The following is a 112,053-nucleotide window of genomic DNA, read 5'->3' as shown; positions in this document are numbered from 1 at the left end:
ACGCCCGGTCCTCGTCCCGATCTTCGACCGCTCACGCCTCCTCGCGCGGCGGCCAGTCCTCGCGCGGCGGCCAGTCCTCCTCCCGCGCCGGATCGACGCGCACCGCGGTCGCCCCCGCGCGCCCCGCGCCCGCCGAGGCCGCGCCCGAGCCGCGCACCGAGTTCTCGATCGCCCTCGACGTCGCCGCCGCCAGCGCCGCCTTCTTCGCGGCGGCCAGCGCGATGACCGGGTTCCTCACCTTCCTCAACGTCACGCAGACGCCCCTGAGCCTCGACCGCGACTTCGGCACCAAGCTCAGCTACTTCATCGGCAGCATCGAGGTCGGCCAGGCCTGGCTCATCACGACCCTGCTCGCGGCCGTCGTCACCGTCCTCTGCTTCGCCGTCCGCAACCAGACCGCGCTCGTCTTCGTCACGGGCCTGGCCCTGCTCACGCTGCTGCCGATGGCGCAGCAGGGGCACGCGGCGGGAGCGAGCGGGCACGACGCCGCCGTCACGGCGCTGGGCCTGCACCTCGTCTTCGCGGCGATCTGGCTGGGCGGCCTCATCACCGTCATCGCCCTGCGGCCCCTGCTCGGCGGCTCCCGCCTGCTGCCCGTGATCGAGCGCTACTCCAGCCTCGCGCTCGTGAGCTTCGTCGTGGTCGCGGCGTCCGGCTACGTCAGCGCCGAGCTCCGGCTCGCCACCCTCGACAACCTGCTCACCGGCTACGGGATCCTCGTGCTGGTCAAGGTCGCGGCGCTGGTCGCGCTGGGCCTGTTCGGCGTGCTGCAGCGCCGCTACCTCATCGAGCGGATGCGGAAGGCCGGCGGTGTCGGCGGCCGCAGCTTCTGGTGGCTCGTCGGCGCCGAGGTCGCCTTCATGGGGATCGCCTCCGGAGTCGCCGCGGCGCTCGCGCGCACCGCGACCCCGGTCGACCAGATCGCCGCAAGCCAGCTCACGGATCCGACCCCGGCTCAGCTGCTGACGGGCGAGCCCCTGCCGCCGCCCGCGAGCGCGATGAACTTCCTCACGCTCTGGAACATCGACCTGGTCTGGCTCCTGGTCTGCTCCTTCGCCATCGCGTTCTACGTCGCCGGAGTGGTGCGCCTGCACCGCCGGGGTGACCGCTGGCCCCTGCACCGCACGATCCTCTGGATCGCGGGCATGCTCCTCCTGGCCTACATCACGAACGGCGGGGTGAACGCGTACGAGAAGTACCTGTTCAGCGCCCACATGCTCTCGCACATGGTCCTCACCATGGCGGTGCCGCTGCTGCTCGTCCCGGCGGCACCGGTCACGCTCATCGCCCGCGCCGCCGCCCGCCGCTCCGACGGCTCCCGCGGCGCCCGCGAGTGGGTGCTGCTCGCCGTTCACTCGCGCTTCGCCACCGCGATCTCGCACCCGATCGTCGCCGCGCTGCTGTTCGTCGGGTCGCTCTGGGGCTTCTACTACTCCCCGCTGTTCCGCTGGGCCACCACGGACCACATCGGCCACGAGTGGATGATCGTCCACTTCCTGATCACCGGCTACCTCTTCGTCAGCGTCCTGATCGGAGTGGACCCGAGCGTGCACCGCGTGCCCTTCGCGATGCGCCTCCTGCTGCTGCTGGGCACCATGGCGTTCCACGCCTTCTTCGGCCTCGCACTGATGACGGGGGAGGGGCTGCTCCTGGCCGACTGGTACGGAGCGATGGGCTGGGGCACGTCCGCGCTCGCCGATCAGCAGGCGGCCGGCGGCATCGCGTGGAGCATCGGCGAGATCCCCACCCTCGCGCTCGCGATCGTCGTCGCGATGATGTGGAGCCGCTCCGACGCCCGCGAGACCAAGCGCCGCGACCGCCAGGCCGACCGCACCGGAGAGGCCGAGCTCACGGCCTACAACGACCGCCTGGCCGCCCTCCAGAAGCGCGGCTGATCCGCGCCCGGGCCCCGGGGTCCCGGCGGCCCGCGGGTACAGTGGAGCGGTGACTCAGCCGACCCTCTCCGACGAGCAGCAGCGGGTCTTCGACCTCATCGAGAACACGCGCGAGCACCTGTTCGTCACGGGTCGCGCGGGCACGGGCAAGTCCACCCTGCTCAACCACCTGAGCTGGAACACCGACAAGCAGATCGTCATCTGCGCCCCCACCGGCGTCGCGGCGCTGAACGTCGGCGGCCAGACCATCCACTCGCTCTTCCGACTGCCGATCGGCGTCATCGCCGACTCCGACCTCGACCAGCCGCCCGAGCTGCGCAAGCTCCTCAACACCATCGACACGCTCGTCATCGACGAGATCTCCATGGTCAACGCCGACCTGCTCGACGGGATCGACCGCAGCCTCCGGCAGGCGCGGCAGCGGCGCTCCGAGCCGTTCGGGGGCGTGCAGGTCGTCCTCTTCGGCGACCCGTTCCAGCTCGCACCCGTTCCCGGCGATCCGGAGGAGCGCGCCTACTTCGCCGACCGCTACCGCTCGCTGTGGTTCTTCGACGCCCTCGTCTGGCAGGAGGCGCCGCTGCGGATCGTCGAGCTCGGCCGGATCCACCGGCAGAGCGACGAGCGCTTCAAGTGGATGCTCAACGCGGTCCGCTTCGGCATGGTGACGAAGGAGATCGCCGACGTGCTGAACGCGGCGGGCGCGCGGACGCCTCCGGCCGACGACGCGATCACGCTCGCGACCCGCAACGACACGGTCAACCGCATCAACCAGGCGGCGCTCGCGCGGCTGAAGGGCCCGCTGAAGACCGCGTCGGCCGAGATCAGCGGCGACTTCGGCGGGCGTGCCTATCCAGCGGACCAGAACCTCGAGCTCAAGATCGGCGCGCACGTGATGTTCCTGCGCAACGACTCCGAGCAGCGCTGGGTGAACGGCACGATCGGCCGGGTGACGAAGGTCGCGGGAACGGTGTGGGTCGAGGTGGACGGCGAGGTCCACGAGGTCGAGCCCGCGACCTGGGAGCGCTACCGTTACTCCTACTCCGCCGCGACGAAGAAGCTCACCCGCGAGATCGTCGCCGAGTTCGCACAGTTCCCGCTCCGCCTGGCGTGGGCGGTCACGATCCACAAGTCGCAGGGCAAGACCTACGACTCCGCCGTGGTCGACCTCGGGCAGCGCGCCTTCGCCCCCGGGCAGACCTACGTGGCGCTCAGCCGCATCACGAGCCTCGAGGGGCTCTACCTGACGCGGCCGCTCCGGCCGAGCGACATCATCGTCGACAAGGACGTGCTGCGCTTCATGTCCGAACGGCGAGCCGAGCCCGCCGCCGTCGCGGAGGCGTCCGCGGACTGACGCCCCGCGGAGGACGTGGGAGCAGGGGCCTCAGGCCGCCGCGCAGGTCCGGGCGAGATCGCGGAACAGCTCCGTCGTCAGCCGGTACGCCTCCGCGACCTCCGCGATGACCCGCTCGCGCTCCTCCTCGTCCCAGCCCGCGGCGTCGAGCTGCTCGCGGTAGGTGGCGCGGAAGGCCGACGGTGCGGCGATCTCGCCGAAGAGGAAGAAGCCGACGCCGTTGGTCTCGAAGCCGAACCGCCGCTGCAGCAGCCCGCGGACGATCGCGCAGCCGGAGAGGTCGCCGAGGTAGCGCGTGTAGTGGTGGGCGACGAAGCCGCCGCTCCAGCCCGCGGCCACGGTGCGGATCCGGTCGACGTAGGCGCTGGTCGAGGGCAGCGGGCGGATGCGCTCCCGCCAGTCCTCACCGACGAGGAAGCGCAGGTCCTCCGCGATCGCGGGGAGCCGAGTGAGCTTGGCCGAGAGGAAGGGCTCCGCGACCGGATCGCCGGCCATGTCCTCCGCCACGGCCTCGAGGGCCTCGTAGACGAAGTAGTGCTGCGAGATGAGCGCGATGTAGTCGTCGCGGCCGCCGGAGCCGGTCATCAGCGAGGTCATGAAGGCGGCGCCCTCGTCGTCCGCGCCGGACTGCCCGATGCGCAGGCGCAGGGCCTCGGAGAACGGGATGACGTTCGACACGGTGGCCTCCCTCGGCGACTGAGGTCTGCCTTACCTTAGCCGAGCGGAGCCGCTGGGACCAGAGGCGTCAGTGCCCGTGTCCGCCGTCGACGACGGAGTGCATCATCCCGCCCATGTCGCCCGACCCGCCCGAGGAGGCGGCCATGGCGGGGGTGGCGAGGGCGGAGACGGTGAGCGCGCCGGCCAGGAGTCCGACGAGAGCTCGCGACGGCGAGACGGCCTTCTCCTCGACGCGCGGAGAGCGGAGCGAGACGGCCACCACGGCGACCGCGATCAGCTGGAGGACCGCGGCCGCCAGCGCGGGGAGGGGCTCGGCGAGTGCGCCGAGGGCCAGAGCGAGGGCGAACGCCGCCAGGGAGGCGACCGCGACGACCAGCGCGGAGCGCGGCACGACGATCCGGCCGCGTGCCAGGACGAGGACCGCCCAGAGGATCTCGACAGTACCGAGCGCTCCGATCACCGGAGCCTGCACGCCCTCGCCGCCGGCGGCGAGCGAGAGGTGGACGAGCCCGGCGCCGAGTCCGGCGAAAGCGGCGTTGCAGCGGGCCACGGTGGTCATGGCGGCTCCTTCGCTGGATCGGGGAAGAAGAGGAGGCCCCGGATCGACACACCGCATCGTGTCGTCCGGGGCCGTTCAGTCCGTCCGCCGCGGAAAACGGCGGGCCCACGGCGGACGGAGTAGAGGGGGGCGGCGGGTGCCGCCCTGGTCAAGCGGTCGCGGCGGTGCGCGTCCTCGCCGTCTTCTCGGTGCCGAGTCCGACTCCCAGGAGCACCAGCGCGCTGGCCAGGTGCAGGAAGTGGTCGGCGGTGTTCAGCGCCAGCACGTTCAGGGCGGTGTCGACCAGGAAGAAGCCGACGATGCCGAGCAGCAGGTACACCGCTCCGACGGTCACGTTGACGGTCTTCGCCGCGGCGACGGTCGACAGGCCCGCGATCAGCAGCGCGCCTCCGATGAGCAGGTGGGCGATGTTGTGCAGCGGGTTCACCTCGAAGACGCCGAGCAGGAGCCCGCCTTCGGTCGAGAGGAACTGCACGCCTCCGGTCACGACGAAGCCGAGGAGCCCGACGACGACGTAGACGGCTCCGAAGAGAGTCGCCAGCAGTCGATTGGGGGATCTGCGCATGGTCTCTTACCTCCTTCGAGCAGCGCCTCTGCGCTGTACTCCCTCTCTTCGTAACCCGGCGCCTGCCGGTTTGGGAACGGGGTGGACTCCGCCGGTCACGGTCAGGACACGAATCGCGATCGGGCGCTCAGCGGCCCTCTCCGGCCCGACGGAGCCCCCGTACAGTGGTGCCGTTCGCAGACGACGGGGGAGTCGCACGGCATGGGATCTCGCAGACGGACGCGGACGGGGCTGCTCGTCGTCCCGGTCCTCGTGCTCGCACTGGCCGGCTGCACGCCCGCCGCCGCCTCGCGCGTGGCGGAGGCGCCCGCGCAGGCGGCGTCGGAGGAGCTCGCCTCCGCCCTGTCGGGGTTCCTCGACGAGACGGTCGGCGTCGCCGGCGCGACCGGAGCGGTCGCCGGGGTCTGGTCGCCGTGGGGCGGCAGCTGGGAGGGCGCGGTCGGCTGGGAGTCGGACGAGCGCACCACCGCCCTCACCACCGACGCGCACCTGCGGCTCGGCACCGGCGGCACCGAGGCGATGACCTGCGACGTGGTCCTCGCCCTCGCCGACTCCGGCCGGGTCGACCTCGACGCCGACGTCGGCGAGACGCTGCGCTCCCTGCCCGGCATCGACGGGCTCACCCTGCGCGAGCTCTGCGCGCACACCTCCGGCCTGGCCGACTTCCGCTCGGCGCTCTGGCCGACCGTGCTCCAGAACCCCCCGCGGCAGTGGCCGACGCTCGAGCTGCTGGCCGCGGCCCAGGTGCGCGGCGCCTCGGCCGAGCCCGGAGCAGCGTGGTCCGACTCCGCCACCGGTCCGCTGCTCGCCGGCATCGTCGCCGCGCAGGTGACCGGTCGGAGCATCGGGGAGCTCTACGACCAGTACGTGGTGCCGCGGTACGGGCTGCGCAGCACGGAGCTGCCCGGCGCCTCCGAGGTCGACCTGCCCGCTCCGTCCCCCCGCGGCTACGCGGTCGCGCTGGACCCGGCGACCGGGGAGAAGCGCTGCGACGTGCGGCTCGACGTCACCGCCGCGTCCCCGTCCGCGCTCGGCGCCGCGGGCGGAGCGCTGACCGATCTGGAGGACCTCCGGCGGCTGGCGACGGGGCTCGCGGCCGATCCCGCGGGCGACGCCATGTGGCAGGACCCGGTCGTCCAGGGCCAGGGCCGCGCCGACTACCTCCGCGCCGGGCTCGGCGGGCACGAGGCGGGACCCCTCCGCGGCTTCTCGGGCCTGGCGCCCGGCTTCGTCACCGCGGCCTACTCCGACCCGGTCTCGGGCCTGACCGTGGCCGTCTCGATCAACAGCTCGACGCCCGGCGGCGACTTCGCCGCGACGGTCGCCCGCACCCTGGCCGCCATCGCGGTCGAGCAGGGAGCCGCGGCGGGAGCCGAGGGCCTGCCCCGGCTCCCGTGGACGGCCGACGGCGAGCGCGGCGCCGTGCAGGGGACCCCGACGCGCTGCTGATCCGGCGGCGCCCTACTCTGGTGCCATGCCGATCACTCCCGACACCAAGGACTGGACCTGGGTCCTCGAGCGCCCCTGCCTCGAGTGCGGTTTCGACGCCTCGCTCGTCGACGCCGACGAGGTCGCAGAGCTCATCCGCGAGAACGCCGCCGCCTGGCCCTACGTGCTCGACCGCGACGACGCGGCGGGCCGGCCCGACGACGAGACCTGGTCACCGCTCGAGTACGCCGCGCACGTGCGCGACGTGCACCGCATCTACCGCACCCGCGTGAAGCTGATGCTCGCCGGCGACGACCCGCTCTACCCCAACTGGGACCAGGACGTCACCGCCGTGGAGGAGCGCTACGACCAGCAGGACCCCGCGACGGTCGGCCGCGAGCTGGTCGAGGCGGCCGAGCGCATCGCCGAGGTGTTCGACTCCGTCGCCGGTGCCCAATGGCAGCGCCGAGGCCGCCGCAGCGACGGCGCGGCGTTCACGGTCGACACGATCGCCCGCTACTACCTGCACGACGTCCAGCACCACCTGCACGACGTGCAGGGCTGAGCTCAGGTGTCGATGAGCTGCGGATTGAGGAACGAGAGCGTCCGCGCGTAGGCGAGCGCCGCGGAGGCGGGGCTGACAGCGTCGCGCAGGTTGCCGTTCGCGAAGTGCCGCTGCGTGTCCGGGTAGGTGTGCGCCGTGACCGGCGTCCCCGACTCCTTCAGCCGCCCGACGAACGACTCCGGGTCGTCGCCCGCGGGCCACTCGTCGCTCTGCGCGTAGTGCAGGAGGGTGGGGCACGGGACCAGCACGTGCTCCTCCGCACCGAGGGTGGCGTAGTACGCGACCACCGCGTCCACGAGCCCGGTGCCCGCGGCGAGCAGCCCGAGGCGGCCGCCGAAGCCGAAGCCGATGACGGCGCAGCGCGGTGCCCCGGCCGCGACTCCGGTGCCGACCGCCTCGGCGACGGCGGCGAGGGTGCGGTCCTGCGCGGCCATCGCGGCGAGGTCGCGCGCGTCCTCCGGGGCGAGCGTGGCCCAGCCGTCGTAGAGGTCGGGCACGAGCACGTGGTAGCCGTGCTTCGCAACGGCCTCGGCGAACGGCTCCAGCCACGGCAGGCGCCCGAAGACGTCGTGCAGCACGACCACCACGGGCCGGCCGGGGTGCCCGTACTCGAGGGCGACGCCCGGCGACGGGATCTGGACGAGCTCTGTCACCCCTCCACCCTGCCCTCTGCGTCCCGCGATCCCGCGCGCTGCCACTGATCCGCCCGGCGTGTCGCGTCGGAACGCCGCTCGGGCGCCTCACCGCTCCGCGCGGCCGTACGGCTCCAGCGGCAGGACGACCTGCTCGCGCAGGTGCTCGTAGACGACCGAGGTGCGCACATCGGCGACCTCGCGGCGCTGTGTCAGCTCGTCGATGACGAAGGCGTAGAGGTCCTGGTTGTCGCGGACGGCGACGTGGATGATGAAGTCCTCCGAGCCGGAGGTGACGAACACGCCGACCGTCTCGTCGAGGCCGGCGACCCAGTCGCGGAAGGCCTCGATGATCTCGCGCGACGGCGGACGGATGCGGACCGCGATCAGCGCCTGCACGCCGCGCCCGAGGGCCGCGAAGTCGAGAGTGAGCGTCGCGCCGGTGATGACGCCGCGGCGCCGGAGGCTCCTCGTGCGGTCGAGGGCGGTGGTGGGCGAGACGTGCACGGCGGCTGCGAGGTCCCGGTTCGTGATCCGTGCCTCCGACTGCAGGACCTGCAGGATCCGGACGTCGAGTTCGTCGAGTGCCGCTCCTGGGCCGTTCTGCTGGTCGTTCATACGGAGATCCTGCCGAAGGGGAGCCCTCCTGCCTACTGTTCGTGACGTCACTGCGCACGAACCGAGGAGCATCATGACCATCCCCGCCCCCGACGCCGTCGGCTTCCACCCCGACGAGATCGACACCGCCGCGCCCACCCGCTCGGCCCGCCTCAAGTGGGTGGTCGTCGTCGACGAGTCCCTCCCTGCCGGCCGCGCCGTGAACGCCGCGATCTGCGTGGGCGCCGCGACGGCCGCGCACGTCGCGGGGCTGCTCGGACCGAGCCCCGCCGACACGTCCGGATCGCTGCATCCCGGTCTGCCGTGGGCCGGCTGCACGGTCCTCGCCGCCGACGCGGCCACCCTGCTCGCGATCCGCGCCAAGGCCGAGGCGCACGACGGGACGTTCGTCGCCGACATGCCCGCGTCCGCGCAGGCCACCCGGGTGTACGACGAGTACCGGGAGGCGGTGGCGGCGAGCGGCTCTGACGAGCTGCAGTACCTCGCGGTCAGCCTGGTGGGGCCGAGGAACCGGATCGACAGGATCGTCGGGCGGCTGCCGCTGTTGGGCTGACGGACACCGCGGGGCTGCCGGACGCCGCTGCGCTGCCGGGCGCCGCTGCAGCGCCGGAGGAGGAGCCGCTCGCGTCGGGCCGGAGGAGGAGCCGCTCGCGTCGGGCCGGAGGACCGGCCGCAGACGAGGGGGGGAGGAGAGCGAGTGACGGGAATCGAACCCGCGCCATCTGCTTGGGAAGCAGAAGTTCTACCATTGAACTACACTCGCGTGGCGCCGCTCGGGCGCACCAGGACATCGTAGCAAGGCCCGGAGCCGGCCCATGCCCCCGGGTCGCGCCACGCCCTAGGATCGCAGCGTGCTCCTCTCCGACCGCGACATCTCGCTCGAACTCGCCTCCGGCCGCGTGGGGCTCGCCCCGCACGATCCGTCGATGCTGCAGCCGTCGTCCGTCGATGTGCGCCTCGACCGCTTCTTCCGGCTGTTCGACAACCACCGCTACCCGTACATCGATCCGGCCGAGGACCAGCCCGAGCTGACCCGCCTGGTCGAGACGCCGCAGGGCGAGCCGTTCATCCTCCACCCGGGAGAGTTCGTGCTCGGCTCGACCTACGAGGAGGTGTCGCTGCCGGACGACATCGCGGCGCGCCTCGAGGGCAAGAGCTCTCTCGGACGGCTCGGGCTGCTGACCCACTCGACCGCCGGGTTCATCGATCCGGGCTTCACCGGCCACGTCACCCTCGAGCTCAGCAACGTCGCGACGCTCCCCATCACGCTCTGGCCGGGGATGAAGATCGGCCAGATGTGCTTCTTCCGCCTCAGCTCGCCCGCCGAGAAGCCCTACGGCTCGGCGGAGTACAGCTCGCGGTACCAGGGCCAGCGCGGTCCGACCGCGTCGCGCTCGGCGCTCGGCTTCCACCGCACGGACGTCTACACCGACTGACGCCGGCGCAGGGATCAGGGCGCGGGGGTCAGCCCAGCAGGCGGGGGAGCTGCAGCACGAGCCAGGGGGAGAACGCCCAGGGGGTCGAGCGGACGGCGGCGAGCGTCGCCTCGGCGTCGACCCACTCGTAGTCCATGACCTCGTCGAGGCGCGGATCGAGGGCGTCGCGGCTCGACAGCGTCGCCGTGTAGACGGGGCAGATCTCGTTCTCGACGACGCCGGACGCGTCGACCGCGCGGTAGCGGAAGTCCGGCAGGGCGACCTCCAGCGTGGCCAGCCGGGCGCCGAGCTCGCGCTCGGCCCGGCGGACGACGGCGTCCTCGATCCGCTCGCCCGGGGCGGGGTGCCCGCAGAAGGAGTTGGTCCAGACGCCCGGCCAGGTGCGCTTCTCGAGGGCGCGGCGGGTCACCAGAAGCGCGCCGTCCGGGGAGAAGACGTGGCAGGAGAACGCGAGGTGCAGGGGAGTGGCAGTGTCGTGCACGGTCGCCTTGTCGGCGACCCCCACGGCGTTCCCGGCCTCGTCGAGGAGGACCACCTGCTCGATCCGGTCCGTCTGCACAGTGGCGGCTGGCGAAGTCATACCCGCAAGTCAAGCACGCCGCAACACATCAGCCGGCTTATCGTCCTGGTTCTCCCCTTTGTTAGCCTTCCCACGTGGATACGCGCGACCCCGTGGTTCTGTCCCGGTTGAGGCAGGAGCACGTCGATGCCGTCCTGGACAGGTTCTTCTCGTTGGCGAGGTCCCGGGCGGTGCGTCTCGGACCCCGCTACCTGACCCTGTGGCAGACGCTGGAGGCCAACACCCGCGGCGGCAAGCGCTTCCGCCCGCTGATGGTGATCTCCGCGTACGAGGCCCACGGCGGCCAGGATCCGGAGGCCGCTGCCCATCTCGGCGCGGCGTTCGAGCTGCTGCACACCGCGCTGATCGTGCACGACGACGTGATCGACCGCGACTTCGTGCGCCGCGGCGGCCCGAACGTCTCGGGCAGCTACCGCGACGAGGCGACGACCGCGGGCCTCTCCATCCCGATCGCCGAGCACCGCGGGACCTCGGTGGCCGTGATCGCCGGGGACCTCGCCCTCACCGGCGCCCACCGCCTCGTCGAGGGCGTCGGCGCCTCCGACGGCGTGCGGGCCCGCCTGCTCACCCTGCTCGACGAGGCCGTCTTCGCCTCCGCCGCGGGTGAGCTGGCCGATGTGGACTTCTCCCTCATGCCGGGCATGCCCTCGGTCGACGAGGTGCTCGAGATGGAGCGCCTCAAGACGGCCGTCTACTCGTTCGAGGCGCCGCTGCAGGCCGGAGCGATCCTCGCCGGGGCCTCGGACGCCGCGGTGGACGCCCTCGGCGAGTTCGGCCGCTGGATCGGCATCGCCTATCAGATCGTCGACGACCTGCTCGGGGTCTTCGGCTCGGAGGGGCAGACCGGCAAGACCACGCTGGGCGACCTCCGCGAGGGCAAGCGCACCGTCCTCATCGCCCACGCGGCCGGCACGGACTGCTGGCCCGACATCGAGGCGCTGATCGGCGACGAGCACCTCGCGCCCGAGACCGCGGAGAAGGTGCGCGGCATCCTCGAGGAGTGCGGCGCCCGCAGCTACGCCGAGGGGCTCGCGAACCAGTTCGCCGATCGCGCCTGGGCGGCTCTGGAGACGCCCGCGGTGTCGGAGGCCTTCCGCAACGAGGTCCGCCCGCTCGTGGCCAGCGTGGTCGGGCGCACCCGATGAGCGCTGTCCGCCACGCGCGGATGCGCGCGACGATGCGCTCCGCCCGGCCGAGCCCCCGTACGGTGGCACGATGAGCCGCCAGAGCGAACTGTACGACCGCGTCGCGCACGAGTCGTCCGCGCAGGTGATCCGCCGCTACTCCACCTCCTTCGGGCTGGCCACGCGCCTGCTCGCCCCGGGCGTCCGCGAGCGGGTGGAGGACGTCTACGCCCTCGTGCGCGTCGCCGACGAGATCGTCGACGGCGTCGCCGAGGAGGCCCGTCTCGACCGGGCCGCGGTGGAGGAGTCCCTCGACGCCTTCGAGGCAGAGACCGAGCGCGCGCTCGCCTCCGGCTACAGCTCCAACCTCGTGATCCACGCCTTCGCGCGGACCGCGCGGGCGACCGGATTCGGCACCGAGCTCACCCGGCCGTTCTTCGCGTCGATGCGCGCCGACCTCCGCGAGACCGAGCACACCCCCGAGTCCTTCGAGGCCTACGTCTACGGCTCCGCCGAGGTCGTCGGGCTGATGTGCCTGCACGTGTTCCTCGCGGCGCCGGACGCGGGGCTCGTCTCCGAGACCGCCCGCGAGCGGCTCGTGGCCGGAGCGCGCCGCCTGGGCGCCGCGTTCCAGAAGGTCAACTTCCTCCGCGATCTCGCCGCCGACGTCGACGGCCTCGGCCGCAGCTACTTCCCCGGAGTCGACCCGCGGGCGTTCTCCGAGCGCGACAAGGCCTCGCTGCTCGCCGACCTCGACGACGACCTCGCCGAGGCCGCAGCCATCGTGGCCGAGCTCCCGCGCTCGAGTCGGCGCGCGGTCCTGCTGGCCCACTCCCTCTTCGCCGCCCTGGCCGACCGGATCCGCGCGACGCCCGCCGAGGAGCTCCTCCGCGCCCGCGTCAGCGTGCCCACGGCCGCCAAGGCGGCGCTCGCGGCCAAGGCGGCCGTGTCGACGCTCGGTCCGCGCCTGGGCCCCGGCCCCGTCCGCGCGACCCGCTCGAGGACCGGCCCGCACCGCGCCGTCGTCATCGGCGGGGGGATCGGCGGACTCGCCTCCGCCGCGCTGCTCGCGCGCGACGGCTACGACGTGACCCTCCTGGAGGCGCGCGAGGCCGTCGGCGGCCGCGCCGGCTCGTGGGAGCACGAGGGCTTCCGCTTCGACACCGGTCCCTCCTGGTACCTGATGCCCGAGGTGTTCGACCACTTCTTCCGCCTCATGGGCACCAGCGCCGAGGAGCGCCTCGACCTCGTCACGCTCGACCCCGGCTACCGGGTCTACAGCGAGGGCGTCGACGAGCCGATCGACGTGCTCGCCGACCTCGAGTCGAACCTCGCGCTCTTCGAGAGCATCGAGCCCGGAGCGGGCGAGCGGATGCGCGCATACCTCGACTCCGCGCGCGACACCTACGAGATGGCCAAGCGCCGCTTCCTCTACACGAGCTTCTCGTCCTTCCTCCCGCTGCTGCGCCGCGACGTGCTCAGCCGGACCGGGAGGCTCGGCCGCCTGCTGCTCACTCCGCTCGACACGTTCGCGGCGACGGCGGTCACCGACAACCGGCTGCGCCAGATCCTCGGCTACCCGGCCGTCTTCCTCGGCTCCTCGCCGTTCGCCGCGCCGAGCATGTACCACCTGATGAGCCACCTCGACCTCGCCGACGGCGTGCTCTATCCGATGGGCGGATTCACGAAGCTGATCGAGGCGGTCGCCGACGTCGCCGAGGAGGCCGGCGTCACCGTCCGCACGTCCTCGCCCGCGACGCGGATCCTCACCGCCCGCTCGCCCCGCGGCCGACGCCGCGGCGCCGAGGTCGTCGGAGTCGAGTTCACGGGCCCCGACGGCACGGAGCGGATCCCCGCCGACCTGGTCGTCAACGCCTCCGACCTCTTCACCACCGAGCAGTCGCTCCTCCCCGAGGAGCTGCGGACCTACCCGCCCGCCTACTGGGAGAAGCGCGAGCCCGGCCCGAGCGCCGTCCTCGTCCTCCTGGGCGTGCGCGGGGAGCTGCCCGAGCTCGAGCACCACACCCTGCTCTTCACGAAGGACTGGCGCGACAACTTCGACAAGATCTTCGGCGAGCACCCGACCGTCCCCGATCCCGCGTCGATCTACGTCTGCCGCCCGAGCGCGACCGACGCGAGCACGGCTCCGGAGGGGCACGAGAACCTGTTCGTGCTCGTGCCGATCCCCGCCGACACCTCGATCGGCCACGGCGGAGTCGACGGCGCGGGCGACGCGCGCGTCGAGGCCATCGCCGACCAGGCCATCGCGCAGATCGCGTCCTGGACCGGCGCGACCGACCTGGCCGAGCGGATCGTCGTCCGCCGCACCATCGGCCCGGCCGACTTCGAGAGCGACCTCGGCGCCTGGCGCGGCTCGATGCTCGGACCGGCCCACGTCCTCTCGCAGAGCGCCTTCTTCCGCGCCGGGAACGTCAGCCGGCACGTCGACGGCCTGCTCTTCGCCGGCAGCTCCACGATCCCCGGCATCGGCCTGCCGATGTGCATCATCAGCGCCGAGGTCATGCTCAAGCGCGTGCGCGGCGACGTGTCGACCGAGCCGCTGCCCGTGCGGGAGGCGCCGTCCGCTCCGGTCGCGCCCGTCGCCGTGGGGGAGTAGGCGTGGGGATCCTCTACCTGCTCGCGCTCCTCGTCTCGATCACCGGGATGATCGTGCTCGACCGCCGCTTCCGGCTGTTCTTCTGGGCGGACGCGCGACGCGCGGCGATCGTGCTGCCCGTGGGAGTCGCGTTCTTCCTGGTCTGGGACCTCGTGGGGATCGGCCTGGGCGTCTTCTTCCGCGGCGAGACCTCCTACATGACCGGCCTGCAGATCGCGCCGGAGCTCCCGGTCGAGGAGGTCCTCTTCCTCACCCTGCTCTGCTACCTGACGATGGACGTGCACGGCTTCCTCTCGCAGCGCGTCTCCCGGCGGGCGGAGGCGCGCGCGTGACCTACCTCCTCCTCAACGCCGTGTTCCTCGCGGTGGTGCTGGTGCTGCTGCTGCTCGCGCTGCGCCGACGCGTCCTGCGCCTGCCCGCCGTCCTCGGCACGCTCGCCGTGCTGCTGGTGATGACCGCCGTCTTCGACAACATCATGATCGGAGTGGGCCTGCTGGTCGCCTACGACGACGACCTGATCTCGGGGATCCGGATCGGCGTCGCTCCGATCGAGGACTTCGCCTACGCGATCGCCGCGGCCCTCGCCCTCCCGGCGCTCTGGGTGCTCCTGCCCTCGCGTCGTCGGAGCGAGCCGTGAACCGGCTGCGCGCGCTGTTCGTCTCGAGCCGCCCGCTGAGCTGGGTCAACACCGCCTACCCGTTCGCGGCGGCGTACCTGCTGACCACCCGCGAGATCGACCTCGCCTTCGTGCTCGGCACGATCTACTTCCTCATCCCCTACAACCTCGCGATGTACGGGATCAACGACGTCTTCGACTACGAGTCCGACCTGCGGAACCCCCGCAAGGGCGGCGTCGAGGGCGCCGTGCTCGACCGGAGCGAGCACCGCGCGACGCTGATCGCGGCGGTGGCCACGAACGTGCCGTTCCTGGTGGCGCTCGTGCTGCTCGGATCCCCGGTCTCGTGGCTGGTCCTCGCGATCAGCGTCTTCGCGGTGATCGCCTACAGTGCGCCGGGGCTCCGCTTCAAGGAGCGTCCGTTCGTCGACTCGCTGACCTCGGCGACCCACTTCGTCAGCCCGGCCGTCTACGGGATCGCCCTCGCGGGCACCGTGGTCACCGGACCTCTCGTGGCGCTGCTCGTGGCGTTCTTCCTCTGGGGGATCGCGAGCCACGCCTTCGGCGCGGTGCAGGACATCCTGGCCGACCGGGCGGGCGGCATCGGCTCGATCGCGACCGTGATCGGAGCGAAGGCGACCACGCGCTTCGCCATCGCAGCCTACGTCGCGAGCGGCCTGCTCCTGCTCCTGCTGCCCTGGCCGGGGACTCTCGCGGCGATCCTCGCGGTGCCGTACGCGGTGAGCATCTGGCCGTACCGGTCGCTCGAGGACGCCGAGGCGGAGCGGGCGAATGCGGGCTGGAAGCGCTTCCTCGCGCTGAACTTCCTGACCGGCTTCCTCGTCACGCTCCTGCTGATCGTGTTCTGGATCGCCACGGTCTGATCCGCGGCCGGCGGCGCGCGGGGAGGGGCGTCGCCAGCGACTCCGCGGTCCGGGCCTCGTCAGTCCCGGCGGGCGTGCGGAGCGAGCCGCGGCTCCGGCACGACGGGGGCGGTGGCCGGCGGGCGGCGCACCGGCAGGAGCAGCACCAGCCCGACGGCGAGGACGAGGACGAGCCCGAGGATGCCCCAGTACTGCACGTTCGCCTCGCCGCTGCCCGAGACGGCCGCGGCGATCGAGACGGCGGCTGCGAAGGCGGCGGGCGCGAGGAACGAGGCCGCCCGCCCGGTGGTCGCGTAGAGGCCGAAGATCTCGCCCTCCCGTCCCTCCGGAATGAGGCGGGCCAGGTAGCTGCGGCTCGCCGACTGCGCCGGGCCGACGAACAGGCACAGCAGCAGGCCGAAGATCCAGAACACCGTGCTCCCCCCGTCGTGCAGGACGAAGACGGCGGTGCCGCAGACGACCAGGCCGATGAGCGAGGCGACGATCACGGCCTTGGGGCCGATGCGGTCGTCGAGCGCGCCGACCGAGATGGTCGCCACTCCGGCCACGACGTTCGCCGCGATGGCGAACAGGATCACCTCGCCGGCGTCGAAGCCGAAGGTGCCCTGCGCCAGCACGCCGCCGAAGGTGAAGACCCCGGTGAGCCCGTCGCGGAACACCGCGCTGGCGATGAGGAAGGCCACGGTGCTGCGGCTCTCGCGCCAGAGGCCGGCGACCTGCGCGAAGAGCGCGCGGTAGGAGGCGATCACCCCGACGCGCTCCGCCCGGCTCGCGCGCGCCGGCGTCTCCGGCACCGCGACCAGCACAGGCAGGGCGAAGACGGCGAACCACACGCCGGCGACCAGGATCGAGACGCGCACGTCGAGGCCGTCGTCCCCCGTCACTCCGAAGAGCCCGACCTCGGGCGAGATGAAGCCGAAGTACACGATCAGCAGCAGGACGATGCCGCCCACGTAGCCCATGCCCCAGCCGAAGCCGGAGACGCGGCCGATGGTCGCCCGGGTCGAGACCTGGAGGAGCATCGCGTTGTAGTTGACGCTCGCGAACTCGAAGAAGACCGTGCCGACCGCGAGCAGTCCGAGTCCCAGCCAGAGGAGGGCCGGGTCGGGGCGCACGAGGAACATCAGCAGGATGCAGAGGACGACGACGGCGGAGTGGATCCCCAGCCAGAGCCGGCGGCGCCCGCCGAGGTCGGCCCGGCGGCCGGTGATCGGCGCGATCACGGCGACGACCACGCCGGCGGCGGCGAGGGACCAGCCGAGCGCGGCCGAGACTCCGCTCGAGGTGCCGAAGAGCCCGTCGGTGGTCAGGTAGACGGTGAAGACGAAGGTGGTCACCACCGCGTTGAAGGCCGATCCGCCCCAGTCCCACAGGCCCCAGGCGAGGACGGGCCAGCGGCCGGTGCGCGTCGTCATGGGCCCACCGTAGGGGGAGGAGGTGAACGGCCGGAAGCGGCGGGACCCGTGAGTCTGAGAGTTGAGCCGATGCGACTCAACTTCTCGCCTCCGGACTTGACGCGAGACGACGGATGCGTAAACTTGAGCGTGCGGGGCTCAACTCCCGCAGAGGATTCCGCACCACCCGTCAACTGACCGGCAGCCGCCCGCGCGACGCCGATCGCGAAGGAGAACAACGCATATGTCCCGTGCCGTAGGCATCGACCTGGGAACCACCAACTCTGTCGTGGCCGTCCTCGAGGGAGGCGAGCCCACCGTCATCGCCAACGCCGAGGGCTTCCGCACCACGCCGTCCGTCGTGGCGTTCACTAAGGACGGGGAGGTGCTCGTCGGCGAGACCGCGAAGCGCCAGGCCGTCACCAACGTCGACCGCACCATCGCGTCGGTCAAGCGCCACATGGGCACCGACTGGACCTTCGGCGTGGAGGACAAGAAGTACACCCCGCAGGAGATCTCGGCCCGCATCCTGGGCAAGCTCAAGCGCGACGCGGAGCAGTACCTGGGCGACAAGGTGACCGACGCGGTCATCACCGTCCCGGCCTACTTCAACGACGCCGAGCGCCAGGCGACCAAGGACGCCGGCGAGATCGCCGGACTCAACGTCCTGCGCATCATCAACGAGCCCACCGCGGCCGCGCTGGCCTACGGCCTCGACAAGGGCAAGGAGGACGAGCTCATCCTCGTCTTCGACCTCGGCGGCGGAACGTTCGACGTCTCCCTCCTCGAGGTGGGCAAGGACGACGACTTCTCGACCATCCAGGTCCGTGCGACCTCGGGCGACAACCGCCTCGGCGGCGACGACTGGGACCAGCGCGTCGTCGACCACCTGGTCAAGCGCTTCAAGGACTCGACCGGCGTCGACGTCTCGAAGGACAAGATCGCGCGTCAGCGCCTCAAGGAGGCCGCGGAGCAGGCGAAGAAGGAGCTCTCCTCGAGCACCTCGACCAGCATCCAGCTGCCCTACCTCTCGCTCACCGAGAACGGTCCGGCGAACCTCGACGAGACGCTCACCCGCGCCAAGTTCGAGGAGCTCACCAGCGACCTGATCGAGCGCACCCGCAAGCCCTTCACCGACGTCATCGCCGAGGCGGGCGTCAAGGTCGAGGACATCGCTCACGTGGTCCTCGTCGGCGGCTCGACCCGCATGCCGGCCGTCGCCGAGCTCGTCAAGAAGCTCACCGGGGGCAAGGAGCCCAACAAGGGCGTCAACCCGGACGAGGTCGTCGCCGTCGGCGCCGCGCTGCAGGCCGGCGTCCTCAAGGGCGAGCGCAAGGACGTCCTCCTGATCGACGTGACCCCGCTCTCGCTGGGCATCGAGACCAAGGGCGGGATCATGACGAAGCTCATCGAGCGCAACACCGCGATCCCGACCAAGAGGTCCGAGACCTTCACCACGGCCGACGACAACCAGCCGTCCGTCGCGATCCAGGTCTTCCAGGGCGAGCGCGAGTTCACCCGCGACAACAAGAACCTGGGCACGTTCGAGCTGACCGGCATCGCGCCGGCCCCGCGCGGCATCCCGCAGGTCGAGGTCACCTTCGACATCGACGCCAACGGCATCGTCCACGTGTCCGCGAAGGACAAGGGCACCGGCAAGGAGCAGTCGATGACGATCACGGGCGGCTCGTCGCTGCCCAAGGACGACATCGACCGCATGGTCCGCGAGGCCGAGGAGCACGCCGCCGAGGACAAGGCCCGCCGCGAGGCCGCCGAGATCCGCAACAACGCCGAGACCCTGGCGTACTCGATCGACAAGCTGATCAAGGACAACGAGGACAAGCTGCCCGAGGACGTCAAGTCCGAGGTGCAGGGAGACGTCGACGCGCTGAAGACCGCGCTCGCCGGCGACGACGACGCGGCCGTCAAGACCGCGTTCGACGCCCTCAACGCCTCGCAGACCAAGATCGGCCAGGCGATCTACTCCCAGGACCAGGCCGCGCAGAGCGCCCCCGCGGACGCTCCGGCCGACGGTGACAAGAAGGACGACGAGGACATCGTCGACGCCGAGGTCATCGACGAGGACGAGCCGAAGGACACGAAGTAGCCATGGCAGCCGAGAACGAGCCCCAGGACCTCCCCGAGGAGCAGCCGGCCACCGGCGGCGAGGCGGGAGCCGAGGCGGCGCAGGACGCCCAGGACCAGGAGGGCCTCATCGAGGCCGAGGGGCCCGACGTCGAGACCAGCCTCTCGGACGCCGACCTCTCGTTCCTCTCGGGACAGTCCAGCGCCGAGACGCTCGCAGCCGAGCACCTCGCCGACCTCCAGCGGGTGACCGCGGAGTACGCGAACTACCGCAAGCGCACCGAGGCGAACCGCCAGGTCGACAAGGAGCGGGCGATCGGCGACGCGGTGAAGGTCATCCTCCCCGTGCTCGACGACCTCGACCGCGCCGAGAAGCACGGCGACCTCGCCGAGGGCGGGCCCTTCACGGCCATCGCGCAGAAGCTGCGCGGCGGAGTGGAGAAGCTCGGCCTGGTGAAGACCGGCGCCGTGGGCGACCTGTTCGACCCGAACATCCACGAGGCGATCTTCCAGCAGCCCACCCCCGGCGCCGAGACCTCCACGGTCGCGGACGTCGTCGAGGCGGGCTACTACCTCGGAGGCTCGCTGCTGCGGGCCGCCAAGGTGGTCGTGGCAGTCCCCGCCGACTGACCCCTCCACCGGCACCACCACCGCGGAGGACCCCGCCCCGCTCGGCAGCACGCTGCCGGACCGGGGCGGGGTCCCTCGCCGCATTCGACACAGGAAGAGGCACATGGCCAGCCAGGATTGGTTCGACAAGGACTTCTACAAGGTCCTCGGCGTGTCCAAGGACGTCTCCGCCGCGGACCTGAAGAAGACCTACCGCAAGCTCGCCCGCCAGTTCCACCCCGACTCCAACCCGGGGGACGCGAAGGCCGAGGCGCGCTTCAAGGAGATCAGCGAGGCGTACACCGTGCTCTCGGACGCCGAGCAGCGCAAGGAGTACGACCAGATCCGCGCCATGGGCGGCGGAGCGCGCTTCACCGCGGGAGGCCAGCCCGGAGGGTTCGACGACGTCTTCGGCGGCATGTTCGGCCAGGGCGGGCGCACCTCCTACAGCACCCAGCAGGGCCCGCCGCCCGGCTTCGAGGACATCCTCGGCGGCATGTTCGGCGGCGGAGGCAGCCGCTTCGGCCAGCCCAGCGGCGGCTACCGCGGCTTCGGCGGCCCGCAGAAGGGCGCCGACGTCACCGCCAGCACCACCATCGACTTCCGCACCGCGACCCGGGGCGACACCGTCCAGTTGCAGACCGGCGACGGGCGCACCCTCTCGGTGCGCATCCCGGCCGGCGTGGCCGACGACCAGAAGATCCGCGTCCGCGGCAAGGGCCGCCCCAGCCCGGACGGCGGCGATCCCGGCGACCTGGTGCTCACCGTCTCGGTCCGCAAGCATCCGGTGTTCGAGCGCGACGGGCTGAACCTGCGCGTGACGGTGCCCGTGACCTTCGTCGAGGCCGTCTTCGGCGCGACGATCGAGGTGCCGACGCTCGGCGGCGAGCCCGTCAGGCTCCGGGTCGCCGCAGGCACCCCGAGCGGCCGCGTCCTGCGCGTCAAGGGCCGCGGCGTCACGACTCCCAAGGGCACGGGCGACCTGCTCGCCGTCCTGCAGGTCGCCGTCCCGAGCCACCTGTCCGCCGCCGCCCGTGAGGCCCTCGAGGCCTACGCCGCCGCCGAGCCGGACGAGGACCCGCGCGAGGACATCCTGGAGAAGGCCCGCTACTAGCACCGGATCGGCGCGACCGGTCGGAGGAGGAGACATGGACGAGAACACGCCCGTCTTCGCGATCGCCGTCGCCGCCGAGCTGGCGGGGATGCACCCGCAGACCCTGCGGCAGTACGACCGGCTCGGGCTCGTGAGCCCGACCCGCACCGCGGGCAAGTCGCGCCGCTACTCGATGCGCGACGTGGTGCAGCTGCGCGAGGTCGCCCGGCTCTCCTCCGAGGGCGTCTCGCTCGAGGGCATCGCGCGCATCCTGCAGCTCGAGAACCAGGTGCAGTCGCTCTCGCAGCGGGTGCGCGAGCTGGAGTCGGCCCTTGCCGACGAGCTCCTGAACCGGCCGGGCCGCCGCGTGTTCGCCGCCGGACTCGAGGGGGACGTGGTCACTCTGCGCCACGGCACGCGCGCGCAGCGCCGGACCGAGCTGGTCGTCTGGCGCCCCGCGCCACGATCAGAGGCCGACGACGACGCCACGCCCTGAACGAGGGGTAGCCTGACCGGGCGCCGCCCCGTCATCGCGGCGCCCGTCCCTCCGCTCGGGGCGGAGAGCAGGAGGACCGCCGTGGACCACGACAGAAGTACCCCGCGCGACGAGCGCGACGCCCGCAGGGAGCAGGCCGCCCAGGAGCAGGCCCCCCAGGAGCAGGCGTCGGACGCCTCGCGACAGGAGCAGGCCCCGGACGCCACGCGCGCGTCCCGCAGGACGCCCGTCGTCCCCGACAACGGGTTCTCCCGCGAGTCCTACGCGATCCACGCCGCCCGCAGCGACCTCCCCCTCTTCTCGGAGGCGCTGAACGTCGGCCGCGACGACTCCGGCTGGCTGTCGTCGCTCTCGAGCACCCTCGCCGGACCCACCGGGCCGGTCGGCTCCCCGGACTCGGCCGCCGAGACGGCGCAGGCCGCGCTCGACCGCCGCACCCGCCGTCGGAGAGACGAGTCCGACTCCTGAGCCGCGGCTCCGGCTAGTCGCGCAGGCGCGTGGCGGCCATCCGGGCGTCTACCAGGCGGCCGCCGCTGAGGCGGGCGAGGATCACGGAGCCGAACGGCAGCGCGCGCACGAGGGGCAGACCCTCGACCCGCTCCTCGTCCGTGTAGCCGAGGAGGACGTACATCCCGACCACGGCGATCGCGGCGATCGTCGCGACCCGCGCCGGGATCTGGTCCATCGTGCCGCCTCCGCCGTCGATCGGCTCGGCGAGCGTGACGCACATGAGGAAGATCGACGCGTAGACCGCCAGGTGCACGTGGGAGCGGCTCCACGGGCGCGCGAGCGCGGCGATCGGCAGGATCCAGAGGGCGTACCAGGGGTGGATGGCGGTCGACGCCGTCACGAACGCGAGCAGCGCACCGGACAGGCGGGCGAGCGGATCGATGGAGCGCCGCGACAGCATGAGGCGCGCAGCGATCAGGCCGGCGAGCCCGAGCGCGAGGATCTTGACCACGGCGATCGCCGCGGCGGGGTCGTGACCGGTGAACTCGACGGCGCGGGAGACCGAGACCGTGACGAACGACATCGGCGCGTACCAGTGCAGGATCGAGCCGGGCACGACCATCGCCGCGACCCAGCCGACCCCGACGCCCGCGAGCAGCCCGACGGCGACCACGAGGCCGAGCGCTCCGGCGCCCGTCCAGAGCCAGCCGCGGGTGCGCTCACGCCACGTCGCGTCGTGGCGCAGCCACAGGAGCGCGAGCACGGGGAGCGCGATCACGGCGATCGGCTTGATCGCGATCGCTCCGGCCATCAGCACGACGGCGGCGATGCGCCGGTCGGTCTGGGCGTAGTAGAGCGACGCGAGGATGAGCGCCAGCATCACGGAGTCGTTGTGGCCGGCGACGACGAAGAGCACGAGGGTCAGCGGGTTGGCGACGATCGTCCAGGCGGTGAGCGGGACCGAGAGGCCGCGCAGGCGCGCCAGGCGGAGCGCGTAGACGGCCATGACGGCCACGCCCGCGACCGACACGGCGCGGAGCATCGCGATCGAGAGCTCCGGTGCGCCGTAGCCCGCGAACTGCACGGCGGTGCGCTCGATCAGGAGGTAGAGGGGCCCGTAGGGCGTGGGCGTGTCGGCCCAGAGCGGGTCGACGCCGAGGTCGAACCAGCCCGGGAGCGTCGCGACGCCGTGGGTGTAGGGGTCGATGCCCTGGGTCATCAGGCGACCCTGCGCCACGTAGGAGAACATGTCGTGGCTGAACAGCGGCACCGTCACGAGGAGCGGAGCGGTCCAGGCGAGGGCCGCCACCACGATGGTGCGGACGGAGCCGGGGCCCGCCGCGAGCGCGACCGTGCGCAGGCGGAGCCACGCGATCAGCAGCAGCATCCCGCCGCCCACGACGAGGGCGCCGCTGGACTCGGTGAGCCAGCCCGTGGCGCGGATCGAGGCGACGAGAGGCCAGTCGCGGATGGGCGAGCCGGCGGGCAGGTAGCCCACGCCGAGCGAGCCGAGGAGGATCGCGATCGAGCCCAGCAGGCCCGTCGCCAGCGGTGCGGCCTCCATGAAGCGGAGCCGCGGTCGGCGCTGCCGTCCCGTTGCCCGGGCCGTGTCCGGCCGCTCGATCGTCCCCCGTGAAGCCATCGGAGCCACGCTAAAGGATGGGACTCCGAAGTGCATGGACGGCCGGTGAACGGTTGATCAGTCGGCGCTCAGGTTGTACAAGCACCCGCACGCGCACCGATCAGGGCAGGCGCGGCACCGGGGCCGGCTCCGCGAAGCGCAGCTGGTTGCCGAACGGATCGATCACGTCGAGCGCGAAGCCGAACGGCGTGCGGGTGATCCGCGGGTTGAGGTAGGGGTACGCCTTCGCGTCGAGCTCGGCGTGCAGCTCGCGGACACCGCGGAGGGCGACGTGCACCGCGGCGCCGGGACTGCCGTCGCGGTGGTGCTCGCTGAGGTGCAGGCGGAGCCCCGAGCGCGACACCTGCAGGTAGAGGGGGGCGTCGAGCGCGGCGCGGTGCTCCCAGTCCACCTCGAAGCCGAGGTAGTCGACGTAGAACTCGCCCGCCTTGGCGACCGAGAAGATCCGCAGGATCGGCACGGCCGCCTCCAGTCGCACCGGCTCGAGCCGGTCCGGCTCCTCCGCGCTCGACCGGTCCCGTGCACGCCGTCTCGTCTCCACGCCACGAGGCTAGCCGCCCCGCGGTCGGCCCGGCGCCGGAGGGTCAGTCGACGAGATCGAGACCGCGCAGCAGTCGGAGGGTCTCGACCCCGGCGGGCGGGCAGCGGCCCGCATCGGAGCCGTCGACCCAGTGCAGCGAGTCGATCTCGCCGCTCGGGCGCGCCTCCCGGTCGAGCTCGGCGGCGAAGACGCTCATGTGGACCTCCCGCCCCTCCGGCTCGCCGTGCGCCTGGGTCCGGACGGTGAACAGGGGCACGAGGCCGAGGGCGACGGCGCCGAGCTCCTCGCGGGTCTCGCGGGCCGCCGCCTCGATCCCGCTCTCGCCCTCGTCGACCTTGCCGCCGGGGAGGTAGAGGACGTCGCGGCCCCGCGCCGTGACCATCAGGACCTGCCGGTCGCGGAGGACGGCGACGGCGGACACGACGATCGGCGGGAGGGTGCTCATCCGCTCATCATGCCCGTCGCGGGCGGACCGTCGCGGCGCCCCCGCGGCTACCATGGGGGCACACCAGAAGGACGCGCGCAGCCGGCGCGCGCCGGGGCCCCGTGCGCCCGAACAGCTGAGGAGCAACCCGTGGCAGAACCCACCACCCTCGACAAAGTCATCACCCTCGCGCAGCACAGGGGATTCGTCTTCCCCTCGGGTGAGATCTACGGGGGCACCCGCTCCGCGTGGGACTACGGGCCGCTCGGCGTGGAGTTCAAGGAGAACATCAAGCGCCAGTGGTGGAAGACCTTCGTGCAGGGCCGGGGCGACGTCGTCGGCCTGGACTCCGCGGTCATCCTGCCCACGGCGATCTGGCACGCCTCGGGACACGTCGGCGTCTTCTCGGACCCGCTGACCGAGTCGCTGATCACCCACAAGCGCTACCGCGCCGACCACCTCTTCGAGAAGTACGAGGAGGTCAACGGCCACCCGCCCGTGAACGGCCTCGCCGACATCCCCGACCCGGAGCACCCCGACAAGGTCGGCCAGTGGACCGAGATCAAGCAGTTCTCGGGCCTGATGAAGACCTACCTCGGCGTCGTCGACGACGAGTCGGGTCTGCACTACCTGCGTCCCGAGACCGCCCAGGGCATCTTCACCAACTTCGCGAACGTGCTGCAGAGCGCCCGTCGCAAGCCGCCCTTCGGCATCGGCCAGATCGGCAAGGCGTTTCGCAACGAGATCACCCCCGGCAACTTCATCTTCCGCACCCGCGAGTTCGAGCAGATGGAGCTCGAGTTCTTCGTCGAGCCCGGCACGGACGAGGAGTGGCAGGAGACCTGGATGCAGCTCGCCTGGGACTGGTTCGTCGGGCTCGGGATGAATTCCGAGAACATCCGGCAGTACGAGCACCCGAAGGACAAGCTCTCCCACTACTCCAAGCGCACCGTCGACATCGAGTACCGCTTCAGCTTCGCCTCGGGCGAGTGGGGCGAGCTGATGGGAGTCGCGAACCGCACCGACTACGACCTCAAGACGCACATCGAGCACTCGGGCAAGGACCTCTCGTTCTTCGACCAGAACAAGAACGAGCGCTACGTGCCGTTCGTGATCGAGCCGTCGTTCGGTCTCACCCGCGCGCTCATGGCGTTCCTCGTCGACGCCTACGAGGAGCAGGAGCTGCCGCCGAACGCCAAGGGCAAGGTCGAGACGCGGACCGTGCTGCACCTCGACCCGCGCCTGGCGCCGGTGAAGGTGGCCGTGCTGCCGCTCTCGCGCAACGAGGCACTCTCGCCGCTCGCGCGCCGCGTCGCCGACCAGCTGCGCCAGCTCTGGAACGTCGACTTCGACGACTCCGGAGCGATCGGCCGCCGCTACCGCCGCCAGGACGAGATCGGCACCCCGTACTGCGTGACCGTCGACTTCGACTCGCTCGAGGACGACGCCGTGACCGTCCGCGACCGCGACACGATGAAGCAGGAGCGCATCCCGCTCGAGCAGCTCGAGTCGTACCTCTTCACCGGGCTCCGCGGGGCCTGACACTCCTCCCGGGACGCCGCCGACCGGACGGGTCGGCGGCGTCCCGCCCGGCGCGGACCAGCCGGCCCTGCGGTCAGCGCTCGCGGGCGAGCAGGGCGAAGACGAGGGTCGAGGTCCACTCGCCCTTGCAGAACTCGTCCTCCCGGTGGTGCGCCTCGAGGCGCATCCCGAGGCGCTCGCAGAGGCGGGCGGACGCGGTGTTCCGAGCGTCGAGCTGCGCGATCACGCGGTGCGCGCCGAGGGTGTCGAACGCGAGGTCGAGCAGCGCCCGGGCGGCCTCGGTCGCGTAGCCGCGCCCCTGCGCCTCCGGGTGCAGCACCCAGCCGATCTCGACCGCCTCCTGCTCGACGGATGTCGCGATGAGCGTGAGGTCGCCGATCATCCGCCCGGCGAGGACGCCCTCCCGGGGGACGATCGCCAGCACGGCCACGTCGCCGTCAGCGGCGAGCCGTGTCGAGGGGAGGCGGCGCTGCAGGTGCGCCCGCGACTCCTCGGGGGTGCGCACCGGCCAGCGGAGGAACCGGACGGCGTCGGCGTCGCCCTGGTAGCGCGCGTGGTCCTCGGCGTCCTCCGGTCCGAGGGGACGCAGGAGCAGGCGCTCGGTGAGCAGCGGCGCGGAGCGCAGCGGCTCCGCGTCGAAGGGGAGCCGGAGGCTCACGCGGTGGCGGCGTCCGCGTCGGGGCGGGCGGCGGCGGCGGGCTCGGCCGGGACCTCGATGCCGAAGAGCGCCTCGAGCCCGGTGAGGTAGGCCCCCTGGGCTCCGGCGCGCGCGTAGTCGCGGGCGCGGACGCTCGGAGTGTGCAGCAGGACGCCGGCGAGGTGGCGGAGCGCCTGCTCGGTGCGGCCGTCCTCGTCGCCGCGCGAGCGGGCCCGCTCGATCTCGGCGTCGAGCGCGTCGAACACGTGGGCGCGCAGGGCGACGACGGCCGGAGTGAGGCTCTTCTCGTCGGCGACGTCCGAGAACTTCCGGGCCGCCTTGTCGACGAGCGCGCGCGCCTGCTGCGACGCGTCGAGCACGTCGAGAGGTGCGTGCAGGCTGATCGTCTCGAGGTCGAGGAGCTCGACGCCGGCGACCGAGGTGACGTCGGAGGCGACGTTGCGCGGCAGGCCCAGGTCGATCACGAGCTGGCGCTCGCGGGAGAAGCCCTGGAGGCGCCCGGCGGCGAGCAGGGCGGCGTCGAGCACCGGCTCCTGGGTCGTGGTGCAGGTGATGACGATGTCGGCCGAGACCGCCTCGAGCGCGAGATCGGAGGCGGCGATGGGCCGGAGCGAGCGGCGGGCGGCGAAGCCCTCGGCGCGGCCGGAGGGGGAGTGCACGGCGATGTCGACCACTCCGCGGTCGCGCAGGGCCGCGACGGTCGCCCGCGCGTAGCTGCCGGTACCGACGAGGAGGACGCGGGCGGCCCGCCAGTCGGTGACGCGGCTCGCGGCCAGGTCGAGCGCGAGGCGCACAATCGAGCGGCCGGCGCTGCCGAGGCCGGTGCGGTTCTTGATGCCGCGCGAGGTCTGCGAGGCGCGCTGGAACAGCCGCTCGAGCTCGGAGGAGGTGGTGCCGAGGCGGCGCGCCTCCTCGAGGGACCGGCGGACCTGGCCCGCGATCTCGCCCTCGCCGACCACGACGGACTCGAGCCCGCTGGAGACGGCGAAGAGGTGCTCGGCCACCCGGTCGCCCGAGACGACGTCGACGCTCCCGCGCAGCTCGTCCTGCTCGACGCCGGTCGCGGCGCTGACAGCGGCGGTGGCGGCCTCGACGGCGACGGCCTGCGCGGCGGTCAGCGGCTCCTCGATGTCGAGGTAGGCCTCGAAGCGGTTGCAGGTCGCGACGACGACGGCTCCGGAGACGAAGTCGATCCCCTCGGAGAGGGCCGCGGTCACGGCGGAGGAGTCGACGGAGAGCTTCTCGAGGAGATCGAAGCTGGCGTTCTTGTGCGACGCCGTCAGACACAGAAGCACCACGTCAGTCTACGCGCGCTCTGCGGGGCGGGGTCCCCGGACTGGGGAGGAATGCACGGATGCGCCTGGAATAATGCCGCGGTGACCTCCCCCACCGAAGGCCTGCTCGATCCGCTGCATCCCCTCTCCGCCGGCCGCACGGCCGACTCGCTGCTCCTGCGCGCCTACCGCTCCGAGCGGGGCGAGAGGACGCCCGTCTGGTTCATGCGCCAGGCCGGCCGCAGCCTCCCGGAGTACCGGGCCCTGCGCACCGACACGAAGATGCTCGACGCCTGCCTCGACCCGGCGCTGGCGAGCGAGATCACCCTGCAGCCGGTGCGGCGCCACGGAGTGGACGCGGCCATCTTCTTCAGCGACATCGTGATCCCGCTGCGGCTCGCGGGCGTCGGCGTCGACATCGTCCCCGGGCGCGGTCCGGTGCTCGAGAAGCCGGTGCGCACGGCCGCCGACGTCGCCGAGCTCGCCTCGATCGACCCGTCCGTCCTCGACGAGACGCTCGAGCCCATCCGCGAGGGCGTGCGCCGCACCGTCGCGGGCCTCGGCGACACCCCGCTCATCGGCTTCGCCGGCGCTCCCTTCACCCTGGCCGCCTACCTGGTGGAGGGCGGCCCGTCCAAGGACCACCTGCGCGCGCGGACGATGATGCACGCCGACCCCGCCGCCTGGGCCCAGCTGATGGAGTGGACCGCCGAGGTCACCGGCCGCTTCCTCCGCGCGCAGGTGCTCGCCGGGGCCAGCGCCGCGCAGCTCTTCGACTCCTGGGCCGGGGCGCTCTCGCTCTCGGACTACACGACCCACGTCGCTCCCGCCTCCGCGCGCGCCCTCGTCCACGTGCGCGACCTGGCGTTCGACCACGGGGAGACGCGCCGCAACGTCCCGATCGTGCACTTCGGCGTCGGCACCGGCGAGCTGCTCGGAGCGATGCACGGCATCGGCGCCGACGTGGTCGGCGTCGACTACCGGATCCCGCTCGACGAGGCCAACCACCGCCTCGGCGGCTTCGTGCCGGTGCAGGGCAACGTCGACCCGGCGCTGCTGACCGCGCCGTGGGAGGTCCTCGAGTCCCACGTCGACGACGTGCTCCGCCGGGGCCTGAGCGCCCCCGCGCACGTGCTCAACCTCGGCCACGGCGTGCCGCCCGAGACCGACCCCGACGTGCTCACGCGCCTCGTCGCGTTCGTGCACGCCTGGCGGCCGTGAGCGAGGAGCGCCCCCGCGACGCGGCGTCGTACGACGTCGCCGTCGTCGGCGGCGGAGTGGCGGGGCTCGCCGCCGCCGCGGAGTGCCTGCGCATCGGCCTGCGCGTCGTGGTGCTCGAGGCGGGGGAGCGGGTCGGGGGCTCGGTCTCCCCGCTCGCGCTGGCCGGCGCTTTGCTCGACGCGGGCGCCGAAAGCTTCGCCACCCGGGGCGGCCACGTCGAGCGGGCGCTCGCCGCGCTGACCCTCGACGGCGTCCCGCTCGCCGAGTCGATCGTCGAGCCGCGGACGCACGGCTCGTGGCTGCACCTCTCGGGCGGCCGCTCCGTGCCGTCGCCCCGGGCCGGCATCCTCGGCATCCCCGGCACGCCGCTCGCCCCCGACGTCGTGCGGGCAATCGGCCGCCGCGGCGCCTGGCGCGCCTGGCTCGACACCCTGATGCCGGTGCTGCGCATCGGCCGCGCCCACTCCCTCGCCGAGCTGGTGCGCACCCGGATGGGCGAGCGCGTGCTCGAGGACCTGGTCGCGCCGGTCGTCTCCGGCGTCTACTCGAGCCGGCCGGACGACATCGACGTCGACCTCGCCGCACCCGGACTGAACGGCGCGCTCACCCGCGCGGGCTCCCTCGCCCGGGCAGTGGCCGCCCTCCGCGCGAACCTCCCGGCCGGAGTCGCGGTCCGCGGGCTCGAGGGCGGGATGCACCGCCTGGTCGCCGCGCTGGTCCAGCGGATCGACTACCTCTCCGGCGAGATCCGCACCGGAGCCTCCGTGCAGCGGCTCGAGGGCTCCGACGGGGACTTCGTCCTGACCCTCGCCGACGGCGCTCTGAGCGCCCGAGCGGTGATCGTCTCGACCCCGGAGCGCGACGCCCGGGCGCTGCTGGCCGGCCTCGCCCCCGCCGTCGCGGAGCGCGCCGACGAGGCGCCCCACGACTCCGTCGAGCTGGTGACCCTCGTCCTCGACGACGCCCGCCTGGACGCAGCCCCCCGCGGCTCCGGTGTGCTCGTGGCGCCCACCGCCACCGACGTCACGGCCAAGGCGATCACGCACGCGACCGCGAAGTGGGACTGGCTGGCCGCCTCCCTCCCTCCCGGGCGCCACGTGCTGCGCCTCTCCTACGGGCGCCCGGGCGAGCGCCCGCCGCTCGAGGGGCGCACCGATGCCGAGGCGGCGGCGATCGCCCTGCTCGACGCCTCGACGCTGCTCGGACTCGCCCTCGATCCGGCGTCGCTCGTCGACTCCGCCCGGGTGAGCTGGGCCAACGTCCGGCCCGCCGCGGCGCTGGGCCGCCGTGCGCACCTGGAGGCGTTCCGCGAGGCGCTCCTCCCGATCGAGGGAGTCGCCGTGACCGGCACCTGGATCGCGGGCACGGGCCTCGCCTCGGTGCTCCCGCACGCCGCCGAGACGGCCGCCCTTATCCGGCGCCGACTGGTGCGTCAAGGAGTCGGGCTGCCGAGCGACGCCCGCGACGCCGACGGCTACTCTTAGGCCCAGGCATCCGCGCGAGCGCGCGGCGTGCCCCGGCACGAGTGGTCACCGACCGCGTGGACGATCGCGAGAGCGACCCAGGACGAGGAGTAGGCGTGAAGGGCAAGATTCTTTTCGTGGCAGGAGCCGCAGCCGGGTACGTGCTGGGAGCACGCGCCGGCCGCAAGCGGTACGAGCAGATCGCCTCGGCGGCAGGCCGCTTCTGGCGGACCCAGCCGGTGCAGGACGTCGCGGGCGCCGTCGGCGGTGCTGCGAAGACCCAGCTGAGCAGCGTCTCGGACAAGGCGTACGAGGTCGTGCGCTCGGTGGTCGTCAAGGCCGTGTCCGGCGGCAGGAAGGCCCAGGGAGCGAGCGACGCGGAGGCGTCGGCCGCCGCCCGCAAGGCGGCCTCGAAGGTCGATGAGGCCGCGGCGTCGGCCGGCTCCGGCGGGTCGACGACGTCCACCTCCACCAGCAGGGCCTAGTGCTCATCCCCCCGGCCGTGCCAGGCGCGCGCCGGCCGGCACGTCCCACCCTCGAGGAGCTCCCGTGGTGAACGAACGCAATCCCAAGAACGCCCGATCACTGGGAGAGCTGGTCAGCGACCTGCCCGGCCTCGTGATCGAGCTCGTCAAGGCCGAGGTCGCCTCGCTGAAGAACGAGCTGGCGGGCAAGGCGAAGAGCGCGGGTCTGGCCGTCGGCCTGTTCGCGGTTGCGGCCTTCCTCCTCCTGACCGCGTGGGCGACGCTGGTCGCCTTCGCGATCATCGGCATCGCCTCCTGGCTTCCGGCCTGGCTGTCGGCGCTGATCGTGACGGTCTTCTTCCTCCTGGTGGCCGTGATCCTCGCCCTCGTCGGCGTGCGCACCATCAAGAAGGCCGTGCCGCCGGTGCCGCAGGACTCGATCGACAGCATCAAGAAGGACGTCCAGGCGTTCAAGGGAGTGGGCAGCTATGACAACTGAGCGATCCGTCAGCAGCACCACGCCCCGCTTCGTCGACCCGGCGGAGCTGAAGCCCGGCCAGCTGAAGGCCGACATCGAGCGCGCTCGCTCCGAGCTGGCCGCGACCCTCGACGCGATCGAGTACAAGGTCAACGTGCCGCGCAAGGTGCGCACGGCCCAGCGGACGATCGAGCGCAAGCTCCAGGTGGTGCGCCGCCAGAACCCCTCCGCGCTGATCGCCGGAGCGGTCGGCGCCGCCGCCGCCGTGGGCCTCGTCGTCTGGGGCGTCGCGAAGCAGATCATCGAGGACTGAGCGCCGGAGGGCCCGGGGTGCTAGCGTCCCGGGCCCTCCGGCGCCAGAGCCCCCGCCGCTTTTGTGCATCGGCACGAGCGGAGGGATGATGGATCAATGACCGATCAGACCGCCGGCACGGCGGGTCCCGTTCAGTCCGCCCCCGACACGAGCGCCGCCGCTCCGGCGCCGCAGCCCCCCGCCGATCAGGATCACTCCGATCAGGCCCTGGGATACACGCTCTGGGCGGTTCTCCGCAGGGATCCCGCACGTCCGTTCACCCTCTCCAGCGACGCCGTGGATCCGGCGGTGAAGCAGTACGAGCACCTCGTCGCCCAGCTCGAGGGCGAGGGCGTGACCGTCCGCGGCACCTACGACGTCTCGGCCCTGCGCGCCGACGCCGACATCATGCTGTGGCTCACGGGCCCGGCGCCCGAGGAGCTGCAGCGGGCCTACCGCGAGCTGCGGCGCACGGAGCTGCTGGTCGGCCTCCTGCCGACGTGGAACGCGATGGGCGTGCACCGCGACGCCGAGTTCAGCTCGAACCACCTCCCCGCCTACATGCGCGGGAAGGCGCCGGCCCGCTGGCTCACGGTCTACCCCTTCGTCCGCTCCTACGAGTGGTACATCCTCCCCGAGGAGGAGCGCCGCGCGATGCTCGCCCAGCACGGGCGCCAGGGCTCGCGGTTCCGCTCCGTCCTGACCAACACGGTCGCCTCGTTCTCGCTCGGCGACTACGAGTGGATCCTCGCCCTCGAGGACGAGGAGCTCGTCAACCTCGTCGACCTCATGCGCGACCTGCGCGCCACGGAGGCCCGCCGCCACGTGCGCGAGGAAGTCCCCTTCTACACAGGACGGCGCATCGACGCCGACCAGATCGCCGAGGTGCTCCGATGAGCGACACGACCAGCGAGCCGATCCTCGTCCGCGGGGCCACCCCTGCGGCGGCGTCCGGCCCCGAGCACGTCGAGGTCCCCGTGGCCTACGACGCGATCCTCCTCGCCGGCTTCGGCGGGCCGGAGGGTCAGGACGACGTCATCCCGTTCCTCCGCAACGTCACCCGCGGCCGCGGCATCCCGGAGGAGCGCCTCGAGGAGGTCGCCCACCACTACCGCCACTTCGGCGGCGTCAGCCCGATCAACGCGCAGAACCGTGCGCTGAAGAAGGCGCTCGAGGCCGAGCTCGCGAACCGCGGCATCGACCTCCCCGTGCTCTGGGGCAACCGCAACTGGGCGCCCTACATGAGCGAGGCCGTCGCCGAGGCGAAGGAGCGCGGGTTCACCAACCTGCTCGCCATCGCCACCAGCGCGTACTCCTCCTTCTCGTCCTGCAGGCAGTACCGCGAGGACTACGCGGCGGCGCTCGACGCGACCGGCCTCGAGGGCGAGCTGCGGATCGACAAGGTGCGCCAGTTCTTCGACCACCCCGGCTTCGTCATGCCGTTCGTCAAGGCCGTCCACGACGGGCTCGACGAGCTGCGCGAGCGGATGCCCGACCTCGATGTCACGTCCGAGGTGGAGGTGCTGTTCTCGACGCACTCGATCCCCATGGCCGACGCCGAGCGCAGCGGACCCCACGAACGCCACGACGACGGCACCGTCGTCGACGTGCACGAGTTCGGACCGGGCGGTGCCTACGAGGCGCAGCACCTCGCCGTCGCCGAGGTCGTCATGGCCGCCGCCACGGACGAGGACGTGCCCTGGCAGCTGGTCTACCAGTCGCGCTCCGGCCCGCCCACCCAGCCCTGGCTCGAGCCGGACATCAACGACGCCATCGCGGAGCTGCCGGCCCGCGGCCGCCGCGCGCTGCTGATCGTCCCGCTCGGCTTCGTGTCCGACCACATGGAGGTCATGTGGGACCTCGACAACGAGGCCCTCGAGACCTCGGAGGAGCACGGACTCGTCGCGCTCCGCGTCGCGACCCCCGGCACGGACCCGGTCTACGTCTCCGGCCTGATCGACCTGGTCCTCGAGCGCGTCAACGGCGTGCCGACCGAGGACCGGCCCTCGATGACGGCCCTCGGCCCCTGGTACGACGTCTGCCGCCCCGGCTGCTGCGAGAACGTGCGAGCGGGGTTCAAGCCCGCCCTGGCGGGAGTCGCACCGTGATGAGGAGTCGTCTGTCGTGAGCATCAGAGTCGGCACCCGCGCGAGCGCGCTCGCGGTGGCGCAGACCCGGATGACGGCCGATCTGATGTCGGCCGCCGCGGGGGTCCCCGTGGAGCTGGTGCGCATCGAGTCGGACGGCGACCGCATGCGCGGCTCGCTCGCCTCCCTCGGCGGCACCGGCGTGTTCGTCAGCGCTCTGCGCGACGCGCTGCTCGCCGGGCGCTGCGATGCGATCGTGCACTCGTTGAAGGACCTGCCCACCGCTCCGGTGGAGGGCCTGCTGCTCGGAGCGGTCCCCGAGCGGGAGGACCCGCGCGACGCGCTCTGCGCCCGCGACGGGCTCACCCTGGCGACCCTGCCGGTCGGAGCCCGCGTGGGCACGGGCTCGCCCCGCCGGCGCGCGGCGCTGCTGGCCGCCCGTCCGGACCTCGAGATCGTGGACATCCGCGGCAACATCGACACCCGGCTCCGGAGGGTGCTGCCCGGCAGCGACTCGCCGCTGGATGCGATCGTGCTCGCCCTGTCCGGCCTGCGCCGCCTCGGCCGGGTCGACGCGATCACCGAGGTGCTCGGCTTCGACGTCTCCCCGCACGCCCCCGGTCAGGGAGCGCTGGCCATCGAGGTGCGCGACGAGGAGCCGTCGGAGGAGCTGCGTGCCGCTCTCGCGGCGGTCGAGCACGTGCCGACCCGCGCGGCGATCACGGCCGAGCGGTCGCTCCTCGCCTCCCTCGAGGCCGGGTGCGCCGCTCCGATCGGAGCCTCCGCGGTCGTCGAGGAGGACCGCGTGGTCCTGCACGGCGTGGTCTTCGCCGTCGACGGCACGGCGTCCCTCGCACGGGAGGTCGCGGAGCCGGTCGATAACGGTTCGGTCGGCGGTGGTCGACACCGGGCGGATCCGCAGTATGGTGGTCGCGAACTGCCCGTCGTCGAAGCCGCGTTCCGTTGCGGCTCTCTGCTCGCTGACGCGCTTCTCGGTGCGGGTGCCGCCGAACTCGCACCCCTGGGAGCCCCTTCGTGATCGTCCCCGCCGCCTACTCCCAGTGGGAGAAGCCGTTGCAGGGGTGGCGCATCCTCGTCCCCCGCGGAGGCCCGTGGGGGGACGGTGTCGCCGCCGCTCTCCGTGCCAAGGGAGCCTCGCCCGTCGTCGCTCCGATGATCAACTTCGCGCCGACCGACGACTTCCCCGCGCTCGAGCAGGCCCTCGCCGACCTCGAGGCCGGCGCCTTCGACTGGATGACCGTCACGAGCGCCACCACGGTCGACGTCCTCTCTCTCCTGCGCACCACCGTGCCCGCGAGCACCAAGGTGGCGGCGGTCGGCGAGACCACGGCGGCCGCGCTCGTCGCCGCCGGCTACTCCGTCGACCTCGTCCCCTCCGAGGACAACTCCGCCCGCGGCCTCCTGGCCGAGTGGGAGGAGGCCACCGGCGGCCGGCACCCCCTGCGCGTGCTGACGCTGCGGTCCGAGATCGCCAAGCCGCTGCTCACCGAGGGCCTCACCCGCATCGGGCACGACGTGCGCTCCGTGGTCGCCTACCGTACGGTCGGCGTCCCGGTGGAGGAGCGCGTCGTGGCGGATGTCGCCGGCGGAGCCGTGCACGCGATCCTCGTCACCTCGGGCAGCGTGGCGGAGCAGGTCCAGAAGCAGCTCGGCCCGGTGCCCGAGTCGATCCTCGTCGCCGCGATCGGCCCGCAGACCGCGAAGGACGCCCGCGCCTTCGGCCTGCGCGTCGACGTCGTCGCCGACGAGCGCTCGGCCTCCTCCCTCATCGACGCGGTCGCCGCCGTCGCCACGGAGCGCGCTCCCCGCTGAGCCGCCTCCCCGGCGCGACGTCGGCCGGGAGGGGCGGGCCTCGCCCCGCAGGCCAGGGATCCGCCTCTCGGCTGATGTCGTGCGTCCGGAGCACCTCCACGGGGTGAGGCGTCCGCGCTCCCGGGAGGTGCTCGGCGGGGCGGGATTACGCTGGAGGACATGACTGCCATCCGCCCGCGCCGCCTCCGCACGACCCCCGCACTCCGCCGTCTCGTCCAGGAGACGCGCATCCACCCGGCGCAGCTGATCCTGCCCCTCTTCGTGGCCGAGGGGACCACCGAGGCCCGGCCGATCGGGTCGATGCCGGGGGTGATGCACCACTCGCTGGACAGCGTCCGCGGAGCGGTGACGGAGGCGGCCGAGGCGGGGATCGGCGGCGTGATGCTGTTCGGCGTGCCCACCACGCGCGACGCGGTCGGCTCCGGTGCGACCGACCCCGACGGCGTGCTCAACGCCGCGACGCGGGTCGTCGTGGAGGAGGTCGACGACGCGCTGGTCGTGCAGACCGACCTGTGCCTGGACGAGTTCACCGACCACGGCCACTGCGGCGTGCTCGACGACCGCGGGCGCGTCGACAACGACGCCACGCTCCTCCGCTACGAGGAGATGGCGCTCGCCCAGGCCGAGGCCGGCTCCCACCTGCTCGGGCTCTCGGGGATGATGGACGGCCAGGTCGGAGCGATCCGCGCCGCTCTCGACGGCGCCGGGCACCTCGACACCGCGATCCTCGCGTACTCGGCGAAGTACGCCTCCAGCTTCTACGGTCCGTTCCGCGAGGCCGTGCAATCCACGCTCGAGGGCGATCGCCGCACCTACCAGCAGGACCCGGCGAACCGCCGCGAGGGCCTGCGCGAGGCGACCCTCGACCTCGCCGAGGGTGCCGACGTGGTGATGGTGAAGCCCGCCATGAGCTATCTCGACGTGCTCTCGGACGTCGCCTCCGTCTCGGACGTGCCGGTCTGGGCGTACCAGGTGTCGGGGGAGTACGCGATGATCGAGGCCGCCGCCGCGAACGGCTGGATCTCGCGCGAGCCGGCGATCCTCGAGTCGGTCACGGGGATCCTCCGCGCGGGGGCCGACGCGGTTCTCACCTACTGGGCCGTCGAGATCGCTCGCGACCTGCTGAGATAACCGCCTCCTCCTCCCGGGAGCGAGCCTCGGCATCTCGTCCGAAAGCGCCTCTCCGGCGCGAGGGCGCCGGGCGGCGCGCGTACCCTGGAGGGGTGACCACCTCGGCGAACGACACCCTGTACGAGCGTGCCCGGCACGCGATCCCCGGAGGCGTCAACTCGCCCGTCAGAGCGTTCCGCTCGGTCGGCGGGACCCCGCGCTTCATGGTCTCGGCCGCCGGCCCGTACATCACGGACGCGGACGGGCGCGAGTACGTCGACCTCGTCTGCTCCTGGGGCCCTGCCGTCCTCGGGCACGCGCACCCCGAGGTCGTCGCGGCCGTGCAGGAGGCGGCCGCCCGCGGTCTCTCGTTCGGCGCGTCCACTCCCGCCGAGACGGATCTCGCCGAGCTGGTCGAGGCGCGGATCACGGCCGGGGGAGTCTCGCCGATCGAGAAGCTCCGCCTGGTCTCCACCGGCACCGAGGCGACGATGACGGCGATCCGCCTCGCCCGCGGCGTCACCGGCCGCGACCTGCTGATCAAGTTCTCCGGCCACTACCACGGCCACTCCGACGGGCTGCTCGCCGATGCCGGCTCCGGTCTCGCGACCCTCTCGCTGCCCGCCTCCGCCGGCGTCACGGCCGCGACCGCGGCCCAGACGATCGTGCTGCCGTACAACGACCTCGAGGCGGTGCGCGCGGTCCTGGCCGAGCGTGGCGCCGACATCGCGGCGGTCATCACCGAGGCCGCGGCCGCCAACATGGGCGTGGTCGCTCCGGACCCGGGCTTCAACGCGGCCCTCGCCGAGCTCGTGCACGCGAACGGATCGCTGCTGATCATGGACGAGGTGCTGACCGGCTTCCGCGTGAGCGCCGGCGGCTGGTGGGGGCTCGAGAACCGCGGCGCCGAGGCTCCGTACCGGGCCGACCTCTACACCTTCGGCAAGGTCATCGGCGGAGGGATGCCGGTCGCGGCTCTCGGCGGCCGTGCGGACGTCATGGACCACCTGGCGCCGCTCGGGCCGGTGTACCAGGCGGGCACCCTCTCCGGGAACCCGGTCGCGGTGGCCGCGGGCATCCGGACGCTGCAGCTGGCCGACGACGCGGTCTACGCCTCGCTGGACGCCACGGCGCTGACGCTCCAGCGCGAGGTGTCGGCGGCGCTGACGGCCGAGGGCGTCGCGCACACGGTGCAGACGGCCGGGAGCCTCTTCAGCTTCATGTTCACGGACCTGGGCCGGCCGGTGCGGGACTACGCCGAGGTCCAGGCGCAGGAGTCGTTCCGCTACCCGGCGTTCTTCCACGCGATGCTCGACGCGGGCGTCTCGCTGCCGCCGTCGGTGTACGAGGCCTGGTTCGTCTCGGCCGCGCACGACGACGCGGCGATCGGGCGCATCGTGGACGCGCTGCCGGCGGCGGCGAAGGCCGCGGCGGCCGCTCGGGCGTAGGCTCCGGGGCCACCCGCGGATCAGGCGGGGGGCCCGCCGCACCGGATCTCCGGGCGGCGGACGTTCCGCGCGCCCGGCCGCCGGCGTGCGGCGACCGGACAGGGGCCCTCAGCCCCGGCGCGAGACCGACTTCGGCAGCACGAACACCAGCGCGAAGGCGGCGACCGCCATCAGGGTGCTGAGGAGCATCGCGGGAGCCGCGGCGTCGAGGAAGCCCGAGGCGACCGTGTCCGGACCCGTGATGACGAGGCTCCCGAACAGCACGCTGCCGATGACCGCGATGCCCACGGCCGAGCCGATCCGCTGGATCGCCGAGATCACGCCGCTCGCCGCGCCCGCGTCCTGCGGGTCGACGGTCGAGACGATGAACTGCACGTTCGGGGCGATGAAGAAGCCGTTGCCGAGGCCCGCGATCAGCAGCGGCGGCAGGAGCTGCCAGTTGCTGATCGAGTCCGGGGTCGCGGTCAGCAGCACCAGCCAGACCCAGCCGAGCCCGACGGCGAGGAGTCCGCTGCCCATCACCAGGACGTTGCGGCCCAGGCGCGCGGTCATCCGGTTGCTCTGCGAGGAACTGATGATGCTGCCGATCGCGAAGGGGATCGAGACCAGGCCCGACTCGAGCGCGGTGTGGCCGAGGCCCGACTGCCAGAGCAGCGAGATGGTGAAGAAGATGCTCGTGAAGGCGGCGAAGTAGACCAGCGCGAGGATCACGCCTCCGGTGAAGGCCGGGTGGCGGAACAGCGACGGCGGCACCAGGGGAGCGCGGCCGCGGCGGACGTGGAGGACCTCCCATGCGCCGAACGCGGCGAGGAGCAGGACTCCGCCGGCGATCGAGAGGAAGGTCCACAGCGGCCAGCCCTCGTCCTCGCCCTGGATGAGCGGGACGAGCAGGGCGACCAGGCCGCCGGAGACGAGCACGAGGCCGAGCCAGTCGACGCCTCCGCTCGGGGCGCGGTCGCCGGCCTCGAGGTCGCGACGGGCGGGGAGGAGGACCGCGGCGGCGATCAGGGTCGCGACGCCGATGGGCAGGTTCACCCAGAAGACCAGGCGCCAGCCGTTCTCGTCGCCGAAGGCCTGGATGATCAGGCCGCCGATGATCGGGCCGAGCGCCGACGAGACGCCGAGGACCGCGCCCATCACCGCGAAGGCCTTGCCGCGCGAGGGACCGCGGAAGAGGAGCTGGATGTAGGCGTTGACCGCCGGGACGAAGACGCCGCCCGCCAGGCCCTGCACGATGCGGGCGATGACGAGCTGGGTGTCGTCCGCGGCCAGTCCGCACGCGAAGCTGGCGACGGTGAAGAGGGCGATGCCGCTGACGAAGACCCACTTGTGCCCGAAGCGGTCGCCGAGGCGGCCGGCGGGGATGAGGGCGAGGCCGAACGCGAGGGCGTAGCCGGAGATGATCCAGGAGAGCGTCGACTCGGAGGCGTCGAGCGTGGTGCGGATGGTGGGCAGCGCCACGTTCACGATGGTCGTGTCGAGCAGGGCGATGAACATGCCCGCGAGCAGGACGATCAGCGAGCGCCAGGCGCGCTTGTCGGGGGCGGGAGGGGCGCCGGTCGATCGGGCGGTCGACGTCTCGGTCATCGCAGGAGTGCCTTTCGAGCAGGGGGGGAGGGGTGGTCCGTCAGACCTGTTCGAGGGACGCGACCGGATGTGAATGCTCGCAGGAGAAACCGGGTTTCCGCACGCCGGGATCTGTGGGGGCCTTCAGGCGGAGGGCGCGCCGCAGGCTCGCCTCGCGGGGCGTCAGCGGATGCGCGACTCCGCCAGACGGGCGCAGTCGATGCAGAGCTCGGCCGTGGGCCGGGCGGCGAGGCGGGCGGCCCCGATCGGGCGGCCGCACGAGGCGCAGTCCCCGTAGCCGCCGGTGCCGAGGCGGGCGCGAGCGGCGTCGAGCTCGCGCGCCGTGCGGGCGAGAGCGTCGCGGACTCCGGCCATCCGCGACCACTCGGCCGAGAGCGGCGTGCCCTCCGGGTCGTGCTCGTCATCGGCGGTGCCGTCGGCACGGTCGCGCAGGAGCTCGGCCAGCGAGGCCTCGAGCCGGGCCGCCTCGTCGCGCGTCTCGGCCTGCCGCTCGGCCAGCAGCGCGTCGAGGAGGCGCGCCTCGTCCGGATCCATCGGCATCCGACCATGCTGCCACCCACGCGAGCGGCGGGGCATCGTTGTGCGATCCGGCGCTGACCCGGCGGCGGGCGGCGGGGCAGACTAGAGGCATGCCCGTCGTGACCGTGCTCCCCGACCGCCTCGAACTCCGCCTCACCGCGGCCGAGCGACTGCTCGCGTTCCACCGCAGCGACGTCGTCGTCGACCGGTCGAGCATCCGCTCGGCGACGGTCACCGAGGACCCCTGGATCTGGGTCCGGGGCATCCGCGCGCCGGGCACCGCGGTGCCGCTCACGCTCGCAGCCGGCACGTGGAAGTTCCACGGCGGCAAGGACTTCCTGCTGATCAAGCGCACCGCCTCGGCCGTCGTGATCGACCTGGTCGACGAGGACTACTCCCGCCTGATCGTGAGCACCAAGCACGCTCCCGAGCTGATCGCGGCCCTCCAGCTGGGGACGACGACCGCGGCGATCCCCGTGATCGAGACCGACGACCTCGTGATCGTCCCCGAGGTCGCCGAGCAGGCGGAGCGGGCCCAGGCGGCCGCCGCGGAGAAGCGCGCGAAGACGAAGGCGAAGGCGGCGGAGGCCGCGGCCGTGGCCGCGGAGGCGGCGGGTCCGGCGACGGTGGTCGAGGGCCGGGAGGCGGCGAGCGGCGGGAGCGCGGCGGCCGCGGCTCCGGAGGCGGACGGCGCCGCGGAGGACGTCGCGGCTCCGACGGAGTCAGCAACGGGGGCCGCTCCGAAGAGCCCGAAGGCCACTCCGAAGGCCGCTCGGAAGACGAGTGCTCGGACCGCCGCGAGCACGCCGGCCGGGTCCGGGGGTTCCGCGCCCGTGGACGTCATCGGCTCCGAGCCGATCGAGTCCGCAGCCCCGGTGAAGCCCGCGGAGCCGAAGCCCGCCGAGCCGAAGCCCGCGGGATCGAAGCCCGCCGAGCCGAAGCCCGCGGGATCGAAGCCCGCCGAGCCGAAGCCCGCCGGATCCGAGTCCGCCGAGCCCGCCCCCGCGAAGCCGGGGCCGGCCGCGAAGCCCGCGCCGAAGCCCCGCACGCCGGCGAAACCCCGCGCCGCGCGCCCCGACTCCTCCGTCGGTCACGCGTCGGCCGAGCCGAGCGGCGCCACCGAGGCCGCGGAGTAGCGCACCGCCGCACGAGCAGCAGCCACGCAGCGCCGGCCGAGGCGCCCCCTCCTCCACGCTCGAGGCGGGCGGACGCCCTCCGCCGACGCCGTGCCCTCAGGCGCGGACGTCCACCAGCGTCCGACCGTGCGAGCGGCCGGCGAGCACGTCCTCGGCCGCGTCGACCGCCCCGCCGAGCGGCACCGTCGTCGTCAGCTCGTCGAGCAGCTCCAGGTCGAGGTCGTGGGCGAGGCGGCGCCAGGCCTCCTCGCGGAGCTTGCGCGGCGCCTCCACCGAGTTGATGCCGGCCAGCGTCACTCCGCGCAGGATGAACGGCATCACGCTCACAGGCAGGTCCGGGCCCTGCGCGAGACCGCACGCCGCCACGGTGCCGCCCCACCGCGTCTGCGCGAGGGCGTTCGCGAGCGTGTGCGAGCCGGCGGAGTCCACCGCTCCCGCCCAGCGCTCGGACTGCAGCGGCTTCCCGCCCTCCTGCAGCTCGGCGCGGTCGATGACGTCGGAGGCGCCCAAGCGCTGGAGCAGAGCGCCGTGCTCGCCGAGCCGGCCGGTCGAGGCGACGACCTCGTGGCCCAAGCGCGCCAGGAGCGCGACGGCGAGCGACCCCACGCCTCCCGAGGCCCCCGTCACCAGGACGGGACCGCTGCCCGGCCGCACGCCGTGCCGCTCGAGCGCCAGCACGGCCAGCATCGCCGTGAAGCCCGCGGTGCCGATCGCTCCGGCCCGTGCCGCCGAGATGGCGCCGGGCAGCCGGAGCAGCGACGCGGAGTCGACACGCGCCCGCTCGGCGAGCCCGCCGTCGTGGCGCTCGCCGAGGCCGGCGCCGTTGAGCACCACCCGGTCGCCGGAGTCGAAGCGCTCGCCCGCCTCGCCGTCCGCGTACTCCACGGTGCCGACCAGGTCGATGCCGGCGACGAGCGGGGTGCGGCGCACGATCCCGGGCCGCCCCGCCAGCGCCAGGGCGTCCTTGTAGTTGACGCTCGAGTACTCGACGGCGATCGACACGTCGCCGTGCGAGCGGTCGGGGTCGTCGCGCTCGAGGAGGCGGGCTCGGTTGGCGGTGTCGGTGTCGGAGTCGGAGTGCCGCTCGACGACGATGGCTCGGTACATGGGCCCACGCTACGCCCGCGGGCCCGCGGCCGGGCGGTCAGTTCAGGGGCCGGGTGCCCTCGGGGAGCGATCCGCCGGAGTAGAGGGCGGAGGCCGCGTCCTGGAGCGCCGTCAGGGCGACGCGCTGCGTCCACGGACCGTAGGAGACGCGGGCCAGCCCGAGCTCCTCGAAGCGGGCGGGCGACTGCGATCCGGGGACGCCGATGACGCTGACGCGCTGCCGCCCGAGGGCGGCGACGAGGGACTCCAGCTCGGCGTCCTGGAGCAGCCCGGGGACGAAGAAGCAGGTGGCGCCGGCGTCGAGGTAGGCGCGGCCGCGCTCGACGGCGTCGGCCAGGACCTCGCCGCGGTCGCGGTCGCCGGCGCGGAGGAGCACGTCCGTGCGGGCGTTGAGCGCGAAGGGCACCGCCTCCTCCTCGGCCGCGGCGACGGCCTTCTCGACCGCCCGCAGCGCCTCCGGGAGCGGCTTCGCCTGGTCCTCGAGGTTCGCGCCCACGACGCCGATCCCGATCGCGCGCCGGACCGTCTCGCCCGCGTCGCCGTAGCCCGCCTCGAGGTCGGCCGAGACCGGGACCTCGACGGCGGCGACGATGCGCTCGATCATGCCGAGGTGCAGCTCCAGCGGGATCCGCTCGCCGTCCTCGTAGCCGAACGCCGCCGCGATGGAGTGGCTGGCGGTCGCGAGCGCCCGGGTCTCCGGGAGCGCGGCGATCGTGGTCGCGCTGATCACGTCCCAGACGTTCACCACCTGCAGCAGTTCGGGGGCGGTGTGGAGGTCGACGAGGGTGCGCCCGCGCGCTTCGATGCTCATGGCACGAGCGTAGGGCCCGCGTGCGCGGCGCAGGCCGCCGCATCGCAGTCCGCGCACACGACGAGCTGGGCGCGGCAGGAGAGGTCGGTGCAATTGCGCATCCGGCTGGTCGGCGCGGCGCACGAGGTGCAGCGGCCCAGCACCTCGGCGTCGGGGGAGAAGGAGACGGAGCCGCGGCCGTCGAAGACGTACAGGGCCCCCTTCCACAGACCGCGGTCGCGCCGCGCCTCGGCGTAGCGGACGACGCCTCCGTCGAGCTGGTACACCTCGCCGAAGCCGCGCGCCGTCATCAGGCTCGACAGCACCTCGCAGCGGATGCCGCCGGTGCAGTACGTGACCACGGGCCGGCCCTTGAGGTGGTCGTAGACGCCGGCGTCGAGCTGCTCGACGAACTCGCGGGTGCTGGAGACCCCCGGCACGATCGCCCCCTCGAACCTGCCGATCTCGGCTTCGAAGGCGTTGCGGCCGTCGAAGAGCACCACGTCGTCGCGCTCGGCGACGAGGGCGTCCAGCTGGTCCGGGTCGAGCCGCGGAGCCGTCCCGACGACCCCGTCGGCGTCGACCCGCAGCTCGTCGGGCGCGCCGAACGAGACGATCTCGTCGCGCACCTTCACCGAGAGACCGGGGAAGTCGAGGCTGCGGCCGTCGTCGTCGAGGCCGGAGCCGTCGCTCCACTTCACCTCGAGTCCGTGGAATGCCGAGTGCTCACGGGTGCGGCGGACGTAGCGCTTCAGGGCGTCCATCCCGCCGCCCAGCGTGCCGTTCACCCCGTGCTCCGAGATCAGCAGGCGCCCGCGCAGGCCCAGCGACTCGCACAGCTCGCGCTGCCACAGCCGCACGGACTCGGGGTCGGCCAGCGGCACGAAGCGGTAGAACAGCAGGATCTTCGGCAGCACCGGCACATCCTACGAGGACGTCCGGACCGGGGCGCGGCGTGTGGCAGCATCGTCGGGTGCCCGACGCCTCCGCCCCCGTGCCGCACTCCCGCCTCGAGGACGTCTTCGGTCTCGTCACCGGTGCGTTCGTCGTGTCGCTCGGCCTCTACCTGCTGCGCGCGAGCCAGGCGGTCACGGGCGGCACCGCGGGTCTCGCACTGCTGCTGGGGTACCCGCTCGACATCCCGTTCGGCGTGATCCTCGTCACGGTCAACGTGCCGTTCCTCGCCCTCTCGCTGTGGAAGAAGGGCTGGCGCTTCACGCTGCGGACCATGTTCTCGATCGTGCTGGTCTCGGTCCTGGCGGGCCTGCACCCGCTGGCGTTCGGCGAGCTGCGGATCGAGCCCGTCTACGGCGTCCTCACGGGCGACGTGCTCGCGGGGATCGGCCTCCTGATCCTCTTCCGGCACGGGTCGAGCCTGGGCGGATTCAGCATCGTCGCCCTGATCGCGCAGGAGCGGCTCGGCTGGCGGGCGGGCTACGTGATGATGGCGCTCGACGCGTGCGTGGTCGCGGCCGCGCTGCTGGTGGTGCCTCCGCTGAACGTGCTGATCTCGGCGGCGGGAGTGGTGGTGCTCAACCTGGTCCTGGCGTTCAACCACCGGCCCGGGCGCTATCTCGGGTCCTGACCCCCTCCGCAAGCCCTTCGGCGCGCACCGCCGGGTTCCTAGGCTGAGGGCGCGGGCCCCCGCCCGCCCTTCCCGAACGGAGAAACCGGATGTCCGACTGGACCTACGACCCCTACGCCCGCCTCGGCGAGGTGCCGACCTTCGCGCTCGAGAGCGACGACATCGCCGACGGTGCGCCCCTGTCCGCCCGCCACTACGGCGAGGGCTCCGGCGGCGAGGACGTCTCGCCGCACCTGCGCTGGTCGGGAGCCCCCGCCGAGACGAAGAGCTTCGCCGTGACGGTGTTCGACCCCGACGCGCCCACCGGCTCCGGCTTCTGGCACTGGGCCGTCTACAACCTCCCGGCCGACACCACGGAGCTCCCGACGGGAGCCGGAGCCGCCGGCTTCGGGCTGCTCCCGGCGGGCGCGCAGACGCTGCCCAACGAGATGCGGCTGCGCCAGTTCGTCGGAGCGGCGCCGCCGGACCGCGAGCACCGCTACTTCTTCGTGGTGCACGCCCTCGATGTCGAGTCGCTCGACCTCGACCCGGAGTCGACGCCGGCGATCCTCGGCTTCAACGCGCACTTCCACACCCTAGCGCGGGCGCAGATCGTCGCCACGGCGACGCCGGACGGCGCGAAGGACTGACCGCTCCGCGGGGAGCGCGCGCTACCCGAAGAGGGTGCGCGCCTCCTCGTAGCGGGCGTCCGGCACCGTCTTGAGGGTGCCGAGCGCCTCGGCGAAGGCCACGTGGTAGATGTCGGTGCCGCGCAGGGCGACCATGCGGCCCCAGTGCTCGGCGACGACGGAGTCGATGGCGGCCATGCCCAGGCGGGTCGCGAGGACGCGGTCGAACGCGGTGGGCGTGCCTCCGCGCTGGATGTGGCCGAGCGTGGTGGCGCGGGTCTCGATGCCGGTGCGCTCCTCGATGAGCGGAGCCAGCAGCTCGCCGATGCCGCCGAGGCGGGGCCGGCCGAAGGCGTCGAGGCCGCGCTCGGAGTGGGCGTCGTCCATCGTGTCGAGCGAGAAGCCCTCGGCGACCACGACGAGCGGTGCGCGCCCGCGGTCCTGCGCGCTCTGCACCCACTCGACGATCTGGTCGAGGGAGGTGCGCTTCTCCGGGATGAGGATGACGTGGGCGCCCGCGGCCATGCCGGAGTGCAGGGCGATCCAGCCGACGTGGCGGCCCATGACCTCGGCGACCATGCAGCGGCCGTGCGAGTCGCCGGTGGTGCGGAGGCGGTCCATCGCGTCGGTCGCGATGCCGACGGCCGTGTCGAAGCCGAAGGTGTAGTCGGTGGCGCCGAGGTCGTTGTCGATGGTCTTCGGGACGCCGACGATCTTGAGGCCCGCGTCCGTGAGGCGCTTGGCCGCGGCCAGGGTGCCCTCGCCGCCGATCGCGATGATCGAGTCGATGCCGTTGCGGTCCATCATCTCGGCGATCTTCTCGGGGCCGCCGTTCTCGCCCTCGAAGGGGTTCGTCCGGCTGGTGCCGATGATCGTGCCGCCCTGCTTGGCGATGCCCTGGATCTCGGGGCGGCCCAGGGGCAGGAGGTCGCCGTCGACCACTCCGCGCCAGCCGTTCCGGAAGCCCACGAACTCCTGGTCGTAGACCTTGATGCCCTTGTAGACGGCACCGCGGATGACGGCGTTGAGGCCGGGGCAGTCGCCACCGGAGGTCAGGATCCCGATCTTCACCCGCTCAGGTTAGAGGACCCGGTGAACGGATGTGCACGCGGACGACGACGGGCCCCTCCTCGCCGCCTCGAGGAAGGGCCCGTCGTCGTGCTCTGTGCTGGTGGGACTAGGTCGTGACGAGCTCGCCGTTGACGCCGCGGGGGAAGAATCCGCCGGTGCGCGTGCCGGCCGCGGGGTTCAGGTACACGATGTTGAGGACCTGGCCCGGGGTGCGGCTGAACGCGATGGAGCTGCCGTCGGTCGGGACGATGTTCGCCTGGCCGTTGACCTTGACGCCCTGGTCGAGGTCGGTCTTGCCGTCGAGGCTGTCGCGCGCGTCGGAGAGCTTGTTCGCCGAGTCGGACAGGTCGGCGGCGTAGATCGCCGAGCGGATCGCGCCCGCGTGGTACGCCTCCACCGCGAGGATGCCGGCGGCCGCGTCGAGGTAGGTCTTCGACTGGATGAGCGGGGCGGCGCCCTTGTAGGCGGTCACTCCCACGTCCTCGAAGACGAAGGCGCCGAGCAGGAAGTTCGACTCGCTCGCGAACGGGTCGAACGACTGACCGGCCTTGATCAGCCCCGCCGCAACGGCGGCGGAGTTGAAGCTGTCCTTCAGGTTGATCGCCGGGCGGGCCACCTTCGCGGTGCCCAGCGCGGCCCGCAGGAACTGCACGTGGGCCTTCTCGTCGTTCGCGACCTCGGTGGCGAAGCTCTTCAGCCACGGGGTCTTGAAGTCGACGGGGCGGCCGCCGATGACGCCGCCGGGCGTGCCCTTGCCGGTCACGTCCGAGCCGCCGAGGCCGGTGCCGTAGACGGCGCGGAGGTAGAACTCGGCCTCGAGGTACTCGAGGTTGAGGGCGAAGTTGAGGATCGAGGCGTCGCTGGGGCCGCTGGCAGCGACCTCCTCGGCGGAGGCGGTGGGCGCGGCGAGGGCCGCGGCTCCGATGCCGAGGCCGGCGACGCCGGTGGCCTCGAAGAAGCGGCGACGGTCGAGAGCGGTCTCAGAGCTCTTGACGATCGCGTTGCGGATGAAGGTCGTGTCGAACATGTGCGCATCTCCAGTGATAGGCGGGTGCCGGGCGGCTGGAGCGCCGCCGCGACAGCGCGAAGCTACGCCAGGGATCGACCTGCTGACCAGTGGAAACGGGCGATCGGATCCGCGCATGTGTTCACGCCGTCTGAACCAATCCGCCGGGCGTGTCGCTCCGAACACGTCGTGGATGGGGGTTCTGTGGAGGAGCGTCCGATCCGGTGTCGGAGCCGCCGGTTACCATCACTGCGTGTCGATCCCCGCCCCTGCTCCGGAGCCCGCCTGGGCGACGGTCTACGCGCCGGCGGAGCCGGTGAGCCTCGCGCTCACCCTCCGCACGCTGCTGCGGGGCTCGGGCGACCCGACCATGCTCCTCGACGCGTCCGGCTTCTGGCGGGCGTTCCGCACGCCGCTCGGCCCGGGCACCCTGCATCTGCGGCAGGCGGTGGACGGCGCGGTCCACGCGCGCGCCTGGGGCGGGGGAGCGGAGTGGCTGATCGACGCGGTCCCCGAGCTCCTCGGCCACGGCGACGACTGGAGCGGGCTCGACCTGTCGGCCCACGCGCCGCTCGCCGAGGTGCTCCGCCGCTCGTCGGGCCTGCGCCTCACGCGCGCGAACCTGGTGTTCGAGATGCTCGCGCCGTCGGTCCTCGAGCAGAAGGTCACGAGCACGGAGGCGTGGCGCGCCTACCGGGTGCTGGTGCGCCTCCACGGGGAGCCCGCCCCGGGGCCGGTCGCTCTGCACGTGGCTCCGAGCGCGCAGCAGTGGCGACGGGTGCCCTCGTGGGACTGGCACCGCGCGGGAGTGGATCCGCGGCGCTCGCGGACCGTCCTCACCGCCGCGCTCGTCGCCTCCGGCCTCGAGCGGACCCTCGCGCTCGGGCGGGGCGGCGACGAGGTCGCCCGCCGGCTGCAGTCGGTGCCGGGGATCGGGCCGTGGACGGCGTCCGAGGTGATGATGCGCGCCCACGGAGATCCGGACGCGGTCAGCGTGGGCGACTACCACCTGGCCGCGGCCGTCGGCTTCGCGCTCACGGGCCGGCTCGGGGTCGACGACGACGGCATGCTCGAGCTCCTCGAGCCGTGGCGCGGGCACCGGCAGCGTGTCATCCGGCTGATCGGCTGCAGCGGAGCGAGGAAGCCGCGGCACGGCCCGCGGATGACCATCCAGGACCACCGCCGGCACTGATCCGCTCCTCCACAGGGGCGGCTCGCGGGCGAGTCGGCGCGACCACCGCGTCACGCCGCGTCCGGGCGGCGGGTCGGGCTTAGCCTCGGAGGATGCAGCAGTCGACGACCCCAGGTGTGCCCGGCAGCGACCCGGAGCGCGAGCCCGACGACGCGGCCGTGCGGAGCGGGGTCGACGCGACGATCGGTGGTCGGACGCCGGAGGGCGGCACGGGGTCGGACGACGAGGTCGAGGCCGGTGAGGCGCGCGACTCCGTGAGCGGGGCCGAGGTCGTGCCGGCGCCGGAGTCCGCGTCCGAGGACGTGACCGAGCCTCAGGACGACCAGGAGTCCGACGCTGAGGACGTGGCCGAGCCTCAGGACGAGCAGGAGTCCGACGCTGAGGACGAGGACCTGCGCGAGCCCGGTGTTCAGGACGAGGACGAGGTCGTGCGCGACGCTCAGGACGAGGCCGTGAGCGAGCCCGATGCAGAGGACGAGGTCGTGCGCGACGCTGAGGACGAGGTCCTGCGCGGGCCCGACGCCGCGTCGGAGTCGGAGCTCGCCGCGCCCGCCGCCGCCGAGCCCGAGGTCGACGACCGCCCGATGATCGAGCGCGTCGAGTCCCTGGTCCGCCGCTGGATCGCGCGCAGCGGCGAGTTCCCGGTCGAGCCCGCCGCCCAGCGGCTCGCGGGCGTGCTCCAGGACCCGAACGGACTCGACTTCACCGTCGGGTTCGTCGACGGCGTCGCCCGGCCCGAGGACCTCTCGGTCGCGGCCGAGAACCTCGCGGCGCTCACCGCGAAGACGCCCGCCTTCCTCCCCTCCTACCTGCGCGCCGCGATCAGCACCGGCGGCGCCGTCGGCCCCGTGCTGCCCTGGGTGGTCGTGCCCGCGGCCCGCCGGGTCCTCCGCCGCCTCGTCGGGCACCTCGTGGTCGACGCCTCGGAGGCGCGTCTCGGTGCGGCCGTCGCCGCGCTGCGCGAGGGCGGCGACCGGCTCAACCTCAACCTCCTCGGCGAGGCCGTGCTCGGCGAGCGCGAGGCCCGCCGCCGCCTCGAGGGGACCCTCCGCCTGCTCGAGCGGCCGGACGTCGACTACGTCAGCGTCAAGGTCTCGAGCGTCGTCAGCCAGCTGTCGATGTGGGCCTTCGAGGAGGAGGTCGACCGCGTCGTGGAGCGTCTCACCCCGCTCTACCAGGCCGCCGCGTCCGGAGCCGACCCCACCTTCATCAACCTCGACATGGAGGAGTACCGCGACCTCGACCTGACGGTCGCCGTGTTCCGGCGCCTCCTCGAGCAGCCGGGCATGCTCGACCTCGAGGCGGGCATCGTCCTGCAGGCCTACCTGCCCGACTCCGTCCGCGTGCTCGACGAGCTGACCGGGTGGGCGCAGGAGCGCCGGGCCCGCGGCGGAGCCCCGATCAAGGTGCGCGTCGTGAAGGGCGCGAACCTCGCGATGGAGCGGGTCGACGCGGCCCTGCACGACTGGCCGCTCGCGACGGTCGGCAGCAAGGTGGAGGCCGACACGAACTACAAGCGCCTGCTCGACCGGGCACTGCGGCCGGAGCGCGTCGACGCGGTGCGCGTGGGCGTCGCCGGGCACAACCTCTTCGACCTCGCCTGGGCGTGGCTCACGGCGACCGAGCGCGGGGTGACCGGCGCGGTCGAGATCGAGATGCTGCTCGGGATGGCGACCGGGCAGGCGCGCGCCGTCCGCGAGGACGTGGGACGCCTCCTCCTCTACACGCCCGTCGTGCACCCGCACGAGTTCGACGTGGCCATCTCGTACCTCATCCGCCGGCTCGAGGAGAACAGCAGCCCCGAGAACTTCCTCTCGGCCGCGTTCCGCCTCGACGACGAGGAGGTGCTGCAGCGGGAGCTCGGCCGCTTCCGCGCCTCGCTCGAGGCCCTCGACGACTCCGTCCCGCCGCCGAACCGCACGCAGGACCGCCTGCGGGAGTGGTCCTCCGGCTCCGGCCGCCGCCTCGTGCAGGAGCACGCCCGCGCCGGCGAGCGGGCGCAGGACCCGGCCGCCGCGGGCCTGACGCAGGCCGTCCTCGGCCTCAGCCGCGGCTCCGGTGCCGCCGCCGCGACCGCGGGCTTCCACAACGAGCCCGACACCGACCCCGCCCTCCCCGGCAACCGCCGCTGGGCGCGCCTGATCACCGAGCGCATCGCCGGCTCGACCATCGGAGCGGGCACGGCCGACGCCGCGCGCGTGAGCACCGAGGCGGAGCTCCAGGAGGTGCTGCGCGCGGTGTCCCGCCGCGCGGAGCGCTGGGGCGAGCGCCTGGGCTACGACCGAGCGGCCGTGCTCGACCGCGCCGGCCTCGTCCTCGCCGCGAACCGCGACCGCCTGATCGAGGTGATGGCCTCCGAGACCGGCAAGACGATCGCCGAGGCCGACCCCGAGGTCTCCGAGGCCATCGACTTCGCCCACTACTACGCCACCCGCGCCCGCGAGCTCGACGCCGTCACCGGGGCCACCTTCGTCCCCGCGCGGGTCACCGTCGTCGCTCCGCCGTGGAACTTCCCGGTCGCCATCCCGGCCGGATCGATCCTCGCGGCGCTCGCCGCCGGCTCCGGAGTCGTGGTGAAGCCGGCGCCCCAGGCCCGCCGCTCGGCGGCTGTGCTCGTCGAGGCGCTCTGGGACGCGGGCGTCCCGCAGGAGCTCCTCGCCCTGGTCGACCTCGACGAGGAGGAGCTGGGACGGGCGCTGATCACCGACCCCCTCGTGGACCGCGTGCTGCTCACCGGCTCCTACGAGACCGCCCGCCTCTTCCGCTCCTGGCGGCCCGGCCTCGCACTGCAGGCCGAGACCAGCGGCAAGAACGCGATCATCGTCACTCCCCACGCCGACTACGACCTCGCCGTCGCCGACATCGTCCGCAGCGCCTTCGGGCACGCCGGCCAGAAGTGCTCCGCCGCCTCCCTGGTGATCCTGGTCGGCTCGGTCGCCCGCTCCAAGCGCTTCCGCGCCCAGCTGGTCGACGCCGTCACGTCGCTCCGCGTCGGCCGGCCCGACGACCCGTCGGCGGTGATGGGGCCGCTCATCGAGGAGCCCACCGGCAAGCTCCTGCACGCGCTCACCACGCTGGGCGGAGGCGAGTCGTGGCTCGTCGAGCCGCAGCGGCTCGACGAGAGCGGCACGCTCTGGTCGCCCGGGATCCGCGAGGGCGTCACCGAGGACAGCTACGTCCACCTCACCGAGTTCTTCGGCCCGGTGCTCGGGATCATGCACGCGGCGACCCTCGAGGACGCCGTCCGGATGCAGAACGGCACCGAGTACGGGCTCACGGCCGGGCTCCACTCCCTGCACGCCGACGAGCTCGCCCTCTGGATCGACTCGGTCGAGGCGGGCAACCTCTACGTCAACCGGGGCATCACCGGAGCCATCGTCCGGCGCCAGCCCTTCGGCGGCTGGAAGCGCTCGTCCGTCGGCGGCGGCGCGAAGGCGGGCGGACCCAACCACCTCATCGGCCTCGGCTCCTGGAAGCCCTCGCCCGCGCGCTCCTCCTCGACGCTGCACCTGCGCGGCCTCGACGACCGCGCGCGCCAGTTCATCGAGGCGGCCCAGTCCTCGCTCCGGTTCGAGCAGTTCGACCTGCTCCGCCGCTCCGCCCTCTCCGACCAGCTCGCCTGGGCGACCGAGTTCGGCGTCGTCACCGACATCTCGAAGGTCGGCGTCGAGCGGAACCTGTTCCGCTACCTCCGCGTGCCGATCGCGCTGCGCCTGGCCGACGGCGGCGACCTCGGAGAGCTCCTCCGCGTCATCGCCGCGGGCCTGCTGACCCGCTCCCGGATGGACATCTCCACGTCCCTCCCGCTCCCGCCGCGGGTCCAGGAGATGCTCGGCGGCGACGAGCTCGCCGAGATGGCGGGCCTCGTCCCGCGCATCGTCGTCGAGACCGACGCCCAGTGGCTCGAGCGCGCCGCGGCCGGCCGCATCACGGCGCCGCGCATCCGCATCATCGGCGACATCGTCTCCGACCGCGTCGACGGCTATGCGGGCCCGCAGGCCCCCGGCAGCCCGACGCACGGACAGCAGGCCGTCGTCCGCCGATCGTCCGACTCGACCGGCTCCTTCACCGACGTCGTCGCCGGCATGACCCGCGGCAGCACGGGAACTCCGGTCCCGCTCACCCGCGCCGACGGATCCCGCGTCCCCCTCGCGACCGCCCTCGCCGAAGCCCTCGGCGGCGCCCTCGACACCGCCGTCTACGCCGACCCGGTCACCCCCGCCGGCCGCGTCGAACTGCTGCCCTTCCTCCGCGAGCAGGCGATCTCGATCACGAACCACCGCTTCGGCAACCCGATCGATCTGAGCGACGACGTGCTGTGAGTTGGATTCCACGCCCGTCCCTGACGGGCGTGGCGCGGTCGGCTTCGCGACGGGGTGCGTTCTGTGGAGCGGGGTGCGTACGGCTGCAGCGATCCGCTGGTATGCGGATCGCTGGTTCGCCTCGGGGGCGGTGCTTGCGGGGATGGTGTGGATCGAGTGTGGCGCGGTCGGCTTCGCGACGGGGTGGGTTCTGCAGGGCGGTGTGCGTTCGGCTGCAGCGATCCGCTGGTACGCGGATCGCTGGTTCGCCTCGGGGGCAGTGCTTGCGGGGATGGTGTGGATCGAGTGTGGCGCGGTCGGCTTCTCGACGGGGTGCGTTCTGCAGGGCGGGGTGCGTTCGGCTGCAGCGATCCGCTGGTACGCGGATCGCTGGTTCGCCTCGTGGGCGGTGCTCGCGGGGATGGTGTGGATCGAGTGTGGCGCGGTCGGCTTCGCGACGGGGTGCGTTCTGAGGAGCGGGGTGCGTACGGCTGCAGCGATCCGCTGGTATGCGGATCGCTGGTTCGCCTCGGGGGTGGTGCTCGCGACTGGTTCGGAACGCGGGTCGCGAGGGCCGACGGAGGGACTTACTTGTCGCGGCAAGTAGTGGGTAGGGTGGGGGGATGAGTGCGCCCGAGACACGCTGGCTGACGCCCGATCAGCTCGACGCCTGGCTGCGCTTCATCGCGGTCGTGGAACTGCTGCCGGGCGCCCTCGACACGCAGCTGCAGCGCGACGCGGGACTCACGCACTTCGAGTACCTGACGCTGGCGATGCTGTCCGAGGCGCCCGACCGCGCCCTCCGGATGACCACGCTCGCCGCCCGCACCAACGCGACCCTGCCCCGGCTCTCGCACGTGGTGACCCGCCTCGTCGCCCGCGGCTACCTCGAGCGCCGCCCCTGCGCCTCCGACGGCCGCGCCACGAACGCGGTGCTCACCGACGCCGGCCTCCAGAAGATCGTCGACACGGCGCCCGGTCACGTCGCGACCGTGCTGGCCGACGTCATCGATCCGCTCGACGCCAACCAGATCCCGCAGCTGGCCGACATCATGTCGCGCATGCTCGCCCGGCTCGACCCCGAGGGCAGGATGACGGTCGACGCCGTGCGCTCCTCGCTCGGAGACCCCGACACCCGCTCCTGCTGAGCGCGCCGACCCCTCACTCCCGGGGCGGACCGGCCTCGGCCGCGGCCGGATCCGTGTACAGGGACTCCCGGACGTGGCCGTCAGGGTCCTCGAGGCCGCGCGCCCGCATGGAGCCGAGGTCCTGCACCGCGACCGGCTCGGCGCCGCCGGAGGCCGGCCCGTTCCCGACCTCCTCCCGACTGCCGACGCTCACCGCGAAGAGGCCCTGCACCTGGGAGCGCGCGTCGACGATCTCCTTCGACCTGGAGGTCGAGAAGGAGGGGTGCGGGAGGAGCATCGCGGACACGTGCTCGGAGGCGACGGAGCAGGCGGCGTCGCCGCTGAACAGAGGATTCAGGGCTGAAAAGGAGATCCAGGGTCCGGCCGAGCGCCGGGGAGAACGCCCTCGAGCGCTCCGGATCCGTGAACGGAAGGTCGACGAGGATCGAGTCGACGGCCCTCCGCGTCCGTACGGCGATCGGCCGCGCGACACGCGGGAGTCCGTGCCATCATCGCCTCGTGCAGTTCACCGCGACGCTCTTCCAGATCGGCAACAACACCGGCATCGAGGTGCCGCCCGAGGTCCTCGAGGCACTCGGCGGCGGCAAGCGTCCCGCCGTCGCGGTGACGGTGAACGGCTACCGCTTCACCAGCACGGTCGGAGCGATGGGCGGACGCGCGCTCATCCCGTTCTCGGCCGAGAAGCGCCGCGAGACGCAGCTCGCCGGCGGTGACGCGATCGACGTCGTGATCGAGCTCGACACCGCGCCGCGCGAGGTCGTCGTGCCGGAGGACCTGGCGTCCGCGCTGGCCTCGGCGGGCGCTGCGGAGCGCTTCGCCGCGCTCTCGCCCAGCGCGCGGAAGGCCCACGTCACGTCTGTCGAGGGCGCGAAGGCCGCCGAGACGAGGGCGCGCCGCGTCGCCTCGATCGTCGCGGCGCTCGCCGGCTGACGGGCGCGCCACGGTCCGTGACGCGACCTCCCCGCCGGATAGGCTGCCTCCGGCGCCCCACGGCGGAGCGCCCTGGAAGCGGAGTCGGGGGACTTGATGGGTGCGGTTCGGCGTTGGGTGTTCCCGATCGTATGGATGGTCATCATCGGAGCGGCGAGCATCGCCCTGGTGAAGATCGCGTTCTTCCCGGACGGCGCGGCCGAGGCCGATCCGACGCAGCCGACCGGTGAGATCACCGAGCCGACCGTCACGGTCGCCCGCGGCACGGTCACCAACGACCTCACCCTCCAGGGCACCGTCGCCGCCGACCCCGCCGTGCCGCTGAAGGCGACGGCGGCCGGAACGGTCGACGACGTCTACGTGCAGCAGGGCGCGGCCGTCGCGTCGGGCGATCTCATCTACGACATCCGCGTCGAGACTCCGCGCGACCCGGTCGAGACGACCGGCCCGGACGGCGCCGTCACCCTCACCCAGCAGGAGCCCTCCGTGCGCTTCGAGCGGGTCTACGCCGCGACCGGCGGCACCCTCAGCGCCCTCGGCGTCATCCACGACCAGGCCGTCACGGTCGGCGAGGTGACCGGACAGGTCGCGCCGCCGAGCTACGCCGTCACCGGCACGATCGACGCGCAGCAGCTCTACCGCATCCAGAACCGGCCGACGGAGGCGCAGGTCGCGATCACCGGCGGGCCCGCGGGCTTCACCTGCACCGACCTCACCATCAGCACCCCTCTCGCCGGAGCCGGCGAGGGCGGCACGACCGGCGGCGCGACGGACGGCGGCGGCGGGACCTCCACCGGCGGCTCCGGCACGAGCTTCACCTGCCAGGTGCCGACGGAGGTCACCGTGTTCCCCGGGCTCGCCGCCTCGGTGACGCTCGCGGGAGGCAAGGCGGAGGACGTCCTCGTCGTGCCGACCACCGCGGTCGAGGGCGCCGCCCAGTCCGGCGTCGTGTTCCGCCGGGCGGACGACGGCAGCACCGAGGAGGTCCCGGTGACGCTGGGACTCACCGACGGCAGCTCCGTCGAGATCACCGGCGGAGTGGAGGAGGGCGCCGAGCTCCTGCAGTTCGTGCCGGGCGCGGAGGAGGCTGCTCCCGACGTCCAGCTGGGCGGCGACTGCATCGCGCAGCCCGACGGCTCGGTCTTCTGCTCGTGACGATCCTCCGGCTCGAGGGGATCCGCAAGGTCGTCCCGCTGCCCGACGCACCGCCGCTGACGATCCTCGACGGCGTCGATCTCGAGGTGGGCGAGGGCGACCACGTCTCGGTCGTGGGGCGCAGCGGCTCCGGCAAGTCGACGCTGCTCAACATCCTCGGACTCATCGACGAGCCCACCGAGGGGCGGATGCTGCTCGAGGGCGCTCCCACCGAGACCCTGTCCTCGCGGGCCCGCGCGCGCATCCGCGGCGGCAGCATCGGCTTCATCTTCCAGCAGTTCAACCTGCTGGAGGGGCGGACCGCCCGCGAGAACGTGATGACGCCGCTGCTCTACGCGACCGGATCGGAGTTCTGGCGCCGCCGCGACCTCGCGGCCGAGATGCTGGAGCGGGTCGGCCTCGGGCACCGCGTGGACTCGATGCCCGGGCGCATGTCCGGCGGCGAGCAGCAGCGGATCGCGATCGCCCGCGCCCTGGTGCGCCGACCGCGGCTGATCCTCGCCGACGAGCCGACGGGCGCCCTCGACACCGACACCGGCGAGAGCGTGATGGGCCTGCTCGACGAGATCGCCCGCGAGTCCGGCTCCGCGCTGGTCACCATCACCCACGACCCGGCCATCGCGGCGCGGGCCGAGCGCCACTACCGGCTCGACCACGGCCGCCTGGGCTCGACCGCGGATGCGGGCCCCGTCGCCGAGGGGGTGGTCCTCTGATGCGCGCGCTCGTCGGGATCGCCGGCGCGATCGTCGAGGCGTGGACCGAGCTGCGGATCCACCGCGGCCGCGTGCTGCTCTCGCTGATCGGAGTCGCGGTGGCCGTCGCCGCCCTGACCGCGGTCGTCGCCGCCGGTGGCATCGCCCGCCAGGCCAGCATCGAGCAGGCCGAGCGCTCCAGCGGGCGCCCGGCGAGCCTCTTCCTCTCCGCCTACCCCTCCGGTACCGGCACCTCCGAGGTGGATGCCGACGCACTCCAGGCCGCGTGGACCGGTGCGCTCGAGCGCTACTCCATCACCTACGCGAGCCGCTCGACCTACGGCAGCGCGCGCGTCCAGTTCGCCGACGGCGCCGTCGACGTCGCGGTGCAGGCGGTCGACCAGCCCTTCGCCGAGATGCACCGGCTGAAGATCGTGGACGGCTCCTGGTTCACCGCCCGCGACTCCCAGCGCCTCGCTCCCGCCCTCGTCGTCAACGAGCGCTTCTGGGAGCGGATCGGGAGCCCGGATCTGCGCACCCACCCGGTGGTCACCCTGCTCGGCTCCGAGCGCGACGTCACGGGCGTGGTGGTCGGCGTGACTCCCTCCTCGCAGTTCGAGACGGATCCGTCGATGATGATGCTCGCGGACGCCTACCCGGCGGTCGCCCGCGACGCCGACCCGCAGTACGGCGGGCAGGGCGTGCCGAACTACGAGATGTGGGTGCCGCTCGACCTGGCCGAGCCCCTCGCCGCGGCGGTGGAGCGCGACGTGGCCGGCGCCCTGGGATCCGACTTCGAGGTGTCGGTCGACCGGCAGGACTACCTGGTCTACGACTCCGACCCCTTCGGCGTGCTGACCTGGGTGATCGGCGGCGTGGCGGGCCTGGTGCTGGCGCTCGGCGCGCTCGGACTGCTCAACATCGCCCTGGTCACCGTCCGGCAGCGGATCCGCGAGATCGGCATCCGGCGCAGCTTCGGCGCCTCCTCCGGCCGCATCTTCTTCTCGATCATGATGGAGAGCGTCGTGGCGACCGTCGTCGCGGGAGTGGTCGGCGTGACGGTCGCGGTCATCCTCGTCACCAACCCGTGGACGGTGGCCTTCGTGCAGGACAACGGGATCGCCGACATCCCGCCTTTCCCGGCCGAGGCGGCGCTGCTCGGGCTCGGGGCGGCGACCCTCGTCGGCGCGCTCGCGGGCCTGGTGCCGGCGATCGTCGCCGTGCGGGTGAAGGTGATCGACGCGATCCGCTACTGAGGCCCGCCGAGGGTGACGACGAGCTCGTCGCCCTCGAGCACGGCGCGTGCGTCGGAGTAGTGCGCGATCCGGGGCAGACCCCGGGTGCTCGCGCTCTCGTGGCTTCCGACGACGATCACGCGCATGCCGGCGTCCAGACCCGCCCGGATGCCGGCCTCGGCGTCCTCGAACACCAGCGCGTCCTCGGGGGAGACGCCGAGCAGGGCCGCGGCGGCGAGGTAGCCGTCGGGAGCAGGCTTGCCGTTCGCGACGTCGTGCGCGGTGACGACGGTGTCGGGGGAGGGGACGCCCGCCGCAGCCAGACGTGCGGCCGCCAGCGCCGGGCTCGCGGACGTGACCAGGGCGACGCGCTCGCGGGGGAGTGAGGCGAGGAACGCCGTCGCGCCGGGGATCTCGACGGTGCCCTCGGTGTGCTCGAGCTCGTACGCGTCGAGCTCCGCGACGATCGCGTCGACGTCGCTGCCGGCCGGAGCGAAGCGGCGGACGCTGTCGGCGGCGCGGACACCGTGAACGGCGCCGAGCACCGCGTCGTGGTCGAGAGCGAAGCGCTCGGCGAAGGCACCCCAGATGGTCTCCACGACGGCCGTCGAGTCGACGAGCGTCCCGTCCATGTCGAAGAGGGCGGCGCGGGCTCGGAGGAGGTGGGGCATGCGTCCATCCTGGCGGTCGGCGGCCTCCGGCGCCTGCCGGTGCGGACAGCGCTCGGACAGCGCGCGATCAGCCCGCCCTCAGGCCACGCATCGTGTCGCGGCGCTACGGTGGTCCGAGATCGCGGGCAGACGCCCGGAGGGGAGTGGAGGACGCCATGACGGACGACAACGGAACCGGCACGGACCAGGGCGCGAGCACGGGCGGCGAGGCCTCCGGACCCCGCGCCGGGTGGTACCCGGACCCGGCGGGCTCGTCCCGTCAGCGCTGGTGGGACGGGACCGGCTGGACGGAGTCGCTCCGCGACGCGCCGGCGGCCACTCCCACCGCCCCGGCCGGGAGCGGGTCGGCGCAGGCCGCCGCGACTCCCGTTCCGCCGACCGCACCGACTCCGCCCGCGCCGCCCGCCGAGCGTCCCGCCTACGGGGAGACGTCGAGCGGAGCGGCGACGAGCTACGGACAGTCGGCCTCGGGTCGGTATCCGCAGCAGCCGTCGTCCGCCGACCCGCAGCAGAGCTACGGGCAGCAGGGCTACGGCCAGCAGGGCGCCGGGCAGCAGCCGCAGCCGCAGCAGCCCTCCGGCCAGCAGCAGCCGCAGCAGGGCTACGGCCAGCAGGCTCCCCAGCAGTACGGCCAGCAGGGGTACGGCCAGCAGCCCTACGGCCAGCAGCCGCAGCAGCCCTACAACCAGCAGCAGCCGCAGTACCCGGCCTACTCCGCGGCTCCCGGAGCACCCGTGCAGCAGCGCGACACGAGCATCGTCACGTCCACCCCGTGGATCTGGGTGGTGGTCCTCCTGCCGCTGCTCTCGGCGCTGTCGATCTTCCTCCTCCCGCCGAGCGCGATCGTCGACTCGTCGATGGCCTCGACCTACGGGCCGAGCTCCTCGATGGGGATGTCGACCGCCTACCTCGTCGGCCTCGGCGTGCTCCAGGTCGTCGGCTTCCTGATCTACGCGGCGGAGGTCGTCTTCGCCTTCCTCGACTGGCGCCAGCTGAAGCGAGCCGGCCTGCAGCGTCCGTTCCACTGGGCGTGGGCCTTCCTCGCCGCTCCCTACGTCTACGTGATCGGCCGCAGCGTGGTCGTGAAGCGCGTGACCGGCGGCGGACTCCTCCCGCTCTGGGTCTTCCTCGGCGTCGTGGTCGTGTCGTTCCTCATCGCGATCGGCTGGACGGTGTCGCTCTTCTCCCAGATGACGCAGGCCTTCGCTCCCGCGGGCTTCTGAACCCGTGCGCGCCGCCGATCTCGTCCTGACCGGCGGCGCCGTCTTCACCGCCGACGCCGTGCGCTCCCGAGCGCACGGCGTCGCTGTCGTCGGAGGGCGGATCGTCGCGGTCGGCGCCGACGCCTCCGACCTGATCGGGCCGCGCACCGAGGTGGTCGACCTCGAGGGCCGGATGCTCGTCCCCGGCCTCCAGGACGCCCACGTGCACCCGGTCTGGGGCGGTGCCGCGCTGCTGCGCTGCTGGCTCGGAGCGGGAGGGTCGCCCGCCGAGCACCTGGCGACGGTCGCCGAGTACGCGGCTCGGGAGAGCGGAGCGGAGTGGATCCTCGGCGGCGGCTGGAACCTGCCCGACTTCCCCGGAGGCACTCCGACCGCCCGCGAGCTCGACACGGTCGTCCCTGACCGGCCCGCCTTCCTCACCAACGCCGACGGGCACGGTGCCTGGGTCAACTCCGCCGCACTGCGCCTCGCGGGGATCGACCGCACGACGCCGGACCCCGCCGACGGCCGCATCGAGCGCCTGGCCGACGGCACCCCCTCCGGCACCCTGCACGAGGGGGCGATGGACGCGGTCCGCCGCCACCTCCCGCCCGCGAGCGCGGACGAGCTCCACCGCGCGCTGCTCCTCGGGCAGGAGACCCTGCACTCGTTCGGAGTGACGGCGTGGCAGGACGCGATCATCGGCTCCTACGGCGATGTGGGCGACCCCGGTCCGGTGTACCGCCGCGCGGCGCTGAGCGGCGAGCTGACCGGGCGCGTCCGCGGTGCGCTGTGGTGGGACCGGGGCCGCGGCGTCGAGCAGATCCCGGAGCTCGTCGAGCGGCGCGCGGCGCTCGCCGCCGACCGCTTCGCTCCGACGACCGTCAAGATCATGCAGGACGGGGTCGCCGAGAACTTCACGGCGGCGATGCTCGAGCCCTACCTCGACGGGCACGGCGGCCACGGTCACGGCGACGGCCTCTCGATGGTCGACCCGCGCCTCCTGAACGAGGCCGTGCCGCTCCTGGACGCGGCCGGGTTCCAGGTGCACTTCCACGCGATCGGCGATCGCGCCGTGCGCGAGTGCCTGGACGCGGTCGACCGGACGATCGAGGCGAACGGGCGCCGCGGCAACCGCCACCACCTCGCGCACCTGCAGGTCGTGCATCCGGACGACCTGCCGCGCTTCCGTGCGCTCGACGTCGCGGCGAACCTGCAGATGCTGTGGGCCTCGGCGGAGCCGCAGATGGTGGAGCTGACGCTGCCGTTCCTCGGTGAGCGGCGCGGCTCGTGGCAGTACCCGTTCGGCGATCTGCTCCGCTCGGGCGCGGTGCTCGCGTCGGGGAGCGACTGGCCGGTGTCGACGCCCGACCCGCTCGCCGCGATCCACGTCGCGGTGAACCGGCTCTCGGCGCCGTCCGAGCGCGAGCCGGGGTGGAGCGAGGAGGTGTTCCTCCCGGAGCAGCGCCTCGACCTCGCCACCGCCCTCTCCGCCTCCACGGCCGGCTCGGCGTGGGTGAACGGCCTGGAGGGCGAGTCGGGCTCGATCGCCGTGGGACTCGCGGCGGACTTCGCCCTGCTGGACCGGGACCCCTTCGCCGGCGACCCCGGGGCGATCGGGGACACCCGGGTGCTGGGCACCTGGATCGGCGGAGAGCGCGTCCACACCGCAGCGGACGCGCCCACCTGATCCGGGTCGTTCAGGAGGCGGCGCTCAGCAGGTGATCGCGCCGCCGATGATCCCCGCGAGCAGCCCGCCGGTCGCGGAGGCGATCGCGCCGGGACCGGAGATCGCACCGATCACCCCGCCGGTCGCGGCACCGCTGACGCCGCTTCCGGCGACGCAGTGGCCCCACTCGGGCGAGCTCCAGTCGCTGTTCAGGTGCAGGCCGCGCACCGCGGAGCGGGACGCCGAGTCCGGGGCGAAGTGGAAGGTGAGCGTGTCGGAGTCGTCGATCGACCAGTGGCCCGACACGGTGCGGCCGCGTCCGACGTCGATCCTCTCCGGGAGTGCGTCGGACGTCTCGGCGCCGTCCGTGAAGCCGACCCCGCCGCCCGCCAGCTCGACGATCCGCGTGCCGTCGGTGACGTCGAAGGTCACCGTCGACGCCGATCCGCCCCGTGCCTCGAGGTGCACCCGGCTGCTCGTCTCCTGCCTCGCCGGCTCGGCGTGCGCGGCCTGCGCTGTGAACAGCGGCACCGCCAGCAGAGCGGCCGCCGCCGCGACCAGTGCCGTGCTCGTCCTCTGTCGTTCCATCGTCGTTCCCTCCCTCGGATTCCAATCCAGGAGGGAGGGCTCAGCGCCGCCGGTCGACGAGGGCGAGGACGACGGACGCCACCGCTGCCGCGACGGCGGCGGTGACCACGACGTCCCACGGATCCTCGGCGCCCACCGCGGTCGCGACGAGGTGCCCGGCCAGGACGCCGACGAACAGTGCCGGCAGCATCAGCCAGATGCGCCGTCTCCGTCGTGCCGCCGTACCGGCCTGTTCCCTGTCGCTCATGCTCGCCCTCCTGGATTCACCATACAGGTATGGAGTACCAGGCGGTCGCGACGCGCGTCGAGGAGGTGGCGCGATCCGTCAGGCCTCGCTGCGCTGGATGAGGCGGGAGAGGACGATCGCGGAGCGCGTGTGGTCGACGTTGGGCGCGATGCGGACCTTCTCGAGGGCGAGCTCAAGGCTGGGGATGTCGCGCGAGCGGATGTGGACGATCGCGTCGGCGGAGCCGGTGACCGTGCCCGCGTCGACGACCTCGGGGACCGCGGAGAGGATGCGGCGGAGCTCGTCCGGAGCGACGGTGCCGCGGCAGAAGAGCTCGACGTAGGCCTCGGTGGCCATGCCGTCGACCGCGGGGTCGACCTTGATCGTGAAGCCGCGGATCACGCCGTCGGCCACGAGGCGGTCGACGCGGCGCTTCACCGCGGAGGCGGAGAGCCCGACCACGCCGCCGATGTCGCCGTAGCCCGCGCGGGAGTTCTGGCGCAGCAGATCGAGGATCTTCCGATCGATGTTGTCCATGCTCCGAGGATAGGCGCGGCCGGAGCGGCGCCTGGACGGCAGCAGAGTGCCACTGGAGATTCGAGACGCCCGGCTATATAGTTGCTCTCGGTCAATAGTTGATCGCAGTCAACTAGAACCGCCGCCGTGCTGAAGAGGAGCCCATGTCACACCCCGAACACCGCGCCGCATCGCGCGGAACCACCGCGCCGCACGCCCCCGCCGGGCCGGACGGCGCCATGTCGCACCGCCAGGTGCTCGAATCGCTCAGCGGCCTGCTGCTGGGCATGTTCGTCTCGATCCTCGCGGGCACGGTCGTGTCGACCTCGCTGCCCCGGATCATCTCCGACCTCAAGGGCGACCAGAACGCCTACACCTGGGTCGTCACCGCGACCCTGCTCGCGACCACGGTCTCCACGCCGCTCTGGGGCAAGTTCGCCGACCTGTTCAACCGCAAGCTGCTGATCCAGCTCGCCCTCGGCCTGTTCGTCATCGGCTCCGCTCTGGCCGGCTTCTCGCAGGACACGAACATGCTGATCGTCTTCCGCGTGTTCCAGGGCCTGGGCGCCGGCGGACTCGCCGCGCTGAGCCAGATCATCATGGCCGACATCATCAGCCCCCGTGAGCGCGGCAAGTACGCCGGCCTCTTCGGCGGCGTGATGGCGATCGGCACCGTCGGCGGCCCGCTCCTGGGCGGCGTCGTGACCGACGCGTTCGGCTGGCGCTGGAACTTCTTCATCGCGATGCCCGTCGCGATCGTCGCGATCGTCCTCCTCCAGATGACCCTCCGCCTCCCCGCGCACCCCACGCGGAAGGTGCGGATCGACTACCTCGGCGCCGTGCTCATCGCGGGCGGCGTCTCGCTCCTGCTGATCTGGGTCTCCCTCGCCGGCAAGAACTTCGACTGGGCCTCGTGGGAGACCGCGGTCATGGTCGGCGGCGCCGTCGTGCTGCTGATCGCCGCCGTGATCACCGAGCTCACCGTGGCCGAGCCGATCATCCCGATGGGGATGTTCAAGAACCGCACCTTCAGCCTCGCCGTCGTGGCGAGCATCTCGGTCGGCGTCTCGATGTTCGGCGTCGCCGTCTTCCTCGCGCAGTACATGCAGCTGGCCCGCGGAGCCACGCCGACCCAGTCGGGCCTGCTCACCATCCCGATGATGGCCGGCCTGCTGATCGCCTCGACGATCTTCGGCGGGATCATCTCGCGCACCGGCAAGTGGAAGGCGATCATGATCAGCGGCGGCGTGCTCGCCGTGATCGGAACCTCCCTCCTCAGCACCCTCCGCTACGACACGGACCTGGTCCTCGTCGGGATCTACATGGCCGTCCTCGGCGCCGGCCTGGGCATGCTGATGCAGAACCTCGTCCTGGTGGTGCAGAACTCGATCGAGGTGAAGAACCTCGGCGTCGCGACCAGCGCGGTCACGTTCTTCCGCAGCCTCGGCGGCACCGTCGGAGTCTCGGTCCTGGGCTCGATGCTCGGCACCGTGATCGCCGACCGCATCAAGACCGGCATCGCGGGGCTCGCTCCCGCCGACCAGGCTCTCGCCGCGCAGGCGCTGGGCAGCGGCACGATCCCGCAGCCGGCCACCCTGCCCGACGCCGTGCGCGTCGTGGTCGAGAGCGCCTACGGGATCGGCGTCGGCGACGTGTTCCTCTACAGCATCCCGCTCGCCGTGGTCACGCTGATCGCCGTCGTCCTCCTGCCCAACGTCAGCCTCGGCTCGAAGAACGCGGTGCAGCTCAAGGCGGAGCCGACCACTCCGCTGCAGGCCGCGGAGGACGCCCTCATCGCCGCCTCGGACGGCCAGGCGGCGCTCCGCCCCGTCGGCCAGGCCCGGCGGACGGACGACGCGACGCACGCCCGGGAGGGTCGCGAGGCCACTCCCGTCGGACACGGCCGCCACGCCGACGAGGAGCGGCAGGAGGAGCCGGTCGGGCACGCCCGGCACGCTGCTCCCACCGGCTCCGTCGACGTGATCGAGCGCTCCTGATGCCCGCCGCCGCGCCCTCGGCCGAGGCGCTGCACGAGGTCGAGGAGCAGATCACCGTGCTCGCCGTCCAGGTGCGCCTCGCCGTCCGGGACGCGGCGGCGTCGATCGACCCGGCGCTGCCGCCCTTCGGACTGCGGCTGCTGCGGATCCTCGAGCGCTGCGGTCCGGTCCACTCCGGCGCCGCGGCGGAGCGGCTCGGGGTCGACCGCAGCGCGATCAGCCGCCAGGCCCGCCAGCTCGCCGAGCTGGGCCTGGTCGAGATGACCTCCGATCCCGCCGACGGCCGAGCGCGGTTCCTCTCGCTCAGCGCGGCCGGATGCGAGCGGATGCGCGACCTCGGCGGCCGTCAGCGGCAGCGGATGCAGGAGGCGCTGAGCGCCTGGCCCGAGGAGGACCTGCGTGCGTTCGCGGGATACCTGGAGCGGCTGACCGCGGCGGAGTGAGCCGCGTGATCTGAACAAGTGGCGCGGACCGATGCGGTCCGCGCCACTTCTGCGTGCCGCCGGACGCGGCGCGGGCGCGCTGACCGCGCGCCGTCTCGCGCCACCCGGTGCCGACGCCGTCGTGGTCGTTCTACATTTCCTGAGATGTTCTCACTCAGGAGGCGATGACCCTGTTCTCTTTCGACCATGCAGCAGCGGCGGAGCTGGTCCGTGCCTCGGACGAGGCGGCGGAGGCGCTCGCCTCCCAGGAGCTGCTGAGGTCCGTCGCTGCCGAGTACGCACTGGGCGAGTTCCGCGGCGCGTACGCCGAGCTGTTCCGCCGGGTCCGCCTCTGCGACAGGGAGAACCGCGGTCGGCTGAGCGCCGAGCTGCACGAGCTCGCCGACACGGTGCGGCTCGTGGCGAGGAAGGCCGAGGAGGAGCGTCGGCGCCGGGAGGAGTACGCGGCCTGGGAGCGGCGGGCGGACGAGCGCGAGCAGCAGCGCCGCCTCGATCCGATCGCGGCCCTCGCGGCGGGAGTCGACGAGGTCGTCGACCGGCCGCCGTCCGATCGGCCGGTCGTGCCTCCGCCGATCCGTGCGCTGTTCTCCCCCCGGTCGGTGCCCCGCACGTCCCCGGGCGGCTCCGCCTCGGGAGGCACGACCTCCGCCGACCCCGAGCGTCTCGACGTGTTCGTCTCGCAGACCCGGCAGGCGGACGACGCGATGCGCTCCCGGCTCCAGGATCTGATGGCCGCCTGGGGAGCCTTCGGCAACCGCTGCTCGTGGGCGCCGGTCGAGTCCTTCTCGGTGCTCCAGGGCTTCCGCGAGCTGCTGTCGATCGGTGCGGCCGACGCGACCTGGGTCGAGCAGATCTCCCTGGCCTTCACCGCCGCCGGGGGAGCGGCGCTCTCCGTTCCCGTCCTCGACGCCGTCGGCACCCTGGCGCGGCCCCGGGGCGGCCGGAGCCTGCTCGACTCCCTCGCGGCGCTCTCGTCCGACGATCTCGCGACACTCCTCGCCGCGTCGCCCGATCTCGCGGCCCGCCTCGGGCGACTGGCTCCGACCCTCGTGAACGACTGGTGGCGGAGCCTCGACTCCACGGACGGCGCGCGCTTCTCGCCGCAGCAGGAGGCGCTGGTCGCCGGTCTGCCCGGGGTGATCGGAAATCTGGAGGGTGTTCCCTACCGCGCCCGGGTGAGGGCGAACGAGAGGGCGCTGAGGGCGCGGATCGTGGCGCTGAGGAGCGAGGCGGCGGGCCTGCGCGGGAAGGCGGGCGACGGGGAGCGACTCGCGGCGGTGGAGTCGCAGCTGGTGGCGCTGAGGGACGTGCGGGCATCGCTCCGGCGCGGTCTCGGTCAGGACCCGCGCTTCCTCATCTCCCTGACCGCCGACGAGCCTCCGCTCGCCGCCGTCTCGATCGGCGATCCCGACACCGCCACGAACGTCACCTACGCCGTCCCCGGGATGGGACAGACGACGGAGAGCATGACCCGATGGACGAAGGCGTCGCAGAATCTGCAGTCGCTCCTCCCGCCCGGCAGCGCCGTCGTCTCCTGGATCGGCTACGAGACCCCGCCGATGGCGCGGCTCGGCGGGAACGGCATGGACGTCCTCACCTCGAACCAGGCGGTCGCCGGCGGCGCCGCACTCGCCTCTGCTGTCCAGGGACTCTCCGCGGTCCGGGGCGACGACCTGCCGAAGCCGAACGTCGTCGCCCACTCCTACGGCAGCACCGTCATGGCCGTCGCCGCCTCGCGCTCGGACGTCGAGCTCGGGGTCGTCGTGACGCTGGGCTCGGCCGGCCTCCCGGACAGCGTCGACGAGGCGAGCGACCTGCACGCGGAATCCGTCTTCGCGGGGCAGGCGCGGGACAAGTACCTCGGCGAGACCGAGAGCGGCGACGAGGCCGCGTGGATGGGCCGCGCCTTCAGCTGGAACCACCACACGGATCCCGCTGACGAGGACTTCGGCGCGCGCGTCTTCGGTGTGGAGACCGGAGGCGACGCCGGGAGGATCGTGACGGATCACGCTGCGCTGAAGAGCGACGACGGCGATCTCGCGGGGTATCTCGACACGAACACCGAGTCCCTGCAGAACGCGGCGTGGGCCGTCTCCCGGCGACTCGACCTGCTGACCGAGAACCGGCCGCTCGGACCGACCGCCTTCCAGAAGGCGGTCGTGGGAGCCTCCCATGGCGGGTAGAGGCTCTCCTCAGCGGACGGGCGTCGCGCTGACCGTCGCCGCTCTGCTCGTGATGTCGATGACCGCTTGTGCAACGGAGAAGGAGGCGAGACCGGTGAGCACGATGAGTCCTCGGGAGGGTCGGGATCGGGTGGTGGAGTTCGTGCGGGACTCCGCGGGGCGGCTCGATGTGGAGGGGTGGTGGCCGCGGAGCGGCGCGGCCAGGCCCGATGTGTGCGGCCCCGGCGACCGGATGAGCGGTGCGAGCTACAGCTACGCCTGGTGGGCCCCGGCGGGCACCGATGTCGAGGGGGATGCGCGGAAGGTCGCGGACTACTGGGAGTCTCTGGGGATGACGGTGAGAGTGACCGATTCGACTCCGCGCCCGACGGTCTACGGGCAGGGCGGACCGGTGCTGCGGGCGAGCTTCGTCACCGGCGCTGTCGAGGAGATGTACATGATCGGGGCGGAGATGCCGTGCGCGCCCGGCGATTTCGAATCACTCCTCCTCGAGGACGAGGCTCAGCGCGCGGCGGGCGCGGTCCTTCCGGGTGATGAAGGGGTCGTCCCGAAGCCGGATCCGCGGGACCTCCCACTCCAGTCCGATCCGTCGGGTTCCGGCTCGGAGGGATGAGCCGCCCCGTCCACCGCGTCCGGATCGGAGATGCCGACGTCGCTTCCGTTGCCGGGGGAGGGGTCTGCCTCAGCGCGGTGCGCCCACCAGCTGCGCGACGTGCACGACGAAGGCGCGGCGGCGGTCGCGCGTCTTCTCCCCGCCCCGGGAGGCGAAGGGGGTGAGGTGCCAGATCTCGCAGAGGCCGAGGAGGGCGATGAAGAGGTCGTCGGCGGACCAGCTCGCGTCGACGACGCCGGTGCGCTGCCACTCGAGGACCCGGGCCTCGGGGGCGGGGACCCCGCCGAGCTGCTCGCCGGCCTCCTCCCAGACGCCGGCTCCCTCCAGGCGCGCCCACGTGAGCAGGCGCAGGAACTCCGGGTGCTCCCACACATGGTCGAACATGCGGCCCGCGAGGTCGGGGAGGTCCGCCGTCTCGGCGAGGAGCGTCTCGTCGAGAGCGCCGAGCGCCTCGACGACGGTCGCGACGAACAGGCCGCGCTTGCCGCCGTAGTAGGCGTAGAGCCGCTCCTTGTTCAGACCCGCCGCCGCGGCCACACGGTCGACCCGGGCGCCCGCGAAGCCGTGGGCGGCGAACTCGACGGAGGCGGCGCGGAGGATCCGCTCGCGTGCGGGCAGCGCCGCATCGGATGTCGGCTCCATGGTTCACCTCCGGGCGCTCGAACGATACACTCTTCTTCGCCCAACCAACTGGTTGGGGTGGTTCGGCCCCGATGACGCGGCTCGGATCCGGACCCGCCGGTCCCGCTCCGCTCCGTGTGAAAGGCCGCCATGCCCTCCCCGTCCGCTCCCTCCTCCGCCCGCCGCTGGTGGGTGCTCGTGATCCTCGCGCTCACGCAGCTCGTCGTCGTGCTCGACGGCACCATCGTCACGATCGCCCTCCCCGCCGCACAGGCCGACCTCGGCCTCACCGACGTCGAGCGCCAGTGGGTCGTCACCGCCTACGCCCTCGCGTTCGGCGCGCTCCTGCTCCTGGGCGGCCGCATCGCCGACTACACCGGCCGCAAGCGCACCTACCTGATCGGGATGATCGGCTTCGGCGCCGCCTCCGCCTGGGGCGGCCTCGCCACCTCCGGCACGGAGCTGATCGCCGCCCGCGGGCTGCAGGGCGCCTTCGCCGCGCTGCTCGCCCCGGCCGCTCTGGCCCTCCTCACCGTCTCCTTCCCCTCCGGCCGCGAGCGGGGCACGGCCTTCGCCGTCTTCGGAGCGGTCGCCGGAGCGGGCGCCGCCGTCGGCCTCGTGCTGGGCGGGCTGCTCACCGAGTTCGCCGACTGGCGCTGGTGCCTCCTCGTCAACGTCCCCGTCGTCGTGGTCGGCGCGATCGCCGGCCAGCTGCTCGTCACCGAGAGCCGCGCGGAGGGGCGCAACCGCTTCGACGTCGCCGGGACGATCACCGTCGCGCTCGGGCTCGCGAGCGTCGTCTACGGCTTCACCCTCGCCGAGCAGGGCTGGCTCCGCGTCGACACCCTCGGCTTCCTCCTCGTCGGCGTGCTGCTGCTGGCCCTCTTCGTGCGGATCCAGGCCCGCTCCGACCACCCGTCGCTGCCGCTGCGCATCGTCGCCGACCGCGTCCGCGGCGGAGCCTTCCTGGTCCAGGCGATCGTAGGCAGCGTGATGATCGGCTCCACCCTCTACCTGACCCTGCACCTGCAGCTGGTCCTGGGCCTGCCGCCGCTCGAGGCGGGCCTGGCCAATCTGCCGATGACGGTGACGATCATGATCGTCGCCGGAGTCGCCGCCAAGCTGCTGCCGCGCATCGGCCCGCGCGTGCTGATGATCGTCGGCCCGCTGATCGCGGCGGCCGGGCTCCTCTACCTGAGCCGCATCACCCCCGACGGCGGCTACCTCCTCGAGGTGCTGCCCGCGCTGATCCTCCTGGGCATCGGCATGGCGATGGTCTTCGTGCCGCTGCAGAACCTCGCGCTGACCGGAGTCGCGGCCCACGACGCCGGTGCCGCCGGAGCGACCGCGAACGCCGCCATGCAGATCGGCGGCTCGATCGGGCTGTCGATCTTCACGACCCTCTACGCGGGAGTCGCGGGTGAGCAGCAGTCGCCGGTCGCCTTCGTCGACGGCTACTCCGCGGTCTTCGTCGCGGCCGCGATCGGGCTGGTCGTCGCCTCCGTCGTCGCCGTCGCGATGATCCGGGTGAAGAAGGAGGAGTTCCTCGCCCATGCTCCGAAGGAGGCCGTCGCCCACCTGGGCTGATCCCGGCCTAGGCTCGGAAGCGCTATGCAGCCACTGACCGAGACCGAGATCCGCGAGTCCTTCGTCAACGCCTCCCGCAAGGAGGTCGCCGACCTCGCGCTGCCGAAGGACTTCGACGCGCTGGACTGGTCGGTCATCGACCATCTCGGCTGGCGCGACCGGAGGATGGGCCGCCGCGCCTACGTCGTCGTGCCGCTGGAGGAGCGCCTCGTCGGGGTCCTGCTCACCCAGGCCGACGCCCTGCCGCGCTCGCGGGCGCAGTGCTCGTGGTGCCGCGACGTGCAGCTCCCGAACGACGTCGTCTTCTTCGGGGCGCGGAAGGCCGGAGCGGCCGGGCGGGCGGGGGACTCGCTCGGCACGCTCGTCTGCTCCCGCTTCGAGTGCTCGGTGAACGTGCGGCGGCGCCCGTCGGTGGCCTACATCGGCTTCGACCTCGAGGCGGCGCGAGCGCAGCGGATCGCCACTCTGCGGGCGCGCACCGAGGGCTTCGCGCGCGAGGTGCTCGGCGAGGCGTGACCGCGCTCAGCGGCGCGTGGACGCGCGCACGTGCATCCGCTCGCCCTGGCGGCCGAAGAGGCTGAGGAACTCGACCTGCTGCTCGTCGGCGCGGCCGAACCAGTGCGGCACCCGGGTGTCGAACTCGGCGGCCTCGCCGGCCGGCAGCACCAGATCGTGCTCGCCGAGCCGCAGGCGGAGCCGCCCGCTCAGCACGTAGAGCCATTCGAAGCCCTCGTGCGCGCGCTGCTCCGCCGGCTCCGTCACCGGCCCGGCCGGGAGCGTGTGCTTGAACGCCTGGAGCGCGCCCGCGTCGCGGCTGAGCGGCTGGATGAGCATGCCGTTCCGGCGCACCGGCCGCCCGTGCACGCGGGGATCCTCCGGCGCCGCGCCGACGAGCTCGTCGAGCGGCGCCCCGAGGGCGCGGCCGATCGGGAGGAGCAGCTCCAGCGTCGCGCGGCGGCCGCCGCTCTCGAGGCGCGAGAGGGTGCTCGCCGAGATGCCGGTCTCGGCGGCGAGGGACGCGAGCGTGCGGTCGCGGCGGGTGCGCAGGCGACGGAGCCGCGGTCCGACGGCGGCGACGATCTCGTCGTCGGAGTGGGCGGGCGGGGTCTCGGGCACGACGCCATCCTGGCACGGGCGGTCGCGCCGCATGCCGGAACGGCACGGATCCTCGCGGCCCGCCCCGGGGCGGCGGAGCATCGACCCATGACCTCCACCGACGCCCCCACCGGCCCGTCCGTCCCCGCCCCCGCCGACGTCCTGATCCTCGGCGCCTCCTTCGCCGGCCTCGCCGCTGCCACCGCCCTCGGCCGCAGTCTCCGCGACGTCCTCGTCGTCGACGGCGGACCTCCACGCAACGCACCCTCGCCCGGTGCCCACAACGTGCTGACCCGCGACGGCGTCCCGCCCACGGAGCTGGTGCGCCTGGCGCGCGCCGAGGCCGAGGGCTACGGAGCCCGGGTGGTCGAGGGCGAGGCGGTCCGCGCCTCCGCGGGACACGAGGGCGTGACCGCGACCCTCGCCGACGGCACGGTCCTCCGCGCGCGCCGACTCCTGCTCGCGACCGGCGTCCGCGACCTGCTGCCGGAGATCCCCGGGCTCGGCGCCCGCTGGGGACGGGACGTCCTGGACTGCCCCTACTGCCACGGCTTCGAGGTGCGCGGCCGGCGGATCGGCGTGCTCGGCAGCTCGTTCGCCGGGCACCAGGCGCAGATGTTCCGGCAGCTCAGCGACCGGACGTCGATCCTGCTCCACGGCGCACCCGCGCCCGCCGGCGACGAGGCGGCGGCGCTGGCCGCCCGCGGGATCGCTCTGGTGCCCGGCCGCGTCGAGAGGGTCCTCGTCGAGGACGACCGCCTGGTCGGCGTGGTGATCGACGGTCGGCGGCACGAGCTCGACGCGCTCGTCGTCGGCCCGCGGGTCGAGGGGCGGCTCCCCGAGGGGCTCGGCCTCGAGCTCGCCGACCACCCGTCGGGAGTCGCGCGGCACCTCGCCGTCGATCCGATGGGCCGGGCCGGCGTCGCCGGAGTCTTCGCCGCGGGCTCGCTGGTCGAGCCGATGGCGCAGGTCGTCGCCTCGTCCGCCGACGGGCTGCGCGTGGGCGCGGCGATCAACCACGACCTGATCGAGGAGGAGATCGCCGCCGCACTGCGGGCCGCCTGACGCGCGCTCAGCGGCGGCGGTACTCCAGCTCCGGGCGGCCGGGGGAGCCGTAGCGGGGCGCGCGGTCCGCGACTCCGGAGTCGGCGAGGTGCTCGAGATAGCGGCGAGCGGTCACCCGCGAGATGTCGAGGCGGGTGGCGAGCTCGGCCGCCGAGAGGCCGACGGGGCCCAGCAGCGCGGTGACGGCCTCGAGGGTCTGCGCCGAGAGCCCCTTGGCCAGACCCGGGGCGTTGGAGGTGCGGAGCGCCGCGAACGCCCCGTCCACCTCGTGCTGGCTGGCGACGTCGGCGCCGTGCATCCGCTCGCGGTACGACCGGTAGCTGGCGAGCTTGGCGGCGAACGCGCTGAAGACGAACGGCTTGATCAGGTACTGCACGATGCCGGCGGCGACGGAGGCGCGCACGTTCGCGGCGTCGCGGACAGCGGTGATCGCGATGACGTCGACGTCCAGGCCCGCCGCCCGGACGGCCCGGCAGAGGTCGAGGCCGCCCATGTCCGGCAGGTTCATGTCGAGCAGGATCAGCGCGATGCCCGGGTCCGCGCGCAGCGCCCGGATCGCCTCCGCGCCGCTGCCGGCGACCGCGGCCACCTCGAAGCCGTCGACCCGCCGGACGTAGTCGGCGTGGGCGCTCGCGGTCAGAGGCTCGTCCTCGACGACGAGCACCCGGATCACGACGCCACCCGCGCGGGCAGCGGCAGCTGCACCGTGAACACCGCGCCGACGTGGCGCGAGACCTCGATCGAGCCGCCGAGCCGCTCCACCACCTGCTGCACCAGCGCCAGGCCGATGCCGCGGCCGAAGCCGTCCGACTCCTTCGTCGAGTAGCCGCGCGCGAAGACGTCGGCGGCGCTCGCGACTCCGGGGCCGCTGTCCGACACCTGCACCACCAGCTCGCCCTCCGCGAGGCCGAGGTAGACCTCCACCCACGGCTCGCGGTCCGGAGCGGAGGAGGCGGCTGCGTCGAGGGCGTTGTCGATCAGATTGCCCAGCACCGTCACGAGGTCCCCGGGCTCCAGCCCCTGCGTGCCGGGCTCGAGGTGCGTCTCGAAGTGCAGCTCGACGCCGCGCTCGCGGGCCTGTGCGGCCTTGCCCAGCAGCAGGGCGGCGATCACCGGCTCCTGCACGGAGCCGAGGACCCGGTCGGCCAGGCGCTGGCTGAGGTTCAGCTCGCCGGCGGCGAACGCGAGCGCCTCGTCGGGGCGGCCGAGCTCGATCAGCGACGCGATGGTGTGCAGGCGGTTCGAGAACTCGTGGGTCTGCGAGCGCAGCGCGTCCGAGAGGGTGCGCAGCGACTCCAGCTCGCCGCTCACCCGCTGCAGCTCGGTGCGGTCCCGGAGCGTGACGACCGTGCCGAGGGGGCGGGCTCCGGGGGAGGCGGCGGGCCGCTCGTTCACCACGAGGATCCGCTCGCGGGCCACGACCAGGCGGTCCGAGACGGGCTCGTCGTCCTGCAGCAGCTCGCGCAGGGCGACGGGGAGGTCGAGCTCGGCGACCGGCACCGGCGTCCGCACGCCCTCGAGCCCGAGCAGCTCCAGCGCGTGGTCGTTGGCGAGCACCAGCCGGCCGCGGTCGTCGACCAGCAGCAGCCCCTCCCGCACCGAGTGCAGGACGGACTCGTAGTAGGCGAAGACCTGGCTCATCTGCTCCGGGCCCCGCCCGCCCGTGACCCGCCGCAGGTAGCGGGCGAGGAGCCACGAGCCGAGCGCGCCGAGCGCGACCGCCCCGAGCGCGCCCCACGCGACGACCTGCACGCGGGCGGCGAAGGAGGCGTCCACGGCCGAGAGCGTGACGCCCGCCGACACGAGCGCGACGACCGCGCCGTCGGCGTCCTCGATCGGCGCGACGGCGCGGACGGAGGGCCCGAGCGTGCCGGTGTACGTCTCGGTGAAGGTCCGCCCCTCCAGCGCGGGCTCGATCGTGCCCTGGAACGGCAGGCCGATCCGGTCGCGGTCGCGGTGGGTGTACCGGGTGCGGTCGGGGGCCATGATCGTGAGGAAGTCGACGCCGGTGTCCCGCATGACCTCCTCGGCGTACGGCTGCAGGCTCGCGGAGGGATCCGCACCGGCCGTCGACTCGAGGACGAACGGATTGTCGGCCACCGTCCGCGCCACGACGAGGCTCCGCTGGGCGGCCTCGTCGCCCGCCCGGCTCCGCGCGTCGAGGGCCAGCACCGCGACGGCCGCCGCGGCTATCAGCAGGATGCTCAGCAGCTGCACGGCGAACAGGCGCGCGGCGATGCTGCCGCGCGGTCCGCGTGCGCTCGGCGTCCTGACCATGCCACTCCCTCGTGAGCGAGCGCTCGGGGCGCCCCGCCGTGAACAGTATGAACGCAACCGTGCCGGGCTCCGGAGGCGGGGCCACCATCGTCCTACCCCCTCACCTCGACGAAGAGAAGGACACCCCCATGGCGAAGACGCCTCAGACGCCGTCCGACCGGCTGATCCCCGCGGTCACCCCTCCGAAGACCCGGCGGCGCATCGACCGGAACCACTGGCTCTACATCGCCGTCATCATCGCCGTGGTCGCCGGCGTCGTGGTCGGACTCGTCGCTCCCGCCTTCGCGGCGACGCTCGAGCCCGTCGGCAAGGCCTTCGTCGGACTGATCAAGATGATGATCGCGCCGATCATCTTCTGCACCATCGTCATCGGCATCGGCTCCATCGCGAAGGCCGCCACGGTCGGCAAGGTCGGCGGACTCGCGCTGGGCTACTTCATCGTGATGTCGACCTTCGCCCTGGCGATCGGCCTCGTCGTCGGCAACATCCTGCACCCGGGCGAGGGCCTCGACATCTCGAGCGCCACCTACGACACCAGCGACCTCAAGGCCGAGAGCACCAGCGACTTCGTCCTCGGGATCATCCCCGTCTCGCTGTTCTCCTCGCTCGTGGACGGCAGCATCCTGCAGACCCTCTTCGTCGCGCTGCTCGTCGGCTTCGCGCTGCAGAAGATGGGCGCCAAGGGCCAGCCGATCCTCGGAGCGATCAAGCAGCTCCAGGTCCTGGTCTTCCGCATCCTCTCGATGGTGCTCTGGGTCGCCCCGATCGGCGCGTTCGGCGCCATCGCCGCGGTCGTCGGCAAGACCGGCTGGGGAGCGGTCGTCGCTCTCGCCACCCTGATGATCGGCTTCTACATCACCTGCGCGATCTTCGTGGTCGTCGTCCTCGGCCTGCTGCTGCGCCTGGTGACCGGCGTCAGCATCTTCTCGCTGATGAAGTACCTGGCCCGCGAGTACCTGCTGATCGTCGGCACCTCCTCCTCGGAGGCGGCGCTGCCCCGCCTGATCGCGAAGATGGAGCACCTCGGCGTCTCCAAGCCCGTCGTCGGCATCACCGTGCCCACCGGCTACTCCTTCAACCTCGACGGCACGGCGATCTACCTCACGATGGCGTCGCTGTTCATCGCCTCGGCCACCGGAGCGCCGATGTCGATCCCGGAGCAGATCGGCCTCCTCCTCTTCATGATGATCGCCTCGAAGGGCGCCGCGGGCGTCACCGGAGCGGGCCTGGCCACGCTGGCCGGCGGCCTCCAGTCCTTCCGTCCCGACCTGGTCAACGGCGTCGGCGTGATCGTCGGCATCGACCGCTTCATGTCCGAGGCCCGCGCGGTCACCAACTTCACCGGCAACGCGGTCGCCACCCTTCTCGTGGGCACCTGGACCAAGCAGATCGACATGGTGCAGGTCCGCGAGGTCCTCGGCGGGCGCTCGCCCTTCGACGAGACCACGCTCGGAGCGGACGAGCACGAGGCCCCCGCGTCGGGCACCTCGATCACCGAGGGGATCGCCTCGATCCAGGACTCCGACGAGGCGTCGCGGATGCGTGCGGAGATCGCGGCCAAGCGCTAGCCGATCCGATCGCGACGGCCCCGCCTCCCGGACCCGGTCCGGGAGGCGGGGCCTTCGTCGTGCGCGGGTCAGTGCCTCCGCACCCCGAGCAGAGGCAGGGTCACCGAGCAGAGCGGCCCGATCAGCACCGCGAAGAGGAGGGTGCCGAGGCCGGCGTCGCCGCCGAGGGCCCAGCCGATGAGCAGCACCGTGAGCTCGACGCCCGAGCGCGCCACCCAGATCGGCAGGCCCGTGCGGGTGTGCAGGCCCAGCATCAGTCCGTCGCGGGGCCCCGGACCGAGGCGGGCGCCGATGTAGATCCCGCTCGCGACCGCCAGCAGAACGAGACCGCCGGCGAAGAGCAGGCCGCGGGCCCACCACTCGTCCGGCGTCGCCAGCACGCGCAGCCCGACATCGATCATCGTGCCGACCACGAGCACGTTCAGCACGGTGCCGAGACCGGGCCGCTGTCGGAGGGGGATCCACAGCAGCAGGACGAGCAGGCCGATCACGTTCGTGAGCAGTCCGATCCCGAGCCCGGTCTGGTGCGCGACCCCCTGGGCGAAGACGGTCCACGGGTCCACGCCGATCGCCGCGCGGATCATCATCGCGTCGGCGAATCCGTAGAGGATCAGGCCCACCAGCAGGCGCGGCACGGGTCGGAGGCGCCACTGGCCAGCCGGGGGAGCGGCGGCGGCGACGGGAGCGGTGAGCGTCATGGACTCATCACAGCGCGATATTGGCCTTCTTCGCGCGGTCCAATCCGGCTACCTTGGACGCATGGCTGATGTCCACTTCGGCGCGCGCGCCCTGCAGACCCTCCTCGGCGACTGGCGCGAGCAGCGCGGCACCCGGCCCGCCTACCTCGCGCTGGCCGACCGGATCCGCCTCCTCGGGATCGATGGCCGCATCCCCGCGGGCAGCCGCCTGCCCGCCGAGCGCGAGCTCTCGGCCCGCCTCGGCGTCAGCCGCACGACCGTGGCCGCCGCGTACCGCGAGCTGCGCGACAGCGGCTACCTCGTCAGCGTGCGCGGCTCCGGCAGCGTCACCCGCCTGCCGGGAGCGGCCGTGCACGCGGTGCCCTCGCTCGCGCCGGACTTCCTCGACTTCACCAAGGCGGCCCTGCCCGCCGTACCCGAGCTGGCCGAGGCGTACACTCGCGCGGCGCAGGCGGCCCCCGAGCACTTCGACTCCGGCTCCTACGACACGGTCGGCCTGCCGGTGCTGCGCCGCGCGATCGCCGAGCGCTACACCGCGCGGGGTCTGCGCACCGAGCCCGGCCAGATCATGGTGACCATCGGCGCGCAGCACGCGATCGCGCTCGTCGCCCGCACGCTGCTCGCGCGGGGTGACCGGGCGCTGATCGAGGCCCCGACCTACCCGCACGCCTACGAGGCCCTCCGGCTGGCCGGCGCGCGGCTCGTGCCGGTGAACGTCGACGGGGCGGACGGCTGGGACGGAGAGGGCCTGATCGCCGCGCTGCGCGGCACGAGCCCGAGCCTGGCCTACCTGATGCCCGACTTCCACAACCCGACGGGCCGCTCCATGGCCCCCGAGCTGCGGGAGCGGGCGATCGCCGCCGCGGCCCGGCAGGGCACGCTGATCATCGCCGACGAGACGACGGCCGAGCTCGACATCGACCGGCGGATGACGCCGCTGCCGTTCGCCGCCTACGGGCCCGAGGGGACGGTGCTCTCGATCGGCTCCGTCGGCAAGACGCTGTGGGGCGGCATCCGGATCGGCTGGATCCGCGCCGAGCGGGCGGTGATCCGCAAGCTGGCGCTGGCGCGCTCGGCGAGCGACCTCGGCACGCCGATCCTGGAGCAGCTCCTGGTCGCGGACATGCTCGGCCGGATGGACGGCGTGCTGGAGCTGCGGCGCTCGCAGCTGCGCGCGGGCCGCGACCACCTCGAGGCGGCCCTGGCGCGCGCGATCCCGGAGTGGAGCGTGCCGCGGGTCTCGGGCGGCCTCTCCACCTGGGTGGGCCTGGGCCGGCCGGCGAGCTCGCAGCTGGCGCTCGCCGCCCGGACGGCGGGACTGCTGATCACCGCGGGCCCGCGCTTCGGGATCGACGGCGCCTTCGAGCGCTTCCTCCGCATCCCGATCGGCTACTCGCCCGAGGCGACCGACCGGGCCGTGGAGGCGCTCGCGACGGCGTGGGCGCAGGTCGCCCGGCACCCGGCGGCCGACCCGGGGTACCTCGCCGACGTGGTCTGAGGTGGAGTGCCCGCCGGGCGTGTGAGATCGTTCTCTCATGAGCGACGGGTACGGCTACCTGCTGGTCCACTTCGTGGAGGACCGGACCGGCCACAGCGAGAAGATCTTCCTCTCGCTCAGCCGGGGCGACGATCCGCTGCGCTGGCGAGCGCTCGGGCCGGTGCTGGAGTGGACCGGCGGCACGGGCGGCGTCCGCGACCCCCACATCGTCCGCGGACCGCGGGGCTTCCACCTCGTCGCCACCGACCTCCGCGTCTGGCGGCCCGAGGGCCCGGACTGGGACCTCTACCGGCACCGGGGGAGCCGCGACCTCGTGGTCTGGGACTCCCCGGACCTCCTCGAGTGGTCCGAGCCGCGCGCGGTCGCCGTCGCTCCCGAGGGCGCGGGCATGGCCTGGGCGCCGGAGTCGGTCTACGACCCGGTCTCGGGCGACTTCCTCGTGCACTGGTCCTCCGGCCTGGCCGAGGACGGCGACCCCGCCACCGGCGAGACGGGCGACAGCCGCATCCTGCTCTCCCGCACGCGCGACTTCCGCACGTTCACCGAGCCCGAGACCTACCTGCGGCTTCCCGGCGGAGTGATCGACATGACGCTGCTGATCGAGGGCACGGCCGTCCACCGCTTCGCCAAGCAGCACGACGACGCCCCCGACACGATGCAGGTGTTCCAGCAGGTCGGCTCCTCCCTCCTCGCGGACGACTTCGCCACCGTCGCGCGGGGGATCGGGCAGGAGCTCGGCCCGAGCATCGAGGGCCCGCTGGTCTTCCGGCACCACCGCGAGGAGCGCTGGTCGCTCTGGGTCGACCAGTACGCCCTCCGCCCCTACGGCTACCGCGCCTACACGAGCACCGACCCGGCCTCGGGCCGCTGGGAGCTCGCGGAGGAGTTCGACCTGCCCGAGGACACCAAGCACGGAGCGGTCCTCCCGCTCACCCGATCCGAGTACACGGCGCTCGACGAGCGCCACCCCGCCTGAGAGGCCCCGCATGACCGACTTCAGCCCCCGTCTCGCCGACGCCCTCGTCACCGTCCTCGGTGCCGACGGCGCTCCGCTCGCCCACGCCGACGTGACGGTCGAGCAGCGACGCCACGCCTTCGCCTTCGGCTGCACCCCTCCGAGCACCGACCCCGCGCGCGCCGAGGAGCGCCGGCTCTGGCTCGACCTGTTCGACACGGCGACGCTCCCCGTCTACTGGGGCCGCTTCGAGCCGGAGCGCGGCCGCACCGCGACGGAGGAGGTGCTCGCCGAGGCGCGCGCGCTCGCCGCGGACGGCGTCCGGCTGAAGGGGCACCCGCTGGTCTGGCACTACGTGAAGCCGGAGTGGCTCGACGCGCTGCCGCTGGACGAGGCCGAGCAGCTCCTCCGCGCGCGCATCCGCCGGGAGGTGGGCGCCTTCGCCGAGCTGATCGACACCTGGGACGCGATCAACGAGGTCGTCATCATGCCGCGCTTCGCGAACGAGCCGGACGGCGTGACGAACGCCGTCACCCGCCTCGCCCGCGAGAAGGGACGCGTCGGCATGGTCGAGCTGGCCTTCTCGGAGGCGCGCAGCCTCGGCACCGGACCGGTGCTCGTGCTGAACGACTTCGACCTCGGGCCCGAGTACGAGCGGCTGATCGAGGACGTGCTCGAGGCCGGGATCCGGCCCAATGCGATCGGCCTGCAGTCGCACATGCACCAGGGGTTCCGCGGGGAGGAGCAGATCGCGGCGATCTGCGACAGGTTCGCGCGCTTCGGCCTGCCGCTGCACTGGACCGAGACCACCCTCGTCTCGGGCGAGCTGATGCCCGCCGAGATCGAGGACCTCAACGACCACGTGGTCGAGGACTGGCCGACCACTCCGGAGGGGGAGGCACGGCAGGCGGACGAGATGGTGCGGCACTACGAGACGCTGGTCGCGCATCCGGCGGTCGAGGCGATCACCTACTGGGGCTTCGACGACGCCGGAGCCTGGCTCGGAGCGCCGGGCGGGTTCCTCCGCCGCGACGGGAGCCCGAAGCCGGCCTACGAGGCGCTGCGCTCGCGGATCCGCGGGGACTGGTGGCTCGAGCCGACGGTGCTCCGGACGGACGCCGAGGGGCGCGTCGGTGTCCGGGCCTTCGCCGGGGACTTCGCGCTCTCGAGCGCGGGGGCGGGCGCTGCAGTGAGCCTCCCTGTCGGGTCGTCGACGGCGGAGGTCCGCCTGGGCTGAGGGCGTCCGGGCCGGCCGGTGGCGCGGGTCGCCCCGTCGCGCGCCCCGGAACGCCGCGTCCCTCCCAACACTCAGTCGGCTGATGGAAGACTCGGAGGGTGCATCTCCTCGCGGTCCTCAGCATGAAGAACCGGGCGCTCATCGCGCTCGTCACCGTCGTCATCGCCGTCTTCGGCGGAGTCGCCCTGACCGGGCTCAAGCAGGAGCTCGCGCCGTCGATCTCCTTCCCGCAGCTCGCCGTCGTCACGTCCTACCCGGGCGCCGCTCCGGAGGTGGTCAACGACGACGTCTCGACGCCGATCGAGACCGCCATCCAGGGGGTGCCGGGGCTCGAGACGACCAGCGCGACGTCCTCCACGGACTCCTCCCTCATCTCGGCGTCCTTCACCTACGGCACCGATCTCGCCACCGCCGAGCAGAAGATCCTGCAGGCGATCAACCGGATCAAGAGCACGCTCCCGGACGGCGTCGACCCGCAGGTGGTCACCGGCTCCCTCGACGACCTGCCGGTGCTGCAGCTCGCCGTGTCGAGCGACGGCGACGCGGACGCGCTGGCCGAGCGCCTGCGCACCACGGTCATCCCGGACCTGGAGAAGGTCGAGGGCGTGCGCGAGGCGGCGCTCGTCGGCGAGACCGCCCAGCGCGTCACGATCACCCCGGACGACGCGGCGCTCGCCGCGGCCGGCCTCTCGACCGGCGACATCCGCTCGGCCCTGCAGCAGAACGGCGTGCTCGTCGCGGGCGGACAGATCACCCAGGACGGGTCGACCTTCTCGGTGCAGTCGGGCGTCAAGCTCGACTCGACCGACGCGATCGCGGCGCTGCCGCTGCTGCCGTCCGCAGGTGCCTCCGCGGGTGCGGGCGGCGCCGGTGCGTCAGCGGGTGCGGGTGCCTCCGCGGGTGCCGGGGCTTCCGCCGGCGGCTCCGACGCCGGAGCAGCGGCGGGAGGCGCGGCCGTGACCGCAGAGCCGACGGTCACCACCCTCGGCTCCGTCGCGACGGTCGCCGTCACCGACGCCCCCGTCACCTCGATCTCGCGCGTCAACGGCCAGCCCGCCCTGACCCTCTCGATCACCAAGCTCCCGGCCGCGAACACCGTCGACGTGTCGACCGGCGTGGCCGCGCTGCTCCCGGACCTCGAGGAGTCGATCGGCGACAACGCCGCCTTCACCCCGGTCTTCGACCAGGCGCCCTACATCCAGGAGTCGATCGCGTCGCTCGCGCAGGAGGGGGCGCTCGGCCTCGTCTTCGCCGTGCTGGTGATCCTGCTGTTCCTGCTCTCGGTGCGCTCGACCCTGGTCACGGCCATCTCGATCCCGACCTCGGTGCTGATCACGTTCATCGGCCTGCAGACGGCCGGCTACACCCTCAACATCCTGACCCTCGGCGCGCTCACCATCGCGATCGGCCGTGTGGTCGACGACTCCATCGTCGTGATCGAGAACATCAAGCGGCACCTCGACGCGGGTGAGGACCGGGCCCGGACCATCGCGGTCGCCGTCCGCGAGGTCGCCGGCGCGATCACCGCCTCCACGATCACCACGGTCGCGGTGTTCCTGCCGATCTCGTTCGTCGGCGGCACCACGGGCGAGCTGTTCCGGCCCTTCGCGCTGACCGTGTCGATCGCCCTGCTCGCCTCACTCGTGGTGGCGCTGACGATCGTGCCGGTGCTCGCCTACTGGTTCCTCCGCCCCTCGAAGCGACCGGCGGTGCGCCAGGCCGCGCAGGCGGCGCTCGCGGAGGAGCGCGCGGCGGCCGGAGGGGCACCCGCCTCGGGGGTCCCGGCCGACACCGCCGCGCCGGTCGAGGAGGCCCCGCACCACGGCGCCCACGCCGCTCCCCGGCGGGCGCGCGGGCTGCAGTCGGTGTACGGCCCGATCATCCACTGGACGCTGAAGCACTCGGTCGTCACCGTCCTCCTCGCGCTGCTCGTGCTCGTCGGGACCGGTGCGCTGTACCCGCTGATGAAGACGAACTTCCTCGGCTCCAGCGGGCAGGACACCTTCACCGTCACACAGACGGTCCCCGTCGGCCAGAGCCTCGACGCGCAGGACGCGACGGCGCAGCAGGCGAGCACGGCGATCCTCGGCGTCGACGGCGTCGAGACCGTCCAGCTCACCGTCGGCTCCTCCGGCGGTCTGCAGAGCGCGTTCGGCGGGGGAGGAGGCGGCGGCACCTCGATCCGCTACTCCGTCACCACCGATGAGTCGGCCGACCAGGAGGCCGTGCAGGCGGACGTCCGCGACGCGCTGTCGGGCGTCGCCTCGGCCGAGGACATCAGCGTCGCCGCCTCCTCCGGCTTCGGCGCCTCCTCGGACATCGAGGTCGACCTCTCGACCGCCTCGCAGAGCGACCTCCAGAGCGCGAGCGACCAGCTCCTCGAGGCCCTGCGCGGGACCGACGGGATCAGCCAGGCCGAGAGCAACCTCTCCTCCTCGCTGCCCTACATCGCGGTGCGGGTCGACCGCGACGCCGCGGCCCGGGCGGGTCTCAGCGAGGTCGCCGTGGGCACGATCGTCAGCCAGGCGCTCCAGCCCAGCCAGGTCGGCAGCGTCGTGATCGACGACCGCACCCTCTCGATCTACCTGGCCGACGGGCAGCCGCCGGCCACCGTGGACGAGCTGCGGAACCTCGAGGTGCCGACCCTCACCGGCACCGTCGCGCTCTCCACCCTCGCGGCGGTCGAGCAGACGGACGGTCCGGCGAGCATCACCACCGAGCGCGGGCAGCGCACCGCGACCATCACCGTCACCCCGGAGGGCGACGACCTCGCCTCGGCCAACGTCGCCGTGCAGAACGCGATCGACGCGACGGCGCTTCCGGCCGGTGTCGACGCCTCCCTCGGCGGAGTGACCGCCGACCAGGCCGACGCGTTCTCGCAGCTGGGCATCGCGCTGCTGGTCGCGATCCTGATCGTCTACGTCGTGATGGTGGCTACGTTCCGCTCGCTCCTGCAGCCGCTGCTCCTGCTCGTGTCGGTGCCGTTCGCGGCGACCGGCGCGATCCTCCTGCAGGTGATCACCGGCGTGCCGCTGGGCGTGCCGTCCCTGATCGGCGTGCTGATGCTGATCGGCATCGTCGTCACGAACGCGATCGTGCTCGTGGACCTGGTGAACCAGTACCGCGACCGCGGGATGCCGGTGCGGGAGGCGCTGCTGCACGGCACCGAGCGGCGGCTCCGGCCCATCCTGATGACCGCCCTCGCGACGATCTTCGCCCTCCTGCCGATGGCGCTGGGGATCACGGGCCACGGCGGCTTCATCTCGCAGCCGCTGGCGATCGTCGTGATCGGCGGCCTGGTGTCCTCGACGGTGCTGACCCTCGTGGTCCTGCCCGTCGTCTACAACCTGGTCGAGGGGTATCGTGAGCGGCGGCGTGCCGCCCGCGCCGGGAAGGCGTCGGCATGACGGACATCAGGGATGCGGCCGAGACGGTCGGCTCGCGCTGGCGCAGCGGCCCGGAGCGCGCCACCGCGGTCCTCGACGAGATCGGTCCGGAGCGCTTCGTCGCCCGCGACTTCCGCCCGGGCACGCTCCGGCACCTCGTGCTGATCCGCTTCCGCCCGACAGCGCTGGTCGCCGAGGCGGACGAGGTCACCCGCCGCTTCCTCGCCCTGGCCGACGAGTGCGTCCGCGACGGACGGCCCTACATCGAGTCGATCGAGACGGGGCCGCAGCTGAGCATCGAGGGCGCGGGCGAGGGCTTCGACCGCGCGTTCCTGCTGACCTTCTCCTCCGAGGGCGACCTGCATTACTACCTGGGCCGGCCGGCCGTCGAGGACCCCGCGCACTGGGATCCGGCGCACGACGCGTTCAAGGAGTTCGTCGGGCCGTTCGTCGACACGGCCGGCATCGTCGCGTTCGACTTCCGACCCGAAGAGCACTGATGGCGACTCCCGACTTCGTGCTGCGGCTGCGCGAGCGGATCGGGACCGAGCTGCTCTGGCTCACCGGCGTGACCGCGGTGATCCTCCGGGAGGAGCCGGCGCTCGAGGTCCTGCTCGTCCGGCGCGCCGACACCGGCGCCTGGACGGCCGTCACCGGGATCATCGACCCGGGCGAGACCGTCGCCGGGACCGCCCGCCGCGAGGCGCAGGAGGAGGCGGGCGTCGAGATCGAGGTCGAGCGCCTCGTGCAGGTGCACACCCTCCCGTCGATGCAGTACCCCAACGGGGACCGCTCGCAGTACCTCGACCACGTGGTGCGCTGCCGCTGGATCTCGGGGGAGGCCCACGTCGCGGACGACGAGTCGACCGAGGTCGGCTGGTTCGCGCCCGACGCGCTGCCGCCGATGTCGGACGAGCACCGCGCCCGGATCCAGCGGGCGCTGTCGGACGAGCCGGGCTGCTCGATCGACTGACGGCGGGGGTGCGCGCCGGACGAGGGCGGGGCCGCCTCCCGGGAGCGGCACTCGGATCGGAGCGGGCGTCCTGCCGTGTCGGCCTCCGACCGGACGGGCCCTCGGGCCGGGCTCCTCGGACCCGGCCCCTCGGTCCGGGCTCCTCGGACCCGGCTCGCCTCGGAGCGGGCGCTGCTCAGACCGGACGCGCGAAGCAGAGCACCGCGTCGTCGCCGACGTGGGCTCCGAAGCCGTCGATCGCCGTGAAGCCGAGCGCCTCGGCCGCTGCGGCGAGCTCCGGCGCGGCGGCCAGGCGCAGCGTGCGGATCCGCTGCACCCGCGCCCACGACTCCGCCGCCGCGACGAGCCGTCGGGCGACTCCCGTGCGCCGGTGGACGGAGGCGACCACGAGCTCCAGCACCTCGGCGAAGTCGTCCGGGCCGGGAGCGAGCACCAGGGCGCCCGCCGCCGCCCCGTCGATCCGGGCGATCAGGACGCGGGCGTGCGGGGGCGGGACCGCGGCGAGGAGGCCCTCCGCTCCGGCTGCGTCCTCGAGGCGGACGACGACTCCGCTCACGAGCCCAGGTGGGCGCGGAGGAACTCGACGACCCGAGCGCGCAGAGCGTCGTCGAGCAGCGCGATCGAGTGCAGCGAGCCGGGGAGGACGAGGAGGTCGACCCTCGAGCCCGCTCCGCGCAGCGCCTCGGCGAAGCGGGTCGACTGGCTGAGCGCGACCCGTTCGTGCGCCGCGTGCGCGATGAGGAACGGCGGCTCGGAGCCGTCCACCTGCGCGAGGGGCGAGGCGGCGGTGGCGACCGGGCAGGAGGCGAGGTCCGCGCAGTCGAGGTAGCTGCGCACGGCGGCCGCGACTCCGACCACCGGGTCGTCGTCGGCGAGGCCGGCGGCGCTGAGATCGGAGGGGCCGCTCAGGTCGACCACGGCGGCCAGGCGCGACGAGGTCGCCGGCAGCGTGCCGAGCAGAGAGGCGAGGTTGCCGCCGGCCGAGCCGCCGAAGGCCGCCACCTGCTCCGGATCGATGCCGAAGCGCGCGGTCTGCTCCGGCTCGAGCAGCCAGTCGAGGGCGGCCGTCACATCGTCGAGCTGCGCGGGGAACACGGCGGCGGGCGCGAGGCGGTAGTCGACCGAGACGGCGACGAACCCCTCCGATCCGAGCCAATGGCAGATCGGGCGCCAGTTCGCGTCGGCCTTGCCTCCACGGGCCCAGCTGCCGCCGTGCACGACGAGGACGGCGGGCCGCGGCTCCGCCGACGGGGCAGGGGAGGAGCAGACGTCGACGCTCTGCCCGGTGCTCGCGTCGTAGACGACGTCGGCCGTCACGCTCACGCCGGACCAGTCGGGTGCGGGTGCCGCTCCGAGCGCCTGCGCCACCGGCTCCGAGACGGGAGTGGTGCTCGCGCAGCCCGAGAGGAGCAGTGCGAGGGCGGCCAGGACCGCGGCGACGCGTCGCGGGGATCGGGTGGGCTCGCGCATGAGTGCGATCAGCGTACGGGGTGCCCGGCGCCCCGGATGCGGCACCCCCGCGATCAGGGGGTGCCGGGCTCGCGCTGCAACCGGACCAGGACGACCCCCGCGAGGATCAGCGCGCCGCCGCCGAACTGGATCGGCGCGGGCAGCTCGCCGAGGATCAGCCATGCGGCCGCGATCGAGAACAGCACCTCCGTCAGCCCGACGAAGGAGGCGATCCGCGTGCCGAGGCGGCGTCCGCCCTCGATCCCGAGCAGATACGCCAGCACGGTCGACATGCCGAGGATCACGCCCGCGGGGAGGAGCCAGCTGACCTCCGCTCCGACGAACACCACCTCTCCGAAGGTCGCGCGCAGCGGTGTGACGCCGAGCGCCCCGAGTGCCAGCAGGATCGCGGCGCCGACGGTCATCGCCCCCGCCGTGAGCGCGATCGGCGGCAGCTCCGGATCCACCCGACCGGCGATGACGTAGTAGACGCACAGGCCGAGCGAGGCGGTCAGCGCCCAGGCGATGCCGACCAGCTCGGGGGTCGACTCGCCGGACAGGTCGAGCACGAGCACCAGGCCGCCGAGCGCGAGCGCGGAGCCGGCGAGGGTGAAGCGGCCGGGGTGCCGGCGGGTGCGCGCCCAGGCGAGGAGGACGAGGAACACCGGCGCGAGGTACTCGATCAGCAGGGCGACGCCGACCGACATGTGCTCGATCGCGCTGTAGAAGCAGAGCTGCGCGGCGATCACGGCGAAGACTCCGTAGAGGGCGATCGTGCCGAGGTTGCGGCGGAGCACGGGCCAGCGGCCGCGGAGGGACAGGACCGCCGGGATCGCGAGGATCAGGGCCGCGCCGCCCGCCCGCCAGAGGACCGCGGACGCCGGCGTCCAGCCCGCCTCGAGGAGCGGCTTCACGAACGGCCCGCCCAGACCGAACGCCGCCGACGCGGCCAGCGCCGCGACGAGGCCCGAGCCGAGGCGCCGTGCAGGCGCGGGCGCGCTCGCGGCGGGGAGGGTGACGGCGGCGGTGCTCTCGGCGGTCATGGCCGGCTCCTTCAGGAGTCAAAAGGATTACACTCGTGACAGCGAGCTGATCGCACACTACTGAGCCGCACTGTCAGGAGTCAACATGGTGTTCGCCTATGACGTCGAGGCGTCACTGACCTCCACCGCCACCCTCGTCAACACGCTCCCCGAGCTGTCGCCGTCCGGCGAGGACGAGATGGCGACGATCGAGCAGCTGGACGACTTCCTCCTCGAGAACCGGTACACGGGCAGCCGCGACGGATCGGCCGAGGAGCTGGAGGCCGTGCGGGCGATCCGCTCCTCCCTCCGCACCCTCTGGCTCACGCGGGCCGAGGAGGACCTCGTCCCCGTCGTCAACGGGATGCTCGACTCCGGCCGCGCGCTCCCGCAGCTGGTCCGGCACGGACCCTACGGCTGGCACCTCCACGCGACGCGCGACGAGAGCCCGCTCGCCACGCGCATCCTGGTCGAGGCCGCCATGGCGTTCGTCGACGTGATCCGCGGCGACGAGCGCGAGCGGATCCGCGTCTGCGCGGCGGAGGACTGCGAGGCGGTGCTCGTGGACTTCTCCCGCAACCGCTCGAAGCGCTACTGCGACACGGGCAACTGCGGCAATCGCGCGAACGTGGCCGCGTACCGGGCTCGGCGGGCGTCGCAGTAGCGGACGGGCGGTAGCTGCGCACGGGCTCGCGCGTCGATCGTGCTGCGGCTCGGGGTCGGGGGGCTGTATGCGGGGCGACTCCGCGGGGGACCGGTTGCGGAGATGCGCGGCTCCCGGGCTTCGCGGCTCCCGGGCTTCGCGGCTCCTGGCTTTCGCGGCCCCCGACCTGAGCGGCTCCTGGCCGCACGTCTCCCCGCCCTAGCCAGGCTCCGGGGCCGCGTGTAGACTCGCTCGGTCGGCTCTTGACACCGTGCGTTCTCGTGCGGATGGGTTTGTTAGTCAAGTGGGCCGAGTCTCCGACAGTCGTCGTGAGACGAATCACATGTGTGAATCGGCCCCGGTCAATGACTCGCCCGGGTTCTCCCCCTGCTGCCCCGCAGCAGTCCAGCGCACGGACGCCCCTCACGACGGGGCTCCTCCGGCGTCGCCTCCTCGCGCACGACCTGAACCCAGGAAGAACTGCCATGCCCAAGAACAAGAAGCCCGCCGGCGGACGTCCGGCCAAGAACTTCGAGCCCAACCGCTTCGGCGCCTCGAGCGGCAAGTCCCAGCTCGGCGGCCGCTCGCGCTTCCCCGGCGCCAAGCCGGGCTCGCGCAGCGAGGGCCACCGCGGATTCCGCGCCGTCGACGAGAACGCCCCCAAGAAGGCGCGCTGGAACGCCGACGAGCGCGCCGAGCGGGCCACCGAGCGCGCCGATCGGCCCGCCCGCGGGTACGACCGCGACGAGCGGCCCTCTCGCGGCTACGACCGCGACGCGCGTCCGGCCCGCTCGAACGACCGTGACGAGCGTCCGGTCCGCGGGTACGACCGCGACGCACGCCCGGCGCGCTCGAACGACCGCGACGAGCGTCCGGCGCGATCCTTCGATCGCAGTGACCGTCCGGCGCGATCCTTCGATCGCAGTGACCGTCCGGCCCGTTCCTTCGACCGCAATGCGCGTCCGGCGCGCTCGAACGATCGCGACGAGCGTCCGGCGCGCTCCTACGGGCGCGATGAGCGTCCGGCGCGTTCCTTCGATCGCAGTGACCGTCCGGCCCGTTCCTTCGACCGCGATGCGCGTCCGGCGCGCTCGAACGATCGCGACGAGCGTCCGGCGCGTTCCTTCGACCGGAGCGACCGCCCGGCCCGTTCCTTCGACCGCGATGCGCGTCCGGCCCGCTCGAACGACCGCGACGATCGTCCGGCCCGCTCCTACGGACGCGACGACCGTCCGGCCCGCACCGGCGACCGCGACGAGCGCCCCTCGCGCGGCTACGACCGCACCGAGCGTCCCGCCCGCTCGTTCGACCGCAGCGACCGCCCGGCCCGCTCCTTCGACCGGGACGCGCGTCCCTCGCGCGGCCACGACCGCGGCGACCGCCCGACCCGCTCGTTCGACCGCGACTCCCGGCCCTCGCGCCGCGACTCCGGCTCGGACTTCTACCCCAGCCGCGACGCCCGTGCGCCGCACCAGGCCGACGACGTCGTGCTCGAGCGCCTCGAGGCGACCGCCACGCTCGCCGTCGACGTCGAGGGCGTCACCTTCGGCGACCTCGGCCTGGGCGGGAACATCGTCCGGATGCTGACCGAGCTCGGAGCGGCCGCGCCGTTCCCGATCCAGGCCGCGACCATCCCCGAGGTGCTCGCCGGCAAGGACGTCCTCGGACGCGGCAAGACCGGCTCCGGCAAGACCATCGCCTTCGGCGCCCCCGTCGTCGAGCGGCTGATGGAGAACAACGGAGCGAAGGGCCGCAAGCCGGGCCGCGCTCCGCGGGCGCTCATCCTCGCGCCGACCCGCGAGCTCGCCATGCAGATCGACCGGACCATCCAGCCGATCGCCCGCTCCGTCGGCCTGTTCACGACGACCATCTACGGCGGCGTCCCCCAGTACAAGCAGGTCGGAGCCCTCCAGCGCGGAGTCGACATCGTCATCGCGACGCCGGGCCGCCTCGAGGACCTCGTCGAGCAGGGCCGCCTCGACCTCTCGAACATCACCATCACGGTGCTCGACGAGGCCGACCACATGTGCGACCTCGGCTTCCTCGAGCCCGTGCAGCGCATCCTCCGCCAGACCGCCGACGGCGGCCAGCGGCTGCTGTTCTCGGCCACGCTCGACAAGGGCGTCGCGACGCTCGTGGACGAGTTCCTGGTCGAGCCGAGCGTCCATGAGGTCGCCGGCGAGGACCAGGCGTCCTCGACCATCGACCACCGCGTGCTCCTGATCGAGCACCGCGACAAGGCCGAGATCATCGAGCAGCTCGCCGCCCGCCAGGGCAAGACGCTGATCTTCGCCCGGACCCGCGCGTTCGCGGAGCAGCTCGCGGAGCAGCTCGACCACGCGGACATCCCCGCGACGAGCCTCCACGGCGACCTCAACCAGTCGCGCCGCACCCGCAACCTCGCACTGCTCACCAGCGGACGCGTGGACGTGCTGGTCGCGACGGACGTGGCCGCGCGCGGCATCCACGTCGACGACATCGACCTGGTGATCCAGGCCGACGCTCCCGACGAGTACAAGACCTACCTCCACCGCTCCGGCCGCACCGGTCGCGCGGGCAAGACGGGCACGGTCGTGACGCTCATCACGCGCAACCGTCGCCGCCGCATGGAGGAGCTGCTCGACCGGGCCGAGATCGAGGCCGAGATGATCGAGGCCCGCCCCGGCGACCGCGTCCTGCGCGAGATCAGCGCCCCGGCCGAGTAGCCGCCGACCGCACGACGACGAGGCGCGGACCCCCTGCATCGGGGTCCGCGCCTCGTGTCGTTCGTGGTGAGTGCTGTGGTGCGGAGTGACGGCGAGTGCCGGGTCGTGGTGACCCTCCGACTCCGCACTGCGCAGGGCTTTGCGCTGTGCGGCTTCCCGTGGGGCGGCGCTGCGTTGCGCGACTCTGTGCTGGACGACTCTGTGCTGGACGACTCTGCAGTGCCCGGCTTCGCGGAGGGCTTCTGCACGCACGAACGCCGAAGGGTGGACACCGCGAGGTGCCCGCCCTTCGGCGTGTTCACCGGCCGGAGCCGGTGAGGGGAATTAGCTGGCCGGGGGGGTCAGCACGGTGTCGATGAGGTAGACGGTCGCGTTGGCGGTCTGGACGCCACCGCAGATGACGGACGCGTCGTTGACCTTCAGGTCGTCGCCGGAACCGGTGACGGTGAGGTTGCCACCCTGGACAGTGGCGTGGTCGCCGGCGATCGCGTCAGGGGCGATCTGGCCGGGGACGACGTGGTAGGTCAGGATCGAGGACAGCGTGGCGGCGCCCTCGGGGGTCTTGAGGGAGTCGACGGTCGCGGCGTCGAGCTTGGCGAACGCGTCGTCGACCGGGGCGAAGACGGTGAACTCGCCGCTGTTCAGCGTGTCGACGAGGTTGACGTCGGGGTTGAGGCCACCGGAGATCGCAGCGGTCAGGGTGGTGAGCAGCGGGTTGTTCGACGCGGCGGTCGCAACGGGGTCGAGCGACATGCCCTCGACCGAGCCGGCGCCGTCCGGGACCTGCTCGGCGTAGGCGGCACAGCCGGGGCCGACGAGGTTCGCGGCCGGGTCCATGGTCGCCATGGGGGTCGAGGAGGCGGAGGCCGACGAGGTGGCCATCGGGGTCGACATCTCGGTCGCCGCGTCGCTGGCGGCGGTGGTCGAGCCGCTTCCGCTCGAGCAGGCGGTGAGGCCGAGGGCGGCGGTGCCCAGCAGGGCGAATGCGGCGAGGGCGGAACGCTTGGTGGATCGCATGGGATTACTCCTTCGTGAGACGGCCCCCACGTGATGCGGAGGACCTGTTCTGTGTGGACCGTGTCGCGGCCGTTGACATGTGTTCGGAGCCCTCCCTGCGGGGGTTTGGATTTCTTTCGGTGATCTAGGTAACGGCTTCGTAACGGCAGGGAACCGGGACGGCGGGGAGCTGCTCCGCCGCGTCGATTACCCTGGAGACGTCGCGCGCACGCGTCGACGCGACGACGAGAGGACGGGCGAGTGCAGACCCGAGGTGCACGAGTGGCTCGCGGCGTCGCCGCCGCTCTCGCAGCGACCGCCACGGCCGCCGCCTCCCACACGCTCGCGGGCGCCGAGACCCCCGCTCCTGCCGTGCTCGCCCTCGCCGCGGCGTTCGCCGTCGTCGTCTGCGTCCTCCTCTCGGGGCGCCGTCCGTCCCTTCCCCGGCTGACGCTCTCCGTGCTCCTCAGCCAGATCGCGTACCACGGCCTCTTCCTCATCACGGGCAGCGGTGGGGAGGTGAGCGTGGTCGGGACGACGGGCACCGGCGCGCACTTCCACGACGGGTCGACCATCGAGCTGATCGCCGGCGGAGGCGGACACGCGGCCCACGCTCCGCTGATGCTCGTCGCCCACCTCGCTGCGGCTGCCTTCACGATCGCGGCGTTCCGGTACGGCGAGCGCCTCTTCTGGACGCTGGGAGCAGGCCTCCAGCGCGTCGTCGTACGGATCGTCGCCCGCGCGTCCGCGGTCGCGCTCCCGTCGGCACCCGGCGTCTCGATGACGGGCACCCCCGAGCCGCGGGCGCCCCGTTCCCTCGACGCGGTCCTCTCGATCCTCCGGCACCGCGGGCCGCCGCTGCGGGTCCTCCGCGCCGCCTGACGCCCCTCCCGTGCGGGAGCGGCTCCGGTCGGCGCCTCCGCATGCACCGCGAACCCGCGCTGCGTCCAGAACTCCCGGCCCCGCGCCGGATCTCCCCCGAGGACACGACCGTCATGACCCGTTCTTCTTCTTCTTCTTCTTCTTCTTCCTTCTCGCGGCTCCGCCTCGTCGGCAGCGGCGCACTCGTCGCCGCCGGATCGATCGCGCTCGCTGTCGCCGCGCCCACTGCGGCCAGCGCACACGTGACCGCGGCGGCGAGCAGCACCGCCGCCGGCTCGTACACGGTGGTGACGTTCTCGCTGGCCCACGGCTGCGAGGGCTCGCCGACGACGGGACTCACGATCACGATGCCCGACGGCATCAACTCGGTCAGCCCGACGATCAACCCGAACTGGGACGTCGTGAAGAACGAGGTCGCGATCGCCGACCCGGTCACCGACTCCCACGGGAGCACCGCGACCAAGCGGGTCTCGGACGTGGTCTACACGGCGAAGACGCCCCTCGCCGACGGCTACCGCGACACCGTCGCCCTCCAGCTGCAGCTCCCCGAGGACGCGGCGGGCTCCACGCTGGAGTTCCCCGTGCTGCAGACGTGCGAGACCGGCAGCACCGCCTGGGACCAGCCGACCGTCGACGGCCAGGACGAGCCCGAGCTGCCCGCTCCCACCGTCGCGGTGACCGCGGCGGAAGCGGGGTCCGGCCACGGGGGCGGACACGACGACGACGGCGACGGTGACGACGCGGTCGCGACCACCGCCTCGGCGACGACGGCCACGAGCGGCGACGACGTGCTCGCCCGCATCCTCGGAGTCGGTGGGCTCGTCGTCGGCGCGGTCGGCGTGGCCGTCGGGCTCGCCTCCCGCCGCCGCGGACCCCGGGCGTCGGCGTGACCCGTCGGAAGGCCCTCGTCGCCGTTACCGCGATCGGGCTGCTCGGCTCGATCGCGGTGGCGGCGCCCGCCAGCGCGCACAACTACCTCGTCTCGACGACTCCCGCTGCGGACTCGACCGTGACGGAGCAGCCGGGAACGCTGGTGCTGACGACGAACGACGACCTGCTCGTCCTCGGGACGGACGGAACGGCGGCGGCTCTCCGCGTCGTCGGGCCGGACGGGCTCTACTACGGCGACGGCTGCGTCAGAGTCGTCGGGCCGGAAGCATCGATGCCGCTCGAGCTCGGCGCGGCGGGGGAGTACGAGGTGACCTGGCAGGTCGTGTCCACCGACGGGCACCCCGTGTCGGGCCAGTACGCGTTCGACTGGGCGCCGGCCGACGGGACCGCGCTCGCCGAGGGGTCGGACTCGGTCCCGGACTGCAACGGCACCGTCGCGGTCTCAGGAGGACAGGCCGAGTCAGCCGACGAAGCGCAGGCGACGTCCGGATCGGACCCCGCACTCCTCGGGGACGTCCTGTGGATCGGCGGCGCTCTCGCCGCGGTCGCCGCCGCCATCGGAGTGACGCTCCTCGTGCTGCGACGGCGACCCCGCGACTGAGGCTCGTGAGCCTCCTGGGGTGGCGGTCGGTCAGTTCAGGAGGCTCGCGAGGGGCCCTTCGCCGAGACCGGTCAGGACGGCCGCCGCGTCCTCGTAGACGGCGACGGCTCCGGCCTCGCGGAGTTCGTGCTCCGAGGTTCCGCCGGAGAGGACTCCGACCGTTGCCAGGCCCGCGCGCTCGGCGGCCAGGACGTCCCAGGTCGCGTCGCCGACCATGACGGCGCGGTCGACGGAGACACCCGCGCGGTCGAGCGCGATAGAGATCAGGTCGGGTGCTGGCTTGGCGGTGGAGACGTCGGCGCCGCTGGTGACAGCGTGGACGGACCCGCCGAAGTCGAGGACGTCGAGAAGCACGTCCAGCTCGTTCTGCGGTGCCGAGGTGGCGAGGACGACGTGGACGCCTCGACCGACGAGCGTCGCGACGAGCTCGCGAGCTCCCGGAAGTGGAACGATGCGTGCTGTCGTCTCGGTGTAGTTCTTGGTGTGCAGCGACTTCACCAGTGCGCGCTGCTCCTCCTTCACTTCGTCCTCGAGGAGCATGTCGAGCAGCTCCGACGAGTCTGCGCCGATCGCTCGTTGGATGCGCCAGGCGGGGACGACGAGGTCGGCCTGCCAGAAGGCGCGCGACCACGCCTCGACGTGGAGGAAGTTCGTGTCGGCGAGGGTCCCGTCGATATCGAAGAGCACCGCCGAGGTCCCCGTCGTCGCGTCTTTCCTGTCCTTCGTTCCTGCCATATCGCTGCCCCTCTTGTCGCTTCCGCGCCTATCGGCCCGTGCCGTCCACGCTACGCGGGCGCGCCGAAGCGGGCCCGCCCCTTGACCTGCCCGTCCACGCCACCCGACCTGCCCCTTGTCACGGCCCGCCGGTCCCGGTCGGATCGTGTCCGCCCTCCGTCCCGTTCCCCGGCTCCCCGGGCCGGGTGACATGCTGCCGTCCCGTCGGGCTCGTCCAGTGCAGCGTGCCGTCCGGCTCCTGCCGGTGGGTCCACCCCGTGGTGTGGCGGAGCCGGTGGTGGTGTCGGCAGAGGTGTGCGAGGTTGTCGACCGACGTGGTGCCTCCGTGCTGCCAGTCGTTCGTGTGGTCGACGTCCGCGTGGCGGGTGCTGCGGGTGCATCCCGGGAACCGGCAGGTCCCGTCGCGGTGCTGGAGGTGGCGACGCAGGTCCGCCGGCACTCGGTAGGAGTCGCGTCCGACGGAGAGGACCGCTCCGCTCTCCGGATGGGTGAGCAGCCGCGTGAACGAGGGAGCACCTGCTGTGAGACGCCGCGCGGTCTCCGGATCGACGGGTCCGTATCCGTCGAGGACGGCGGGCTGGTCGGACCGCCCGAGGAGGGTCAGCGCCGGCACGGTCACCGCGACTTCGGCGCGCACTCCCGCCGGCATCGACGTGCCGTCTCCCTCGGCCGATGTCTCCCCGTCGACCAGCAGCGCAGCGGCGATGTCTGCGCGGAGCTGGCCCAGCGTCCGCTCCTCGTCCGGCAGATCCGCGAGGGAGCGGGCGGCCCGGTCGATCCTGTCCATCGCGCCGAGCACATCGGGAGCTGCGGTGTAGAGGTGCAGGATCGCCATCCCGTCGTCGAGGCCCTCCACCCAGAGCGCGCGACGACGGGCGCAGTCCCGATGACGTTCGCTGAGCGTCTGCGGGTGCAGCCGTTCCCGGAGCGACCGGAGGGCGCGTCGCAGCTGGGGCGGCGTGCAGGCGACCGCGATCGTGGCGGCCTCCTCGTCGAAGCGCCCACGGACCTCGGCCGGGACGTCGAGCGCTCCTCGCACCACGAGTCGCGCGTGCTCGGGGGAGAGCGCTCCGTCCGCGAGTGCGCGCAACGTCGCCGGGAGGTCGTTCACCAGCAGGCGTGCCTCGTCGACCAGTGCAGAGGCGTGCGCCTCCGAGACCCGGAGTCTCGTCGCGAGCTCCGCGATCAGCGCCCGGTGCGCCGCCTCCGCCCGATCCACCTGCACCTGGACGTGCTCGCCGACGAGCGCCGCGGGTGCCGCCATCGCGAGGCGGCGTGCCTCCTCGACTGCCCGGTACCGGGATGCCTCGACGGCGGACCGCTCAGCGTGCCGTGAGCCGGCGAGCGCGAGCGCCTCCGTGAGCGCGTCGTCTACTGTCGCCGATTCCTTCATGCCCTGATCTCACCGGACGAAGTCTCGCCGTGGGCCTCGGGAGCGCCGTTTCATCGGACAGCATCGCGAAGAACCGTCTGTGGAGGAGCGTCGCCCCCCTCACACCTTCCGCGGCACCGTGAACACCGTCTCCACTCCGGCCGAGTACAGCACCGAGTCCGGCGCGCGCGCCGCCAGCCCGGGGAAGCCCGCGGCGTCGAGCAGCCCGTCGTCGAGCGCGAGCAGCTCCGCGCGGCGCAGCGGCCACGGCCGGTGCAGGTTGCGGCCGTACCAGGTGGAGCCCAGGTGCCGCTCGTGGTAGGCCCAGCGTGCGGTGAGGAACGAGGCGAGCGGGTCCTCGTCGACCGGCTCGCCCGGGCGGACGACGATCCGGGAGCGGGCGGCCGAGTCCGAGTGCCGGATCGTGTCGTAGATCACCGCGCCGTGGCGGTGCTCGATGCTCATCCGGGCCCAGCGGTAGGGGAGCCCGAACACCGCCTGCGCGGTGAGCACGGGAAGGAGGTGGGAGGCGTCGAGCGAGACGAACACGACTCCGCGTCGTCCCTGCTCGTCGACGGAGTAGAGCCGGACGTTCACCTCGGGGAAGGTGCCGAGCCAGGGCACCCGCGGGCCGCCGAGGAAGGCCGTCCGCGAGAGCCGGAACGGGATCAGGCCCACCCAGGAGGAGCCGTCGTGCTCGTCGGGCCTCGTCCCGGCCGGGAGGTGGGGCGCCACCAGGGCGGGGTCGACCCGCCAGTGCAGGAACGTCGCCTCGGTCCAGCGCTGCTTCAGGATGCGCGGTCCGCCGAGCGCGGGCGCGGAACGGGTGACGGGTTCGACGGAGCTCACGCGCCCATCGTGCTCCGGTGTGCTGCGAGCTCGCCCATGCAGGCGCGCTCAGCGGCGCGCGGCGAGGGCCTTCAGTGTCTCCAGCACCAGGGCCACCGGTGCGGAGGAGGCGGCGGAGTTCCGCACGACGGCCTCGAGGGAGCGGACGGGCCGGGGACGGACGACGGGCACGGCGCGGACGCCGTCCGGCAGGCGGTGGGCCGCGAGCTCCGGCAGGACCGTCACCCCCATGCCCGCGGCGACGAACGCGGCGGCGGTGATGTGGTCGTTGGCCTGGACGTGGAAGGGCGGCGCGAACCCGGCGGCGGCGCAGGCCTCCACGACGTTCCGGCGGCACCAGCCGGTGGGCAGGTCGTTGTCGACCCAGCGCTCGTTCGCGAGCTCGGCGAGGTCGATCTCGCTCCGTGAGGCGAGCGGATGACCGTCGGGCAGGACGACGAGGTAGGGGTCGTCGAGGAGGTGGTGCGCCGTGAATCCGGGGGCGGTCGGCTCGGAGGAGGCGACGAGGAGCTGCACGTCGGGGCGCGCTCCGAGGTCGTCGTCGAGCTCCTCTCCCAGGCGCAGATCGAGGGCGAGGCCGGGGAACGCGGCGGTCAGCCGGCGGGCGACCTCCGGCATCCAGGCGCTGCCGACGGAGGCGAAGTACGTCACGGAGAGGCGGCCGGAGCGGCCCTCGCGCAGCTCCTCCACCACGGCCTCCGCTTCGGCGAGGCGCTCGAGGACGCGGTCCGCCTGGGCGGCGAGGGCGCGTCCGGCGGGGGTCGGGCGGACGCCGCGGCCCACCCGCTTCAGCAGGGTCAGTCCGGTCTCGCGCTGCAGAGCGGAGAGGTGCTGGCTGACGGCGGACGGCGTGTAGCCGAGGCCGGAGGCGGCTCCCGCGATCGAGCCGGAGGCGACGACGGAGCGGAGGATGCGGAGCCGGTGCACGTCGAGCATGGGACGACCGTACAGTCCGGCTGAACGATCCGACAGTGAACGGAACTGGTGCTGAATCCCCGGCGGCGCCACGATGGCCTCATGACCGACGTCTCCTCCTCCGCCCCGCCCTCCATGAGGGACGCCCTCCTGCTGTGGGGCGCGATCGCGGTCACCGTCCTGCTCTGGGCGTCGGCTTTCGTCGGCATCCGCGCCACGACGGAGGACTTCGGCCCGGGCGCGCTGACCCTCGGCCGCATCGTGGTGGGGTCGCTCGCGCTCACGGTGGTGCGCGTCGTCCTCACCGCCCGGAGGCGCCGCTCGGAGGCGGCTCCGGATCCGCGCACGGCGGTCCCGCGCGGGCGCCTCCTCCTGCTCGTGCTGGGCTGGGGGGTCGCCTGGTTCGGGGTCTACAACCTGGCGTTGAACGCTGCGGAGCGGCACGTCGACGCGGGGACGGCGGCGCTGCTGGTGAACATCGCGCCGATGATCACCGCCGTGCTCGCCGGGCTGCTGCTGGGGGAGGGGTTCCCCCGCCGTCTCCTCGCCGGGATGCTCGTGGCGCTGACCGGCGTCGCGGTGATCGCGTTCTCCACCTCCACCGGGCAGTTCGACGTGATCGGCGTCGCCCTCGGCCTGGTCGCCGCCGTCGTCTACGGCAGCGCGGCGACCCTTCAGAAGCGCCTGCTGGGCCGGATCGACGCACCGACGATGACCTGGCTCGGCTGCCTCGCCGGCACGGTCGCGTGCCTGCCCTTCGCCCCGGAGCTCGTCGAGGCGCTCGCCGCCGCTCCGCTCTCCTCGATCCTGGCCGTGGTCTACCTCGGGATCTTCCCAACGGCCGTCGCCTTCACGACGTGGGGGTACGTCCTCGCGCGCTCCAGCGCGGGTCGCACCGCGGCGTCCACCTACGCGGTGCCCGCGGTGGTGGTGCTGCTGTCCTGGCTCGTCCTGGGCGAGACCCCGCCGCTCGCCGCGCTGCTCGGAGGCGCGCTCGCCCTGGCCGGAGTCGCGGTGGCGACGCTGCGGAGGCGCCCGAAGGCGGTCTGACCGGCGGCGGATGCTCCTCCACAGCCGCCCGATCGCGTCGAGTCCTCGGACGAGGCGGCTCGCGGGGATCCCGCGGGAGGGCCCGGGATATGCTGGGCGGACGTTCATCCCAGTCGGCGCCGAGCGCCAGGAACGGTGAGGATCCCGATGACCGAGGCCCTGCAGCCGCCCGTCCAGAACGCCCTCTCGCTCACGCCTCCGGAGCCGGTGGCAGCGGTGCCGACCACCTCGGCGCCGTCGATCGCGCCGAAGGTGCCGGAAGCCGCCCTGCCCGGCCTCGAGGCGAAGGTCGACGGCTACCTCGACACGCTCCTGGCGACGGAGTCCCGCAGCCCCGAGTTCGCGACGCGGGCCAACGACATCCGCACGATGGGCGACGCCGACATCCGCTCGGCCGCCGACTCGTCGAACCGGCTGCTGAGCACGCCGGTGCGCGCCCTCCAGGAGGGCGGGCTCTCCGAGGGGTCGACCATCGGCAAGACGCTGCTCGAGCTGCGCCGCACGGTGGAGGATCTGGACCCGTCCGAGGACAACCTGCAGAAGAAGATCCTGGGCTTCATCCCGTTCGGCAACAAGATCACCGACTACTTCCGCCGCTACGAGAGCGCCCAGTCGCACCTGAACGCGATCATCCAGGCCCTGTACGACGGGCAGGACGAGCTGCGGAAGGACAACGCGGCCCTGAATCTCGAGAAGCAGAACCTCTGGGAGACGATGACCCGTCTCAACGAGTACATCTACGTCGCCGAGCGGCTCGACGTGAAGCTCTCGGCGAAGATCGCCGAGCTCGACGCGACCGATCCGGAGCGGGCGAAGGCGCTGCGCGAGGACGTCCTCTTCTACGCGCGCCAGAAGCACCAGGACCTGCTGACCCAGCTGGCCGTGTCGATCCAGGGCTACCTCGCGATCGACGTCGTCATCAAGAACAACGTCGAGCTGATCAAGGGCGTCGACCGCGCGACGACCACGACCGTCTCGGCGCTGCGCACGGCGGTCATCGTGGCGCAGGCGCTCGCCAACCAGCGCCTCGTGCTCGATCAGATCACGGCGCTGAACACCACGACGTCCAACATGATCGAGGCCACCTCGCGCATGCTCGCCGACCAGTCGGCCTCGATCCAGTCGCAGGCCGCCTCGGCCACGGTCGGGCTGCCGCAGCTGCAGGCCGCGTTCGCGAACATCTACCAGACGATGGACTCGATCTCGGACTTCAAGATCAAGGCGCTCGACAGCATGGCCCAGACCGTCGGAGTCCTGCAGACCGAGACGGCGAAGGCCGGCGAGTACGTCGAGCGGGCCCGCCGCAGCAACTCGGACATCGACGCGACGTCCTCGCTCGATCTCGGCCGCTAGCCGATGGGCTGGTTCTCCCGCCTGTTCACGGGTGCCCCCGCGGCGCCGGAGGAGACCGCGCCCGCTCTGCCGAGCGTCCCGACGAGCAAGGACATCCTCGCGGCGCTCGACAGGGTCGGCACGCGGACGGAGGGCCGGGTGCCCGGCATCGTCGCGGCGCGCATCCAGCGGATCGACGAGACGGTCCGCGAGATGGTGCCCCGTCTCGACCGCCTCGGCGGGATGAGCCGTCAGGGCCACACCGTCGTCGCGACCGCGACCAGCTACCTCCCCGAGGCGGTGGAGGGCTACCTCCGCCTGCCGAGGGACTTCGCCGACCGCCGCGCCGTGCACAGGGGGAAGACCTCGCTGATGATCCTCTGCGACCAGCTCGACCTCCTCGGAGGCACGCTCGACCGCATCTCGGACGCCGTCTCGCGGCAGGACGCCTCGGCGCTGATCGCGCACGGGCAGTTCCTGGCCGAGAAGTTCACGGAGTCCTCGCTCTCCCCGAGCGGTCTCGACGCGCCTCCGCAGCCGGGAGCGCCGTCCGGATCCGGCTCGCTGACCCCGCCGAGCGCCTCGTGACCGCGCTCGCCCCAGCGCTGGACGCCCTCGTGCTCGCGGGGACGGCCGCCGGCCTCGACGCCGCGGCCGTCCGCGACGAGGGTGCGCGGCTGGCCGCCGCCGTCGCCGAGTCGATCCGCGGCGCCGGACAGGACTGGCTCGCCGCGACCGGCGCGACGGGCGGTCTGGAGGCGTTCTTCACCGCCGCCTCGAGCGGCCGGCGCTGGCGGTCGGGGCCGACCGATCAGCTGGCCGCCCTGGTCGGCGCGGGCTCGCACCACTCCTCCGCCTACGCCCGCGCCCTGACCGAGGTCGTCTCGGCGGCCAGCGCTCTCGGCGACCCGGGCATCGGCGGCATCGCCTCCGCCTCCGCGACCGCCGCGGCCCAGCTCTCCGCCGTCCCGGGCGCCCGGGGCGCCGCTCCGACGACGAGCGGAGGAGTACCGCACACGACCGGCCGGACGCCGGACGGTGCCGCGAGCGCCGACCTGCCGACCGGTCTGCCCGCCGGCGTGCCCGGGGTCGACGAGATCCTCGAGCGCCTCCGCCGGACCGAGCACGACGGTCCGCAGGACGAGCCGGCGCCCGCCGCCGCTCCCGCCGCGGAGCCCGCCTCCGAGCCGGAGCCGCTCGACCCGCCGGAGTCCATCGACGACCTGCTCGCCGAGCTCGACGCGCTGATCGGCCTCGACCGGGTGAAGAGCGAGATCAAGCGGCAGACGCAGCTGCTCCGGATCGACACCCTGCGCCAGGCCGCCGGACTCAGCACGCCCACGCTCACCCGCCACCTCGTCTTCACGGGGAACCCCGGCACGGGCAAGACGACGGTGGCGCGGCTGGTCTCGCGGATCTACCGCTCGCTCGGCATCCTCTCGAAGGGCGTGCTCGTCGAGGTCGACCGATCGGAGCTGGTGGCCGGCTACCTCGGGCAGACCGCGACGAAGACCGCGGAGGTGATCGCCTCCGCGCGCGGCGGCGTCCTCTTCATCGACGAGGCCTACGCGCTCGCGCTCGACCAGTACGGCGCGGAGGCGGTCACCACCCTCGTGAAGGACATGGAGGACCACCGCGGCGACCTCGTCGTGATCGTCGCCGGCTACTCCGGGCCGATGCAGGGCTTCCTCGACACGAACCCGGGACTCGCCAGCCGCTTCTCGACCACGATCGACTTCGCCGACTACTCCGACGACGAGCTCTCGGCGATCTTCGGCCGCCTCGCCGCCTCCGCGGACTTCGAGCCGACGGAGGAGGCGCTCGCCGCGTTCGCGGGCCTCGCCTCGGCGCAGCAGCGCACGGAGGCGTTCGGCAACGGGCGCTGGGTCCGCAACGTCCTCGACGCGGCGATCGCCCGGCACGCCTGGCGCCTCCGCGACGTGGAGGAGCCGACGCTCGACGAGCTGCGCATTCTGCTCCCCGAGGACGTGGTGGAGAGCCCCGAAGCTTCGAGCAGCCCGGACGGAGCCGGCGACGACGACGAGGGCGCGGTCGACGGCTCTGAGGAGGCCTTCGGGCAGGCGGACGCCGCCCCGAGCGGCACGGCCGTCCCCGTCACCGACGACCCCGAGGAGGAGAGCCGTTGAGCACCGCACCCGCCGCGCCGCCCGCGCAGAGGATCCCCGAGCCGCCCCTCGTCCAGGTCGCCAACCGGCCGGCGCAGCGGAAGCCGTCGCTGCTGGCCCGCGCGACCGCGACCACTCCGGCCACCCTGCGCCTCCTGCTCGCCCTGACGGCGCTGGCGGCCGTGCTGTTCGGCGTGTTCGCGCAGCAGGCAGGAGCGATGCAGGCGCGCGCCGCGACCACGGCCCGGGAGCAGTCGGCGCAGCTGCTCGGCGTGCAGAACGTCCGCACGCTGCTGGTGGACGCCAACGCGATCGCGGCCAACACCTTCCTCGTCGGCGGACTGGAGCCGACCGAGCTGCGGGCATCGTACGTCTCGAGCCTCACCGGCGCCGCCTCCGCGATCGCCGGACTCTCGGCCGCCGACTCGGCGGACACCCGGGCCCTCGCCCGGGTCGCCAGCAGCATCACGACCTACAGCGGGCTGATCGAGCAGGCGCGGGCCAACAACCGGCAGGGCTTCCCCGTCGCCTCGGCGTATCTCGACCAGGCGTCGACGGCCCTCTCGGGAGACGGCGGCATCCTCGAGGACCTCGACGGGCTCGTCGACTCCGGTGCCGACCGGGTCGCGGCCGCCTACGACGCCGTCCGCTGGAGCGTCCTGCTCATGATCGGCTCGCTCGTGATGCTGGTCCTCCTCCTGGCGGCGCAGCTCTGGCTCGCCCGCCGCACGCACCGCTACCTCAACCGCCCGCTCGCCACGGGGACCGCCCTCCTGCTTGTCGTCGGCGTCGGCGGGGCGCTCGCCTACGGATCGGTCGCGGCGGACGCGGGGACGGCGCGGGTCGAGTCCTACCGCGAGGCGCTCACCTTGTCGAACGCGCTCATCGCCGCGAGCGACGCCAAGTCGCTCGAGAGCTTCACGCTGATCAAGCGCGGCTCCGGCGCCGCCCTCGAGGAGCGCTACACCCAGGCAGTCGACTCCGCCCGGGAGAAGCTGTCGGGCGACCTGCAGGACGAGCTGGCGAGGACACGGCTCGTCGACGAGTTCGGGCAGTGGCAGTCGTTCCACGAGGAGATCCGGCAGGCGGACGACGCCGGGAACTGGGACCAGGCCGTCCGCGTCGCCACGATCACCGGGAACGGCACGCCGAACGAGCTCTTCACCACCTTCTCCGACGACGCCCGCGACGTGGTGCAGGAGAAGGCACTGGCCGCCGCCACCACGCTCGATCGAGGCGCGGAGTTCGCGACCCTCGTCTCGTGGATCCTGCTGGCGGCCGGTCTCGCCGGAGCCGTGTTCGCCTGGCGCGGCATCGCCCAGCGACTGGAGGAGTACCGATGAACCGCCTGCGCGCCGCCGCCCTCGCCCTGGCCACCGCCGCGGCTCTCGCCCTCACCGGCTGCACGACGGGGGCGGACGACCTCGGCACGCCCCTCGCCGCGGCGACCCCGACTCCGACGGCGAGCGCGTCCGCTCCCGCCGCTCCTGCCGCGGCGGACTGCTCGCCCTCGGCGGTCACCTCCTACGCGCCGACCGGCGTGACCGACAGCACCAGGCTCGCGGAGATCCGCGGGCGCGGGACCCTGCGCGTCGGCGTCTCGGCCGACACCCTCCTGATGAGCGCCCGCAACCCGATCACGGGGGCGATCGAGGGCTTCGACGTCGACATCGCCCGCGAGGTCGCCCGGGCGATCCTCGGCAGCGACTCCATCGACTACGTCGTGATCACCTCCGCTCAGCGCCTCCCCGCGCTCACCGGCGGCGACGGCGCCCCGCAGGTCGACATGGTGGCTCGCACCCTCACGATGACCTGCGATCGCTGGAGCTCGATCGCCTTCTCGTCCGAGTACTACGACGCCGGCCTCAAGGTGCTCGTCTCCGACGACCCCGACGGCGTCCCGATCACGGGCATCGGCGACCTCGACGGCGAGAGGGTCTGCGCGCCCAGCGGCACCACGACGCTCAGCCGCCTGCAGAACGACTACCCGGAGGTCGAGGCCGTCGAGGCCGCCACGCACTCGCAGTGCCTCGCCCTCTTCCAGGCAGGAGAGGTCGACGCCATCGCGGGCGACGACACGATCCTCGCGGGCTTCGTGGCGCAGGACCCTTACGCGAAGGTCGTCGGCGACGCCCTGAGCTCGGAGCCCTACGGCCTCGGCCTGCCCGCCGACGACCCCGACTTCGTGCGCTTCGTCAACGCCTCGCTCGAGAGCATCCGCAGCGACGGCCGCTGGCAGAGCATCTACGAGCGCTGGCTCGGGGTCCTCGGCGAGGCCTCGCCGCCGGCCCCGGTGTACGGCCGATGAGCACCGGTCTCGCGGAGGGGACCCCCGTCGCTCCGGGCCGGCTGGGGGAGGCCGCGCCGCAGCGCGAGCTCTTCGAGTACCTCGCCGCTCTCACCCGCTGGCTCCAGCGGACCACGCGCGAGCTCTCGCGGCTGGACGCCGCCGCGCTGGCGTCGCCGCAGGCCGAGAACTACACAGCCGACGTGGTGCTCGCCCAGTCGCTCCGCGAGTCGGTCACCAGGCGCCTCGCCGAGCTCGAGGCGGTCTGGGACTCCGGCCGCGTCGACGTCGTGGCGCGCGAGCGGATGTCGCAGCTGATCTGGGGCCGTCTCGACGCCTCCGGGAGCGGCGCGGTCTCGCTGGTGGAGGCGGTGCGCCTCTGCGACGCGGTCGTCGGCCAGCTGCGCTCCCGGCTCCAGCTCGACCCCAGCGGCACCGACGTCGCCGGGCGGATCGTGGGGGTGCGCGCCGAGATCGAGCGCTGCCGCGACCTCACCCGTGACGGCGGCGGCACGGTCGACCGCGAGCGGGCGGAGCGGGTCGCCGTGCTGCGCTCCCGCCTCGACGCGCTCGCCGAGCGGGCGGGCCGGGGAGCCGACGTGTCGGGGCCGCTCGGCCAGCTCGAGAGCGACTCCGCCCGGCTCGAGCGCGACCTGATCATCGCCGCGTCCGAGCGGCGCGGACTCGAGCGCGACCGCCGTCGGGCGCGCGAGCTGGCGGAGGCGGCCGAGCGACGCGAGGCGCCGCTGCGCGAGCTCGTGGCCCGCTGCCGCCGCGAGATCGCCGACCCGCCGCGGCTGGCCGTGCCCGACGTCTCCCGGCTGGGCGATCCTCCGTCCGACCGCGAGGCGCTCGACGCGCACCTCGCCCGGCTCACCGCCGTCGGCCGCGCGTTCGACGCGGTCGAGGCCGCCTACACCTCGCCGCTGCGCGAACGGGCCGCCCTGGGCTTCCGCCTCCGGGCGCTGCGGGAGCGGGCCGAGGGCAACGGCCGCGCTGCCACCGCCGTCGGCGTCGCGGCCGAGGAGGAGGTGCGCGCCGCTCTCGACGCGGTGCCCTGCTCCGTCCCGCTCGCCCGCCACCTGGTCGAGCAGTACGACGTCGTCACCCGCGACCTCCCGCACCCCGACCCCGCGCACCACCGGAAGGCCACTTTATGAACGGCGCCCCCTGCACCGCGACTCCCGGCTGCACCGGGACGATCGAGGACGGCTACTGCAACGTCTGCGGCCTCCCGCCCGAGGAGGGCGCCGCCGCCTCCACGCCGACCGCGCGCCGCGCCGCTCCGGCCTCCCCGCCGGCCACCGCCTCCGCCGCCTTCGGCACCGGCTTCGTCGAGGGCACCCCCGGCGCCACGGCACCCGGGCCCGCGGAGGAGTCGGCCACCGCGCGCAGCACGCGCACCTCCTCCGCCCGCCTCGCCACCGCCGCCCTCGGCTCCGCCCGCACGGCGCAGACCGGCTCGAAGGTCACCCGCCGCGTCGGCACCACCTCGACCCGACTGCGCGGCCCGAGGCTCGGCGCCGGGCTCACCACCGTCCCGTCCCGCCCGGCCGCCGACCCGATGGCCGCTCTGATGACCGAGGCGGTCCTCCCCGAGCGCAAGCGCTTCTGCTCGCACTGCGGCACGGCCGTCGGCCGCGGGCGCGACGGTCGGCCCGGCCGCACCGAGGGGTTCTGCCCCAACTGCCGCACGCCGTTCTCGTTCACTCCGCAGCTGGTGAAGGGCGACGTCGTCGGCGGCCAGTACGAGGTCGTCGGCTGCCTGGCCTACGGCGGCCTCGGCTGGATCTACCTCGCGCGCGACCGGAACGTCTCGGGGCGCTGGGTGGTGCTCAAGGGCCTGCTCAACTCCGGCGACCCCGATGCGTACGCGGCGGCCGTCACCGAGCGCCGGTTCCTGGCCGAGGTCGAGCACCCGCTGATCGTCGAGATCTACAACTTCGTCCTGCACGACGGCGCCGGCTACATCGTGATGGAGTACGTCGGCGGGCCGAGCCTCAAGCAGATCCTGAAGGAGCGGCTGGACGCCAACGGCGGCGCCGCGGATCCGCTGCCGGTGGACCAGGCGCTCGCCTTCGTGCTCGAGGTCATGCCCGCCTTCGCCTACCTGCACGACCACGGCCTGCTCTACTGCGACTTCAAGCCGGACAACATGATCCAGGTGGGCGACCAGGTCAAGCTGATCGACCTCGGCGGAGTGCGCCGGATCGACGACGAGGACTCCGCCATCTACGGCACCGTCGGCTACCAGGCTCCGGAGGTCGCCGACCTCGGTCCCTCGGTCGCCTCCGACGTCTACACGATCGGCCGCACGCTGGCCTCGCTGGTGCTCGACTTCCGCGGCAACCAGACGACCTTCGTCGCCTCGCTGCCGCCCGTGTCGGAGACGCCGCTGTTCCAGCGCTACGACTCCTTCTACCGCCTGATCGCGAAGGCGTGCGCTCCCGACCCGCAGGACCGCTTCGCCACGGTGGACGAGATGCGCGGCCAGCTGCTCGGAGTGCTGCGCGAGGTCGTCGCGACCGACCGCGGTCCCGGACACCCCGCGCTGCACTCGACGGAGTCGGCCCTGTTCGAGGCGCCCGTGGCCGACGTGGTCGACCGCGTCCCGCCGTGGGACGCGCTGCCGGCGCTCCGCCGCGACGAGTCCGATTCCGCCCGGTCGTGGCTCGCGGGCGTGAACGTCGCCGACCCGATCGTGCGCCTGCGCGCTCTCGCGCTCGCGCCCACCGTGACGGTCGAGGTGCGGCTCGCCCGCGCCCGGGCGGCGATCGAGGCGCAGCGCTGGGAGGAGGCGGCCCGCGCGACGGGCGAGATCCTCACGGAGGACCCGTGGGAGTGGCGGGCGGTCTGGATGAGCGGCCTCGCGCAGCTCGCGCGCGGCGACGACATCGGGGCCCGCGCCTCCTTCAACACCGTCTACGGCCAGGTCCCCGGCGAGCTCGCCCCGAAGCTCGCGCTCGCCGCGGCGTGCGAGGCGAGCGGTGAGCCCGAGGTCGCCGAGTCCCTCTACGTGATCTGCGCCCGCGCCGACGCGAACTACACGGCACCCGCCGCCTTCGGTCTCGCGCGGGTGCGGCAGCTGCGCTCCGACCTCGACGGGGCGCTCGACGCGCTCGACATCGTCGCGCCCACGCGCTCCTCCTACTCCGACGCGCGCCGCCGCCGGGCGGAGCTGCTGGCGGAGTCGGGCCGCGGGCTGCCCGCGCTCTCGGCCGCCCTCGCGAGCGTCGACTCCGTGTCGATCGACCAGCGGACCCGCCTCGAGCTCACGACCCAGGTCCTCGCCTCCGCCCTCGAGCTGGTGCGGCGCGACGGCCCGGCCGAGGGAGCGACCCTCGGCGGGGTCGAGGCGAACGAGGCTGCCATCCGCGACGGCCTCGAGGCCTCCTACCGCGCGCTCGCCGCCTCCACTCGCGAGCGCGACGAGCGCCTGCGCCTCGTCGACCGGGCCAACGAGGTCCGACGCTGGACGCTGACATGAGCGGCGCGCTGTCGACTCCCTGCCCGAACTGCGGCGAGCCGGTCACGACGGGCGACGCGTTCTGCGAGGCCTGCGGGACGCCGCTGATCGTCGCGGCCACCCCCTCCGCTCCGCCCGTCGCCGTCGGAGGATCCGCCGCCTGCGTCTACTGCGGGGGAGCGGTCGCCGAGGACGGCTACTGCGAGCAGTGCGGACGCCCCGCTCCGACCGAGCGCGAGCACTGGGCCGAAGCGCCGCACCCGCTGGTCGGCGGCGTCTGCGACCGCGGGCTCCGGCACCCGGCCAACGAGGACGCGATGGCGCTCGGGGCGACCACCGGCGCCGACGGCTCTCTGAGGACGGCGCTGCTGGTGGTCTGCGACGGGGTCTCCTCGACCCCCGACTCCGACAAGGCGTCGCTCGCCGCGGCCCGTGCGGCACTCAGCGCGCTGCAGGCCGAGGTCGGCGGGGAGAGCGCGGGAGCAGACCGCTGGCGCGCGCTGCTGCAGATGGCCACCGCGCGCGCCTCCGGAGCGATCGACGCGGCCGTGCCCGAGAAGCGGTCGAATCCGCCCTCGTGCACCTTCACCGCGGCGGTGCTGGACGGCGCGCTGCTCGTCACGGGCAACGTGGGCGACAGCCGCAGCTACTGGATGCCGGACGCGGGCGAGCCGCGGCAGCTCACGGTCGACGATTCGTGGGCGCAGGAGCAGATCGCCTCGGGAGTGCCGCGGGAGCAGGCCGAGACGGCGCCCGACGCTCACGCCATCACCCGCTGGCTCGGCGCCGACGCGCACGACGAGGAGCCGCGGGTCGCCTCCGAGGAGCTGACCGAGCCGGGCTGGGTTCTGGTCTGCTCCGACGGGCTGTGGAACTACGCGTCCGCCGCCGAGGACCTCGCGCGCGTGCTGCGCGAGGCGCAGGAGAGGGTGGGCGCGGATCCGGTCACGCTCGCGGAGGCGCTGGTCGCCTGGGCGAACGAGCGCGGCGGGCACGACAACATCACGGCCGCGCTGGCGCGGTTCGACCCGGCGGGTGCGGCGGAGACTGCGGCTGAAGCGTCCGCTGCCGAGGTGAACGGTGAGGAGACCGGTACAGCCGAGCAGGATACCGCCGACGCCGGCGCCGCCGACCTCGGCGCTGCGGATCCCGGCGCTGCGGATCCCGGCGCTGCGGACCCGAGCGCGGCCGACCCCGCCGCCTCGAGCCCCGACGCGGCCACCCCCTCGCCCGACGCCGACGCCGACGCCTCCCGTCCCACCGACTGAGCGCGCCGATCCGTCCAGACCACCCCTCCACCGCTGGACGGATCGGCACCCCCGCGGCCGTGGTCACGCCCCTACAGTCGTCGCCATGAGCATCGCCGAGCCCGCCACCGCCCTGTCCGTCGTCGGCCACTGGATCGACGGGGCTCCCTCGGCCTCCTCGTCCGGCCGCACCGCTCCCGTCTACGACCCGGCGCTGGGAGTCGCGACCAAGGAGGTCGCGCTCGCCGACTCCGCCGAGGTGGACGCCGCCGTCGCCTCCGCGAAGGCCGCGTTCCCCGCCTGGCGCGACACGTCGCTCGCGAAGCGGCAGCAGATCGTCTTCCGCTTCCGCGAGCTCCTCGAGGCGAAGAAGCAGGAGCTCGCCGAGCTGATCACGTCGGAGCACGGCAAGGTCGTCTCGGACGCGCTGGGCGAGATCACCCGAGGGCAGGAGGTCGTGGAGTTCGCGACGGGGCTCGCGCACCACCTCAAGGGCGAGTACTCGGAGCAGGTCTCCACCGGCGTCGACGTCTACTCGACCAAGCAGCCGCTCGGCGTGGTCGGCATCATCTCCCCCTTCAACTTCCCTGCGATGGTGCCGATGTGGTTCTTCCCCATCGCCATCGCCGCCGGCAACACCGTCGTGGTGAAGCCCTCCGAGAAGGACCCGTCCCCGGCGATCTGGCTCGGCGCCCTCTGGAAGGAGGCCGGCCTCCCCGACGGCGTCTACACGGTGCTCAACGGCGACAAGCAGGCCGTCGACGGGCTGCTCGAGCACCCCGACGTGCGCTCGATCTCGTTCGTCGGCTCCACCCCGATCGCGCAGTACGTCTACGAGACGGGCACCCGCCACGGCAAGCGCGTCCAGGCGCTGGGCGGGGCGAAGAACCACATGCTGGTGCTCCCCGACGCGGACCTGGACCTCGTCGCCGATTCCGCCATCAACGCCGGCTTCGGCTCGGCGGGCGAGCGGTGCATGGCGATCTCGGTCGTCGTCGCGGTCGAGCCCGTCGCCGACGAGCTCATCACCAAGATCCAGGACAGGGCGTCGAAGCTGCGCATCGGCGACGGCCGCCGCGGCTGCGACATGGGCCCGCTCGTCACCGAGGCGCACCGCGACAAGGTCGCCTCCTACATCGCGATCGCGGAGGAGGACGGCGCGGAGGTCGTCATCGACGGCCGCGGGATCGAGGTGGACGGGGACGCGAACGGGTTCTGGCTCGGCCCGACCCTGCTCGACAAGGTCCCCACCACCTCCCGCGCCTACACGGAGGAGATCTTCGGACCGGTGCTCTCCATCGTCCGCGTCGCCTCCTACGAGGAGGGCGTCGCACTCATCAACAACGGCGCGTTCGGCAACGGCACCGCGATCTTCACCAACGACGGAGGAGCGGCCCGCCGCTTCCAGAACGAGGTCGAGGTCGGCATGATCGGCATCAACGTCCCCATCCCCGTCCCCGTCGCCACGTTCTCCTTCGGCGGCTGGAAGGCGTCCCTCTTCGGCGACACCAAGGCTCACGGAGCCGAAGGCGTCCGCTTCTTCACCCAGCAGAAGGCCATCACCAGCCGCTGGCTCGACCCCTCCCACGGCGGCATCAACCTCGGGTTCCCGCAGCATTCCTAGGCTCTCTCCTCCTTCGTCGTCGATCGCCCGCAGTCGGCCTGGGAGGGTGGTCGCGTCTCGCAGAGCGTCCTGCGTTCCGCGCACGTCGATCCGCTGAGACGCGGATCACCGGTTGCGCTCCGCGGCGCTTGTGAGGCTCTCTCCTCCTGGCGTCGTCGATCGCCCGCAGCCGCGGCGCTGGTGAGCCTCTCTCCTCCTTCGTCGTCGATCGCCTGCGGTCGGCTGGGGAGGGTGGTTCCGTTCTGGAGGGCGTCGTGCGTTCCGCGCACGTCGATCCGCTGGGACGCGGATCACCGGTTGCGCTCCGCGCCGGCGGGAAGTGCTCGGTCGACCGGAGAGGCTCCTGAGCACCGCCGAGCGCAACCGGCGATCCGCGTGGGAGCGGATCGTCGTGCGCGGTACGCGACCCGCTCTTCCCATCGTTCCCGCGTTCTGAGGCCGACCGCGGCCGATCGACGACGCAGGAGGAGAGAGGCTCTTGAGCACCGCGCAACCGGCGATCCGCGTGGGAGCGGATCGTCGTGCGCGGTACGCGACCCGCTCTTCCCATCGTTCCCGCGTTCTGAGGCCGACCGCGGC

Annotated in this window: 107 protein-coding genes and 1 tRNA gene (1 of these 108 only partly in view); 70 read left to right on the top strand and 38 right to left on the bottom strand. The window is 73.2% G+C overall.

Annotated features, from left to right (window positions below):
• A protein-coding gene (locus C5C33_RS03460) for a bifunctional copper resistance protein CopD/cytochrome c oxidase assembly protein (protein ID WP_258069170.1) crosses the window boundary here: on the top strand, positions 1-1,895 show its 3' portion. Its footprint begins 244 nt before the window's first position; only the last 1,895 of its 2,139 coding nucleotides appear in the window; its start codon lies off the left edge, out of view; its stop codon occupies positions 1,893-1,895.
• Positions 1,896-1,944: 49 nt separating this feature from the next.
• On the top strand, positions 1,945-3,246 hold the full coding sequence (locus C5C33_RS03455; protein ID WP_104222908.1) for an ATP-dependent RecD-like DNA helicase: 1,302 nt from the start codon (positions 1,945-1,947) through the stop codon (positions 3,244-3,246).
• A gap of 30 nt (positions 3,247-3,276) precedes the next feature.
• On the opposite strand, the gene C5C33_RS03450 is transcribed toward C5C33_RS03455, so the two are convergent.
• The 3 genes from C5C33_RS03450 to C5C33_RS03440 all read right to left on the bottom strand — a co-directional run bounded on the left by C5C33_RS03450 (position 3,277) and on the right by C5C33_RS03440 (position 5,048).
• On the bottom strand, positions 3,277-3,924 hold the full coding sequence (locus C5C33_RS03450; RefSeq protein ID WP_104260425.1) for a heme oxygenase (biliverdin-producing): 648 nt from the start codon (positions 3,922-3,924) through the stop codon (positions 3,277-3,279).
• 67 nt (positions 3,925-3,991) lie between these two features.
• A complete protein-coding gene (locus tag C5C33_RS03445; protein ID WP_104260424.1) occupies positions 3,992-4,483 on the bottom strand; it encodes a hypothetical protein in 492 nt (163 codons plus the stop codon).
• Positions 4,484-4,631: 148 nt separating this feature from the next.
• Positions 4,632-5,048, bottom strand: a complete 417-nt coding sequence (locus tag C5C33_RS03440; protein ID WP_104222905.1) for a DUF4383 domain-containing protein — start codon at positions 5,046-5,048, stop codon at positions 4,632-4,634.
• A 201-nt stretch (positions 5,049-5,249) separates the two neighbouring features.
• Here C5C33_RS03440 and C5C33_RS03435 point away from each other — a divergent pair, with 201 nt between their 5' ends.
• Together C5C33_RS03435 and C5C33_RS03430 are read left to right on the top strand one after the other, a co-directional pair.
• The gene (locus C5C33_RS03435; RefSeq protein WP_104249916.1) at positions 5,250-6,497 is read left to right on the top strand and encodes a serine hydrolase; all 1,248 of its coding nucleotides are present in this window, start codon (positions 5,250-5,252) and stop codon (positions 6,495-6,497) included.
• A gap of 25 nt (positions 6,498-6,522) precedes the next feature.
• Positions 6,523-7,041 carry a DinB family protein gene (locus C5C33_RS03430; protein WP_104260423.1) on the top strand — a complete coding sequence of 173 codons (519 nt, stop codon included), beginning with the start codon at positions 6,523-6,525 and terminating at the stop codon, positions 7,039-7,041.
• Between the two features lie 2 nt (positions 7,042-7,043).
• On the opposite strand, the gene C5C33_RS03425 is transcribed toward C5C33_RS03430, so the two are convergent.
• The gene (locus C5C33_RS03425; RefSeq protein WP_104260422.1) at positions 7,044-7,694 is read right to left on the bottom strand and encodes a dienelactone hydrolase family protein; all 651 of its coding nucleotides are present in this window, start codon (positions 7,692-7,694) and stop codon (positions 7,044-7,046) included.
• An 87-nt stretch (positions 7,695-7,781) separates the two neighbouring features.
• Positions 7,782-8,291, bottom strand: a complete 510-nt coding sequence (locus tag C5C33_RS03420; protein ID WP_104260421.1) for an Lrp/AsnC family transcriptional regulator — start codon at positions 8,289-8,291, stop codon at positions 7,782-7,784.
• A 73-nt stretch (positions 8,292-8,364) separates the two neighbouring features.
• Between C5C33_RS03420 and C5C33_RS03415 the strand changes: the two genes are divergently transcribed.
• Complete coding sequence (locus C5C33_RS03415; RefSeq protein ID WP_104260420.1) at positions 8,365-8,844, top strand: DUF2000 domain-containing protein; 480 nt, start codon at positions 8,365-8,367, stop codon at positions 8,842-8,844.
• 139 nt (positions 8,845-8,983) lie between these two features.
• Here the strand turns inward: C5C33_RS03415 and C5C33_RS03410 are convergent.
• Positions 8,984-9,054: transfer RNA gene (locus tag C5C33_RS03410), tRNA-Gly, on the bottom strand.
• 88 nt (positions 9,055-9,142) lie between these two features.
• Between C5C33_RS03410 and dcd the strand changes: the two genes are divergently transcribed.
• Positions 9,143-9,727: a dCTP deaminase gene (gene dcd / locus C5C33_RS03405; protein ID WP_104246931.1), complete on the top strand. Its 585-nt coding sequence runs from the start codon at positions 9,143-9,145 to the stop codon at positions 9,725-9,727.
• Positions 9,728-9,755: 28 nt separating this feature from the next.
• Here the strand turns inward: dcd and idi are convergent, their stop codons facing one another.
• Positions 9,756-10,307, bottom strand: a complete 552-nt coding sequence (gene idi / locus C5C33_RS03400) for an isopentenyl-diphosphate Delta-isomerase (RefSeq protein WP_104222897.1) — start codon at positions 10,305-10,307, stop codon at positions 9,756-9,758.
• A 170-nt stretch (positions 10,308-10,477) separates the two neighbouring features.
• On the opposite strand from idi, the gene C5C33_RS03395 reads away from it, so the two are divergent.
• The 5 genes from C5C33_RS03395 to C5C33_RS03375 all read left to right on the top strand — a co-directional run bounded on the left by C5C33_RS03395 (position 10,478) and on the right by C5C33_RS03375 (position 15,548).
• Positions 10,478-11,452, top strand: coding sequence for a polyprenyl synthetase family protein (locus C5C33_RS03395; protein WP_244229492.1), 975 nt, complete (start codon positions 10,478-10,480; stop codon positions 11,450-11,452).
• 70 nt (positions 11,453-11,522) lie between these two features.
• Positions 11,523-14,048, top strand: coding sequence for a phytoene desaturase family protein (crtI, locus tag C5C33_RS03390; protein WP_104260419.1), 2,526 nt, complete (start codon positions 11,523-11,525; stop codon positions 14,046-14,048).
• A gap of 2 nt (positions 14,049-14,050) precedes the next feature.
• Positions 14,051-14,380: a lycopene cyclase domain-containing protein gene (locus tag C5C33_RS03385; RefSeq protein ID WP_104255346.1), complete on the top strand. Its 330-nt coding sequence runs from the start codon at positions 14,051-14,053 to the stop codon at positions 14,378-14,380.
• Positions 14,377-14,685, top strand: coding sequence for a lycopene cyclase domain-containing protein (locus C5C33_RS03380; protein WP_104222893.1), 309 nt, complete (start codon positions 14,377-14,379; stop codon positions 14,683-14,685). The genes C5C33_RS03385 and C5C33_RS03380 overlap by 4 nt, the downstream gene beginning before the upstream one ends.
• Positions 14,682-15,548, top strand: coding sequence for a prenyltransferase (locus C5C33_RS03375; protein ID WP_104222892.1), 867 nt, complete (start codon positions 14,682-14,684; stop codon positions 15,546-15,548). Before C5C33_RS03380 ends, C5C33_RS03375 begins: the two co-directional genes overlap by 4 nt.
• Positions 15,549-15,607: 59 nt before the next feature.
• Here the strand turns inward: C5C33_RS03375 and C5C33_RS03370 are convergent, their stop codons facing one another.
• On the bottom strand, positions 15,608-16,963 hold the full coding sequence (locus C5C33_RS03370) for an MFS transporter (RefSeq protein ID WP_104260418.1): 1,356 nt from the start codon (positions 16,961-16,963) through the stop codon (positions 15,608-15,610).
• 223 nt (positions 16,964-17,186) lie between these two features.
• Here C5C33_RS03370 and dnaK point away from each other — a divergent pair, with 223 nt between their 5' ends.
• From dnaK to C5C33_RS03345, 5 genes are all read left to right on the top strand, one after another.
• The gene (dnaK, locus tag C5C33_RS03365; protein ID WP_104222890.1) at positions 17,187-19,049 is read left to right on the top strand and encodes a molecular chaperone DnaK; all 1,863 of its coding nucleotides are present in this window, start codon (positions 17,187-17,189) and stop codon (positions 19,047-19,049) included.
• 2 nt (positions 19,050-19,051) lie between these two features.
• On the top strand, positions 19,052-19,657 hold the full coding sequence (locus C5C33_RS03360; protein WP_104222889.1) for a nucleotide exchange factor GrpE: 606 nt from the start codon (positions 19,052-19,054) through the stop codon (positions 19,655-19,657).
• 103 nt (positions 19,658-19,760) lie between these two features.
• Positions 19,761-20,750 (top strand): DnaJ C-terminal domain-containing protein, encoded by a 990-nt coding sequence (locus C5C33_RS03355; protein ID WP_104260417.1) that lies wholly within the window; start codon positions 19,761-19,763, stop codon positions 20,748-20,750.
• A 34-nt stretch (positions 20,751-20,784) separates the two neighbouring features.
• Positions 20,785-21,225 carry a heat shock protein transcriptional repressor HspR gene (locus C5C33_RS03350; RefSeq protein ID WP_104222887.1) on the top strand — a complete coding sequence of 147 codons (441 nt, stop codon included), beginning with the start codon at positions 20,785-20,787 and terminating at the stop codon, positions 21,223-21,225.
• 81 nt (positions 21,226-21,306) lie between these two features.
• Positions 21,307-21,693, top strand: a complete 387-nt coding sequence (locus tag C5C33_RS03345) for a hypothetical protein (RefSeq protein WP_104260416.1) — start codon at positions 21,307-21,309, stop codon at positions 21,691-21,693.
• 13 nt (positions 21,694-21,706) lie between these two features.
• Here the strand turns inward: C5C33_RS03345 and mptB are convergent, their stop codons facing one another.
• The 3 genes from mptB to C5C33_RS03330 form a co-directional block, all read right to left on the bottom strand.
• Entirely contained in the window at positions 21,707-23,317 is a 1,611-nt protein-coding gene (mptB, locus tag C5C33_RS03340; protein ID WP_146078786.1) for a polyprenol phosphomannose-dependent alpha 1,6 mannosyltransferase MptB, read from the bottom strand.
• A 100-nt stretch (positions 23,318-23,417) separates the two neighbouring features.
• Entirely contained in the window at positions 23,418-23,858 is a 441-nt protein-coding gene (locus C5C33_RS03335; protein WP_208543318.1) for a glyoxalase superfamily protein, read from the bottom strand.
• Between the two features lie 43 nt (positions 23,859-23,901).
• Positions 23,902-24,303 (bottom strand): NUDIX domain-containing protein, encoded by a 402-nt coding sequence (locus tag C5C33_RS03330; protein ID WP_104260415.1) that lies wholly within the window; start codon positions 24,301-24,303, stop codon positions 23,902-23,904.
• 129 nt (positions 24,304-24,432) lie between these two features.
• On the opposite strand from C5C33_RS03330, the gene C5C33_RS03325 reads away from it, so the two are divergent.
• Positions 24,433-25,824, top strand: coding sequence for a glycine--tRNA ligase (locus C5C33_RS03325; protein ID WP_104260414.1), 1,392 nt, complete (start codon positions 24,433-24,435; stop codon positions 25,822-25,824).
• A 73-nt stretch (positions 25,825-25,897) separates the two neighbouring features.
• On the opposite strand, the gene C5C33_RS03320 is transcribed toward C5C33_RS03325, so the two are convergent.
• Positions 25,898-26,482, bottom strand: coding sequence for a GNAT family N-acetyltransferase (locus C5C33_RS03320; protein ID WP_258059379.1), 585 nt, complete (start codon positions 26,480-26,482; stop codon positions 25,898-25,900).
• A complete protein-coding gene (locus tag C5C33_RS03315; RefSeq protein ID WP_104260433.1) occupies positions 26,479-27,777 on the bottom strand; it encodes a glutamyl-tRNA reductase in 1,299 nt (432 codons plus the stop codon). Before C5C33_RS03315 ends, C5C33_RS03320 begins: the two co-directional genes overlap by 4 nt.
• A 51-nt stretch (positions 27,778-27,828) precedes the next feature.
• On the opposite strand from C5C33_RS03315, the gene hemE reads away from it, so the two are divergent.
• From hemE to hemL, 11 genes are all read left to right on the top strand, one after another.
• On the top strand, positions 27,829-28,977 hold the full coding sequence (hemE, locus tag C5C33_RS03310) for a uroporphyrinogen decarboxylase (RefSeq protein ID WP_104260413.1): 1,149 nt from the start codon (positions 27,829-27,831) through the stop codon (positions 28,975-28,977).
• Positions 28,974-30,461 (top strand): NAD(P)/FAD-dependent oxidoreductase, encoded by a 1,488-nt coding sequence (locus C5C33_RS03305; protein ID WP_258069169.1) that lies wholly within the window; start codon positions 28,974-28,976, stop codon positions 30,459-30,461. The genes hemE and C5C33_RS03305 overlap by 4 nt, the downstream gene beginning before the upstream one ends.
• Positions 30,462-30,577: 116 nt before the next feature.
• The gene (locus C5C33_RS03300; protein ID WP_146076886.1) at positions 30,578-30,925 is read left to right on the top strand and encodes a YtxH domain-containing protein; all 348 of its coding nucleotides are present in this window, start codon (positions 30,578-30,580) and stop codon (positions 30,923-30,925) included.
• A 67-nt stretch (positions 30,926-30,992) separates the two neighbouring features.
• Positions 30,993-31,403 (top strand): phage holin family protein, encoded by a 411-nt coding sequence (locus C5C33_RS03295; protein ID WP_244229489.1) that lies wholly within the window; start codon positions 30,993-30,995, stop codon positions 31,401-31,403.
• A complete protein-coding gene (locus C5C33_RS03290) occupies positions 31,393-31,695 on the top strand; it encodes a DUF3618 domain-containing protein (RefSeq protein WP_104222879.1) in 303 nt (100 codons plus the stop codon). Before C5C33_RS03295 ends, C5C33_RS03290 begins: the two co-directional genes overlap by 11 nt.
• 96 nt (positions 31,696-31,791) lie before the next feature.
• Positions 31,792-32,571, top strand: a complete 780-nt coding sequence (gene hemQ / locus C5C33_RS03285) for a hydrogen peroxide-dependent heme synthase (protein WP_104233087.1) — start codon at positions 31,792-31,794, stop codon at positions 32,569-32,571.
• The gene (locus tag C5C33_RS03280; protein WP_104226143.1) at positions 32,568-33,782 is read left to right on the top strand and encodes a ferrochelatase; all 1,215 of its coding nucleotides are present in this window, start codon (positions 32,568-32,570) and stop codon (positions 33,780-33,782) included. The genes hemQ and C5C33_RS03280 overlap by 4 nt, the downstream gene beginning before the upstream one ends.
• A gap of 16 nt (positions 33,783-33,798) precedes the next feature.
• A complete protein-coding gene (gene hemC / locus C5C33_RS03275) occupies positions 33,799-34,800 on the top strand; it encodes a hydroxymethylbilane synthase (protein ID WP_104249903.1) in 1,002 nt (333 codons plus the stop codon).
• Entirely contained in the window at positions 34,800-35,594 is a 795-nt protein-coding gene (locus tag C5C33_RS03270; RefSeq protein WP_104222950.1) for a uroporphyrinogen-III synthase, read from the top strand. Before hemC ends, C5C33_RS03270 begins: the two co-directional genes overlap by 1 nt.
• A gap of 159 nt (positions 35,595-35,753) precedes the next feature.
• Positions 35,754-36,725 (top strand): porphobilinogen synthase, encoded by a 972-nt coding sequence (gene hemB / locus C5C33_RS03265; RefSeq protein ID WP_104246921.1) that lies wholly within the window; start codon positions 35,754-35,756, stop codon positions 36,723-36,725.
• Between the two features lie 92 nt (positions 36,726-36,817).
• Positions 36,818-38,152, top strand: a complete 1,335-nt coding sequence (hemL, locus tag C5C33_RS03260) for a glutamate-1-semialdehyde 2,1-aminomutase (RefSeq protein ID WP_104246920.1) — start codon at positions 36,818-36,820, stop codon at positions 38,150-38,152.
• A 108-nt stretch (positions 38,153-38,260) separates the two neighbouring features.
• Here the strand turns inward: hemL and C5C33_RS03255 are convergent, their stop codons facing one another.
• Both C5C33_RS03255 and C5C33_RS03250 read right to left on the bottom strand, forming a co-directional pair.
• A complete protein-coding gene (locus tag C5C33_RS03255) occupies positions 38,261-39,739 on the bottom strand; it encodes an MFS transporter (protein ID WP_104257675.1) in 1,479 nt (492 codons plus the stop codon).
• A gap of 162 nt (positions 39,740-39,901) precedes the next feature.
• Positions 39,902-40,279 carry a TraR/DksA family transcriptional regulator gene (locus C5C33_RS03250; RefSeq protein WP_258060010.1) on the bottom strand — a complete coding sequence of 126 codons (378 nt, stop codon included), beginning with the start codon at positions 40,277-40,279 and terminating at the stop codon, positions 39,902-39,904.
• Positions 40,280-40,368: 89 nt separating this feature from the next.
• On the opposite strand from C5C33_RS03250, the gene C5C33_RS18905 reads away from it, so the two are divergent.
• Complete coding sequence (locus C5C33_RS18905) at positions 40,369-41,394, top strand: hypothetical protein (protein ID WP_258069168.1); 1,026 nt, start codon at positions 40,369-40,371, stop codon at positions 41,392-41,394.
• 96 nt (positions 41,395-41,490) lie between these two features.
• On the opposite strand, the gene C5C33_RS03240 is transcribed toward C5C33_RS18905, so the two are convergent.
• Genes C5C33_RS03240 through C5C33_RS03230 form a run of 3 tightly spaced genes read right to left on the bottom strand, consistent with a single transcriptional unit; the run spans position 41,491 to position 44,208 of the window.
• On the bottom strand, positions 41,491-42,501 hold the full coding sequence (locus C5C33_RS03240) for an MDR family oxidoreductase (protein ID WP_104260411.1): 1,011 nt from the start codon (positions 42,499-42,501) through the stop codon (positions 41,491-41,493).
• 37 nt (positions 42,502-42,538) lie between these two features.
• Positions 42,539-43,312, bottom strand: coding sequence for an isocitrate lyase/phosphoenolpyruvate mutase family protein (locus C5C33_RS03235; RefSeq protein ID WP_104260410.1), 774 nt, complete (start codon positions 43,310-43,312; stop codon positions 42,539-42,541).
• Positions 43,309-44,208 (bottom strand): rhodanese-related sulfurtransferase, encoded by a 900-nt coding sequence (locus tag C5C33_RS03230; protein ID WP_104222869.1) that lies wholly within the window; start codon positions 44,206-44,208, stop codon positions 43,309-43,311. Before C5C33_RS03230 ends, C5C33_RS03235 begins: the two co-directional genes overlap by 4 nt.
• Positions 44,209-44,264: 56 nt before the next feature.
• Between C5C33_RS03230 and C5C33_RS03225 the strand changes: the two genes are divergently transcribed.
• Together C5C33_RS03225 and C5C33_RS03220 are read left to right on the top strand one after the other, a co-directional pair.
• Positions 44,265-44,876, top strand: coding sequence for a YitT family protein (locus C5C33_RS03225; protein WP_244230588.1), 612 nt, complete (start codon positions 44,265-44,267; stop codon positions 44,874-44,876).
• Between the two features lie 89 nt (positions 44,877-44,965).
• Positions 44,966-45,505 (top strand): YbhB/YbcL family Raf kinase inhibitor-like protein, encoded by a 540-nt coding sequence (locus tag C5C33_RS03220; RefSeq protein WP_104260409.1) that lies wholly within the window; start codon positions 44,966-44,968, stop codon positions 45,503-45,505.
• Positions 45,506-45,526: 21 nt separating this feature from the next.
• On the opposite strand, the gene C5C33_RS03215 is transcribed toward C5C33_RS03220, so the two are convergent.
• Positions 45,527-46,555, bottom strand: coding sequence for a 6-phosphofructokinase (locus C5C33_RS03215; protein ID WP_104246916.1), 1,029 nt, complete (start codon positions 46,553-46,555; stop codon positions 45,527-45,529).
• A gap of 106 nt (positions 46,556-46,661) precedes the next feature.
• Positions 46,662-47,582 carry a ferritin-like domain-containing protein gene (locus C5C33_RS03210; protein ID WP_104222865.1) on the bottom strand — a complete coding sequence of 307 codons (921 nt, stop codon included), beginning with the start codon at positions 47,580-47,582 and terminating at the stop codon, positions 46,662-46,664.
• Positions 47,583-47,814: 232 nt separating this feature from the next.
• Here C5C33_RS03210 and C5C33_RS03205 point away from each other — a divergent pair, with 232 nt between their 5' ends.
• The 4 genes from C5C33_RS03205 (at position 47,815) to C5C33_RS03185 (ending at position 54,202) form a co-directional block, all read left to right on the top strand.
• Positions 47,815-48,753, top strand: coding sequence for a DNA-3-methyladenine glycosylase (locus C5C33_RS03205; RefSeq protein WP_258063215.1), 939 nt, complete (start codon positions 47,815-47,817; stop codon positions 48,751-48,753).
• Positions 48,754-49,337: 584 nt separating this feature from the next.
• A complete protein-coding gene (locus C5C33_RS03195) occupies positions 49,338-53,075 on the top strand; it encodes a proline dehydrogenase family protein (RefSeq protein ID WP_104260431.1) in 3,738 nt (1,245 codons plus the stop codon).
• A gap of 142 nt (positions 53,076-53,217) precedes the next feature.
• Complete coding sequence (locus C5C33_RS03190) at positions 53,218-53,661, top strand: hypothetical protein (protein ID WP_146085742.1); 444 nt, start codon at positions 53,218-53,220, stop codon at positions 53,659-53,661.
• Positions 53,662-53,677: 16 nt separating this feature from the next.
• Positions 53,678-54,202: a MarR family winged helix-turn-helix transcriptional regulator gene (locus C5C33_RS03185; protein WP_104260407.1), complete on the top strand. Its 525-nt coding sequence runs from the start codon at positions 53,678-53,680 to the stop codon at positions 54,200-54,202.
• Positions 54,203-54,215: 13 nt separating this feature from the next.
• On the opposite strand, the gene C5C33_RS03180 is transcribed toward C5C33_RS03185, so the two are convergent.
• Positions 54,216-54,488, bottom strand: a complete 273-nt coding sequence (locus tag C5C33_RS03180) for a VOC family protein (protein WP_219814883.1) — start codon at positions 54,486-54,488, stop codon at positions 54,216-54,218.
• A 212-nt stretch (positions 54,489-54,700) separates the two neighbouring features.
• Between C5C33_RS03180 and C5C33_RS03175 the strand changes: the two genes are divergently transcribed.
• The 4 genes from C5C33_RS03175 to C5C33_RS03160 all read left to right on the top strand — a co-directional run bounded on the left by C5C33_RS03175 (position 54,701) and on the right by C5C33_RS03160 (position 58,235).
• A complete protein-coding gene (locus C5C33_RS03175) occupies positions 54,701-55,132 on the top strand; it encodes a YdeI/OmpD-associated family protein (RefSeq protein WP_104246913.1) in 432 nt (143 codons plus the stop codon).
• 135 nt (positions 55,133-55,267) lie between these two features.
• The gene (locus tag C5C33_RS03170) at positions 55,268-56,287 is read left to right on the top strand and encodes an efflux RND transporter periplasmic adaptor subunit (RefSeq protein WP_104260406.1); all 1,020 of its coding nucleotides are present in this window, start codon (positions 55,268-55,270) and stop codon (positions 56,285-56,287) included.
• The gene (locus C5C33_RS03165) at positions 56,284-57,000 is read left to right on the top strand and encodes an ABC transporter ATP-binding protein (RefSeq protein ID WP_104233102.1); all 717 of its coding nucleotides are present in this window, start codon (positions 56,284-56,286) and stop codon (positions 56,998-57,000) included. The genes C5C33_RS03170 and C5C33_RS03165 overlap by 4 nt, the downstream gene beginning before the upstream one ends.
• Positions 57,000-58,235, top strand: a complete 1,236-nt coding sequence (locus C5C33_RS03160; protein WP_104260405.1) for an ABC transporter permease — start codon at positions 57,000-57,002, stop codon at positions 58,233-58,235. Before C5C33_RS03165 ends, C5C33_RS03160 begins: the two co-directional genes overlap by 1 nt.
• Here C5C33_RS03160 and C5C33_RS03155 read toward each other — a convergent pair.
• Positions 58,229-58,885 carry an HAD-IA family hydrolase gene (locus C5C33_RS03155; protein WP_104237636.1) on the bottom strand — a complete coding sequence of 219 codons (657 nt, stop codon included), beginning with the start codon at positions 58,883-58,885 and terminating at the stop codon, positions 58,229-58,231. The two genes, C5C33_RS03160 and C5C33_RS03155, sit on opposite strands and share 7 nt — an antisense overlap.
• 155 nt (positions 58,886-59,040) lie before the next feature.
• Here C5C33_RS03155 and C5C33_RS03150 point away from each other — a divergent pair, with 155 nt between their 5' ends.
• The gene (locus tag C5C33_RS03150) at positions 59,041-60,108 is read left to right on the top strand and encodes a DUF2510 domain-containing protein (protein WP_146085741.1); all 1,068 of its coding nucleotides are present in this window, start codon (positions 59,041-59,043) and stop codon (positions 60,106-60,108) included.
• Between the two features lie 4 nt (positions 60,109-60,112).
• Positions 60,113-61,777 (top strand): amidohydrolase, encoded by a 1,665-nt coding sequence (locus C5C33_RS03145; RefSeq protein WP_104260403.1) that lies wholly within the window; start codon positions 60,113-60,115, stop codon positions 61,775-61,777.
• Between the two features lie 24 nt (positions 61,778-61,801).
• On the opposite strand, the gene C5C33_RS03140 is transcribed toward C5C33_RS03145, so the two are convergent.
• The 3 genes from C5C33_RS03140 to C5C33_RS03135 form a co-directional block, all read right to left on the bottom strand.
• Entirely contained in the window at positions 61,802-62,344 is a 543-nt protein-coding gene (locus C5C33_RS03140; protein ID WP_104249888.1) for a hypothetical protein, read from the bottom strand.
• Positions 62,345-62,384: 40 nt separating this feature from the next.
• Positions 62,385-62,591, bottom strand: a complete 207-nt coding sequence (locus tag C5C33_RS18170) for a hypothetical protein (RefSeq protein ID WP_146076614.1) — start codon at positions 62,589-62,591, stop codon at positions 62,385-62,387.
• Between the two features lie 78 nt (positions 62,592-62,669).
• Entirely contained in the window at positions 62,670-63,107 is a 438-nt protein-coding gene (locus C5C33_RS03135; RefSeq protein ID WP_104222855.1) for an Lrp/AsnC family transcriptional regulator, read from the bottom strand.
• Positions 63,108-63,325: 218 nt separating this feature from the next.
• Here C5C33_RS03135 and C5C33_RS03130 point away from each other — a divergent pair, with 218 nt between their 5' ends.
• The 4 genes from C5C33_RS03130 to C5C33_RS03115 all read left to right on the top strand — a co-directional run bounded on the left by C5C33_RS03130 (position 63,326) and on the right by C5C33_RS03115 (position 68,322).
• Complete coding sequence (locus tag C5C33_RS03130; protein ID WP_104260402.1) at positions 63,326-65,083, top strand: MDR family MFS transporter; 1,758 nt, start codon at positions 63,326-63,328, stop codon at positions 65,081-65,083.
• On the top strand, positions 65,083-65,526 hold the full coding sequence (locus C5C33_RS03125) for a MarR family winged helix-turn-helix transcriptional regulator (RefSeq protein WP_104222853.1): 444 nt from the start codon (positions 65,083-65,085) through the stop codon (positions 65,524-65,526). The genes C5C33_RS03130 and C5C33_RS03125 overlap by 1 nt, the downstream gene beginning before the upstream one ends.
• Before the next feature lie 164 nt (positions 65,527-65,690).
• The gene (locus C5C33_RS03120) at positions 65,691-67,709 is read left to right on the top strand and encodes an alpha/beta hydrolase (protein WP_104260401.1); all 2,019 of its coding nucleotides are present in this window, start codon (positions 65,691-65,693) and stop codon (positions 67,707-67,709) included.
• A 130-nt stretch (positions 67,710-67,839) separates the two neighbouring features.
• Positions 67,840-68,322 carry a hypothetical protein gene (locus C5C33_RS03115; RefSeq protein ID WP_146081479.1) on the top strand — a complete coding sequence of 161 codons (483 nt, stop codon included), beginning with the start codon at positions 67,840-67,842 and terminating at the stop codon, positions 68,320-68,322.
• Between the two features lie 69 nt (positions 68,323-68,391).
• Here C5C33_RS03115 and C5C33_RS03110 read toward each other — a convergent pair whose 3' ends face one another.
• Positions 68,392-68,964, bottom strand: a complete 573-nt coding sequence (locus C5C33_RS03110) for a TetR family transcriptional regulator (RefSeq protein ID WP_104260399.1) — start codon at positions 68,962-68,964, stop codon at positions 68,392-68,394.
• A gap of 129 nt (positions 68,965-69,093) precedes the next feature.
• Here C5C33_RS03110 and C5C33_RS03105 point away from each other — a divergent pair, with 129 nt between their 5' ends.
• Both C5C33_RS03105 and C5C33_RS03100 read left to right on the top strand, forming a co-directional pair.
• The gene (locus C5C33_RS03105) at positions 69,094-70,530 is read left to right on the top strand and encodes an MFS transporter (protein ID WP_104260398.1); all 1,437 of its coding nucleotides are present in this window, start codon (positions 69,094-69,096) and stop codon (positions 70,528-70,530) included.
• Positions 70,531-70,554: 24 nt separating this feature from the next.
• Positions 70,555-71,046, top strand: a complete 492-nt coding sequence (locus tag C5C33_RS03100; protein ID WP_104222848.1) for an FBP domain-containing protein — start codon at positions 70,555-70,557, stop codon at positions 71,044-71,046.
• Positions 71,047-71,052: 6 nt separating this feature from the next.
• On the opposite strand, the gene C5C33_RS03095 is transcribed toward C5C33_RS03100, so the two are convergent.
• Entirely contained in the window at positions 71,053-71,646 is a 594-nt protein-coding gene (locus C5C33_RS03095) for a helix-turn-helix domain-containing protein (protein WP_258069167.1), read from the bottom strand.
• An 87-nt stretch (positions 71,647-71,733) separates the two neighbouring features.
• Between C5C33_RS03095 and C5C33_RS03090 the strand changes: the two genes are divergently transcribed.
• Positions 71,734-72,690 (top strand): NAD(P)/FAD-dependent oxidoreductase, encoded by a 957-nt coding sequence (locus C5C33_RS03090; protein WP_104260396.1) that lies wholly within the window; start codon positions 71,734-71,736, stop codon positions 72,688-72,690.
• 7 nt (positions 72,691-72,697) lie between these two features.
• On the opposite strand, the gene C5C33_RS03085 is transcribed toward C5C33_RS03090, so the two are convergent.
• Together C5C33_RS03085 and C5C33_RS03080 are read right to left on the bottom strand one after the other, a co-directional pair.
• A complete protein-coding gene (locus tag C5C33_RS03085) occupies positions 72,698-73,363 on the bottom strand; it encodes a response regulator (RefSeq protein ID WP_104223809.1) in 666 nt (221 codons plus the stop codon).
• Positions 73,360-74,967: a sensor histidine kinase gene (locus C5C33_RS03080; RefSeq protein WP_104260395.1), complete on the bottom strand. Its 1,608-nt coding sequence runs from the start codon at positions 74,965-74,967 to the stop codon at positions 73,360-73,362. The genes C5C33_RS03085 and C5C33_RS03080 overlap by 4 nt, the downstream gene beginning before the upstream one ends.
• Before the next feature lie 128 nt (positions 74,968-75,095).
• On the opposite strand from C5C33_RS03080, the gene C5C33_RS03075 reads away from it, so the two are divergent.
• On the top strand, positions 75,096-76,535 hold the full coding sequence (locus C5C33_RS03075; RefSeq protein ID WP_104223811.1) for a cation:dicarboxylate symporter family transporter: 1,440 nt from the start codon (positions 75,096-75,098) through the stop codon (positions 76,533-76,535).
• 68 nt (positions 76,536-76,603) lie between these two features.
• Here the strand turns inward: C5C33_RS03075 and C5C33_RS03070 are convergent, their stop codons facing one another.
• A complete protein-coding gene (locus tag C5C33_RS03070) occupies positions 76,604-77,233 on the bottom strand; it encodes a YitT family protein (RefSeq protein WP_374953817.1) in 630 nt (209 codons plus the stop codon).
• 61 nt (positions 77,234-77,294) lie between these two features.
• On the opposite strand from C5C33_RS03070, the gene C5C33_RS03065 reads away from it, so the two are divergent.
• From C5C33_RS03065 to C5C33_RS03040, 6 genes are all read left to right on the top strand, one after another.
• A complete protein-coding gene (locus C5C33_RS03065; RefSeq protein WP_104257666.1) occupies positions 77,295-78,731 on the top strand; it encodes a PLP-dependent aminotransferase family protein in 1,437 nt (478 codons plus the stop codon).
• A gap of 37 nt (positions 78,732-78,768) precedes the next feature.
• A complete protein-coding gene (locus tag C5C33_RS03060; RefSeq protein ID WP_104260394.1) occupies positions 78,769-79,707 on the top strand; it encodes a glycoside hydrolase family 43 protein in 939 nt (312 codons plus the stop codon).
• A gap of 10 nt (positions 79,708-79,717) precedes the next feature.
• The gene (locus tag C5C33_RS03055) at positions 79,718-80,923 is read left to right on the top strand and encodes an endo-1,4-beta-xylanase (RefSeq protein WP_104260393.1); all 1,206 of its coding nucleotides are present in this window, start codon (positions 79,718-79,720) and stop codon (positions 80,921-80,923) included.
• A 98-nt stretch (positions 80,924-81,021) separates the two neighbouring features.
• Positions 81,022-84,330, top strand: a complete 3,309-nt coding sequence (locus C5C33_RS03050) for an efflux RND transporter permease subunit (protein ID WP_104260392.1) — start codon at positions 81,022-81,024, stop codon at positions 84,328-84,330.
• Positions 84,327-84,809 (top strand): Dabb family protein, encoded by a 483-nt coding sequence (locus C5C33_RS03045; protein WP_104249875.1) that lies wholly within the window; start codon positions 84,327-84,329, stop codon positions 84,807-84,809. The genes C5C33_RS03050 and C5C33_RS03045 overlap by 4 nt, the downstream gene beginning before the upstream one ends.
• Positions 84,809-85,282, top strand: a complete 474-nt coding sequence (locus C5C33_RS03040; protein ID WP_104260391.1) for an NUDIX domain-containing protein — start codon at positions 84,809-84,811, stop codon at positions 85,280-85,282. Before C5C33_RS03045 ends, C5C33_RS03040 begins: the two co-directional genes overlap by 1 nt.
• 175 nt (positions 85,283-85,457) lie before the next feature.
• On the opposite strand, the gene C5C33_RS03035 is transcribed toward C5C33_RS03040, so the two are convergent.
• The 3 genes from C5C33_RS03035 to C5C33_RS03025 are packed head-to-tail and all read right to left on the bottom strand — an operon-like array spanning position 85,458 to position 87,774.
• A complete protein-coding gene (locus tag C5C33_RS03035) occupies positions 85,458-85,838 on the bottom strand; it encodes a GNAT family N-acetyltransferase (RefSeq protein ID WP_104260390.1) in 381 nt (126 codons plus the stop codon).
• Positions 85,835-86,752 (bottom strand): alpha/beta hydrolase, encoded by a 918-nt coding sequence (locus C5C33_RS03030; protein ID WP_181136180.1) that lies wholly within the window; start codon positions 86,750-86,752, stop codon positions 85,835-85,837. Before C5C33_RS03030 ends, C5C33_RS03035 begins: the two co-directional genes overlap by 4 nt.
• A 53-nt stretch (positions 86,753-86,805) precedes the next feature.
• Positions 86,806-87,774, bottom strand: a complete 969-nt coding sequence (locus tag C5C33_RS03025) for a DMT family transporter (RefSeq protein WP_104257663.1) — start codon at positions 87,772-87,774, stop codon at positions 86,806-86,808.
• An 85-nt stretch (positions 87,775-87,859) separates the two neighbouring features.
• Between C5C33_RS03025 and C5C33_RS03020 the strand changes: the two genes are divergently transcribed.
• Positions 87,860-88,417 carry a CGNR zinc finger domain-containing protein gene (locus tag C5C33_RS03020; protein ID WP_104226176.1) on the top strand — a complete coding sequence of 186 codons (558 nt, stop codon included), beginning with the start codon at positions 87,860-87,862 and terminating at the stop codon, positions 88,415-88,417.
• 464 nt (positions 88,418-88,881) lie between these two features.
• On the top strand, positions 88,882-91,101 hold the full coding sequence (locus C5C33_RS03015; RefSeq protein WP_104260388.1) for a DEAD/DEAH box helicase: 2,220 nt from the start codon (positions 88,882-88,884) through the stop codon (positions 91,099-91,101).
• 324 nt (positions 91,102-91,425) lie between these two features.
• Here the strand turns inward: C5C33_RS03015 and C5C33_RS03005 are convergent, their stop codons facing one another.
• Complete coding sequence (locus tag C5C33_RS03005) at positions 91,426-92,118, bottom strand: fasciclin domain-containing protein (RefSeq protein ID WP_104246890.1); 693 nt, start codon at positions 92,116-92,118, stop codon at positions 91,426-91,428.
• A 261-nt stretch (positions 92,119-92,379) separates the two neighbouring features.
• Between C5C33_RS03005 and C5C33_RS03000 the strand changes: the two genes are divergently transcribed.
• The 3 genes from C5C33_RS03000 to C5C33_RS02990 are packed head-to-tail and all read left to right on the top strand — an operon-like array spanning position 92,380 to position 94,471.
• Positions 92,380-92,979 carry a hypothetical protein gene (locus tag C5C33_RS03000; RefSeq protein ID WP_104260386.1) on the top strand — a complete coding sequence of 200 codons (600 nt, stop codon included), beginning with the start codon at positions 92,380-92,382 and terminating at the stop codon, positions 92,977-92,979.
• A gap of 41 nt (positions 92,980-93,020) precedes the next feature.
• On the top strand, positions 93,021-93,869 hold the full coding sequence (locus C5C33_RS02995) for a YcnI family protein (RefSeq protein WP_104260385.1): 849 nt from the start codon (positions 93,021-93,023) through the stop codon (positions 93,867-93,869).
• Entirely contained in the window at positions 93,866-94,471 is a 606-nt protein-coding gene (locus C5C33_RS02990) for a copper resistance CopC family protein (protein ID WP_104260384.1), read from the top strand. The genes C5C33_RS02995 and C5C33_RS02990 overlap by 4 nt, the downstream gene beginning before the upstream one ends.
• Before the next feature lie 30 nt (positions 94,472-94,501).
• Here the strand turns inward: C5C33_RS02990 and C5C33_RS02985 are convergent, their stop codons facing one another.
• The 4 genes from C5C33_RS02985 to C5C33_RS02970 form a co-directional block, all read right to left on the bottom strand.
• Complete coding sequence (locus C5C33_RS02985) at positions 94,502-95,206, bottom strand: HAD family hydrolase (protein ID WP_104246886.1); 705 nt, start codon at positions 95,204-95,206, stop codon at positions 94,502-94,504.
• A 118-nt stretch (positions 95,207-95,324) separates the two neighbouring features.
• Positions 95,325-96,599 carry an HNH endonuclease signature motif containing protein gene (locus tag C5C33_RS02980; protein WP_104260383.1) on the bottom strand — a complete coding sequence of 425 codons (1,275 nt, stop codon included), beginning with the start codon at positions 96,597-96,599 and terminating at the stop codon, positions 95,325-95,327.
• Positions 96,600-96,698: 99 nt separating this feature from the next.
• The gene (locus C5C33_RS02975; RefSeq protein WP_104260382.1) at positions 96,699-97,427 is read right to left on the bottom strand and encodes a YqjF family protein; all 729 of its coding nucleotides are present in this window, start codon (positions 97,425-97,427) and stop codon (positions 96,699-96,701) included.
• Between the two features lie 48 nt (positions 97,428-97,475).
• Entirely contained in the window at positions 97,476-98,363 is an 888-nt protein-coding gene (locus tag C5C33_RS02970) for a LysR family transcriptional regulator (protein WP_104260381.1), read from the bottom strand.
• Positions 98,364-98,444: 81 nt separating this feature from the next.
• Here C5C33_RS02970 and C5C33_RS02965 point away from each other — a divergent pair, with 81 nt between their 5' ends.
• From C5C33_RS02965 to C5C33_RS02920, 10 genes are all read left to right on the top strand, one after another.
• Entirely contained in the window at positions 98,445-99,392 is a 948-nt protein-coding gene (locus tag C5C33_RS02965; protein WP_104260380.1) for a DMT family transporter, read from the top strand.
• 147 nt (positions 99,393-99,539) lie between these two features.
• Positions 99,540-100,745: a toxic anion resistance protein gene (locus C5C33_RS02960; protein WP_104223833.1), complete on the top strand. Its 1,206-nt coding sequence runs from the start codon at positions 99,540-99,542 to the stop codon at positions 100,743-100,745.
• A gap of 3 nt (positions 100,746-100,748) precedes the next feature.
• Complete coding sequence (locus C5C33_RS02955) at positions 100,749-101,312, top strand: hypothetical protein (RefSeq protein ID WP_104260379.1); 564 nt, start codon at positions 100,749-100,751, stop codon at positions 101,310-101,312.
• Complete coding sequence (locus C5C33_RS02950; protein ID WP_258066325.1) at positions 101,309-102,871, top strand: AAA family ATPase; 1,563 nt, start codon at positions 101,309-101,311, stop codon at positions 102,869-102,871. The genes C5C33_RS02955 and C5C33_RS02950 overlap by 4 nt, the downstream gene beginning before the upstream one ends.
• Complete coding sequence (locus C5C33_RS02945) at positions 102,868-104,193, top strand: hypothetical protein (protein ID WP_104260378.1); 1,326 nt, start codon at positions 102,868-102,870, stop codon at positions 104,191-104,193. The genes C5C33_RS02950 and C5C33_RS02945 overlap by 4 nt, the downstream gene beginning before the upstream one ends.
• On the top strand, positions 104,190-105,158 hold the full coding sequence (locus C5C33_RS02940) for a glutamate ABC transporter substrate-binding protein (protein WP_104233136.1): 969 nt from the start codon (positions 104,190-104,192) through the stop codon (positions 105,156-105,158). Before C5C33_RS02945 ends, C5C33_RS02940 begins: the two co-directional genes overlap by 4 nt.
• Complete coding sequence (locus C5C33_RS02935) at positions 105,155-106,297, top strand: hypothetical protein (protein WP_104260377.1); 1,143 nt, start codon at positions 105,155-105,157, stop codon at positions 106,295-106,297. The genes C5C33_RS02940 and C5C33_RS02935 overlap by 4 nt, the downstream gene beginning before the upstream one ends.
• Positions 106,294-108,624 carry a serine/threonine-protein kinase gene (locus C5C33_RS02930; protein ID WP_104260376.1) on the top strand — a complete coding sequence of 777 codons (2,331 nt, stop codon included), beginning with the start codon at positions 106,294-106,296 and terminating at the stop codon, positions 108,622-108,624. Before C5C33_RS02935 ends, C5C33_RS02930 begins: the two co-directional genes overlap by 4 nt.
• A complete protein-coding gene (locus C5C33_RS02925; RefSeq protein WP_219814934.1) occupies positions 108,621-109,871 on the top strand; it encodes a PP2C family serine/threonine-protein phosphatase in 1,251 nt (416 codons plus the stop codon). Before C5C33_RS02930 ends, C5C33_RS02925 begins: the two co-directional genes overlap by 4 nt.
• Positions 109,872-109,956: 85 nt before the next feature.
• Positions 109,957-111,474: a CoA-acylating methylmalonate-semialdehyde dehydrogenase gene (locus tag C5C33_RS02920; RefSeq protein WP_104260375.1), complete on the top strand. Its 1,518-nt coding sequence runs from the start codon at positions 109,957-109,959 to the stop codon at positions 111,472-111,474.
• Positions 111,475-112,053: the final 579 nt, after the last annotated feature.

Source organism: Rathayibacter sp. AY1H3 (assembly GCF_002932015.1).
This window is presented reverse-complemented; position numbering and strand designations above follow the sequence as displayed.

Excerpts from the sequence above, each read along its gene's own strand:
- C5C33_RS02980 (WP_104260383.1), bottom strand. The coding sequence starts at position 96,599 with ATGAAGGAATCGGCGACAGTAGACGACGCGCTCACGGAGGCGCTCGCG.
- crtI (WP_104260419.1), top strand. The coding sequence starts at position 11,523 with ATGAGCCGCCAGAGCGAACTGTACGACCGCGTCGCGCACGAGTCGTCC.
- C5C33_RS03030 (WP_181136180.1), bottom strand. The coding sequence starts at position 86,752 with ATGCGCGAGCCCACCCGATCCCCGCGACGCGTCGCCGCGGTCCTGGCC.
- C5C33_RS03190 (WP_146085742.1), top strand. The coding sequence starts at position 53,218 with ATGGTGTGGATCGAGTGTGGCGCGGTCGGCTTCGCGACGGGGTGGGTT.
- C5C33_RS02935 (WP_104260377.1), top strand. The coding sequence starts at position 105,155 with ATGAGCACCGGTCTCGCGGAGGGGACCCCCGTCGCTCCGGGCCGGCTG.
- C5C33_RS03370 (WP_104260418.1), bottom strand. The coding sequence starts at position 16,963 with ATGACGACGCGCACCGGCCGCTGGCCCGTCCTCGCCTGGGGCCTGTGG.
- C5C33_RS03070 (WP_374953817.1), bottom strand. The coding sequence starts at position 77,233 with ATGACGCTCACCGCTCCCGTCGCCGCCGCCGCTCCCCCGGCTGGCCAG.
- C5C33_RS03255 (WP_104257675.1), bottom strand. The coding sequence starts at position 39,739 with ATGACCGAGACGTCGACCGCCCGATCGACCGGCGCCCCTCCCGCCCCC.
- C5C33_RS02965 (WP_104260380.1), top strand. The coding sequence starts at position 98,445 with ATGACCGACGTCTCCTCCTCCGCCCCGCCCTCCATGAGGGACGCCCTC.
- C5C33_RS03210 (WP_104222865.1), bottom strand. The coding sequence starts at position 47,582 with ATGTTCGACACGACCTTCATCCGCAACGCGATCGTCAAGAGCTCTGAG.
- C5C33_RS03290 (WP_104222879.1), top strand. The coding sequence starts at position 31,393 with ATGACAACTGAGCGATCCGTCAGCAGCACCACGCCCCGCTTCGTCGAC.
- C5C33_RS03110 (WP_104260399.1), bottom strand. The coding sequence starts at position 68,964 with ATGGAGCCGACATCCGATGCGGCGCTGCCCGCACGCGAGCGGATCCTC.
- C5C33_RS03025 (WP_104257663.1), bottom strand. The coding sequence starts at position 87,774 with ATGACCGCCGAGAGCACCGCCGCCGTCACCCTCCCCGCCGCGAGCGCG.
- C5C33_RS03155 (WP_104237636.1), bottom strand. The coding sequence starts at position 58,885 with ATGCCCCACCTCCTCCGAGCCCGCGCCGCCCTCTTCGACATGGACGGG.
- hemB (WP_104246921.1), top strand. The coding sequence starts at position 35,754 with ATGACTGCCATCCGCCCGCGCCGCCTCCGCACGACCCCCGCACTCCGC.
- idi (WP_104222897.1), bottom strand. The coding sequence starts at position 10,307 with ATGACTTCGCCAGCCGCCACTGTGCAGACGGACCGGATCGAGCAGGTG.
- C5C33_RS02970 (WP_104260381.1), bottom strand. The coding sequence starts at position 98,363 with ATGCTCGACGTGCACCGGCTCCGCATCCTCCGCTCCGTCGTCGCCTCC.
- C5C33_RS03005 (WP_104246890.1), bottom strand. The coding sequence starts at position 92,118 with ATGCGATCCACCAAGCGTTCCGCCCTCGCCGCATTCGCCCTGCTGGGC.
- C5C33_RS02955 (WP_104260379.1), top strand. The coding sequence starts at position 100,749 with ATGGGCTGGTTCTCCCGCCTGTTCACGGGTGCCCCCGCGGCGCCGGAG.
- C5C33_RS03330 (WP_104260415.1), bottom strand. The coding sequence starts at position 24,303 with ATGAGCACCCTCCCGCCGATCGTCGTGTCCGCCGTCGCCGTCCTCCGC.
- C5C33_RS03250 (WP_258060010.1), bottom strand. The coding sequence starts at position 40,279 with ATGCCGATGGATCCGGACGAGGCGCGCCTCCTCGACGCGCTGCTGGCC.
- C5C33_RS03065 (WP_104257666.1), top strand. The coding sequence starts at position 77,295 with ATGGCTGATGTCCACTTCGGCGCGCGCGCCCTGCAGACCCTCCTCGGC.
- C5C33_RS02960 (WP_104223833.1), top strand. The coding sequence starts at position 99,540 with ATGACCGAGGCCCTGCAGCCGCCCGTCCAGAACGCCCTCTCGCTCACG.
- dnaK (WP_104222890.1), top strand. The coding sequence starts at position 17,187 with ATGTCCCGTGCCGTAGGCATCGACCTGGGAACCACCAACTCTGTCGTG.
- C5C33_RS02925 (WP_219814934.1), top strand. The coding sequence starts at position 108,621 with ATGAGCGGCGCGCTGTCGACTCCCTGCCCGAACTGCGGCGAGCCGGTC.
- C5C33_RS03435 (WP_104249916.1), top strand. The coding sequence starts at position 5,250 with ATGGGATCTCGCAGACGGACGCGGACGGGGCTGCTCGTCGTCCCGGTC.
- C5C33_RS03440 (WP_104222905.1), bottom strand. The coding sequence starts at position 5,048 with ATGCGCAGATCCCCCAATCGACTGCTGGCGACTCTCTTCGGAGCCGTC.
- C5C33_RS03415 (WP_104260420.1), top strand. The coding sequence starts at position 8,365 with ATGACCATCCCCGCCCCCGACGCCGTCGGCTTCCACCCCGACGAGATC.
- C5C33_RS03100 (WP_104222848.1), top strand. The coding sequence starts at position 70,555 with ATGCAGCCACTGACCGAGACCGAGATCCGCGAGTCCTTCGTCAACGCC.
- C5C33_RS03125 (WP_104222853.1), top strand. The coding sequence starts at position 65,083 with ATGCCCGCCGCCGCGCCCTCGGCCGAGGCGCTGCACGAGGTCGAGGAG.
- C5C33_RS03240 (WP_104260411.1), bottom strand. The coding sequence starts at position 42,501 with ATGTACCGAGCCATCGTCGTCGAGCGGCACTCCGACTCCGACACCGAC.
- C5C33_RS03220 (WP_104260409.1), top strand. The coding sequence starts at position 44,966 with ATGTCCGACTGGACCTACGACCCCTACGCCCGCCTCGGCGAGGTGCCG.
- C5C33_RS03130 (WP_104260402.1), top strand. The coding sequence starts at position 63,326 with ATGTCGCACCGCCAGGTGCTCGAATCGCTCAGCGGCCTGCTGCTGGGC.
- C5C33_RS03355 (WP_104260417.1), top strand. The coding sequence starts at position 19,761 with ATGGCCAGCCAGGATTGGTTCGACAAGGACTTCTACAAGGTCCTCGGC.
- C5C33_RS02940 (WP_104233136.1), top strand. The coding sequence starts at position 104,190 with ATGAACCGCCTGCGCGCCGCCGCCCTCGCCCTGGCCACCGCCGCGGCT.
- mptB (WP_146078786.1), bottom strand. The coding sequence starts at position 23,317 with ATGGCTTCACGGGGGACGATCGAGCGGCCGGACACGGCCCGGGCAACG.
- C5C33_RS03280 (WP_104226143.1), top strand. The coding sequence starts at position 32,568 with ATGAGCGACACGACCAGCGAGCCGATCCTCGTCCGCGGGGCCACCCCT.
- C5C33_RS03075 (WP_104223811.1), top strand. The coding sequence starts at position 75,096 with ATGGCGAAGACGCCTCAGACGCCGTCCGACCGGCTGATCCCCGCGGTC.
- C5C33_RS03140 (WP_104249888.1), bottom strand. The coding sequence starts at position 62,344 with ATGGAACGACAGAGGACGAGCACGGCACTGGTCGCGGCGGCGGCCGCT.
- C5C33_RS18170 (WP_146076614.1), bottom strand. The coding sequence starts at position 62,591 with ATGAGCGACAGGGAACAGGCCGGTACGGCGGCACGACGGAGACGGCGC.
- C5C33_RS02920 (WP_104260375.1), top strand. The coding sequence starts at position 109,957 with ATGAGCATCGCCGAGCCCGCCACCGCCCTGTCCGTCGTCGGCCACTGG.
- C5C33_RS03060 (WP_104260394.1), top strand. The coding sequence starts at position 78,769 with ATGAGCGACGGGTACGGCTACCTGCTGGTCCACTTCGTGGAGGACCGG.
- C5C33_RS03430 (WP_104260423.1), top strand. The coding sequence starts at position 6,523 with ATGCCGATCACTCCCGACACCAAGGACTGGACCTGGGTCCTCGAGCGC.
- C5C33_RS03185 (WP_104260407.1), top strand. The coding sequence starts at position 53,678 with ATGAGTGCGCCCGAGACACGCTGGCTGACGCCCGATCAGCTCGACGCC.
- C5C33_RS03055 (WP_104260393.1), top strand. The coding sequence starts at position 79,718 with ATGACCGACTTCAGCCCCCGTCTCGCCGACGCCCTCGTCACCGTCCTC.
- C5C33_RS03120 (WP_104260401.1), top strand. The coding sequence starts at position 65,691 with ATGACCCTGTTCTCTTTCGACCATGCAGCAGCGGCGGAGCTGGTCCGT.
- hemE (WP_104260413.1), top strand. The coding sequence starts at position 27,829 with ATGCACGGATGCGCCTGGAATAATGCCGCGGTGACCTCCCCCACCGAA.
- C5C33_RS03020 (WP_104226176.1), top strand. The coding sequence starts at position 87,860 with ATGGTGTTCGCCTATGACGTCGAGGCGTCACTGACCTCCACCGCCACC.
- C5C33_RS02985 (WP_104246886.1), bottom strand. The coding sequence starts at position 95,206 with ATGGCAGGAACGAAGGACAGGAAAGACGCGACGACGGGGACCTCGGCG.
- hemQ (WP_104233087.1), top strand. The coding sequence starts at position 31,792 with ATGACCGATCAGACCGCCGGCACGGCGGGTCCCGTTCAGTCCGCCCCC.
- C5C33_RS03015 (WP_104260388.1), top strand. The coding sequence starts at position 88,882 with ATGCCCAAGAACAAGAAGCCCGCCGGCGGACGTCCGGCCAAGAACTTC.
- C5C33_RS03080 (WP_104260395.1), bottom strand. The coding sequence starts at position 74,967 with ATGGTCAGGACGCCGAGCGCACGCGGACCGCGCGGCAGCATCGCCGCG.
- C5C33_RS03170 (WP_104260406.1), top strand. The coding sequence starts at position 55,268 with ATGGTCATCATCGGAGCGGCGAGCATCGCCCTGGTGAAGATCGCGTTC.
- C5C33_RS18905 (WP_258069168.1), top strand. The coding sequence starts at position 40,369 with ATGCCCGTCGTGACCGTGCTCCCCGACCGCCTCGAACTCCGCCTCACC.
- C5C33_RS02995 (WP_104260385.1), top strand. The coding sequence starts at position 93,021 with ATGCACCGCGAACCCGCGCTGCGTCCAGAACTCCCGGCCCCGCGCCGG.
- C5C33_RS03105 (WP_104260398.1), top strand. The coding sequence starts at position 69,094 with ATGCCCTCCCCGTCCGCTCCCTCCTCCGCCCGCCGCTGGTGGGTGCTC.
- C5C33_RS03135 (WP_104222855.1), bottom strand. The coding sequence starts at position 63,107 with ATGGACAACATCGATCGGAAGATCCTCGATCTGCTGCGCCAGAACTCC.
- C5C33_RS02930 (WP_104260376.1), top strand. The coding sequence starts at position 106,294 with ATGAACGGCGCCCCCTGCACCGCGACTCCCGGCTGCACCGGGACGATC.
- C5C33_RS03445 (WP_104260424.1), bottom strand. The coding sequence starts at position 4,483 with ATGACCACCGTGGCCCGCTGCAACGCCGCTTTCGCCGGACTCGGCGCC.
- C5C33_RS03040 (WP_104260391.1), top strand. The coding sequence starts at position 84,809 with ATGGCGACTCCCGACTTCGTGCTGCGGCTGCGCGAGCGGATCGGGACC.
- C5C33_RS03045 (WP_104249875.1), top strand. The coding sequence starts at position 84,327 with ATGACGGACATCAGGGATGCGGCCGAGACGGTCGGCTCGCGCTGGCGC.
- C5C33_RS03350 (WP_104222887.1), top strand. The coding sequence starts at position 20,785 with ATGGACGAGAACACGCCCGTCTTCGCGATCGCCGTCGCCGCCGAGCTG.
- C5C33_RS03090 (WP_104260396.1), top strand. The coding sequence starts at position 71,734 with ATGACCTCCACCGACGCCCCCACCGGCCCGTCCGTCCCCGCCCCCGCC.
- C5C33_RS03235 (WP_104260410.1), bottom strand. The coding sequence starts at position 43,312 with ATGAGCATCGAAGCGCGCGGGCGCACCCTCGTCGACCTCCACACCGCC.
- C5C33_RS03420 (WP_104260421.1), bottom strand. The coding sequence starts at position 8,291 with ATGAACGACCAGCAGAACGGCCCAGGAGCGGCACTCGACGAACTCGAC.
- C5C33_RS03360 (WP_104222889.1), top strand. The coding sequence starts at position 19,052 with ATGGCAGCCGAGAACGAGCCCCAGGACCTCCCCGAGGAGCAGCCGGCC.
- C5C33_RS03150 (WP_146085741.1), top strand. The coding sequence starts at position 59,041 with ATGACGGACGACAACGGAACCGGCACGGACCAGGGCGCGAGCACGGGC.
- C5C33_RS03160 (WP_104260405.1), top strand. The coding sequence starts at position 57,000 with ATGCGCGCGCTCGTCGGGATCGCCGGCGCGATCGTCGAGGCGTGGACC.
- C5C33_RS03195 (WP_104260431.1), top strand. The coding sequence starts at position 49,338 with ATGATCGAGCGCGTCGAGTCCCTGGTCCGCCGCTGGATCGCGCGCAGC.